107 protein-coding genes and 1 riboswitch (2 of these 108 cut by a window edge) are annotated in these 112,987 nt (G+C 71.1%); of the genes, 55 read left to right on the top strand and 52 right to left on the bottom strand.

All coding sequences use genetic code 11. The features are described 5' to 3' along the window. Positions 1-1,958, bottom strand: the 5' portion of a protein-coding gene (locus AB0G47_RS04370; protein WP_360763838.1) for an FHA domain-containing protein. 595 nt of this gene lie to the left of the window's left edge; the window shows 1,958 of its 2,553 coding nt (coding positions 1-1,958); the start codon lies at positions 1,956-1,958; its stop codon lies beyond the left edge, outside the window. 275 nt (positions 1,959-2,233) lie between these two features. Between AB0G47_RS04370 and AB0G47_RS04365 the strand changes: the two genes are divergently transcribed. Both AB0G47_RS04365 and serB read left to right on the top strand, forming a co-directional pair. Further along, the gene (locus AB0G47_RS04365; RefSeq protein WP_360763837.1) at positions 2,234-3,916 is read left to right on the top strand and encodes a streptophobe family protein; all 1,683 of its coding nucleotides are present in this window, start codon (positions 2,234-2,236) and stop codon (positions 3,914-3,916) included. A 397-nt stretch (positions 3,917-4,313) separates the two neighbouring features. Next, positions 4,314-5,534: a phosphoserine phosphatase SerB gene (gene serB, locus AB0G47_RS04360; RefSeq protein ID WP_360763835.1), complete on the top strand. Its 1,221-nt coding sequence runs from the start codon at positions 4,314-4,316 to the stop codon at positions 5,532-5,534. 78 nt (positions 5,535-5,612) lie between these two features. On the opposite strand, the gene AB0G47_RS04355 is transcribed toward serB, so the two are convergent. The 4 genes from AB0G47_RS04355 to AB0G47_RS04340 all read right to left on the bottom strand — a co-directional run bounded on the left by AB0G47_RS04355 (position 5,613) and on the right by AB0G47_RS04340 (position 8,148). Then, positions 5,613-6,131, bottom strand: a complete 519-nt coding sequence (locus AB0G47_RS04355; protein ID WP_360763834.1) for a histidine phosphatase family protein — start codon at positions 6,129-6,131, stop codon at positions 5,613-5,615. Between the two features lie 88 nt (positions 6,132-6,219). Beyond that, positions 6,220-6,444, bottom strand: a complete 225-nt coding sequence (locus tag AB0G47_RS04350; RefSeq protein ID WP_360763978.1) for a hypothetical protein — start codon at positions 6,442-6,444, stop codon at positions 6,220-6,222. A 168-nt stretch (positions 6,445-6,612) separates the two neighbouring features. Further along, a complete protein-coding gene (locus AB0G47_RS04345) occupies positions 6,613-6,729 on the bottom strand; it encodes an SGM_5486 family transporter-associated protein (protein WP_360763832.1) in 117 nt (38 codons plus the stop codon). A gap of 51 nt (positions 6,730-6,780) precedes the next feature. Next, positions 6,781-8,148, bottom strand: coding sequence for an MFS transporter (locus AB0G47_RS04340; protein ID WP_360763830.1), 1,368 nt, complete (start codon positions 8,146-8,148; stop codon positions 6,781-6,783). A gap of 133 nt (positions 8,149-8,281) precedes the next feature. On the opposite strand from AB0G47_RS04340, the gene AB0G47_RS04335 reads away from it, so the two are divergent. Next, positions 8,282-8,977 carry a FadR/GntR family transcriptional regulator gene (locus AB0G47_RS04335; protein ID WP_266868545.1) on the top strand — a complete coding sequence of 232 codons (696 nt, stop codon included), beginning with the start codon at positions 8,282-8,284 and terminating at the stop codon, positions 8,975-8,977. A gap of 15 nt (positions 8,978-8,992) precedes the next feature. Here the strand turns inward: AB0G47_RS04335 and AB0G47_RS04330 are convergent, their stop codons facing one another. The 3 genes from AB0G47_RS04330 to fabG form a co-directional block, all read right to left on the bottom strand. After that, positions 8,993-9,328, bottom strand: a complete 336-nt coding sequence (locus AB0G47_RS04330; RefSeq protein ID WP_360763828.1) for a hypothetical protein — start codon at positions 9,326-9,328, stop codon at positions 8,993-8,995. 144 nt (positions 9,329-9,472) lie between these two features. After that, positions 9,473-10,240, bottom strand: a complete 768-nt coding sequence (gene fabI / locus AB0G47_RS04325) for an enoyl-ACP reductase FabI (RefSeq protein ID WP_266868541.1) — start codon at positions 10,238-10,240, stop codon at positions 9,473-9,475. 5 nt (positions 10,241-10,245) lie between these two features. Further along, entirely contained in the window at positions 10,246-10,965 is a 720-nt protein-coding gene (fabG, locus tag AB0G47_RS04320; RefSeq protein ID WP_360763827.1) for a 3-oxoacyl-[acyl-carrier-protein] reductase, read from the bottom strand. A 187-nt stretch (positions 10,966-11,152) separates the two neighbouring features. Between fabG and AB0G47_RS04315 the strand changes: the two genes are divergently transcribed. From AB0G47_RS04315 to tyrS, 3 genes are all read left to right on the top strand, one after another. Further along, complete coding sequence (locus tag AB0G47_RS04315; RefSeq protein ID WP_360763825.1) at positions 11,153-12,676, top strand: TldD/PmbA family protein; 1,524 nt, start codon at positions 11,153-11,155, stop codon at positions 12,674-12,676. Further along, positions 12,673-14,073, top strand: a complete 1,401-nt coding sequence (locus AB0G47_RS04310) for a TldD/PmbA family protein (RefSeq protein ID WP_360763823.1) — start codon at positions 12,673-12,675, stop codon at positions 14,071-14,073. The genes AB0G47_RS04315 and AB0G47_RS04310 overlap by 4 nt, the downstream gene beginning before the upstream one ends. Positions 14,074-14,138: 65 nt before the next feature. After that, complete coding sequence (tyrS, locus tag AB0G47_RS04305) at positions 14,139-15,407, top strand: tyrosine--tRNA ligase (RefSeq protein WP_360763821.1); 1,269 nt, start codon at positions 14,139-14,141, stop codon at positions 15,405-15,407. A 95-nt stretch (positions 15,408-15,502) separates the two neighbouring features. Here the strand turns inward: tyrS and AB0G47_RS04300 are convergent, their stop codons facing one another. Continuing rightward, on the bottom strand, positions 15,503-15,778 hold the full coding sequence (locus tag AB0G47_RS04300; protein WP_360763819.1) for a GlsB/YeaQ/YmgE family stress response membrane protein: 276 nt from the start codon (positions 15,776-15,778) through the stop codon (positions 15,503-15,505). 215 nt (positions 15,779-15,993) lie between these two features. Between AB0G47_RS04300 and AB0G47_RS04295 the strand changes: the two genes are divergently transcribed. After that, positions 15,994-16,383 (top strand): DUF3099 domain-containing protein, encoded by a 390-nt coding sequence (locus AB0G47_RS04295; protein WP_360763818.1) that lies wholly within the window; start codon positions 15,994-15,996, stop codon positions 16,381-16,383. Between the two features lie 189 nt (positions 16,384-16,572). Further along, positions 16,573-16,788, top strand: a complete 216-nt coding sequence (locus AB0G47_RS04290; RefSeq protein ID WP_360763816.1) for a hypothetical protein — start codon at positions 16,573-16,575, stop codon at positions 16,786-16,788. 16 nt (positions 16,789-16,804) lie between these two features. Here AB0G47_RS04290 and moaA read toward each other — a convergent pair whose 3' ends face one another. The 3 genes from moaA to AB0G47_RS04275 form a co-directional block, all read right to left on the bottom strand. Further along, positions 16,805-17,803, bottom strand: coding sequence for a GTP 3',8-cyclase MoaA (gene moaA, locus AB0G47_RS04285; protein WP_360763814.1), 999 nt, complete (start codon positions 17,801-17,803; stop codon positions 16,805-16,807). A gap of 181 nt (positions 17,804-17,984) precedes the next feature. Next, the gene (locus AB0G47_RS04280; protein ID WP_360763812.1) at positions 17,985-19,616 is read right to left on the bottom strand and encodes a cation acetate symporter; all 1,632 of its coding nucleotides are present in this window, start codon (positions 19,614-19,616) and stop codon (positions 17,985-17,987) included. Then, entirely contained in the window at positions 19,613-19,981 is a 369-nt protein-coding gene (locus tag AB0G47_RS04275) for a DUF485 domain-containing protein (RefSeq protein WP_360763810.1), read from the bottom strand. The genes AB0G47_RS04280 and AB0G47_RS04275 overlap by 4 nt, the downstream gene beginning before the upstream one ends. A gap of 339 nt (positions 19,982-20,320) precedes the next feature. On the opposite strand from AB0G47_RS04275, the gene AB0G47_RS04270 reads away from it, so the two are divergent. The 4 genes from AB0G47_RS04270 to AB0G47_RS04255 all read left to right on the top strand — a co-directional run bounded on the left by AB0G47_RS04270 (position 20,321) and on the right by AB0G47_RS04255 (position 26,319). Further along, positions 20,321-21,862: a S8 family serine peptidase gene (locus AB0G47_RS04270; protein WP_360763809.1), complete on the top strand. Its 1,542-nt coding sequence runs from the start codon at positions 20,321-20,323 to the stop codon at positions 21,860-21,862. Positions 21,863-21,876: 14 nt separating this feature from the next. Beyond that, positions 21,877-23,463: a S8 family serine peptidase gene (locus tag AB0G47_RS04265; RefSeq protein WP_360763807.1), complete on the top strand. Its 1,587-nt coding sequence runs from the start codon at positions 21,877-21,879 to the stop codon at positions 23,461-23,463. Between the two features lie 279 nt (positions 23,464-23,742). Then, the gene (locus AB0G47_RS04260; protein WP_360763806.1) at positions 23,743-25,176 is read left to right on the top strand and encodes a CoA transferase; all 1,434 of its coding nucleotides are present in this window, start codon (positions 23,743-23,745) and stop codon (positions 25,174-25,176) included. A gap of 147 nt (positions 25,177-25,323) precedes the next feature. Beyond that, a complete protein-coding gene (locus AB0G47_RS04255) occupies positions 25,324-26,319 on the top strand; it encodes a CopD family protein (RefSeq protein ID WP_360763976.1) in 996 nt (331 codons plus the stop codon). A gap of 29 nt (positions 26,320-26,348) precedes the next feature. Here AB0G47_RS04255 and AB0G47_RS04250 read toward each other — a convergent pair whose 3' ends face one another. The 7 genes from AB0G47_RS04250 to AB0G47_RS04220 all read right to left on the bottom strand — a co-directional run bounded on the left by AB0G47_RS04250 (position 26,349) and on the right by AB0G47_RS04220 (position 33,163). Continuing rightward, a complete protein-coding gene (locus AB0G47_RS04250; RefSeq protein ID WP_360763974.1) occupies positions 26,349-27,047 on the bottom strand; it encodes a lysoplasmalogenase in 699 nt (232 codons plus the stop codon). A gap of 113 nt (positions 27,048-27,160) precedes the next feature. Then, positions 27,161-28,051: a sterol desaturase family protein gene (locus tag AB0G47_RS04245; protein WP_360763804.1), complete on the bottom strand. Its 891-nt coding sequence runs from the start codon at positions 28,049-28,051 to the stop codon at positions 27,161-27,163. A gap of 107 nt (positions 28,052-28,158) precedes the next feature. Further along, entirely contained in the window at positions 28,159-28,875 is a 717-nt protein-coding gene (locus AB0G47_RS04240) for a VIT family protein (RefSeq protein WP_360763802.1), read from the bottom strand. A gap of 47 nt (positions 28,876-28,922) precedes the next feature. Then, positions 28,923-30,176 (bottom strand): amidohydrolase family protein, encoded by a 1,254-nt coding sequence (locus AB0G47_RS04235; RefSeq protein WP_360763801.1) that lies wholly within the window; start codon positions 30,174-30,176, stop codon positions 28,923-28,925. After that, a complete protein-coding gene (locus AB0G47_RS04230) occupies positions 30,173-31,465 on the bottom strand; it encodes an amidohydrolase family protein (protein WP_360763799.1) in 1,293 nt (430 codons plus the stop codon). Before AB0G47_RS04230 ends, AB0G47_RS04235 begins: the two co-directional genes overlap by 4 nt. A 14-nt stretch (positions 31,466-31,479) precedes the next feature. Then, the gene (locus AB0G47_RS04225; RefSeq protein WP_360763797.1) at positions 31,480-32,364 is read right to left on the bottom strand and encodes an SDR family NAD(P)-dependent oxidoreductase; all 885 of its coding nucleotides are present in this window, start codon (positions 32,362-32,364) and stop codon (positions 31,480-31,482) included. Between the two features lies 1 nt (position 32,365). After that, the gene (locus AB0G47_RS04220; RefSeq protein WP_360763795.1) at positions 32,366-33,163 is read right to left on the bottom strand and encodes an acetoacetate decarboxylase family protein; all 798 of its coding nucleotides are present in this window, start codon (positions 33,161-33,163) and stop codon (positions 32,366-32,368) included. 96 nt (positions 33,164-33,259) lie between these two features. Here AB0G47_RS04220 and AB0G47_RS04215 point away from each other — a divergent pair, with 96 nt between their 5' ends. From AB0G47_RS04215 to AB0G47_RS04195, 5 genes are all read left to right on the top strand, one after another. Then, the gene (locus AB0G47_RS04215; protein WP_360763794.1) at positions 33,260-33,910 is read left to right on the top strand and encodes a TetR family transcriptional regulator; all 651 of its coding nucleotides are present in this window, start codon (positions 33,260-33,262) and stop codon (positions 33,908-33,910) included. A gap of 31 nt (positions 33,911-33,941) precedes the next feature. Further along, a complete protein-coding gene (locus tag AB0G47_RS04210; protein ID WP_360763792.1) occupies positions 33,942-34,976 on the top strand; it encodes a DEDDh family exonuclease in 1,035 nt (344 codons plus the stop codon). A gap of 90 nt (positions 34,977-35,066) precedes the next feature. After that, positions 35,067-35,300, top strand: a complete 234-nt coding sequence (locus AB0G47_RS04205; RefSeq protein ID WP_135331724.1) for a hypothetical protein — start codon at positions 35,067-35,069, stop codon at positions 35,298-35,300. A 97-nt stretch (positions 35,301-35,397) separates the two neighbouring features. Beyond that, positions 35,398-36,186 (top strand): SURF1 family protein, encoded by a 789-nt coding sequence (locus tag AB0G47_RS04200; protein WP_360763972.1) that lies wholly within the window; start codon positions 35,398-35,400, stop codon positions 36,184-36,186. A 42-nt stretch (positions 36,187-36,228) separates the two neighbouring features. Further along, positions 36,229-36,984: an SDR family oxidoreductase gene (locus AB0G47_RS04195; protein WP_360763790.1), complete on the top strand. Its 756-nt coding sequence runs from the start codon at positions 36,229-36,231 to the stop codon at positions 36,982-36,984. Between the two features lie 175 nt (positions 36,985-37,159). Here the strand turns inward: AB0G47_RS04195 and amaP are convergent, their stop codons facing one another. The 5 genes from amaP to AB0G47_RS04170 are packed head-to-tail and all read right to left on the bottom strand — an operon-like array spanning position 37,160 to position 39,485. Continuing rightward, positions 37,160-37,738: an alkaline shock response membrane anchor protein AmaP gene (gene amaP / locus AB0G47_RS04190; RefSeq protein WP_360763788.1), complete on the bottom strand. Its 579-nt coding sequence runs from the start codon at positions 37,736-37,738 to the stop codon at positions 37,160-37,162. Positions 37,739-37,743: 5 nt separating this feature from the next. Beyond that, positions 37,744-38,427, bottom strand: coding sequence for a DUF6286 domain-containing protein (locus AB0G47_RS04185; protein WP_360763786.1), 684 nt, complete (start codon positions 38,425-38,427; stop codon positions 37,744-37,746). Next, on the bottom strand, positions 38,424-38,768 hold the full coding sequence (locus tag AB0G47_RS04180) for an Asp23/Gls24 family envelope stress response protein (protein ID WP_266868496.1): 345 nt from the start codon (positions 38,766-38,768) through the stop codon (positions 38,424-38,426). Before AB0G47_RS04180 ends, AB0G47_RS04185 begins: the two co-directional genes overlap by 4 nt. 3 nt (positions 38,769-38,771) lie before the next feature. After that, positions 38,772-38,960: a hypothetical protein gene (locus tag AB0G47_RS04175; RefSeq protein WP_135335341.1), complete on the bottom strand. Its 189-nt coding sequence runs from the start codon at positions 38,958-38,960 to the stop codon at positions 38,772-38,774. A gap of 27 nt (positions 38,961-38,987) precedes the next feature. Continuing rightward, positions 38,988-39,485, bottom strand: a complete 498-nt coding sequence (locus tag AB0G47_RS04170; protein ID WP_360763784.1) for an Asp23/Gls24 family envelope stress response protein — start codon at positions 39,483-39,485, stop codon at positions 38,988-38,990. Positions 39,486-39,574: 89 nt separating this feature from the next. Between AB0G47_RS04170 and AB0G47_RS04165 the strand changes: the two genes are divergently transcribed. After that, positions 39,575-40,312: a nucleopolyhedrovirus P10 family protein gene (locus AB0G47_RS04165; RefSeq protein WP_360763783.1), complete on the top strand. Its 738-nt coding sequence runs from the start codon at positions 39,575-39,577 to the stop codon at positions 40,310-40,312. An 81-nt stretch (positions 40,313-40,393) separates the two neighbouring features. Here AB0G47_RS04165 and AB0G47_RS04160 read toward each other — a convergent pair whose 3' ends face one another. From AB0G47_RS04160 to AB0G47_RS04145, 4 genes are all read right to left on the bottom strand, one after another. After that, positions 40,394-41,206, bottom strand: coding sequence for an enoyl-CoA hydratase/isomerase family protein (locus AB0G47_RS04160; protein WP_360763781.1), 813 nt, complete (start codon positions 41,204-41,206; stop codon positions 40,394-40,396). A gap of 168 nt (positions 41,207-41,374) precedes the next feature. Continuing rightward, positions 41,375-41,596, bottom strand: a complete 222-nt coding sequence (locus AB0G47_RS04155; RefSeq protein WP_055550175.1) for a helix-turn-helix domain-containing protein — start codon at positions 41,594-41,596, stop codon at positions 41,375-41,377. A gap of 381 nt (positions 41,597-41,977) precedes the next feature. Then, positions 41,978-43,576 carry a ribosomal protection-like ABC-F family protein gene (gene abc-f / locus AB0G47_RS04150; RefSeq protein ID WP_266868485.1) on the bottom strand — a complete coding sequence of 533 codons (1,599 nt, stop codon included), beginning with the start codon at positions 43,574-43,576 and terminating at the stop codon, positions 41,978-41,980. A 95-nt stretch (positions 43,577-43,671) separates the two neighbouring features. Beyond that, positions 43,672-44,835 (bottom strand): hypothetical protein, encoded by a 1,164-nt coding sequence (locus AB0G47_RS04145; protein ID WP_360763780.1) that lies wholly within the window; start codon positions 44,833-44,835, stop codon positions 43,672-43,674. A 288-nt stretch (positions 44,836-45,123) separates the two neighbouring features. On the opposite strand from AB0G47_RS04145, the gene AB0G47_RS04140 reads away from it, so the two are divergent. Further along, positions 45,124-46,014, top strand: coding sequence for a neutral zinc metallopeptidase (locus AB0G47_RS04140; protein WP_360763778.1), 891 nt, complete (start codon positions 45,124-45,126; stop codon positions 46,012-46,014). A 13-nt stretch (positions 46,015-46,027) separates the two neighbouring features. On the opposite strand, the gene AB0G47_RS04135 is transcribed toward AB0G47_RS04140, so the two are convergent. The 3 genes from AB0G47_RS04135 to AB0G47_RS04125 all read right to left on the bottom strand — a co-directional run bounded on the left by AB0G47_RS04135 (position 46,028) and on the right by AB0G47_RS04125 (position 49,750). Then, a complete protein-coding gene (locus AB0G47_RS04135) occupies positions 46,028-47,467 on the bottom strand; it encodes a hypothetical protein (protein ID WP_360763776.1) in 1,440 nt (479 codons plus the stop codon). An 88-nt stretch (positions 47,468-47,555) separates the two neighbouring features. Beyond that, complete coding sequence (locus AB0G47_RS04130) at positions 47,556-48,692, bottom strand: hypothetical protein (protein ID WP_360763774.1); 1,137 nt, start codon at positions 48,690-48,692, stop codon at positions 47,556-47,558. Between the two features lie 395 nt (positions 48,693-49,087). Beyond that, positions 49,088-49,750, bottom strand: a complete 663-nt coding sequence (locus AB0G47_RS04125) for a class II aldolase/adducin family protein (protein ID WP_360763773.1) — start codon at positions 49,748-49,750, stop codon at positions 49,088-49,090. Positions 49,751-49,927: 177 nt separating this feature from the next. On the opposite strand from AB0G47_RS04125, the gene AB0G47_RS04120 reads away from it, so the two are divergent. The 16 genes from AB0G47_RS04120 to cobC all read left to right on the top strand — a co-directional run bounded on the left by AB0G47_RS04120 (position 49,928) and on the right by cobC (position 70,522). Next, on the top strand, positions 49,928-50,668 hold the full coding sequence (locus AB0G47_RS04120) for a lysozyme (protein WP_360763771.1): 741 nt from the start codon (positions 49,928-49,930) through the stop codon (positions 50,666-50,668). Between the two features lie 192 nt (positions 50,669-50,860). Then, positions 50,861-52,129, top strand: a complete 1,269-nt coding sequence (locus AB0G47_RS04115) for an inorganic phosphate transporter (protein ID WP_360763769.1) — start codon at positions 50,861-50,863, stop codon at positions 52,127-52,129. Positions 52,130-52,141: 12 nt separating this feature from the next. Beyond that, positions 52,142-52,378: a hypothetical protein gene (locus AB0G47_RS04110; protein WP_360763767.1), complete on the top strand. Its 237-nt coding sequence runs from the start codon at positions 52,142-52,144 to the stop codon at positions 52,376-52,378. Between the two features lie 118 nt (positions 52,379-52,496). After that, positions 52,497-52,648, top strand: a riboswitch (cobalamin riboswitch). Positions 52,649-52,770: 122 nt separating this feature from the next. Continuing rightward, positions 52,771-53,826: a cobalamin biosynthesis protein gene (locus tag AB0G47_RS04105; protein ID WP_360763766.1), complete on the top strand. Its 1,056-nt coding sequence runs from the start codon at positions 52,771-52,773 to the stop codon at positions 53,824-53,826. After that, positions 53,823-55,331: a cobyric acid synthase gene (locus tag AB0G47_RS04100; RefSeq protein ID WP_360763764.1), complete on the top strand. Its 1,509-nt coding sequence runs from the start codon at positions 53,823-53,825 to the stop codon at positions 55,329-55,331. Before AB0G47_RS04105 ends, AB0G47_RS04100 begins: the two co-directional genes overlap by 4 nt. Continuing rightward, positions 55,328-59,008, top strand: coding sequence for a cobaltochelatase subunit CobN (gene cobN, locus AB0G47_RS04095; protein ID WP_360763762.1), 3,681 nt, complete (start codon positions 55,328-55,330; stop codon positions 59,006-59,008). Before AB0G47_RS04100 ends, cobN begins: the two co-directional genes overlap by 4 nt. A 46-nt stretch (positions 59,009-59,054) precedes the next feature. Further along, positions 59,055-61,079: a putative cobaltochelatase gene (locus AB0G47_RS04090; protein WP_360763760.1), complete on the top strand. Its 2,025-nt coding sequence runs from the start codon at positions 59,055-59,057 to the stop codon at positions 61,077-61,079. Then, a complete protein-coding gene (gene cobO / locus AB0G47_RS04085) occupies positions 61,079-61,687 on the top strand; it encodes a cob(I)yrinic acid a,c-diamide adenosyltransferase (protein WP_360763759.1) in 609 nt (202 codons plus the stop codon). Before AB0G47_RS04090 ends, cobO begins: the two co-directional genes overlap by 1 nt. Next, positions 61,681-63,132 (top strand): cobyrinate a,c-diamide synthase, encoded by a 1,452-nt coding sequence (locus tag AB0G47_RS04080; protein WP_360763757.1) that lies wholly within the window; start codon positions 61,681-61,683, stop codon positions 63,130-63,132. Before cobO ends, AB0G47_RS04080 begins: the two co-directional genes overlap by 7 nt. Then, the gene (gene cobI / locus AB0G47_RS04075; protein ID WP_266868456.1) at positions 63,129-63,860 is read left to right on the top strand and encodes a precorrin-2 C(20)-methyltransferase; all 732 of its coding nucleotides are present in this window, start codon (positions 63,129-63,131) and stop codon (positions 63,858-63,860) included. The genes AB0G47_RS04080 and cobI overlap by 4 nt, the downstream gene beginning before the upstream one ends. Before the next feature lie 107 nt (positions 63,861-63,967). Then, entirely contained in the window at positions 63,968-64,792 is an 825-nt protein-coding gene (gene cobM, locus AB0G47_RS04070; RefSeq protein WP_360763755.1) for a precorrin-4 C(11)-methyltransferase, read from the top strand. Beyond that, a complete protein-coding gene (gene cbiE, locus AB0G47_RS04065) occupies positions 64,789-66,060 on the top strand; it encodes a precorrin-6y C5,15-methyltransferase (decarboxylating) subunit CbiE (protein ID WP_360763753.1) in 1,272 nt (423 codons plus the stop codon). Before cobM ends, cbiE begins: the two co-directional genes overlap by 4 nt. Beyond that, positions 66,057-67,865: a precorrin-3B C(17)-methyltransferase gene (cobJ, locus tag AB0G47_RS04060; protein ID WP_360763751.1), complete on the top strand. Its 1,809-nt coding sequence runs from the start codon at positions 66,057-66,059 to the stop codon at positions 67,863-67,865. Before cbiE ends, cobJ begins: the two co-directional genes overlap by 4 nt. Continuing rightward, entirely contained in the window at positions 67,862-68,515 is a 654-nt protein-coding gene (locus tag AB0G47_RS04055) for a precorrin-8X methylmutase (RefSeq protein ID WP_360763749.1), read from the top strand. The genes cobJ and AB0G47_RS04055 overlap by 4 nt, the downstream gene beginning before the upstream one ends. Continuing rightward, complete coding sequence (locus AB0G47_RS04050; protein ID WP_360763748.1) at positions 68,512-69,456, top strand: sirohydrochlorin chelatase; 945 nt, start codon at positions 68,512-68,514, stop codon at positions 69,454-69,456. The genes AB0G47_RS04055 and AB0G47_RS04050 overlap by 4 nt, the downstream gene beginning before the upstream one ends. Further along, the gene (gene cobC, locus AB0G47_RS04045; protein WP_360763746.1) at positions 69,440-70,522 is read left to right on the top strand and encodes an Rv2231c family pyridoxal phosphate-dependent protein CobC; all 1,083 of its coding nucleotides are present in this window, start codon (positions 69,440-69,442) and stop codon (positions 70,520-70,522) included. The genes AB0G47_RS04050 and cobC overlap by 17 nt, the downstream gene beginning before the upstream one ends. 208 nt (positions 70,523-70,730) lie before the next feature. On the opposite strand, the gene AB0G47_RS04040 is transcribed toward cobC, so the two are convergent. The 3 genes from AB0G47_RS04040 to AB0G47_RS04030 all read right to left on the bottom strand — a co-directional run bounded on the left by AB0G47_RS04040 (position 70,731) and on the right by AB0G47_RS04030 (position 74,366). Then, positions 70,731-71,519 carry a 2-phosphosulfolactate phosphatase gene (locus AB0G47_RS04040; RefSeq protein WP_360763744.1) on the bottom strand — a complete coding sequence of 263 codons (789 nt, stop codon included), beginning with the start codon at positions 71,517-71,519 and terminating at the stop codon, positions 70,731-70,733. 44 nt (positions 71,520-71,563) lie between these two features. Then, positions 71,564-72,967: a hypothetical protein gene (locus tag AB0G47_RS04035; RefSeq protein WP_360763742.1), complete on the bottom strand. Its 1,404-nt coding sequence runs from the start codon at positions 72,965-72,967 to the stop codon at positions 71,564-71,566. 304 nt (positions 72,968-73,271) lie between these two features. After that, complete coding sequence (locus AB0G47_RS04030) at positions 73,272-74,366, bottom strand: amidohydrolase family protein (RefSeq protein WP_360763741.1); 1,095 nt, start codon at positions 74,364-74,366, stop codon at positions 73,272-73,274. Positions 74,367-74,454: 88 nt separating this feature from the next. On the opposite strand from AB0G47_RS04030, the gene AB0G47_RS04025 reads away from it, so the two are divergent. From AB0G47_RS04025 to thpD, 5 genes are all read left to right on the top strand, one after another. Further along, on the top strand, positions 74,455-75,558 hold the full coding sequence (locus AB0G47_RS04025) for an aminotransferase class V-fold PLP-dependent enzyme (protein ID WP_360763740.1): 1,104 nt from the start codon (positions 74,455-74,457) through the stop codon (positions 75,556-75,558). Between the two features lie 406 nt (positions 75,559-75,964). Beyond that, a complete protein-coding gene (gene ectA / locus AB0G47_RS04020; RefSeq protein ID WP_360763739.1) occupies positions 75,965-76,540 on the top strand; it encodes a diaminobutyrate acetyltransferase in 576 nt (191 codons plus the stop codon). A gap of 82 nt (positions 76,541-76,622) precedes the next feature. Continuing rightward, a complete protein-coding gene (gene ectB, locus AB0G47_RS04015; RefSeq protein ID WP_360763737.1) occupies positions 76,623-77,894 on the top strand; it encodes a diaminobutyrate--2-oxoglutarate transaminase in 1,272 nt (423 codons plus the stop codon). A 77-nt stretch (positions 77,895-77,971) separates the two neighbouring features. Continuing rightward, the gene (locus AB0G47_RS04010; RefSeq protein ID WP_360763735.1) at positions 77,972-78,382 is read left to right on the top strand and encodes an ectoine synthase; all 411 of its coding nucleotides are present in this window, start codon (positions 77,972-77,974) and stop codon (positions 78,380-78,382) included. Between the two features lie 95 nt (positions 78,383-78,477). Next, positions 78,478-79,377, top strand: coding sequence for an ectoine hydroxylase (gene thpD, locus AB0G47_RS04005; RefSeq protein WP_360763733.1), 900 nt, complete (start codon positions 78,478-78,480; stop codon positions 79,375-79,377). Positions 79,378-79,451: 74 nt separating this feature from the next. On the opposite strand, the gene AB0G47_RS04000 is transcribed toward thpD, so the two are convergent. After that, positions 79,452-80,519: an alkene reductase gene (locus tag AB0G47_RS04000; protein WP_360763731.1), complete on the bottom strand. Its 1,068-nt coding sequence runs from the start codon at positions 80,517-80,519 to the stop codon at positions 79,452-79,454. Positions 80,520-80,658: 139 nt separating this feature from the next. Here AB0G47_RS04000 and AB0G47_RS03995 point away from each other — a divergent pair, with 139 nt between their 5' ends. Then, a complete protein-coding gene (locus AB0G47_RS03995) occupies positions 80,659-81,192 on the top strand; it encodes a MarR family winged helix-turn-helix transcriptional regulator (protein WP_360763729.1) in 534 nt (177 codons plus the stop codon). A 182-nt stretch (positions 81,193-81,374) separates the two neighbouring features. Here AB0G47_RS03995 and AB0G47_RS03990 read toward each other — a convergent pair whose 3' ends face one another. The 6 genes from AB0G47_RS03990 to AB0G47_RS03965 form a co-directional block, all read right to left on the bottom strand. Further along, the gene (locus tag AB0G47_RS03990; protein WP_360763727.1) at positions 81,375-82,400 is read right to left on the bottom strand and encodes a maleylpyruvate isomerase family mycothiol-dependent enzyme; all 1,026 of its coding nucleotides are present in this window, start codon (positions 82,398-82,400) and stop codon (positions 81,375-81,377) included. Next, entirely contained in the window at positions 82,400-83,002 is a 603-nt protein-coding gene (locus AB0G47_RS03985) for a sigma-70 family RNA polymerase sigma factor (RefSeq protein ID WP_360763725.1), read from the bottom strand. The genes AB0G47_RS03990 and AB0G47_RS03985 overlap by 1 nt, the downstream gene beginning before the upstream one ends. A 76-nt stretch (positions 83,003-83,078) precedes the next feature. Then, positions 83,079-84,125: an aminotransferase class V-fold PLP-dependent enzyme gene (locus AB0G47_RS03980; RefSeq protein ID WP_360763724.1), complete on the bottom strand. Its 1,047-nt coding sequence runs from the start codon at positions 84,123-84,125 to the stop codon at positions 83,079-83,081. Positions 84,126-84,209: 84 nt separating this feature from the next. Further along, a complete protein-coding gene (locus AB0G47_RS03975) occupies positions 84,210-84,929 on the bottom strand; it encodes a DsbA family oxidoreductase (protein WP_360763722.1) in 720 nt (239 codons plus the stop codon). A gap of 78 nt (positions 84,930-85,007) precedes the next feature. After that, on the bottom strand, positions 85,008-85,511 hold the full coding sequence (locus tag AB0G47_RS03970; RefSeq protein ID WP_360763720.1) for a GNAT family N-acetyltransferase: 504 nt from the start codon (positions 85,509-85,511) through the stop codon (positions 85,008-85,010). A gap of 44 nt (positions 85,512-85,555) precedes the next feature. Then, a complete protein-coding gene (locus AB0G47_RS03965) occupies positions 85,556-86,530 on the bottom strand; it encodes a helix-turn-helix domain-containing protein (RefSeq protein WP_360763970.1) in 975 nt (324 codons plus the stop codon). 146 nt (positions 86,531-86,676) lie between these two features. On the opposite strand from AB0G47_RS03965, the gene AB0G47_RS03960 reads away from it, so the two are divergent. Continuing rightward, a complete protein-coding gene (locus AB0G47_RS03960; protein ID WP_360763718.1) occupies positions 86,677-88,074 on the top strand; it encodes an MFS transporter in 1,398 nt (465 codons plus the stop codon). A gap of 192 nt (positions 88,075-88,266) precedes the next feature. Here AB0G47_RS03960 and AB0G47_RS03955 read toward each other — a convergent pair whose 3' ends face one another. Continuing rightward, a complete protein-coding gene (locus AB0G47_RS03955; protein WP_360763717.1) occupies positions 88,267-88,875 on the bottom strand; it encodes a DUF1349 domain-containing protein in 609 nt (202 codons plus the stop codon). A 5-nt stretch (positions 88,876-88,880) separates the two neighbouring features. Continuing rightward, the gene (locus AB0G47_RS03950; RefSeq protein ID WP_360763715.1) at positions 88,881-90,410 is read right to left on the bottom strand and encodes an aldehyde dehydrogenase (NADP(+)); all 1,530 of its coding nucleotides are present in this window, start codon (positions 90,408-90,410) and stop codon (positions 88,881-88,883) included. A 158-nt stretch (positions 90,411-90,568) separates the two neighbouring features. Between AB0G47_RS03950 and AB0G47_RS03945 the strand changes: the two genes are divergently transcribed. The 6 genes from AB0G47_RS03945 (at position 90,569) to AB0G47_RS03920 (ending at position 96,624) form a co-directional block, all read left to right on the top strand. Next, positions 90,569-91,339 carry an IclR family transcriptional regulator gene (locus tag AB0G47_RS03945; protein WP_160504308.1) on the top strand — a complete coding sequence of 257 codons (771 nt, stop codon included), beginning with the start codon at positions 90,569-90,571 and terminating at the stop codon, positions 91,337-91,339. 39 nt (positions 91,340-91,378) lie between these two features. Then, complete coding sequence (locus tag AB0G47_RS03940; protein WP_360763969.1) at positions 91,379-91,849, top strand: GNAT family N-acetyltransferase; 471 nt, start codon at positions 91,379-91,381, stop codon at positions 91,847-91,849. 234 nt (positions 91,850-92,083) lie between these two features. Beyond that, complete coding sequence (locus AB0G47_RS03935; protein WP_360763713.1) at positions 92,084-93,085, top strand: hypothetical protein; 1,002 nt, start codon at positions 92,084-92,086, stop codon at positions 93,083-93,085. Next, positions 93,082-94,428, top strand: coding sequence for a histidine kinase (locus AB0G47_RS03930; RefSeq protein ID WP_360763711.1), 1,347 nt, complete (start codon positions 93,082-93,084; stop codon positions 94,426-94,428). Before AB0G47_RS03935 ends, AB0G47_RS03930 begins: the two co-directional genes overlap by 4 nt. Further along, positions 94,425-95,093, top strand: a complete 669-nt coding sequence (locus AB0G47_RS03925) for a response regulator transcription factor (protein ID WP_360763709.1) — start codon at positions 94,425-94,427, stop codon at positions 95,091-95,093. The genes AB0G47_RS03930 and AB0G47_RS03925 overlap by 4 nt, the downstream gene beginning before the upstream one ends. 82 nt (positions 95,094-95,175) lie before the next feature. Continuing rightward, the gene (locus AB0G47_RS03920) at positions 95,176-96,624 is read left to right on the top strand and encodes a penicillin-binding transpeptidase domain-containing protein (protein WP_360763707.1); all 1,449 of its coding nucleotides are present in this window, start codon (positions 95,176-95,178) and stop codon (positions 96,622-96,624) included. A gap of 140 nt (positions 96,625-96,764) precedes the next feature. Here the strand turns inward: AB0G47_RS03920 and AB0G47_RS03915 are convergent, their stop codons facing one another. The 9 genes from AB0G47_RS03915 to AB0G47_RS03875 form a co-directional block, all read right to left on the bottom strand. Continuing rightward, complete coding sequence (locus AB0G47_RS03915) at positions 96,765-97,490, bottom strand: hypothetical protein (RefSeq protein WP_360763706.1); 726 nt, start codon at positions 97,488-97,490, stop codon at positions 96,765-96,767. After that, entirely contained in the window at positions 97,487-97,849 is a 363-nt protein-coding gene (locus AB0G47_RS03910) for a PadR family transcriptional regulator (RefSeq protein ID WP_360763704.1), read from the bottom strand. The genes AB0G47_RS03915 and AB0G47_RS03910 overlap by 4 nt, the downstream gene beginning before the upstream one ends. A gap of 2 nt (positions 97,850-97,851) precedes the next feature. After that, positions 97,852-98,604 carry a CPBP family intramembrane glutamic endopeptidase gene (locus AB0G47_RS03905; protein ID WP_360763703.1) on the bottom strand — a complete coding sequence of 251 codons (753 nt, stop codon included), beginning with the start codon at positions 98,602-98,604 and terminating at the stop codon, positions 97,852-97,854. A gap of 140 nt (positions 98,605-98,744) precedes the next feature. Further along, positions 98,745-99,548 (bottom strand): HAD family acid phosphatase, encoded by an 804-nt coding sequence (locus tag AB0G47_RS03900; RefSeq protein WP_360763701.1) that lies wholly within the window; start codon positions 99,546-99,548, stop codon positions 98,745-98,747. A gap of 183 nt (positions 99,549-99,731) precedes the next feature. After that, the gene (locus AB0G47_RS03895) at positions 99,732-100,319 is read right to left on the bottom strand and encodes a TIGR03086 family metal-binding protein (protein WP_360763699.1); all 588 of its coding nucleotides are present in this window, start codon (positions 100,317-100,319) and stop codon (positions 99,732-99,734) included. A gap of 95 nt (positions 100,320-100,414) precedes the next feature. Further along, the gene (locus AB0G47_RS03890; RefSeq protein WP_360763697.1) at positions 100,415-101,803 is read right to left on the bottom strand and encodes a S28 family serine protease; all 1,389 of its coding nucleotides are present in this window, start codon (positions 101,801-101,803) and stop codon (positions 100,415-100,417) included. A gap of 119 nt (positions 101,804-101,922) precedes the next feature. Then, a complete protein-coding gene (locus AB0G47_RS03885) occupies positions 101,923-103,266 on the bottom strand; it encodes a S28 family serine protease (RefSeq protein ID WP_360763695.1) in 1,344 nt (447 codons plus the stop codon). Between the two features lie 78 nt (positions 103,267-103,344). Continuing rightward, positions 103,345-104,511: a hypothetical protein gene (locus tag AB0G47_RS03880; protein ID WP_360763693.1), complete on the bottom strand. Its 1,167-nt coding sequence runs from the start codon at positions 104,509-104,511 to the stop codon at positions 103,345-103,347. Continuing rightward, positions 104,508-105,464, bottom strand: coding sequence for a 5-dehydro-4-deoxyglucarate dehydratase (locus AB0G47_RS03875; protein WP_360763692.1), 957 nt, complete (start codon positions 105,462-105,464; stop codon positions 104,508-104,510). Before AB0G47_RS03875 ends, AB0G47_RS03880 begins: the two co-directional genes overlap by 4 nt. Before the next feature lie 263 nt (positions 105,465-105,727). On the opposite strand from AB0G47_RS03875, the gene AB0G47_RS03870 reads away from it, so the two are divergent. The 7 genes from AB0G47_RS03870 to AB0G47_RS03840 all read left to right on the top strand — a co-directional run. Beyond that, complete coding sequence (locus AB0G47_RS03870) at positions 105,728-106,537, top strand: NAD(P)-dependent oxidoreductase (protein WP_360763690.1); 810 nt, start codon at positions 105,728-105,730, stop codon at positions 106,535-106,537. A gap of 362 nt (positions 106,538-106,899) precedes the next feature. Then, a complete protein-coding gene (locus AB0G47_RS03865) occupies positions 106,900-107,670 on the top strand; it encodes a DeoR/GlpR family DNA-binding transcription regulator (RefSeq protein WP_360763688.1) in 771 nt (256 codons plus the stop codon). A 139-nt stretch (positions 107,671-107,809) separates the two neighbouring features. Next, positions 107,810-109,177, top strand: coding sequence for a sugar ABC transporter substrate-binding protein (locus AB0G47_RS03860; RefSeq protein WP_360763686.1), 1,368 nt, complete (start codon positions 107,810-107,812; stop codon positions 109,175-109,177). Continuing rightward, positions 109,174-110,124: a sugar ABC transporter permease gene (locus AB0G47_RS03855; protein WP_360763684.1), complete on the top strand. Its 951-nt coding sequence runs from the start codon at positions 109,174-109,176 to the stop codon at positions 110,122-110,124. Before AB0G47_RS03860 ends, AB0G47_RS03855 begins: the two co-directional genes overlap by 4 nt. A gap of 8 nt (positions 110,125-110,132) precedes the next feature. Next, the gene (locus tag AB0G47_RS03850) at positions 110,133-110,996 is read left to right on the top strand and encodes a carbohydrate ABC transporter permease (protein ID WP_360763967.1); all 864 of its coding nucleotides are present in this window, start codon (positions 110,133-110,135) and stop codon (positions 110,994-110,996) included. Continuing rightward, complete coding sequence (locus AB0G47_RS03845; protein ID WP_360763682.1) at positions 110,993-111,982, top strand: zinc-dependent alcohol dehydrogenase family protein; 990 nt, start codon at positions 110,993-110,995, stop codon at positions 111,980-111,982. Before AB0G47_RS03850 ends, AB0G47_RS03845 begins: the two co-directional genes overlap by 4 nt. A 172-nt stretch (positions 111,983-112,154) precedes the next feature. Further along, positions 112,155-112,987, top strand: partial view of a TerD family protein gene (locus AB0G47_RS03840; protein WP_360763965.1) — the 5' portion only. It continues 391 nt past the right edge of the window; only the first 833 of its 1,224 coding nucleotides appear in the window; the start codon lies at positions 112,155-112,157; the stop codon falls past the right edge of the window.

Genomic DNA, 112,987 nt, shown 5'->3' with positions numbered 1-112,987 from the left:
AGCTCACGTACGGAGTTGGCCGCGCCCGAGAAGCACATGCCGACCGCGAGGATCAGCATGATCGTTCCCGCGTCGCCGTTGAACTTCGACGGCGGCTTGGGCGGGCCGAGCCCGAAGTCGGCCGGAATGACGACACTGACGATGCCGAGGACCGCGGGCAGGATCACCATCAGGCCAAGGAAGCCCTTGTCGGAGGCGATCACCGAGGAGTAGCGGCGGATCAGCGTCCACAGCTGCGAACCCCAGCCCTGCGGCTTGGGCGGCCGGACGGCCTGCGGCGGCGGCATCTGTACGGACTGTGCGGCGACGGCGTCGATGTCCGCGGCGTACATCTGGTAGTGCTGCGAGCCCTTCCAGCGGCCCGCCCAGTCGTAGTCGCGGTAGTTCTCGAACGCCGAGAAGACGTCGGCCCAGGTGGTGTAGCCGAAGAAGTTGAGCGCTTCCTCCGGCGGACCGAAGTAGGCGACCGAACCGCCCGGCGCCATCACCAGGAGCTTGTCGCAGATCGCCAGCTCGGCGACCGAGTGCGTGACGACGAGGACCGTACGGCCGTCGTCGGCGAGGCCGCGCAGGAGCTGCATGACGTCGCGGTCCATGCCCGGGTCGAGGCCGGAGGTCGGCTCGTCCAGGAAGATCAGCGACGGCTTGGTGAGCAGCTCGAGGGCCACCGAGACGCGCTTGCGCTGGCCACCGGAGAGGGAGGTGACCTTCTTCTCCTTGTGGATGTCCAGCTTCAGCTCGCGCAGGACCTCGTCGATACGGGCCTCGCGCTCGGCCTCCGCGGTGTCACCGGGGAAACGGAGCTTGGCCGCGTACTTGAGGGCCTTCTTGACGGTCAGCTCCTTGTGCAGGATGTCGTCCTGCGGGACCAGACCGATGCGCTGGCGCAGCTCGGCGAACTGCTTGTAGAGGTTCCGGTTGTCGTAGAGGACGTCGCCCTGGTTGGCGGGCCGGTAGCCGGTGAGCGCCTTGAGCAGGGTGGACTTGCCGGAGCCCGAGGGGCCGATGACCGCGATGAGCGACTTCTCCGGGACGCCGAAGGAGACGTCCTTGAGGATCTGCTTGCCGCCGTCGACCGTCACCGTCAGGTGGCGGGCGGAGAAGGAGACCTCACCGGTGTCGACGAACTCCTCGAGGCGGTCGCCGACGAGGCGGAAGGTCGAGTGACCGACGCTGACGATGTCGTTCGGGCCGATGAGGGCCGAACCCGACTTCGCGACCGGCTGGCCGTTGACGTACGTGCCGTTGTGCGAGCCGAGATCGTGGATCTCGAAGCGGCCGTCCGGAGTGGCCGTGAACTCGGCGTGGTGCCGCGAGACCTGCAGGTCGGAGACGACCAGCTCGTTCTCCAGGGCACGACCGATGCGCATCTTGCGGCCGAGGGAGAGCTGGTGGAACGTCGTCGGGCTGCGGTCGCCGTAGACCGGCGGGGCCCCCGCGACGCCGCCGGAACCGGGGGGCTGCTGCGCGTAGCCACCCTGCTGCGGGGGCACGTGCGGCTGGTGCTGCTGTTGCTGCCAGCCCTGCTGCTGGGGTGCCTGCTGGTGCGGAGCCTGCTGCTGGGCGGCCCAGCCGGGTGCGTCCTGCTGGGGCGCCTGCTGCGGCGCGGCCTGCTGCTGGGCGTGCTGCTGCGGTGCGGAGACGGCGGCAGCGGCGGCGCCCGACGCGCTGCCGGACACGTTGAGCCGCGGACCGTCGGTCGCGTTGCCGAGATGCACGGCCGAGCCCGGACCGATTTCCATCTGGTGGATCCGCTGGCCCTGCACAAAGGTGCCGTTGGTGCTGCCGTGGTCCTCAATGACCCAACTGCGGCCGCTCCAGCTGATCGTGGCATGACGCCAGGACACTCTGGCGTCGTCAAGCGAGAGATCTCCCTGCGGATCACGTCCGAGGGTGTACGACCTGGACGGATCGAGCGTCCAGGTCCTTCCATTCAATTCCAGTACGAGTTCCGGCACTCCAGCCCCACTGAGTTGTCCCCCGAGCTAGCCCCCATCGATGGGGAGTCTAGGGATGTCGAACATCGGGAGGAACTATTTCAGGCGGAGGCCTCTGACCGAAAGTCGGGCCTTGTGAAGACTGCGTACGGGCCTCTGTGGTTGCCCCGTTGACGGGGCAGAAATCCGCCCGGAGAGTAGTAACAGCCCATCAGTGCATACGGATCATGCGCATTGCGCACATCTCGCACGAACGGGGCATCACCGTGTGAGGCTGCGCAAGTCAGGGGGGCCTGATGGAGACCGGCGCCAAAGCAGTCGACGGCCGGGGTGTGCGGTGGGGCGACGTACTGCTCTCCGCGATCGCCTCGGTCAGCTGGGCCCTGATCGGCATGGCCGGCACGGCGGCCTTGGGGCTCCATCTGCTCGGCGCGGACGCCGTCGCGTCGCTCGGGCCGATGACGGCGGCCGTGGTGGCCCTTGGCGCGGGCGGTTCGGTCACGCCGTCCGGCGATGTGTCGGCGTTCGGCCTCGAAGGTGCGGAGGCGACCACCGCGATCGACGTCGCGCCACTGGGCGTCGGGCTCGCGGGCGCGCTTCTCCTCGCGTACTTCTTCCTGCGTTCCTTACGTACGGCGGGAGTCACCATCACGCCCGCCGAACTGGCCGCGCGCGTGGGCTCGGTGGTCGCCCTGTTCCTCGCGATGCTCGCCGGGCTCGCCTGGGCCGGTCACGACATCATCACGATCGACGGCGAGCAGCTGGGCATCGACAAGGGAATCGACAAAGGGATCGATCAACTCCCCGACGACATCACCGACAAACTGCCCGACGGTCTCGGCGACATCGGCGGTCTGCTGCCCGACCGGCTCGGCGATCTCGCCCAGGCGAAGGCGGCCGTCGGCTTCACCGTGGATACGGGGCCGACGCTGCTCGGGGGCGCGGTGTGGGTGATCGGAGTGCTCCTGATCGCGCTGCTGGCCTCGCGGCGCACGCCGCTGCCGCGCGGGTGGGACGTCGTGCACCGGGTGGTGCGGCCTGCCGTGTCCGCGCTTGTCACGGTGGTACTCGTGGCGGTGCTCGCCGGCCTTGCGGCGGCTCTGTACGCGATGGTCGGCGACGCCCATCCGAAGCGGATCGCGGGTGCCGCGCTGCTCGGGGCGCCGAACGGGGTGTGGCTCGGGGTGCCCATCGGGCTCTTCGTGCCGTGGGACGGCGAGGCCACGGGTGAGCTGGCGAAGCTGCTTCCCGACCCGCTGGACGATCTCCTGACGGGGTCGGGGGCCTCGGGGAACGAGGCGGTGACGCTGGGGCGGCTCGCCGAGCTTGACGGGCGAGTGTGGCTGCTCGGGGTTGCGGCGGCGCTGATGATGCTGTTCGCGGGGGTGCTTGCCGCCGTGCGTTCGCCCTTCGTACGTGGCGAGGTGGGCGCTCTGCGGTTCGCCGCAGGATGTGCGGTGCGGCTGGGGGTCGTGACGGCGGTGGCGCTCCCGCTGATGGTGTGGCTGACCGGGGTGTCCGCCGATGCCTCGCTCTCCGTGCTCGGCTTCGACGCGTTCGGGGCGGGGATCGAGCTGCATGGGCAGCTGGGGGTCGCGTTGCTGCTTGGCGTGGCGTGGGGCGCAGGGGCGGGGGCGGTGGGGGCGCTGCTTGCCGTGGCCACGGGGGCTGCGGGTGGGCGGGTTTCGCCGCTGGCCGAAGGGGCTGCTGCCGGGGCGACGTCCGAGGTGTTGGCTGGGGCTGGGGCTGGAGCTTCGGGTCCGTACAGCCCTGGCGCGCCGCACCGGCCGCCGAATCCGGACACCAATCCGTACCTGCGGCCGCCGCGGGATGTGTACAGCGCGCCGACAGTGGTGGGGCCGATAACGCCGCCCCCACCATCCCCGAAGCCGAAGCCACGGTCCCGCCCTTCGGGCAACGGAGACTGGCCGCCGCCTCCGCCTCCTCCGCCGCCGCCGCCGGGTCCGCGGAGGGGGTGACGGCCCCCGGCAGCTTCGGCGTTGTGCCCACCCGTTCCGCCGTGCGGAACGCCTGCCCACAACGGGGACGGGCGAAATCCCCACCCACGACGGGGGCGGGCGGAATGCCCACGCACGACGAGGACGGGCGAAATCCTCACGCACGACGGGGACGGGCGAAATCCCCGCCCACAACGGGGACGGGCGGAACGCCCGCGCACGACGGGGACGGGCGGAACACTCGCCCACCTGGGGCGATGACCCGTCCACCCCGCGCCGCAGGGTAATCGGGTGGGTGGGCGGGAAAGATCCGTCGCGAAGCGGCGGGACAGGAATCCCCGCCCACCCGCAGCCGGAACGTCCGTCACTCGGACCACCCCCGCGGTCGGGCGCGGCCTGCGGATACGGTGGGAACACCATGAGCGCTTCGCAGCCCCAAGAGACCTCCCCCGCCGACACCCCGACGCTCCTCGTCAAGATCTTCGGCAAGGACCGCCCAGGCATCACCGCCGGCCTCTTCGACACCCTCGCCGCCTACTCCGTCGACGTCGTCGACATCGAGCAGGTCGTCACCCGCGGCCGCATAGTGCTGTGCGCGCTCGTGACCGCGCCGCCGCCCCGCCTGGAAGGCGACCTGCGGTCCACCGTGCACAGCTGGGCCGACTCCCTGAAGATGCAGGCCGAGATCATCTCGGGCATCGGCGACAACCGCCCGCGCGGCCTCGGCCGTTCCCACGTGACGGTGCTCGGGCACCCCCTCACGGCGGAGTCGACCGCCGAGATCGCCGCCAGCATCACCGCGACCGGCGGCAACATCGACCGCATCTTCCGGCTCGCCAAGTACCCGGTCACCGCAGTGGAGTTCGCCGTGTCCGGCACGGAGACCGAACCGCTGCGCACCGCCCTCGCCCTGGCGGCGGCGAAGCTCGGCGTGGACGTCGCCGTCGTGGCCGCGGGCCTGCACCGCCGCGCCCAGCGGCTCATCGTGATGGACGTCGACTCGACCCTCATCCAGGACGAGGTCATCGAGCTCTTCGCGGCGCACGCGGGCTGCGAGGACAAGGTCGCCGAGGTGACGGCCGCCGCGATGGCCGGAGAGCTGGACTTCGAGCAGTCGCTGCACGCCCGCGTGGAGCTGCTCGCCGGGCTCGACGCCTCGGTCGTCGACAAGGTCCGCACCGAGGTCCGCCTCACCCCCGGCGCCCGTACCCTCATCCGTACGCTGAAGCGCCTCGGCTACCAAGTGGGCGTCGTATCGGGCGGGTTCACCCAAGTCACGGATGATCTGAAGGAACGTCTCGGCCTCGACTTCGCGCAGGCCAACACCCTGGAGATCGTCGACGGCAAGCTCACCGGCAAGGTGACCGGGGAGATCGTGGACCGCGCGGGCAAGGCCCGGCTCCTGCGCCGCTTCGCCACCGAGGCCGGGGTCCCGCTGGAGCAGACCGTCGCGATCGGCGACGGCGCCAACGATCTCGACATGCTGAACGCGGCCGGTCTCGGCGTCGCCTTCAACGCCAAGCCCGTCGTCCGCGAGGCCGCGCACACCGCGGTGAACGTCCCCTTCCTCGACACCGTGCTCTATCTCCTCGGCGTCACCCGCGAAGAGGTGGAGGCGGCGGACACGCACGCCGACTGACGGCGCCCGCACCTCACGTAGGACGAAGGGCCCCGTACCGCTGCGGTACCGGGCCCTTCTTCGTACGGAGAGTGAGGGTCACTCGGAAGGCGCCCAGTAGTCGACGAGCGTGCCGACCCCCGGCTCCAGGGCCTTCCACGAGCCGGTGTACGTCAGGACGGCGAAGGCCGACGTCGGGAAGCCGCGGCGGTTCATCCGCACCTGTGCGTCGCCCTCGGCATCCCCGGCGAGGATGTCGGCGAGGCCCTGGACGCCGGGGTTGTGGCCGATCAGGACGACGTTCTGCACGTCGTCCGGGGTTTCGTTCAGCACGGCGATCAGCTCGCCCGGAGAGGCCTCGTACAGCCGGTCCTCGTAGACCGTCTTGGGCCTGTGGGGCAGCTCGTGGACGGCGAGCTTCCATGTCTCGCGGGTCCTGACCGCGGTCGAGCAGAGGGCCAGATCGAACGGGATGCCGCTGTCGGCGAGCTTGCGCCCGGCGACGGGGGCATCCTTGCGGCCTCGCTCCGCGAGCGGCCGGTCGTGGTCGGACACCTGCGGCCAATCGGCCTTCGCATGCCGGAAAAGGACAATCCTGCGGGGTTCTGCGACGCTCATGCATCCCAGCTTCGCATGAAACGCGCGGCCGGGCGCAGGGAGTTGACGCGCTCCCCCGGCACGGGTGACGGGGCCTGCCGGGGGCGGGTCACGACGTCGCGCCGAAGAACGTCTCCCGGACGCGCTCGAGCAGATGGGTGACCACCGGGTCGCCGCTCGCCGCGTGCGCGTCGGCCGGGTTCAGTATCAGCAGGAGCAGTGCCGCGAAGGCGATGGCCGGGAGGGCGATGGCCCACCAGGGAAGCTGGATCTCCACGCTCGCTGAGTCCTTGGGGGCTCCCAGTTCGCGCCGGGTGTGCGAGCGGGCCGACATGCCGCCTCCGTGGTCTTCGAGTGCTCCGTGCCGCGTCTTCGCGGCCACATCTCGAAACTACGGACTCGGCAACCCTCAGCACATCCGGTGATCCACCCACTTGACCCTGACACTGACCCCCTAGGGGATGGTGGGGCTAGCCCCACCATCCGCCCCGCCGGGGGCAGTTCACGGCGAGGCGACGGAGGCGACGATCCCGATGATCACGGTGATGGCCAGCATCGCGCCGAGCACGATGAGCAGTTTCTTCTGGCTGTTCTGGGGGTTCGGGTCAAGCACTGGCATACGACGAGTCTCGCACCCTTTGTCCGGCGGGGCCGCACCGCCCCCTCCTGATCAGGCCGCCGCGGCGACCTCGTCCTCGACCGTGCGGTTGCGGCCCGCCAGGATGCCCACCACGATCTGGGGCACCATCAGGGCGGCCATGAGCACGATCGGCAGCTCCCAGCCGCCGCTGTGCTGGTAGAGGACGCCCACCAGGAGCGGGCCCGGGATGGAGATCAGATAGCCCGTGCTCTGGGCGAAGGCGGAGAGCTTGGCGACGCCCACGCTGCTCTTGGCCCGCATCCCGACCATGGTCAGGGCCAGCGGGAAGGAGCAGTTGGACACGCCGAGCAGCAGCGCCCAGACCCATGCGCCGCCCGCCGGTGCGAGGTAGAGACCCGCGTACCCGGCGAGACCGCACGCGCCGAGGACCATCACCACGGGGCCCTGGTTGGGCAGCCGGGTTGCGACCCGGGGGATGACGAAGGCCAGCGGCACGCCCATCGCCATGGTGACGGCGAGCAGCACGCCCGCCTCCCCGGCCGGAACGCCCGCGTCACGGAAGATCTGCGGCATCCAGCCCATCGTGATGTACGCGGCGGTGGCCTGGAGTCCGAAGAAGCAGGCGAGCGCCCAAGCCGTACGGCTCCGGGTGATGCGCAGACCGGCGTCCTCGCGCTGCACGGCGGCCGAGACGTGCTCGGCGGAGGCAGCGGCCGAAGCGGAAGCGAAGGCCGAGGCGCCGGCGCCCGCCCCCCTGTCGCGCACGAGCAGCACCCACGGCACGACGGCGACGGCCGCGAGCACCGCCCACACGGCGAGCCCGGTCCGCCAACTGCCGCCCAGCGCATCGGTCATGGGCACCGTGACGGCGGCCGCCATCGACGTACCGAGTGCGAGCGCCATCGAGTACAGGCCGGTCATCGAGCCGACCTTCTCGGGGAACCAGCGCTTGACGATCACCGGCATCAGGACGTTGCTGACCGCGATGCCCATGAGGGCGAGCGCGGTCGCGGCGAGGAAGCCGGCCGTGCCGCCCAGGAAGGGGCGGATCGCGAGGCCGGACGCGATCGCGACCATGCCCGCGCACACCACCGCACCGGGGCCGAAGCGGCGGGCCAGGCGCGGGGCCATCACGCCGAAGATCGCGAAGCAGAGCGGCGGGACGGAGGTGAGCAGGCCGGCGAGCGTGCCGCTCATGCCGAGCCCGTCGCGCACCTCTTCCAGGAGGGAGCCGAGGCTGGTGATGGCCGGGCGGAGGTTGAGCGCCGCGAGGACGATGCCGACGACGACGAGACGCGTCGCCCACGCGCGCGTGGCGGGCTGTTTCGCCGTCGCGCCGCCCGCCGCCCCGTCCATCGCGTCCTTCGCGTCGGTGCGTATCGGTGCCTGCGTCCGCGTCTGCGCAGACGTCATCGTCCTGGTTTCCTCACTGGCCATGGAGCCATCATAGAATCATGGGATGATTGGCTGTCCAATCCGATTCCGTCACAGCACCCGTAATCTCTGGCTCACACACCGCCCGTAACCTCGGCCCCCGGGCCACTCGCCATCCCGCGTACGAAGGAACGTCATGCCGCTGACCACCCCTCGCCGCTCAGCGCTCTCCGAGCAGGTCATCGCCGAGCTGCGCAATCAGATCTCCTCCGGAGAGTGGCCGGTGGGCTCCCGCATCCCCACCGAGCCCGAACTGGTCGAGCAGCTTGGCGTGGCCCGCAACACCGTCCGGGAGGCCGTCCGCGCCCTCGCGCACAACGGCCTCCTCGACATCCGGCAGGGCTCGGGCACCTACGTGGTCGCGACGAGCGAGCTCGCCGGCGTCATGCAGCGCAGGTTCGCCGACGCGGAGCCCCGGCACATCGCGGAGCTGCGCAGCACCCTGGAGTCGAGCGCGGCGAGGCTGGCCGCGCAGCGGCGCACGGAGCGCGACCTCAAGCAGCTCGACGCCCTCCTTGAGCGCCGCGAGCAGGCCTGGGCATCCGGCGACGCGGAGGCGTTCGTGACGGCCGACGCGACCTTCCACCTGGCCGTCGTGGCCGCGTCCCACAACGACGTGATGATGGCGATGTACGCGGACCTGGGCGAAGTCCTGCGGGACTGGCTGCGCGAGGACGTCGGCAAGGAGCTGACCCCCGAGAGCCACATGGACCACGCCCGGCTCGTCGAGGCGATCCGCGAGCACGACGAGGAGGCCGCAGCGAAGGAGGCCGCCGGCTATCCGTTCATGTGCCGCCCGGAGCGGTTGAACACCCCCCGCGACCCCGCCTGACCCTGCCCCCGGCCCTCACCTCTGGTGGCTGACCCAGACCGACCGGATCTCCTTCCAGCACCGGCCGGTGAGCCGCACTGTCATGGCGGGCCCCGCCTCGACCAGGACGCCGTCGCTGTCGATGTCCCACCACCGGTCGCACTCCACGTGCAGCCGGATCCGGTCGGTCTCGGGGTACGGGTTGTGGCAGTACGCGACGGCGTCCGAACCGTCGACGCTGGTGCGGCACTCCGCGCCGAACGGCCGGGGCTCGACCGCCTGCACGCGCGCGTGGGGGTGCTTCGCCTCTCCGACGGCATGCGACGCGGCGCCGTACGGCAGGGCGATCAGCAGGGTGAGAGCGGCGAGCACCGCAAGAGGTGACGGGCGCACACTTCAGGGTGCGCCGCTGTGCCCGGCCGCCGCCCGGCCGGTGGGCCGAACGGGTGACGCCCCGCTCCCCGCACAAAGCGGGAAACGGGGCGTCGAGAACGTACGAAAGACCTGATCAGAAGGTCAGGCACCCATCATGTGCACGCCGCCGTCGACGTGGATGATCTCGCCCGTGGTCTTCGGGAAGAAGTCCGAGAGCAGCGCGACGATGCCGCGGCCCGCGGGCTCCGGGTCGGCCATGTCCCACGCCAGCGGGGAACGGGTGTTCCACACCTCGGCCAGCTCGCCGAAGCCCGGAATGGACTTCGCGGCCATCGAGCCGATCGGGCCCGCCGAGATGAGGTTGCAGCGGATGTTGTCCTTGCCGAGGTCACGCCCGAGGTAGCGCGAGGTGGCCTCGAGGGCGGCCTTGGCCGGGCCCATCCAGTCGTACTGCGGCCAGGCGAACTGCGCGTCGAAGGTGAGGCCGACGATCGAGGCGCCGTCGTTCATCAGCGGGCGGCAGGCCATGGCCAGCGACTTCAGGGAGAACGCCGAGACGTGCATGGCCGTCGAGACGGACTCGAAGGGCGTGTTCAGGAAGTTGCCGCCGAGCGCGTCCTGCGGTGCGAAGCCGATGGAGTGGACGACTCCGTCCAGGCTGCCGAGCTCCTCGCGGACGACGCCCTCCAGGCGGTCCAGGTGCTCCTGGTTGGTCACGTCGAGCTCGATGACCTTGGCCGGCTTGGGCAGCTTCTTGGCGATGCGCTCGGTGAGCGTGGGGCGCGGGAAGGCGGTGAGGATGACCTCGGCGCCCTGCTCCTGCGCGACCTTGGCCGCGTGGAACGCGATGGAGGACTCCATCAGCACGCCCGTGATCAGGATCTTCTTGCCGTCGAGAATTCCGCTCATGGTGATCAGTGACCCATGCCCAATCCGCCGTCAACGGGGATGACGGCTCCAGTGATGTACGAGGCGTCGTCCGAGGCGAGGAACTTCACCGCGGCGGCTACTTCCTCGGGCTGCGCGTAACGGTTGAGCGGTACCTGCGCCATGATGCTCGCGCGCTGCTCGTCCGTCAGCGCCTTGGTCATGTCGGTGTCGACAAACCCGGGCGCAACGACGTTGAAAGTGAGATTGCGCGACCCGAGCTCACGGGCGAGCGAGCGCGCGAAGCCGACCAGACCGGCCTTCGAGGCGGCGTAGTTCGCCTGCCCGGGGCCGCCCATCAGGCCGACGACCGAGGAGATCAGGACGACACGGCCCTTCTTGGCGCGCAGCATGCCGCGGTTGGCGCGCTTCACGACACGGAAGGTGCCGGTGAGGTTGGTGTCGAGTACGGACGTGAAGTCCTCCTCGGACATGCGCATGAGGAGCTGGTCCTTGGTGATCCCGGCGTTGGCGACCAGGACCTCCACCGGACCGTGCTTCTCCTCGATCTCCTTGTAGGCCTGCTCCACCTGCTCCGCGTCGGTGATGTCGCACTTGACGGCGAGGACACCGAGCTCCGCGAGTGCCTGGGGCGGCTCACCCGAGCGGCAGGTGATCGCGACCTTGTCACCGGCGTCGGCGAAGGCGCGGGCGATGGCGAGGCCGATGCCCCGGTTTCCTCCGGTGACGAGAACCGAGCGGCTCAACGGATCACCCTTTCGATAGCTGTCTGGTACCTCGAAAACCTATCGGTACGGTGCTCATTACGGAGAATCGGCGACCGACAGTGGCGTAGGGGACTCGCTGTCGGGTCCCTACAGAAAACTGTGGCCCACGGGCCCACACGCGCGACATGATCGGACCTGACCGGTGCCGACAGCAGGGAGACATTCCGTGCCTCATTCCATCGATGCAGCCTTCACGGCGCTGCCGCTGCGGGCCCTCGCGGACGCCGCGCTGGCCCGCGCGCGGGCGCTGGGGGCCGACCACGCGGACTTCCGCCTGGAGCGGGTGCGCAGCGCGTCCTGGCGGCTGCGGGACGCCAAGCCGTCCGGCTCATCGGACACCACGGACCTCGGCTACGCGGTCCGTGTGGTGCACGGCGGGACCTGGGGGTTCGCATCGGGCGTCGATCTGACGATGGACGCGGCTGCGAAGGTCGCGTCCCAGGCCGTGGCGATGGCGAAGCTGTCGGCCCAGGTGATCAAGGCGGCCGGCTCCGACGAGCGCGTCGAGCTCGCGGGTGAGCCCGTGCACGCGGACAAGACCTGGATCTCCTCGTACGAGATCGACCCCTTCTCCGTGCCGGACGAGGAGAAGAGCGGGCTGCTGGCCGAGTGGAGCTCCCGGCTGCTCGCCGCCGACGGGGTCTCGCACGTCGACGCCTCGCTGCTCACGGTGCACGAGAACAAGTTCTACGCGGACACGGCGGGGACGGTGACCACGCAGCAGCGGGTGCGCCTGCACCCGCAGCTCACCGCGGTCGCGGTCGACGAGACGAGCGGCGAGTTCGACTCGATGCGGACGATCGCGCCGCCGGTCGGCCGCGGCTGGGAGTACCTGACCGGGACCGGCTGGGACTGGGACGCGGAGCTGGCGCGCATCCCGGAACATCTCGCCGAGAAGATGCGGGCGCCGAGCGTGCAGGCGGGCTCGTACGACCTGATCGTCGACCCGTCGAACCTCTGGCTGACGATCCACGAGTCCATTGGCCACGCCACCGAGCTCGACCGCGCGCTCGGCTACGAGGCGGCGTACGCGGGCACCTCCTTCGCTACCTTCGACCAGCTCGGCAAGCTCGCCTACGGCTCGTCGCTGATGAACGTGACGGGCGACAGGACCGCCGAGCACGGCCTGGCCACCATCGGGTACGACGACGAGGGCGTGGCCGCCCAGTCCTGGGACCTGGTGAAGGACGGCACGCTGGTCGGCTACCAGCTGGACCGCCGCATCGCGAAGCTCACCGGCTTCGAGCGCTCCAACGGCTGCGCCTACGCGGACTCCCCCGGGCATGTGCCGGTGCAGCGGATGGCGAACGTGTCGCTGCAGCCGGATCCGGGCGGGCTCTCGACCGAGGACCTGATCGCGGGCGTCGACCGGGGCATTTACGTCGTTGGTGACCGTTCATGGTCAATTGACATGCAAAGGTATAACTTCCAGTTCACCGGGCAACGCTTCTATCGCATCGAAAACGGCCGTATCACCGGCCAGTTGCGCAATGTCGCGTACCAGGCGACGACCACCGACTTCTGGGGTTCGATGGCGGCGGTCGGCGGTCCGCAGACCTATGTACTCGGGGGCGCGTTCAACTGCGGCAAGGCCCAGCCGGGACAGGTCGCCGCGGTCTCGCACGGCTGCCCGTCCGCCCTGTTCCGGGGCGTGAACATCCTCAACACCACCCAGGAGGCGGGGCGATGAGCTCGTCGAGTCGCAGCACCAAGCCGCACGAGATCGTCGAGCGCGCCCTCGAACTGTCCACCGCCGACGGCTGCGTCGTGATCGCCGACGAGGGGTCGACGGCGAATCTGCGCTGGGCGGGCAACGCCCTGACCACCAACGGCGTCACCCGCGGCCGCACCCTCACCGTCATCGCAACCGTCGACGGCAAGGAAGGCACCGCGTCGGGAGTCGTCTCGCGCTCGGCCGTGACCGCGGACGATCTGGAGCCGCTGGTGCGCGCAGCCGAGCATGCCGCGCGCGGGGCCGGGCCCGCCGAGGACGCGCAGCCGCTGGTCACCGGTGGCGAGGAGTCCGCGGACTTCAGGGACGCCCCCGCCGAGACCTCGTCCGCGGTCTTCGCCGACTTCGCCCCCGCGCTCGGCGAGGCCTTCGCACGGGCCCGCGCGGGCGGGCGCGAGCTGTACGGCTTCGCGAACCACGAGCTCGTATCGAGTTATCTCGGTACGTCGACGGGGCTGAGGCTGCGGCACGACCAGCCCAACGGGACCCTTGAGCTCAACGCCAAGAGCCCGGACCGGACGAAGTCGGCGTGGGCCGGGCGGGCCACCCGGGACTTCAAGGACGTCGATCCTGCGGCGCTCGACGCGGAGCTCGCGCAGCGCCTGGGGTGGGCCCAGCGGCACATCGATCTGCCGGCTGGCCGGTACGAGACGCTGCTTCCGCCGACCGCCGTCGCCGACCTGCTGATCTACCAGCTGTGGTCGGCATCGGCCCGGGACGCGGCCGAGGGCCGCACGGTGTTCTCCAAGCCGGGCGGCGGCACCCGCGTCGGCGACCGTCTTGCCGAGCTGCCGCTGACCCTGCGCAGCGACCCGAACGAGCCGGGCCTGGAGTCCGCCCCGTTCGTGCTCGCGCACGCGTCCGGCGGCGACTCGTCGGTCTTCGACAACGGGCTTCCGCTGGCCTCCACCGACTGGGTGCGCGCGGGCGAGCTGACGCATCTGACGAGCACCCGGCACAGCGCGGCCCTGACCGGGCTTCCGGTCGCCCCGGCCATCGACAACCTCGTCCTCGACGGCGGCTCCGACCGCTCCCTTCAGGAGATGGTCGCGGGCACCGAGCGGGGCCTGCTGCTCACCTGCCTCTGGTACATCCGCGAGGTCGACCCGGCGACGCTGCTCCTCACCGGGCTCACCCGGGACGGCGTCTATCTCGTCGAGAACGGCGAGGTCGTGGGCGAGGTGAACAACTTCCGGTTCAACGAGTCTCCTGTGGACCTGTTGTCGCGGGCCGCCGAGGCCGGGCGCACGGAAAAGACGCTGCCCAGGGAGTGGGGCGACTGGTTCACTAGGGCTGCGATGCCCGCCCTGCGCATCCCCGACTTCAACATGAGCTCGGTCAGCCAGGGCGTGTGACGCCCATAGACTGACGCGTAAGAGTGACGCGTACCCATTCGAACCTTTCAAGGAGACACAGGACCGTGACGGACATCGTCGACGAGCTGAAGTGGCGGGGCCTTTTCTCCCTGTCCACTGACGAAGATGCACTGCGCAAGTCGCTCGCGGACGGTCCCGTCACGTTCTATTGCGGCTTCGACCCGACCGCGGCGAGCCTGCACGTGGGCCACCTCGTGCAGGTCCTCACCCTGCGCCGGCTCCAGCAGGCGGGGCACCGTCCGCTCGCCCTGGTCGGCGGCGCGACGGGGCAGATCGGTGACCCCCGGCCGACCGCCGAGCGCACCCTGAACGACCCCGAGACGGTCGCGAACTGGGTGGGCAGGCTGCGCACCCAGATCGAGCCGTTCCTGTCCTTCGACGGCGAGAACGCCGCGACGATGGTCAACAACCTGGACTGGACGGCGGGCCTCTCCGCCATCGAGTTCCTGCGCGACATCGGCAAGCACTTCCGGGTGAACAAGATGCTCACCAAGGAATCGGTCGCCCGTCGCCTGGAGTCCCAGGAGGGCATCTCCTACACGGAGTTCAGCTACCAGCTCCTGCAGGGCATGGACTTCCTGGAGCTCTACCGGCGGTACGGCTGCACGCTGCAGACCGGCGGCAGCGACCAGTGGGGCAACCTCACGGCGGGCATCGACCTGATCCACCGCCTGGAGCCGGACGCCACGGTGCACGCCATGGGCACGCCGCTGATGGTCAAGGCGGACGGCACCAAGTTCGGCAAGACCGAGGGCGGCGCCGTCTGGCTCGACCCGGAGATGACGACGCCGTACGCGTTCTACCAGTTCTGGCTGAACGTGGACGACCGGGACATCTCGACGTACATGCGGATCCTGTCCTTCAAGCCCCGCGAGGAGCTCGAGGAGATCGAGAAGCAGACCGAGGAGCGTCCGCAGGCGCGCGCCGCGCAGCGCGCGCTCGCCGAGGAGCTGACGGCGCTGGTGCACGGCGCGGACCAGTGCGCCGCGGTCATCGCCGCGTCCAAGGCGCTCTTCGGCCAGGGCGACCTGGGCGAGCTGGACGAGGCGACGCTGGGCGCCGCGCTCTCGGAGCTGCCGCGCGTCGAGGTCGCCGAGCTCGGCCCGGTGGTGGACCTCTTCGCGGAGGTCGGCCTGGTGGCCAGCAAGTCCGCGGCCCGGCGCACGGTCAAGGAGGGCGGTGCCTACGTGAACAACGTGAAGGTCGCCGCCGAGGACGCCGTGCCGTCCCGCGACGAGCTCCTGCACGGTCGCTGGCTGGTGCTTCGCCGGGGCAAGAAGAACCTGGCAGCGGTCGAGGTCACGGCCGGCTGACCCGCTGAACCGTACGTATGCCGAAGGGGCCGGTCCGCGTGGACCGGCCCCTTCGGCATGCGGCGAGGGAGGGAACCGACGGCGCGGCAGGGCGCCTACGCCGCCTGTTTGTTGCCCTTGACCATCTTGTACGCCATGTCACCGAGGCCCACGACGACCAGCGCGGCCCCCAGCTGCAGGGCGTGCCGCCCCCAGTCGATGCCTCTGGTCTCGTCGATACCGAAGCCCGCGGCGAGCGAGTTGCCGATGATCGCGCCGATGATGCCGAAGATCGTGGTCAGCCAGAGCGGGCTGTGCTGTTTGCCGGGGAGGATCGCCTTGGCGATCAGCCCCAGCACGAACCCCACGATGATGGCCCACAACCAGCCCATAGCTGCCTCCTCATACGGCTCAACATGAGCGTTACGGTCAGTGTCGACCTGTCCGCCATACGGCGCATGTCGGGCACCCCCATACGTGGCATGACGGAGGAAGTACGCCGAGATGGGACGGGCCCCGGTCTCGTAGGCTGCGCAGCCCCGGCGTAACGTGGAGCGGGTCCGGGCCGGGGAGAGTCCGGCGTCTTGTGAGCAGGCGGTGGAATGTGATGCGGAAGCAGAGCAGTGCCCAGGTCTTCCGGATCACCGGAGCCCGGCAGGGCCTCGAGGAGGACGTCCGCGGCAGGCAGCGGCGCTACATGATCTCGATGTCGATCCGTACTCTTTCGGTCATTGCCGCCGCCGTCCTGTGGAACGTCGAGCGGCATGTCGCTCTCGTTGCTCTGGTGCTCGGGATACTCCTCCCGTACGTCTCCGTCGTGATCGCCAACGCCGGCCGGGAGAGCGCGCCCTCGCTGCCGTCGACCTTCGTACCGGCGCCGTCACGGCCGATGATCGCTCCGCCGGCCGCAAGGACCGAGTCCGCGGAACCCTTCCCGGAAGCCGGCGCGGGCCCCAAGTCCGGTGAGCCCGACGCGCCTTCCGGCCACCAGAACTGACCGTCGACGTTGCGCCAAGCTCAAGAAAAGCTCAGATCAATCATGTAGTTCCGGTGCCAGGCACCGGGTCCCCCGTGACATACTTCGTACGCGCTCCGCATCCCCCGTCGGAGCGACAGACCGACGCCGGGCAGCTCCCCCCGTGGCTGCTCGGCGTCGCCTTGTTTTGAACGCACTTGGACGTTACCTGTGAGCGACGAAACACCGATCTGTTCCGCCAAGGGCTGCCGCGCCGACGCGGTCTGGGTGCTCGCCTGGAACAACCCGAAGATCCACACGCCGGAGCGTCGCAAGACCTGGCTCGCGTGTGACGAGCACCGCGAGCACCTCTCTCAATTCCTGGGCGTACGCGGCATGTTGAAGGACGTCGTCGCGCTGGCCGAGTGGGAAGCGCGGGAGGGCTAGCGGCGGCTGCGGCCGCCTAGCCGCCGATCGCCGACATCGGGCGGTCGGGCTGCAGGAACGTCGGGTCGTCGAGGCCCGAACCCGCCTTCTTGCCCCACATGGCGAGCTTCCATATGCGGGCGATGTTCTCGTCCGAGCCGTCCTCGTCGTCGGAGCGCAGGGCCGCCCGCAGGTCCGTCTCCTCGGTGGCGAACAGGCAGGTGCGGACCTGGCCGTCGGCCGTGAGCCGCGTGCGGTCGCAGGCCGAGCAGAAGGGGCGGGTGACGGAGGCGATGACGCCGACGCGATGGGGGCCGCCGTCCACGATCCAGCGCTCGGCGGGGGCCGAGCCGCGCTCGCCGGAGCCCTCTTCGGTGAGCTCGAAGCGCGTACGCAGCGACTGCAGGATGTCACCCGCGGTGATCATGCCGTCGCGCTTCCAGCCGTGCTGGGCGTCGAGCGGCATCTGCTCGATGAAGCGCAGTTCGTACTCGTTCTCGACGGCCCAGGCGAGCAGGTCCGGGGCCTCGTCGTCGTTCAGACCCGGCATCAGGACCGTGTTGACCTTGACCGGGGTGAGGCCCGCGTCGCGCGCGGCCTGGAGGCCTTCGAGGACGTCCTTGTGCCGGTCGCGGCGGGTGAGGGTCTTGAAGACGTCGGGGCGCAGGGTGTCAAGGGAGACGTTCACCCGGTCGAGGCCCGCGGCCTTGAGGGCGGCGGCGGTGCGCTTGAGGCCGATGCCGTTCGTCGTCAGGGACATCTTGGTGCGCGGCTCCAGCTGGGCGCAGCGCTCGACGATGCCGACCAGGCCGGGGCGCAGCAGGGGCTCGCCACCGGTGAAGCGGATCTCCTTGATGCCGAGCTGCGTCACGGCGATGCGGATGAGGCGGACGATCTCGTCGTCGCTGAGGAGCTCGGACTTGGACAGCCACTGCAGGCCCTCTTCGGGCATGCAGTACGTGCATCGCAGATTGCACTTGTCGGTCAGCGAAACCCGCAGATCGGTGGCCACTCGGCCGTAGGTGTCGATGAGCACGTGGGCCCCCTCCCTGATCCTGTTCAGCCAGTCCGGTTCAGATAGTCACGAGCCTACGTGACGGGACCGACATCGAAGCGGGCCCGATCCCACGAGGAGCGGCGCGGCCGCGTCGTAGGGATCTACCAAGCGATCTACGACGCGGCCGCTGACGTGCGTGTTCAGGCGGAATGAGCCGGAATCAGTGGGCTCCGGTGCCGGTCAGGGACCGTACCTCAAGCTCCGCGTACTTGCCCTTGTCGGGCTCCTCCTTCGACAGCTTCGTGCCGAGCCAGCCGAGCAGGAAGCCGACCGGGATCGAGATGAGGCCCGGGTTCTCCAGCGGGAACCAGTGGAAGTCGACGCCCTTGAACATCGAGGTCTTCGGGTTGCCGGAGACGACCGGCGAGAAGAGGACCAGGAAGACCGCCGTGAAGAGACCGCCGTAGATCGACCAGAGCGCGCCCTGGGTGGTGAACTTCTTCCAGAAGAGGCTGTAGAGGATCGTCGGCAGGTTGGCGGAGGCGGCGACCGCGAAGGCGAGCGCGACCAGACCGGCCACGTTCAGGTCGCGGGCGAGCGCGCCGAGCGCAATGGAGACGATGCCGATGAAGACCGTCGCCCAGCGGGCCGCCTTCATCTCCTCCTTCTCCGACGCCTTGCCCTTCTTGATGACGTTGGCGTAGATGTCGTGCGCGAACGACGAGGACGAGGCCAGGGTCAGGCCCGCGACCACCGCGAGGATGGTGGCGAAGGCGACCGCCGAGATCGTGGCGAGCAGGATCGCGCCCCACGACGAATCGACGCCGCCCAGATGGAGCGCGAGCAGCGGTGCCGCCGTATTGCCCGCCGGGTTGGACTCGATGATCTCGGCCGGCTTGATGAGCGCGGCGGCGCCGAAGCCGAGCGCGATCGTCATCAGGTAGAAGGAGCCGATGATGCCGATCGCCCAGTTCACGGACTTACGCGCGGCCTTGGACGTCGGCACCGTGTAGAAGCGGATCAGGATGTGCGGCAGGCCTGCGGTGCCCAGGACCAGGGCGATGCCGAGCGAGATGAAGTCCAGCTTCGATGTGGACGTCGCGCCGTACTTCAGGCCCGGTTCGAGGAACTTGGTGCCCTGGCCGCTGTTGGATGCGGCGGTGCCGAGCAGGTCGGAGACGTTGAAGTTGAACTTGAGCAGCACCAGGAAGGTCAGCAGCAGCGTGCCCGCGATGAGCAGGACGGCCTTGACCATCTGCACCCAGGTGGTGCCCTTCATGCCGCCGATGGTGACGTACACGATCATCAGTACGCCGACGAGGGCGACGATCCCGACCTTGCCCGCGTCGGACGTGATGCCGAGCAGCAGCGAGACGAGCACGCCCGCGCCCGCCATCTGCGCAAGCAGGTAGAAGATCGACACGATGATCGTGGAGGTGCCCGCGGCCGTGCGCACCGGGCGCTGGCGCATCCGGTAGGCGAGCACGTCGCCCATCGTGTAGCGCCCCGAGTTGCGCAGCGGTTCGGCGACCAGGAGGAGAGCCACCAGCCAGGCGACCAGGAAGCCGATGGAGTAGAGGAAGCCGTCGTACCCGAAGAGGGCGATCGCACCCGCGATGCCGAGGAAGGACGCGGCCGACATGTAGTCGCCGGAGACCGCGAGGCCGTTCTGGAAGCCGGTGAACTGGCGGCCGCCCGCGTAGAAGTCGGCGGCGCTCTTGGTCTGGCGGCCCGCCCAGACGGTGATGAACAGGGTGGCGACGACAAAGACCGCGAACAGGGAGATGATCAGCGGCCGGTGCTCGCTCGCCTCACCCGCGGCCAGGACTGTGGTGCTCAGCGCGGGGCTCATGCGCCGCCCTCCATACGGGACTTGATCGCCTCGGCCTTGGGGTCGAGCTTGGTGGCCGCGTGGTGGGAGTACCACCAGGCGATGAGGAACGTGGTCAGGAACTGCGCGAGGCCGAGCACCAGGGCGACGTTGATGTTGCCGAACAGCTTGGTGCCCATGAAGTCGCCCGCGTAGTTCGACAGCAGCACGTAGGCCAGGTACCAGACGATGAACGCGATGGTCAGCGGGAACGCGAACGAGCGGTGCGCGCGGCGGAGTTCACCGAACTCCTGGCTCTCCTGCTCCTGGATGAACTCCTCCGTGGAAGGGGCGTGGGGAGTGGGGTCTGCGCCGCCCTTCGAAGGCGGCGGTGCATCGGTGGCCACGGAGTCTCCTCGTGGTGCGGCTGCGGTGGGGACATTCAGCTGATCCATGGGCCCTCTCTGATCCTGCGTTCTGATCCCGCGTGACGCGGATCACGTGAGCCACGGATGGCGATGCTAAGGCCATGGGACGTGATCCGACAGGGGGGTTGATGTTGCTTCCGTTTCCTTTTCAACGTCATCACGACGGCGTCGTCCCGGCCACACTCCCCGATTTCTTCAAGAACCCGTTGCTGGCCTGGGAGTTCTGGGGATAGCTTCACTCTGCAATACCCGTCATGTACCTGCCCGACCACCTTTTGTGCTCGGGCAGTTCACGTATCCGGATGATGTGGAGATCCCATGGCTCATCTGCGCTCCAGACGCCGCGTCGCGCTCACCGTGCCGCTCGGTATCGCACTCGCGGCATCAGTCGGCTTCGCCCCCGGCGTCGCGACCGCAGTACCCTCCGACGCCCCCGCGACCGCAGGCGCATCGGCGAACGCCGAGGCCCCGAAGCTCGCGTACGTCGTCAACACCCGCCCGGACCACGGGACGATCGAGTACGTCAAGAAGGCGATCTCCAAGGCGGACGGCTCCGTCGTCGTCGCCTACGAGAAGATCGGCGTCATCGTCGCGCACTCGGCCAACCCCGAGTTCGGCAAGCAGATGCGCAAGGTCAAGGGGGTCCAGTCGGCGGGCGCGACCCGCACCTCGCCCCTGACGGCGGCGGGCACCACGGAGGAGGGCGCCCCGACCTTCGTGTCGAAGGCCGAGGCCAAGTCGCTCCAGAAGCAGGCCGGTCCGGACGCCGAGCCGATGGAAGCCGACCAGTGGGACCTGCGCGCGATAGGCGCCGACAAGGCAGCGAAGATCAACCCCGGCAGCGGCAAGGTCACCGTCGGCGTCATCGACACCGGAGTCGACGACACCCACCCGGACCTCGCGCCCAGCTTCTCGGCCTCGCAGTCGGCGAGCTGTGTCGGCGGCAAGGCGGACACCTCCCCCGGCGCCTGGCGTCCGGAGAAGAAGGAGCACTACCACGGCACGCACGTGGCCGGCGAGATCGCCGCCCCGCGCAACGGCGTGGGCGTCGCGGGTGTCGCGCCCGGCGTGAAGGTCGCGGGCATCAAGGTGGCCGACCCGGTCAGCGAGCTGTTCTTCCCGGAGAGCGTGGTCTGCGCCTTCGTGTTCGCCGCCGACAAGGGCATCGAGATCACGAACAACAGCTACTACGTGGACCCGTGGCTCTACAACTGCATGGACGACCCCGACCAGCGGGCCATCGTCGACGCGGTCAACCGGGCCCAGCTGTACGCACAGCGCAAGGGCACCCTGAACCTGGCGTCCGCGGGCAACTCCAACCATGACCTCGCCTCCGACGAGATCCTGGACGACTCCAGCCCGGACGACTCGACGCCGGTGCCGCGCACCATCGACCCCTCCGAGTGCTTCGACGTCCCGACGCAGCTGCCGGGCGTGGTCACCGTCAGCGCGACGGGCGTGAAGGACCTCAAGTCGTACTACTCCACGTACGGCAAGGGCGTCATCGACATCGCGGCCCCCGGCGGCGACAAGTACCAGATCCCGGGCGACACCCCGTCGAAGAACGGCCGCATCCTCTCCACGATGCCGGGCGGCGAGTACGGCTGGCTGCAGGGCACGTCGATGGCATCGCCGCACGCCTCCGGCGTCGCCGCGCTCCTGAAGTCGACACACCCCAAGGCGAGCCCCGCCGAACTCCAGCGCCTTCTTAAGAAGCAGGCCGACAACCCGGGCTGCCCGACGGAGCCGTACGACCCGGACGGTGACGGCGATGTCGACGCGATCTGCGAGGGCGGCACGAACAAGAACGGCTTCTACGGCAGCGGGATCGTCGACGCGCTCGACGCCGTGAAGAAGTGAGGGGCTCGCGCACCATGACCGCATCCTTCCCGCGCTCCCGCCGCGTGCTCGCCCTGCCGCTCGGCATGGCGGTGGCCTCGGCCGTCGCCTTCCTGCCGGGGACGGCATCGGCTCAGTCCGATGCCGCGTCCCGGCCGGGCGGCCCGGTGTCGTCCGTCGTGGACGCCATCGGCGCGACCCTCACGGACGGCACGTCGATGAGCTACGTCGTCAACGTCCGCTCGGCTCCCGGCAGTTCACCGTCCGCCAAGACATCGGCGTACGTGAAGAAGGCGATCGCCAAGGCGGGCGGCACCGTCGTCATCGCGTACGACAGGATCGGCGTGATCGTCGTCCACTCGTCGAACGCGGGCTTCGCCAAGGAGATCCGCGAGGTTCGCGCAGTGGCGTCCGCGGGGGCGACCCGCACGGCGCCGCTGTCGGCCCAGTCCGACGACGCACTCGAGGCCGACCGGCCGCTGACCGCCGCCGAGGCCGAGAAGGCCGCCGGGCAGGCGGACGCGGGCCAGGACGAGCTGGAGCCGCTCCAGTGGGACCTGCCCGCCATCAAGGCGGACAAGGCCCACAAGGAGTCGCTCGGCAGCTCCGCTGTCACCGTCGGCGTCCTGGACTCCGGCGTGGACGACACGCACCCGGACATCGCGCCGAACTTCGACGCGAAGGCCTCCGCGAGCTGCCTGGGCGGTGTGCCCGTGCAGAAGGACAACGCGTGGCGTCCGGTGGCCAAGGAGAGCGACCACGGCATGCACGTGGCGGGCACCATCGCCGCCGCGAAGAACGGCACCGGGGTCACCGGTGTCGCTCCGGGCGTGAAGGTGGCGAGCCTGAAGGTGGCCGAGCCGGCGACCGGCATGTACTACACGGAGGCCGTGGTCTGCGGCTTCATGTGGGCTGCCGATCACGGCGTCGACGTCACCAACTCCAGCTACTACACCGACCCGTGGCTGTTCAACTGCAAGACGGACGACGACCAGAAGGCCCTGGTCGACGCCGTCGGGCGGGCCACCCGGTACGCGGAGCGCAAGGGCGCGGTGAATGTCGCGGCGGCCGGAAACGCCAAGACGGACCTCGCGCAGGACGAGATCGTCGACGACTCGAGCCCGGACGACACGACTCCTACGGAGAGGACGATCAAGACCGCGGACTGCCTCGACCTCCCGTCGCAGCTTCCGGGTGTCGTGACCGTCTCGTCCACGGGCGCGAAGGACATCAAGTCCTCGTTCTCGAACTACGGCAAGGGCGTCATCGACATCGCCGCGCCCGGCGGCGACTCGACGAAGTTCCAGACGCCGGACGCGCCGGCCACCGACGGCCGCATCCTGTCGACGCTGCCCGGCGGCAAGTTCGGCTACAAGGCGGGTACGTCGATGGCGTCACCGCACGCCGCGGGCGTCGCCGCGCTCATCAAGTCGGCCCACCCGCACGCCTCTTCGGCGAAGGTGAAGGCGCTGCTCTACGGCGAGGCCGACGCCATGAAGTGCACCGATCCGTACGACATCGACGGTGACGGCAAGGTCGACGCGGTCTGCGCGGGCGGCAAGAACAAGAACGGCTTCTACGGCGTGGGCATGATCGACGCGCTGGACGCCGTGCGGAAGTAACCCTTCCGCGAGGCGAGTCGGGCCGGGCGGTCGCTGACTGCCCGGCCCTTCGCCTGTGCTCGGTGTCGTCGCCACCCTCGCCTACCTGCCGCTTTGGTGCGCGCTCGTGGTGGTGGTCATGGCCGGGGTCATAGTCGTCGCTTTCCTGACAGCTGGCGCGCAGGGATGGGAACTGCGGCCGTCGGAGCCGGAGAAGTCGATCAGGCTGTGGTGGTCGGCGGCTTCGGATCCTGGGACGGCCACGGGCACACCGTAGACACCGCCGGGCATAGTGCTTGCATGACGCACACACCGATGACCGGTACGCGCGCGGCCTGGGCGGCGCTCGGCGGCGATCCCGCGCTCCTCTCCCGTGTCGAACCCGTCGTACGCGCGGGGGTGTTGCCCGCGCGGCTGCCCGTCCGTGAGCTGGCCCGCGCCTGTGTGGGCGGCTGCGCGCTCGCCGCGGCGGAACTGGCGGCGGCGCGCACCGGGCGGGCCGTGCCCCGGGTCCGGGTCGACGACGGGGCGGTGGCCGCCGCGTTCACCAGCGAGCGGCAGCTGCTCGTGGACGGCCGCGAGCCCGTCACTTTCGCTCCCCTGTCCGGCTTCTGGCGCACCGGGGACGGCGGCTGGGTGCGGACGCACGCCAACTATCCGCACCACCGGGCGGCGCTGCTGGCCGCGCTCGGGCTCTCCGCGGACTCCACTGACTCCGTGGGCGCGGTGGCCGCCCGGCTCGCCGAGCGGCCCGCCGTGGACGTGGAGGACGCCGTGTACGCCGCCGGAGGGCTCGCCGTGGCGCTGCGTACGTCCGAGGAGTGGGCGAAGCACCCGCAGGGCGCCGCGGTGGCCGAGCGGCCGCTGCTGAGCCGCGAGCGGATCGGCGAGGCGCCCGCGCGGTCCCTTCCGGCACTCACCGGCGACCCCTTGTTGCCGGCTTCCGGGCTCCGCGTGCTCGACCTCACCCGGGTCATCGCGGGCCCCGTCGCGACCCGCACGCTGGCGCTGCTCGGCGCGGACGTGCTGCGGATCGACTCGCCCCGGCTGCCCGAACTCCCGGACCAGCACGCGGACACCGGCTTCGGGAAGCGGTCCGCGACGCTGGACCTGGCGCGGCGCGCGGATCTGCGGACGTTCGACGAGCTGCTCGCGGGGGCCGACGTGGTCGTCACCGGGTACCGCCCCGGCGCCCTCGACCGGTTCGGGCTCGCCCCTCTGGCGCTGGCCGAGCGCAGGCCCGGGATCGTGGTGGCGCGGCTTTCGGCGTGGGGGGACCACGGGCCGTGGGCCGGGCGGCGCGGCTTCGACAGTCTGGTGCAGGTCGCGTCGGGGATCGCGTCCGCCGAGGGGTCACCCGAACGGCCGGGCGCACTGCCCGCGCAGGCCCTGGACCACGGCACGGGCCATCTGGTGGCCGCCGCCGTCCTGCGTTCGCTCACCGAGGCAATGGCGGGCGGGGGCACGTGGGGCGTGAGCCTGACGCTCGCGCAGACGGCGCACTGGCTGACGGGGGCGTCCCTCGGGGGCACTCCCGGGGGCGCTCCCGGGGGCACTCCTGGGGGCGAGGACAGCACCGGCCCCACATACGATCCCTCCCCCTGGCTGGCCGAGACGGACAGTCCCCTGGGGCGGCTGCGGTATGCGCTGCCGCCGGTGTCCCTCGCCGGCGGACCGGACAACTGGTCGCGACCGCCCGGCCGTTGGGGCACCGATACGCCCGAGTGGCGGTGAACGGACCCCGTCGGGCGGAATGGGATTTCGCCAGTTGTTTGCCAGGACTTGCCCGTTAAGGGGGCACCTGGTGAAGATCTTGTGGTGAGTCCCATACAACCGTCCGCCGAACCCGGGGGCGATGCAGCGGCCGAAGCGGCCGCCTCCGTGCCCCGTGCGTCCCACCGTGCGCCGCGCGGCCGCCCCTCGCCCGCGCGTGCCGTGGCCGTGCTCGTCCTGGTGGCCGTCGCCGCCCTGATCCCGCTGCTCGGCCCGTCGGCCGCGCTGGACGGCACCGGGGAGGCCGAGGCGCCGGGCACGGCGGGGATCACGTTCCTGCGGACGGTCATGTTCGCCGCGCTCTGCGTGCAATTGGGCGAGGTGTACGCGATCCGCCTTGCCCGCCGGGTACCGGGGGCGCCGCTGGAGCGCGAGCCACGGAGCTGGGCGGCGTACGCGGCGGGCGCGGGCATCGTCGCGACGCTGGGGCTCGCCTCCGTGGTGGCCACCGGCAATCTGGTGCCGCATCAGCTCTCCGACATGGATATCGGCGGTCTCTATCAGACGCGGGACGGCAGGCTGGCGCTCCTGGAGGTCAACGCCTTCATCGTGTCCCTGCTGTGTTCGAGGTCGCGCCGCCCGTCGACCGCCGCCCTGCCGCTGGCCGCGGTGATCGTCGCGGAGGCGCTGCGCGCGCATCCTCCGGCGGAGGACACCCCGCTGATCGGGTCCGGCCTGACGCTGGTCCATCTGACCTGCGGGGTGCTGTGGGCGGGCGGTCTGCTGCACGTGCTGCGCACGCTGCGGCTGTGGCGGACGTCCGCTCCCCGGGAGGGCGGAGCGCTTCTTGGTCTCTACGCGCGCGTGGCGGCCTTCCTGCTCGCCGCGATCACCGTGACGGGGGTGTGCAGCACGCTGCGCCGGATGCCGCCGGGCACCGTGCTCGACCAGCTGACGGACACGGCCTACGGACGCACGCTGCTCGCCAAGCTGCTCCTGGTGGTGACCGTCGCCGTCCTCGCGCTGCTCGCGCGCGTCCGGCTGCGCGGGGCCACCGACCCCGTTGCCGCCTGCGCCCCCGCGCGCGGGGAGGTCGTCGCGCTCGGCCTCGTCGTGGTGGTGTCGGCGCTGCTGACCGCGCTGCCGCTGCCGATTCGCTGGTGAGCCGCGCGGGGCTGCTCAGTTGGTCACCATCACCTTGAGCGCGGTCCGTTCGTCGGGTTCGGCGCCGTCCGCACGTTCAGCGCCGCCAGCACGCCTCTGGCCAGCAGGAACTGTGCGGCGATATAGGTGAGCATGATCCAGAAGTCGGGCCTTGGCGCCTGCGGCCACTCGGCGACGCCGGTCGCGATGAGGGTGTCCGAGAGGAGGAAGAGGGCGCCGCCGGCCGCCGCGGTGAGGCCCAGTGTGGTCGCCCCGAAGGCCATCGCGGTGAGCAGGAGGCTGTAGCCGGCCACCGGGCCGCGCATGTCCGCGGGGAGGTCGGGCCAGAGCAGTGCGACGGTCGTGATGAGGGCTGCCGCGTACGCCGCGACGAGGCCTGCCCCGCGTGCGCGTGCCGGGCCGTATCCCTTGCCGTACCTCTTGAAGAGGATGAGGTAGCAGACGTGGCCGGCTGCGAAGGAGCCCATGCCCGCGAGGAACGCGGGGTCCGCGTCCGCCAGGAGCAGGGTGTCTCCGCCCCAGCCGAAGAGGAGGGCGCCGATCAGTAGGCGGGGGCCTTTCACCGTGGCTACGTACGCCGCCAGGAGCGGCATCAGGAGGGGCTTGAAGAGGGTGTGGGCCGTGTCCGAGTCCGCCAGTAGTGCTGCCAGGTCGCCTGTTGCCGCCAGGGCGAATGCGGCCAGGAGCAGCTTGGCCTTGGTGGACGCCGCTTCATCGGTGCCCGGCAGCTGGGGTTGTGCCCACCCGTTCCGCCGTGCGGAACGCCTGCCCACAACGGGAGCGGCCCGGCTGCCCACAACGGGGGCGGGCGGGTCAGCGGCGTCGGCGCGGCTCGCGTCCGTCACGCTGCTCCCTCCGTCACGGGCTCGGACGCCGTCGTGGGTGCCGGCTGCGGCTCCGGTTGCCAGCCCGGGCCCCGGAACAGCCTGCCGCCCCGTTCGCGCCATGTCGTTGCCGTCTTCAGGTCCTTTGCTATCGCCGCGTACTCGTGCGTGGCCACCCGCAGCGGGTTGTACGTGGTGATGTTCTTCGTCAGGCCGTAGACCGGGCGCTCCGTCTCCGCGACCCAGGAGCCGAACATGCGGTCCCAGATGATGAGGATGCCGCCGAAGTTGCGGTCCAGGTAGCCGCCCTGTGACGCGTGGTGGACGCGGTGGTGCGAGGGGGTGTTGAAGACGTACTCGAAGGGCCGGGGCAGCTTGTCGATGCGTTCGGTGTGGATCCAGAACTGGTAGACGAGGTTCGCCGAGGAACAGAAGGCGAGCGCCGCCGGGTGTACGCCGAGTGCGATCAGGGGCACGTAGAAGGGCCAGACCGTCAGGCTCGTCCAGGGCTGGCGCAGCGCCGTGGTGAGGTTGAACTTGCGGCTGGAGTGGTGCACCACGTGGCAGGCCCACAGGATGCGGATGACGTGGTGTCCGCGGTGCGACCAGTAGTAGAAGAAGTCCTGCGCGAGCAGCATCAGCGGGATCGTCCACCACAGCACGGGGATGTGCAGCGGCGTCAGCGCGTAGATCGCCGTGTAGATGGCGACGATGGGGATCTTCCACAGGAAGTCGAAGGCGAGGCTGCCGAGCCCCATCGTGATGGAGGTGGCGGCGTCCTTCGTCTCGTACCCGGCGGCGGCCCCGTCGGCGGCAGGATGGATCCGGTGGCTCACGATCTCCACGACGGTGAGCAGCACGAAGGCGGGTATGGACCACAGCACGACATCGGGCAGGTTCGGCGGCATGCGTGCACCGTAAAGGCCCCTGACGGGCCGCCGCTAGACGTAGTTACCGACAAGTATTACCAGTGGTAAGCCGACGGATGTTGGCGAGCCTCGCCAAAAGCGGACGCTCAGACACCGACCGCCCCGAGCAGCGCGCCCGCCCCGTGGGTGACCGCCATGGCCAGCGCTCCACCTGCCACGTTCCGCAGCACGGCGGGACGCACGGCCGCGGAGCCCAGGCGCGCGCTGCTCCAGCCCGTGAGGGCGAGCGCGCCGAGGACCGAGACGACGGTGACGGCGAGGCGCCAGTCGGCGGGCGGCAGGACGATCGCCAGGAGCGGGAGGAGCGCGCCCACGGTGAAGGCGACGAAGCTGGCCCAGGCGGCGTGCCACGGGTTGGTGAGTTCGTCGGGGTCGATACCGAGCTCCACGCGCGCGTGGGCCCGCAGCGCGTCTCGCTCGGTGAGCTGCTCGGCCGCTTCCCTGGCCACCTCGCGGCTGAGCCCGCGCTCTTCCAGGAGGCCGGTCAGCTCGACCAGTTCGGCCTCGGGCTGCTCCCGCAGCTCGCGCTTCTCCATGGCAAGAGCGGCCTTCTCGGAGTCGCGCTGGGTGGACACGGAGACGTACTCGCCCGCGGCCATCGACATCGACCCGGCGAGCAGCCCGGCCAGGCCCGCCGTGAGCAGGGTGGCGCGGTCGCCGGTGGCGCCCGCGACGCCGACGACCAGACCGGCCGTGGAGACGATGCCGTCGTTGGCCCCGAGCACGGCGGCCCGCAGCCAGTTGAGCCGGGAGGCGAGCGCGCCGCCGTGTGCCTCGTCGTGTTCCGGTGCCTGATCGCTCACCCGGGGAGGGTCTCACCCCGGGTGAGCGGGGGCGGCGGGGCACGCCGTCACCAGACGCGTACCGACCCTCCCGGGGCGAACACCGGGCTCGTCGCGCCGGCGGGGGTCTCCTTGAGGGGTTCGTCCAGTTCCTGGACGGTCGGTCCGACCTTTGCCGCGATCGCGTCCAGGAGCTCCAGGTCGAAGCCGTAGACGCGGGCCGCGTTGCCGCCGACCATGGCCGCGATCTCCTCCTTGGGGAGACCCGCGTACGCGATGCGCAGGCCTTCGCGCGAGAAGGGGTGCGTGCCTTCGTCGTGCGGGTAGTCGCTGCCCCACATGATCTTGTCGAGGCCGATCCGGTCCCGCATCTGCGCCTCGTGCGGGCGCATGAAGCTCGCGCCCACGAAGCAGTTCTCGCGCCACACCTCGGAAGGCCCCTTGCCCATCGAATCGGCAAGGCCCGCACCGAACTTCGACTCCGCCGTCTCGGCCGTGTCCGCCTTCGAGGCCGCCGCGACCAGGCGCCCGTGGTAGTAGTCCAGCATGTCGAGCACGCCCGGTATCCAGCCCGAGCCCTGCTCGGTGAGGACGAGCCTGAGCTCGGGGTGACGGCGGAACGCTCCGCCGAAGACGAGGTGCCACAGCGCCCGGTGCGAGAACCACGTCGTCTCCACCATGAAGACGGCGCGCGCGGCCGGTTCCTCGCCCAACGGCGGCGATGCCGAGCCCGCATGATGGTTGACCGGCACGCCGCGCTCGGCGCAGGCCGCCCAGATCGGGTCGTACGTCGCGGAGTAGAGCTCGGCGAGACCCGACCCCGGCGGCGTGCCGGGCAGCAGCAGGCCGCCCTTGAGCCCGGCGTCGGCCGCCCAGTTGATCTCCTTGACGGCCTCGTCTACGTCGTTGAGGAGGATCTGGAAGACGCCCGCCCTGCGCCCCGAAGCCGCGGCGCAGAAGTCGGCGAGCCAGCGGTTGTGGGCCCGCAGGCCCGCCCAGCGCTGCTCGAACTCCTCGCGCGTGGGCGCCGGGGCCATCAGGGACGCGCTCGGGAAGAACGGCGGGATGGTGTTCGGGAAGACGACCTCGGCGACGATGCCGTCCTGTTCAAGATCGGCGACGCGGCGCTCCGAGTTCCAGTTGCGGTCGGCGGTGTCGGCGAGGAGGTCCTCGTACGGATTGACGTAGGTGGCCGCCCACGCGTCGAACGCGTCGTGGTGGCGCGACTCCAAGTAGGGCTTGTAGTCGAGGAGATCGGCGCCCGCGTGGCAGTCGGCCGAGATGACGGTGTAGCGCTCTTCGCTCCCGCGCTGTGCGCTCATGTGTCCGCCCCCAGTACCGGGAAGTCGTTCTCCGTCAGCCAGTGACGGCCCACGTCGCGCGAGCGCGCCCAGGAGGCCTCCACCGCCTGCTGAGCCGCGCCCTCGGTGTCCTGGCCGAGCTCGGCGGGCGTCGGACCGATGCGGGCGGCCAGCGGCGCCAGCTTCTCCGTGTCGAAGCCGAAGACCTCCGCCGCCGCGAGGCCCAGCATCCGGCGGGTCTCCCCCACCGGGATGTCGTGGAAGGTCTTCTTCAGCCACGCGCGCGTGTCGGGCCAGGTCCCTTCGGGGTGCGGGAAGTCGCTGCCCCAGAGGATGTTGTCGACGCCGATCTCGTAGCGCTGGGCGAGTTCACGGCGCTTGGTGTTGGTGGCGCAGATGAAGATCTGCCGGTCCAGGTACTCGTGCGGGGCCCGCTTGAGCTCCGCGAACGGGGAGAGCTTCTTGCCGCCGTGCGCGCCCAGGTAGAGGCGGTCCATGAACCACAGGAGGTTCGGCAGCCACCAGCAGCCCGACTCCGCGACACCGAACTTCAGCCCCGGGTGGCGCTCGAAGACGCCCGACCAGAGCATGAACCACAGCGGCCGCGCGGGCCACCAGGTCACTTCGGAGACGTAGATCCCGAGGTGGTCGCCGTACTCGTGGCGGGGCGCCGCCCCGGAGTGGGTCACCACGGGCATCGCGCACTCGGCCGCCGCCGCCCATACGGGGTCGTAACGCCGGTCGTGGTAGGGCGCCTTGTCGACCCACATGGAGGGGATCATCAGCGCGCCGAGCCCGGACTCCTTGGCCCGGTGCACCTCGGCGACGACCCGGTCGACCTCTCCGGTGATGGGCAACAGGGCGACACCGCAGTGCCGTTCGGGATGCTCGGACACGAAGTCGGCGAGCCAGCGGTTGTGCGCCTGCGCGCCCGCCATGCCGAGCTCGGGGTCCTGGTCGCCGGAGAGGCCGAGGCCCACCCCGAAGGGCGCCGCCGTCTGGCTGTCGACGGCGTCCGCGTCGGGGAAGACGACCTCGGCGGCCACCCCGTCGCCGTCCAGCTCCTTGAGGCGCTGCGCGGTGTCCCAGCCGCCGCGCAGACCCTCTTCGTTGTCCTGGAACCACTTGGCGGCGAACGCGTCGTTGCGGATGCCGAGCCGGGTCGCCTCCGCGCGGCGGGCGTCGCGCTCCCCCAAGAACTGGTCGAAGTCCCGGTGGAATCGGCTGTCCAGATAGGGCCGGTACTCCTCGGTGGGGAGCCCGGCGTGGCAGTCGGAGCTGATGATCAAGTACGGGTCCTGGGCACTCATCGGTGGCACTCCCTTCAGTCCAGGATGAAGTTCTCGAGGTACGCCGGGTCGGCGCGGTCCAGCATCGACCGCGACCTGGCCTTGATCTGCCGGTCGCTGTGCTCGCTCTCCGGAAGCAGCCAGAAGCGGCCGGCCGCGATGCCCTGCGCCACGAAGTCCGCGACCTGCTCGACGGGCGTGAACTCCACTTCCTGGCCCGCCTCCTTCATCGCCGCCTCCCACTGGTCGAGGCTGCGGTAAGGGGTCCTGCGGGGGCGGGACTTGGCGTACCGGTCGGGGCGGTTGCGGTGCGACTCCCAGAGGCCGGTGCGCAGCATGTGCGGCCCCGGGAAGAGCACGGAGGCGCCCACGCGCGCGTGCTCCGCCTTCAGATGGGCGTACAGCGACTCGGTCATCGTCACCACGGCCGCCTTGGTGACCGCGTACACGGATGCGGTGGGCAGCGGCGCGATGCCGCCGTCGCCGGATGAGGTGTTGACGACATGGCCGGGCTCGCCGCCCGCGATCATGCGGGGCACGAAGGCCTGGATGCCGTGGAAGACGCCCCACACGTTGACCTCGAAGGCCCACTTCCAGTCGTTCGGCTCGTGCTCCCACATGCGGCCCTCGGCGCCCGAGCCGACACCCGCGTTGTTGCACAGCACATGGACGGCGCCGAAGGTCTCGTACGCCGCGTCGGCGAGGGCGAAGACCTGCTCGCGCGAGCCGACGTCGACCACGCGCGCGTGCACGCTCGCCCCGTCCTCGCGCAGCCCGGCCGCCGCCTTCTCCAAGGCACCCTCCTCGACGTCGGCGAGGACCACCTTCAGGCCTTGTGCCGCGAACCGCCGCGCCATGGCGAGGCCGATGCCGCTCGCCGCGCCCGTGACGACGGCGACCTGCCCTTCGCGCAACTCCATCTCAGACGCTCCCATCGGGCGGGCCGTCGAGGATCTGCTGCGGGTCGTCGTAACGCTGGTGGATGTAGGGCAGCAGGGCCTGCGCGCTGACCCGCTCGACGACGCGGCCCTTCTGGTCGGTGGTCTTCTCGCCGATGGTGATCTCGACGACCGCGCGCACGGGGAGGTCCGCGATCGGGTCGTACATCGACTCGCGCAGCACGATGTCGCCGGTGATGCCCTCCAGCTTGCGGACCTTCTCGTTGCGCACGCAGTGCACGAGCACCGGGTCCGCGTCGAAGCCCGAACCGTCAACGCCGGGAAGGAACTTGAAGTAGAAGTCGGTCTTCTGGGCCGGCTCCGGGAGCGGCAGCGGGCCGCTGACCGCGCCGCGCACCTCGACGAAGGCGATGCCGTGCCGGGCGAGCCGGGCGCCGACGACCAGGCCGTCGCGCTCCACCTCCACCTCGCCGAGCTTCTTCGGCTCCCCGAAGACCTCGCGCCCGCCGATCAGGGCCCGCTCGTGGGTCATCGGCATGACGAGCGGATACCAGCCCTCCACTCCCCCGTGCTCGGCGGCCACCGCCACCGAGCCCGCGCCCAGCGGATAGCCCGGCAGGTCGACCTTGCTGATGTTGGCCCGCACCAGGGGCCGGTGCGTGGGCTTGAGCGGTGGCGGAAGGACCGCCGCCACCGCGTCCGGGTCGCTCTCCCAGACGGCCACCACACCGGTCGACCAGATGTCGGGGAGCTTCGAGCTCGCGGTGCGCGCCGCGGCGATCTCCGCCTCGGTGCGCGCTCCGTACCGTACGCGTGCCATGTCGTACCACCCTTCGTCAGCGCGGGACTCGGGCCCGCGACGGGGACTTGCGGGAGGTCTTGCGGGAGGTTCTGTAACACAGTTACAACAGGAGCCGTGAAGAGTGAAGAGCCGCGTCACGAAGGAACGCGCACGCATCTCAACCGGGAGCAGGTGCTCGCCACGGCGGCCGCGCTCGTGAAACAGCACGGCCCGCAGGGCCTGACGATGCGCAAGCTCGCCGCCGAGCTCGGCACCGCCGTCACCTCGATCTACTGGCACGTGGGCAACCGCGAGTCGCTCCTGGACGCGCTGGTCGAGCGCACCGTCGCCGACCTGCGCGAGATCCGGCCCTCCGGAAAGACCCCGGACCGGCGCATCGTCTCCGTGGCGCGCGCCCTGCGCCGCGAGCTGCGCGACCATCCGCACCTCGTCGCGATGGTCCACGAACGGGGCCTCACCGAGCGGATGTTCCTGCCCGCACAGCGGGTCCTGGTGCACGAGGTGCACGCGGCGGGACTGCGCGGCGCACGCGCGGCCGCCGCCGTGCGCGCCGTCCAGGTCCATGTCGTCGGCCACGTCCTGGTCGAGCGCAACCGCGAACGGGCGCCGGTGCAGCGGCCCGGCGAGGAGGAGCTGTGGACGGTGGAGACCGCCGAGGACGATCCCGAACTCGCCCGCGCGCTCGCCGCAGCCGTCGACCCGGAGGCCTTGTTCACGGCATCCGTGCGCGCGCTGGTGGCCGGACTGCTCGGACCGGGGACCTGACTGTCAGTCGTGGCCCGTATCCTCAGGGACCATGCTCGAAGACCAGACGACCGCAGCGTCCGCAGCCCCCTGGCCGGCCGCGTATCCCTCCGGATACGCGGTCGTCGACGTGGAGACCACAGGGCTGGCCCGCGACGACCGCATAGTGTCGGCTGCCGTCTACCGGGTGGACGCCCAGGGCGAGGTGGAGGACCACTGGTACACGCTGGTCAACCCGCAGCGCGATCCGGGCCCCGTCTGGATCCACGGACTCACCAGCACGATGCTCGCCGACGCACCGCTCTTCAAGGACATCGCCGACGAGTTCGCCGCGCGCCTGGCGGACCGCGTCCTGGTCGCGCACAACGCCGTCTTCGACTGGTCGATGATCGCCAGGGAGTACGCACGCGCGGAGCGCACCGCCCCGGTGCGCCAGCGCCTGTGCACGATCGCCCTCTCCAAGGAGCTGCGACTCCCGCTGCCCAACCACAAGCTGGAGTCGCTCGCCGCGCACTTCGGGGTCGAGCAGCGCAACGCGCACAACGCGCTCGACGACGCGCGCGTGCTCGCCGAGGCCTTCCGGCCGAGCCTGCGGGCCGCGGCGAGCGAAGGGGTGCGGCTGCCGCTCCTCGAGTGCCGTCCGCTCACCGAATGGTCCGACGGCGCGGCGCGCATCGTCCGCCAGCCGACAGGACCGGGCTCCGCATCCTCGCCATCCTCGTCATCCTCTTCGTACTCCTCGTATTCCTCGTACGGCCAAGGGAGTTGGCGCCCCTCACGCAAGCGGCCCGCCTGCCCCTACCCCAACCCGGGGCGGTACGAACCGGGCAAACCGCTCCAGCAGGGCATGCGTGTCGCGTTCTCCGGGGACACCTCGACCGAGCGCGAGCTGCTGGAGGACCGCGCGGTGGAGGCCGGACTGCACATCGCGACGAGCGTGTCGCGGCTGACCAGCGTGCTCGTCACGAACGACCCGGATTCGGGCACGTCCAAGACCACCAAGGCGCGGGCGTTCGGCACCCCGGTCATCGACGAGGCGGCCTTCGGCCAGCTCCTCCAGGACGTCGCTCCGGCGGCGGAGGGCTGAGCCGACGGGCGGGTGTCAGACGGGTGATTGTCGCGCCGCGCCCCGCCTGCCCGCTCGCATGCGGGCGCCGCGCGTCCCACCCTGTGGCGCATGGCACGTTGCGAGGTCTGCGGAAACGACTACGGCATGTCCTTCGAAGTTCATGCCCAAGGGGCAGTACACGTCTTCGACTGCTTCTCCTGCGCCATTCACCGCATGGCGCCCATCTGTGAGCACTGCCGGTGCCGGATCATCGGCCAGGGCGTGGAGGCCGACGGGCAGTGGTACTGCGGTGCGCACTGCTCGCGGGCGGAGGGGCAGGTGGGCATCGTCGACAGGGTGTGACCCGGCCCCCTCCGCTGCGGCCCCCACAGCCCTCCGCGGCTCCGTTCCGGAGTACCCCACTCCCGTGCACCCCACGACCGAGTTGTACCGTCGTGGGGTGTACCGCTTCCTGTTGACCCGGCAGTGGGTGATCCTCACCCTCGTCGCCCTCGTCCTCATCCCCACGATGATCGAGCTGGGCTTCTGGCAGCTGCACCGCCACGAGCACCGCGTCGCACAGAACGCGCAGATCTCCAAGGCACTGGACGCGAAGCCCGTCCCGGCCGAGCGGCTCACGTCCCCCGGCCACGCCGTCTCGCACGACGAGCGCTACCGGCGGGTGAGCGCGAAGGGCACGTACGACACCGAGCACGAGGTCGTCGTGCGGCGCCGCACGAACTCCGACGAGGAGATCGGCTTCCACGTCCTGACGCCGTTCGTCCTCGACGACGGCAAGGTGCTCCTCGTCAACCGGGGCTGGATCCCGGCGAACGGGCCGCAGACCGTCTTCCCGAAGGTTCCCCCGGCACCCAAGGGCGAGCTGACCGTCACCGGCCGGCTCATGGCCGACGAGACGTCCGCGAAGAGCGGCATCAAGGACCTCCAGGGTCTTCCGGACCGTCAGATCATGCTGATCAGCAGCGGGCAGCAGGCACACACCCTCGGCAAGCAGGTCCTCGGCGGCTACATCGAACTGACCTCGCCGGAGCCCGCGTCCGGCACCCCCCAGCCGATCGGCGAGCCCGAGCACGGCGACATCGGCCCGCACATGGCGTACGCGGTCCAGTGGTGGCTGTTCTGCGCGGGCGTCCCCATCGGCTGGGTGATCCTGGTCCGCCGCGAAGTGCGGGACCGCGCGGCGGCGGCCGCGGAGTCCACGCCGGAGGCGACGCCCGCGGCGGTGTGACGGGCCTCGCGTTCCCCGGCCGTGACGCGGCAGGATAGGGCCATGGATCTTGGACTGAAGGACCGTGTCTACGTCATCACCGGCGCCACCCGGGGCCTGGGCAACGCCGCCGCGCGTGAGCTGATCGCGGACGGCGCGAAGGTACTCATCACCGGGCGGGACGAGAAGACCGTCGCCGAAGCCGCGGACGCGCTGGGCCCCGACGCGGCCGGCATCGCGGCGGACAACGGCGACCCTGCCGTCGCCGGGCGGCTGATCGATGCCGCGCGGGAGCGGTTCGGGCGGTTCGACGGAGTGCTGATCAGCGTCGGGGGTCCTGCGCCGGGGTTCGCCGCCGACAACACGGACGAGCAGTGGGAGTCGGCGTTCGAGTCCGTCTTCCTCGGGGCGGTGCGGCTTGCGCGGGCGGCCGCGGCCGAGCTCGGTGAGGGGGGTGTCATCGGCTTCGTCCTCTCCGCGTCCGTGCACGAGCCGATTCCGGGTCTGACGATCTCCAATGGGCTCCGGCCGGGGCTTGCCGGCTTCGCCAAGTCGCTCGCCGACGAGCTCGGGCCGCGGGGCATTCGCGTCGTCGGACTCCTGCCGGCCCGTATCGACACGGATCGGGTGCGGGAGCTGGACGGGCTCTCGGCGGATCCCGAGGCGACGCGGGCGGCGAGCGAGTCCCGCATCCCGCTGCGCCGCTATGGCACCCCCCAGGAGTTCGGCCGTGCGGCCGCGTTCTTCCTCTCCCCTGCCGCGTCCTATCTGACGGGGGTCATGCTGCCGGTGGATGGTGGGGCGCGGCGGGGGTTCTAGGCGGTTCCTTTTCCCCAACCCCACCCCTTCCCGAAACTTTCCGGCTGCGCCGGCCGCGAGGTGGCCGTGGATCACCGCCTCCGGCGAGTTCGTCCTCAAACGCCGGACGGGCTGAAAGACCTGCTGCCGGGCAATCGGGTGGGCGGGCGGGAAAGCTTTCGCCGCGAAGCGGCGGTCAGCTCACCCGCTCCGCCCGGTGCTTGACCGCCCTCAGCTGCACGACCGCCGGCAGCTTCGCCAAGCCCGCGGAGTCGCGCGCATGCGCCAGCGCCTCCGCCGAGAGGCGGTGGAGCGCCTCGCCCGGCGTGGCGTGCGGCTCCAGGAGGAGGGACACCCGCGCCTCGGGGGCGTTGCGGCGGCCCGTCAGGGAGACCGCGGCCCGCTGCACACCCTCCAGCGACTCGGCCTCGCCCGCGAGTACGTTCTCCAGGGCCCGCCCCCGCAGCAGCGCCCCCTCCCCGTCCCCGGTCTCCACAAGCACCTCCGCCAGCCTCCGCCGCCGCAACTGCGCGGCGAGCCACCACAGGGCGAGCAGCACGCACACCGCGAGCACGCCGATGACCGTGGGCCAGAACCAGCCGTCGTCCCGCCACCGCTCCCGGTCCGCGTCGCTGAGCAGGACATCGCGCTTCCCGTCGTGCACCCACCACGAGGGCGGGCTCGCGCCGAGGCCGATGGCCAGCACCGAACCGCCGAGCACCAGCAGGACGAGGCCCAGCAGACCGAGCACCACACGGTTGACCGTCTTCAGCATCGAGTTCAGCCCTTCCTGCCCGGCCGTGCGACGCGCACCGAGAGCGCGGGACCGCGGCCGAGGCCCAGGTCCTTGATGCCGTCGGCCAGCGTGGCGTCCAAGTCGCCGCGTACGTCGTCAAGTTCGCGGAAGTGCGAGACCGCATGGACGTCCACCTTGGAGCGCGTCATGCGGACCCGCACCGACTGCACCCCGGAAACGTCCATGGCCCGGTCCCGCAGCACCATCGCCGCGGCCCCGCGGTCGAGACCGGCCCGTACGTCGGCGTCATCGCGCCGCATGGCGAGCACGGCCCGCAGCCCCGGCGTCGCGGCGAGCACGATCAGCCACACCCCGGCGGCCGCCGCGACCCCCGCGCCGGCAAGCACCGACGTACTGTCCAGCGGCCGCTCGGCCAGCTCATGGGCGAGTTCGCGCCGCCACGTCATCGCCGAGTGCCCGGCGCGCACGGCCGCGATGTCGTACAGCAGAAGCCCCGCACCGCCGAGGACCAGCAGCGCGAGGACGGCGGCGGGAACGCGCCGGGGGGACCAGAAGCGGGGCGCCTTGGTGTCGTCGGGCAGCGTGGGAGGCGGATCGTAGGAGGCCGCGGACGCCGACTGGTCGAGATCGCTGTCGGCCCGCTCGATGACCGGCACCGGCTGTGTGCGACCACCGCCCTCGCCCTCCGGCCCCTCGGTCTCACTCATCGCGTCCTCCCCCGCGCCGCGGCGCGCACCTGTGCCGAGTGCAGCCGCTCGACCTGGACCGCGACCTCGGGCACTTCCATCCCCGCCAACGCCTTTACCCGCTCGGCGACTCGGCGACGCACCGCACCGCACTGCGCGCCGATGTCCGAGGGGTAGTCCAGTTCCACGCTGATGCGCACGCGCGCCACATCATGGCGCACGGTGACCGTCGCGTGCGGCGGCGAGCCGTCGGCGGGGACCGTGCCCAGCGCCTCGCGCGCCGCCCGCGCTGCGATCTTCGCGACGACCCGGTCGGCGATCCGGGTCGCGCCGCGCCACCCTGGAGCGACCTGTGCCGCCACGGCTCACCGCCGCCGGTCGTCGCCACGGGTACGGAAGAAGTCGCCCGGGTCGAGGTCGCCCTCGAGGAACCGGCCGGCGACAAAACCTATGGCGCCCAGGGCCGCCACCAGAAGGAACGCCCCGAACCCGCCGAAGTACCCGGCGAAGCCGAGCGCCATTCCGGCCACCATGCCGATCACGGCCATGCTCATCGCGCGCTCCTCAACAAGCCGACTGGGTCACTGAAGGCGGCCTTGCGGCTCATCGTCTTCCTCGTCCGGCAGCTTCACATCGCTCACCGCGATGTTGACCTCGACGACCTCAAGGCCGGTCATGCGCTCGACCGCGCCGATGACGTTCTCCCGTACGGCGTGGGCGACATCGGCGATCGAGACCCCGTACTCGACGACGATCTCCAGGTCGAGCGCCGTCTGCACCTCGCCGACCTCGGCCTTCACGCCGCGCGACACGGACTTGGAGCCGCCTGGCACCCGGTCGCGTACGGCGCCGAAGGTCCGGGCGAGGCCGCCGCCCATCGCGTGCACGCCGACGACGTCGCGGGCCGCGAGCCCGGCGATCTTCTCGACCACGCCGTCCGCGATGGTGGTGCGTCCCCTGGTCGCGGGATCTCCGCCGCCGCGCCTGGTCGCGCCTGCCTTCCCCGCCGCCTCGCCCGAGGGTTCCTTCTCCAGGTTCTCCTGGGGCCGCTGCCGCTGCCGCTGTCCGGTGTCGGTCATCGCCGTCCCTTTCGAAAGGGGATGTGCTCCTTCGCCCACACTAAGTGCGGTTGCGCCGTCGCGCGCCAGGGATGCGGCAGGCTGGGGCAATGACCGGTGACGGGTGGACTGAGGCAGTGCGGCGGCAACTCGGCCTGGGGCGGGTGCTGCCGCTCGGCGGACCGGGCGACGGCGTCTGGGTGACGGAGTCGGCGGCGGGCGCGGTGCTGCGCCGTGCGGCACAGAGGGTGAGCGGTGTGCGGCTCGGCGGCCTGCGGGTGGGACTGGCCGATCCTTCGGACGCATACGTCGCTTCGGTGCCCGCGCCGCCGAGCGCGCTGCCGCCGGGTCCGCTGCGGATCACGGCGGAGTTCGCGGCCGCCGCGACCGAGCCTCTGCCGGCGGCGGCAGCCCGGCTGCGCGAGGCGCTGTTCACGGCGGCCGCTGACCGGCTCGGCCTGGTGGTCGAGGAGGTGGACCTCGACGTGACGGCCCTGCTGGACGAGGGCGAGGCCCCCGCAGCCGACTCCCCCGACCAGGAGCAGCCACCGGCCGAGTCCAAGCCGCCGTCCGGCAGCGGAGACGAGGCTCAAGTGGCCGCGGCGGCCCTGGACGTGCCCGGCGTGCGCAGGCTGACCGGCGCGCTCGGCGGACTCGGCCGCGCGGTACACATCGAGGAGTCACCCGCGGCGCAAGCGGCCCTGCCGCGCCGCCACGCGCGCGTAGAACTGGCAACGGCCCACGAGCACCGCGCCCTGGACGTGGCACTGGCGGTCCGGACAGCGGTCGGTGACGCACTCCCGGACCACCCTTCGGTGGCGGTGCTGATCACAGCCGTCGAGGACTGACCCGCCCCGAAGGGGCGCGGGGAACTGCGCGCCCAGCCACAAACACACCCGCAGACGGAATCCGCCCCGCCCAGCGGAGCGTCAGTCGCCGAGCCCCGCAAGGTCCCGCAACCGCCGCCCCTGCGCGGCCCGCTCGGCGGTGCGCTGCTCCTCGTACGTACGACCGGAGACGCCCTGCAGCAGCGTCTTGGTCTCGATGACCGCGTCGCGCGGCGCGGCGAGCAGCGCGGCCGCCAGGTCGCTCACGGACGCGTCGAGCTGGTCCGCGGGCACGACAAGGTTGGCGAGGCCGACGCGCTCGGCCTCGGCCGCCTGGACGAACCGCCCGGTGGCGCAGATCTCCAGCGCGCGGGCATAGCCGACAAGACCCACGAGGGGGTGCGTGCCGGTGAGGTCGGGCACCAGGCCAAGGCTGGTCTCGCGCATGGCGAACTGCACGTCGTCCGCGACGATCCGCAGGTCACAGGCGAGCGCGAGCTGGAAGCCCGCACCGATGGCATGCCCCTGGACGGCGGCGATGGACACGATGTCGCTGCGCCGCCACCAGGTGAACGCCTCCTGGTACTCGGCGATGGTGGCGTCGAGGACGCCGTCGTCGCCGCGCGCGAGGTCGATGAAGGACGGCTCACCGTCGAAGCCCTCGGGCGTGAACGCCTGGCGGTCGAGGCCCGCAGAGAAGGACTTGCCCTCACCTCGGAGCACCACGACGCGGACGCTGCCCGGCAACATCCGGCCTGCCTCGGCCAACGCCCTCCACAGCGCGGGAGATTGGGCGTTGCGCTTGGCCGGGTTGGCCAGCGTCACCGTGGCTACGGCCTCGTCGACAGTCAGGCATACGCCGTCCTTGTCGAGTACCGGTGCGGGTCCGCCGAGTTCACTGCCGGGCGAAACCATGGGGGCCTCCGATGGTGGTGTGCGGTCGGTGCGGGCACACGCGTGCGCCCGTAAGTGACTGCACAGTAACCACCCGGCCGATCAGGGGTCACCCCCAGGTCCCTTAAGGCACCTGGGGGACGATCGGCCCGGTGGCCACCGTCGAAGCCGGTGAACAGCCCGCCGCCGTCAGCCGGCCGCGGCCTTCTTGCCTCGCGTCGCCCCGCCGCGTCCCCGCAGCGTGACGCCGGATTCGCTGAGCATGCGGTGCACAAAGCCGTACGAACGGCCGGTCTCCTCGGCCAACGCCCGGATGCTCGCACCGCCGTCGTACTTCTTCTTCAGGTCTGCCGCGAGCTTGTCGCGCGCGGCGCCGGTTACCCGGCTGCCCTTCTTCAGAGTCTCGGCCACCCGTGCCTCCTCATGGGAAGTGCGCTCTGGACTTCTCATGATCACCCCTCCCGGGCTTCCTGGCCACCCATTCGGCAAGGTCCGTACGACAAGGTTTGCCGCTCAAGAACGGGCCACCATGAGCGGAATTAATGATTCCGCGCATCAAATTCCGTACAGCCGAATGGGTTGTCGAGCGAAGTGCCAGGTCAGCGCGGTGGCGGGCGAGAACCGCGGTCAGCGCCCGCCACACAAGGGAAATCCGTGTATCCCACACCTCGGTACGAGGCGGCCTCACACAGATGAAGGATCACGGCTCGGCCGAATGATCCATACGTAGTGGATCAGTTATTCGATCAACCAAAGTGGACCCCTCAGGCGAGGCCCGTGGGTCAGGAGAGATCAGGCGAGTGCGACCAGATCCGCGTAGTCCTGGCCCCACAGGTCCTCGACGCCGTCGGGCAGCAGGATGATCCGCTCCGGCTGGAGGGCGTCCACCGCGCCCTCGTCGTGGGTGACGAGGACGACCGCGCCCTTGTACGTGCGCAGGGCGCCGAGGATCTCCTCGCGGCTTGCCGGGTCGAGGTTGTTGGTGGGCTCGTCGAGGAGCAGGACGTTGGCGGAGGAGACGACCAGGGTCGCGAGCGCGAGCCGGGTCTTCTCGCCGCCGGAGAGGACACCGGCCGGCTTGTCGACGTCGTCCCCGGAGAAGAGGAACGAGCCGAGCGTCTTGCGCACCTGGACGAGGTCGAGGTCCGGGGCGGCCGAGCGCATGTTCTCCAGGACCGTGCGCTCCGGGTCGAGGGTCTCGTGCTCCTGGGCGTAGTAGCCGAGCTTGAGGCCGTGGCCCTCTATGACCTGTCCGGTGTCGGGCTTCTCGGCGCCGCCGAGAAGCCGGAGCAGGGTGGTCTTGCCCGCGCCGTTCAGACCCAGGATGACGACGCGGGATCCCTTGTCGATGGCGAGGTCGACATCGGTGAAGATCTCCAGCGAGCCGTACGACTTCGAAAGGCCCTCCGCCATCAGCGGCGTCTTGCCGCACGGCGAGGGGTCCGGGAAGCGCAGCTTGGCGACCTTGTCGCTCTGGCGCACCTCCTCCAGGCCCGCGAGGAGCTTGTCGGCACGCTTGGCCATGTTCTGCGCGGCGACGGTCTTGGTGGCCTTGGCCCGCATCTTGTCTGCCTGCGAGTGGAGCTGGGAGGCCTTCTTCTCGGCGTTCTGACGCTCGCGCTTGCGGCGCTTCTCGTCGGACTCGCGCTGCTGCTGGTAGAGCTTCCAGCCCATGTTGTAGACGTCGATCTGGGTGCGGTTGGCGTCCAGATAGAAGACCTTGTTGACGACCGTCTCGACGAGGTCGACGTCGTGGGAGATCACGATGAAGCCGCCGCGGTACGTCTTCAGGTAGTCCCGCAGCCAGACGATGGAGTCGGCGTCGAGGTGGTTCGTGGGCTCGTCGAGGAGGAGCGTGTCGGCGTCCGAGAAGAGGATCCGGGCCAGCTCGATACGGCGGCGCTGACCACCGGAGAGCGTGTGCAGGGGCTGGCCGAGCACCCGGTCGGGGAGGTTGAGCGCGGCGGCGATGGTGGCGGCCTCGGCCTCGGCGGCGTACCCGCCCTTGGTGAGGAACTCCGTCTCCTGGCGTTCGTACTGCCGCATCGCCTTGTCGCGGGTGGCGCCCGAGCCGCTGGCGATGCGCTGTTCGTTCTCGCGCATCTTGCGGATGAGTACGTCGAGTCCGCGGGCGGAGAGGATGCGGTCGCGGGCCAGCACGTCGAGGTCGCCGGTGCGGGGGTCCTGCGGGAGGTAGCCGACCTCTCCGGAGCGGCTGATGGTGCCGCCGGCCGGGATGCCCTCGCCGGCCAGGCACTTGGTGAGCGTGGTCTTGCCCGCGCCGTTGCGGCCCACCAGACCGATGCGGTCGCCCTTGGCGATGCGGAAGGTGGCGTTCTCGATGAGGATGCGGGCGCCGGCGCGCAGCTCGATGCCGGAAGCGGTGATCACGGACAGACTCCAGGGCAGGGGGAAGGACGGCGGAAGGGTTGATGGAGGGCGATCACGCCGTCTAATGCACGAGGAGAATGGCCATGACGGCAATTCTACCGGGGCCGCGCAAACACTTTTTCTGCCCGGTTCGGTACGCCGTCGGGGGCGGCCCCCGGCAGCTCGTTGCCCAGCGGGGTGCGGCGCGGCACGATCCGGCCGAGGTCGTCCACCGCGATCAGCTGTGAGGTCCACGAGGTGGCGGCGTCACCGCAGGGCTGGGCCACCAGGAGGGCCGCGCGGTGGCGTACGGAGCGGGCGGGCTCGAAGGCGCAGCCGCCGCGGGCGGGCAGCACCCAGCGCAGGTCGCCGTCGGCGGTGCGGTAGGCGGCGATGCGGTGCGGGGTGACGACCGCGATCATGCGGCCGTGCGGGTCGAGCGGCTGCAGGACTCCGGCGGCGCCGCGGGCGGCGGGGGTGCGCAGCCAGGAGGCGCTGCCGGGGATGGCGCGGTGCCAGCGGACGGCGCTGCCGTCGGCGCGTGCGGTGTCGGTGACCAGGCCGTCGCTCCAGAGCGCTACGGCGTGGCCGGGGGCGGGGAGCAGCGCGAGCGGGCGGTGTCCGGCGCGGCCGTAGGTCCAGCGGGCGCGGCCGGTCGCCGGGTCGTACGCCTCGACGGTCAGCCCCTTCGTGCGGAGCTCGGGGGCGGCGCTGCCGGCGGCCACGCGCGCGTGGACGGTGATGTGGTCTCCGTAGGGGGCCGGGCGCGAGTGGTGGGCGGCGGTGATCAGCGGGAGGGCGAGGAGAGCAAGGGCCACCGGGAGCGCGAGCCGGGAGCCGCGGCGGGCGGACGACGCCTGCGGTTCGGTCGACTGCGGTTCGGCCGCCTGCGGTGCAGTCGCCCGCGGTGAAGTCGCTTGCGGTCCGGTCGACCGCGATCCCATCGCCTGCAGTCCGGCCGCCTGCAGTCCGGTCGCCCGCGGTCCGGCCGCCTGCAGTTCGGTCGCCCGTGATCCCGTCGGCCGCGGTCCGGCCGCCAGCAGTCCGGTCGCCTGCAGTCCGGTCGCCTGCAGTCCGGTCGCCTGCAGTCCGGCCGCCCGCGGTTCGGTCGCCCGTGATCCCGTCGGCCGCGGTCCGGCCGCCAGCGGTCCGGCCGCCAGCGATCCCGTCGCCCGCGGTCCGGCCGCCCGTGATCCCGTCGGCCGCGGTCCGGCCGCCTGCCGTTCGGTCGGCTCGATCGGCGCGACGGTCATGACGCGCCCCTTGCGTACCCACGTCACGACCCGCCCCTTTGGTACCCACCTCACGACGCGCCCCTTTGGTACCCATGCCCTGCCGATGCTCACGGCCCATTCCCGGCCGATGGCCACGGAACAGGCGCAGAGCGTAGCGGCGGCGGCATCGATCGCCCCCGCCGTCCGGCGCGCCACTCGGCGGGCGTCCCCCGTTCGGCCCCCCGTCCGGCGCCGCGTGGAGAGCGGCATATCAGGATGAAGATTGAAGGTGCCGAATGGTTGGCGCGGGACTGCGGACGGCGCCCCGGATGCGAGGCAGAGGGTGGTGCGCCCGTGCAGTTCGACGACGACGCCGATCTGGACACGTCCGAGGTGCAGGACGTGCGGGGCAGCCGGATTCCCGGCGGCAAGGCGACGGTCGGCGGCGGCATCGCGGGCCTGATCGCGCTGGTCCTCGGGCTGCTCTTCGGGGTCGGCCCCGACCAGCTCGGCCTCTCGTCGGGCGACGAGGAGCCCGCCGCATCGTCCTCGTCCGTGGCGCAGGTGCAGCAGAACTGCCGTACGGGACAGGACGCGAACACCAAGGAGGACTGCCGGATCGTGGCGGTGGTCAACAGCCTGCAGGACTACTGGCGTCCGGAGTTCCAGCTCAGGGGCGGGACCTACTCCCCCGCGCAGACCGTCCTGTTCGGCGGCCGGGTAGGCACCGCGTGCGGCGCCGCGTCATCGGCGGTCGGCCCCTTCTACTGCCCCGGCGACCGGAAGGTCTATCTGGACCTGGGGTTCTTCGACGAGCTGCGGACCGAGTTCGGCTCCAGCGGCGGCCCCTTCGCGCAGGCGTACGTCGTGGCGCACGAGTACGGGCACCACGTACAGAACCTCATGGGGACGCTGCAGCGCTCCCAGGACGGGCGCACCGGGCAGAACAGCAACGCGGTGAAGGTCGAGCTGCAGGCCGACTGCTATGCCGGGGTGTGGGCACGGCACGCGACCCGCACCCCCGACGACCGGACGGGCAGACCGCTGATCACCAGTCTCACCGGGGCGGACATCCGCGAGGGCCTGGACGCCGCGGCCGCGGTCGGCGACGACCGCATCCAGGAGAGGTTCCAGGGCCGGGTCACCCCCGAGACCTGGACGCACGGCTCGGCCGAGCAGCGGCAGCGGTGGTTCTACGAGGGCTACCGCACCGGCGACATGGGACGGTGCAACACCTTCCGGTGAGCCGGATGGGCCGCTACACCCCTCCGGTGTGCACCTGGAAGGCAGCCCGGCGGACGGCCTTCGCGAGCGCCGGGTCGGGGTGCGCGGCGGCGAGCGCGACCAGGACCTGGACGGTGCGGGGGTGGCCGATCCGGCGCACCTCGTCCAGGAGCGCGGGCACCGTGGGCTGGACCGCGGACTCCAGGTGGCGGATGAGCAGATGGGTCTCGCCGTGGTCGGCGACGGCCGCGGCGGTGTCGACCCACAGCCACGTCGACTCGTCACGGGTCAGGACCAGGTGGACGTCCTCGGGGTCGGCGCCCTCCTGCTCGGCCAGCCAGATCAGGGCGTACGGCCGCAGCGAGGTCTCGTCCACGACGGCCCGCACCTCGGCCTCGGCCGGGGCGCCGACCACCCGCAGGGCCTCGAAGGCGAGGCCGCGCAGCAGGGCGTCCTCGCCACGTGCGGCCTCCAGGAGCTCGGTGACGGCGCTGCCGACGGGGCGCGCGGCGAGCCAGGCGCGGTACTCGGAGCGGGCCGCTTTGGGGCGAAGGCGTGCGCAGCCGCGCAGCATGTCGGCGGCCGCCTGCTCGATGTTCCCCGCCGGGCTCTGCGCGGCCACGCAGATCTGCTCCAGCTTGACCCAGACCGCCCAGCTGCCGAGCGGCGTGAGCGTGGCCTGCCCGTCGGCGTACGTCAGCGCGCCGACGGCGGCGAGACCGCGCAGGGCCCAGTCGAGGAGGGTGGGCAGGGAAGGGGCGTCATCGGGGTCCACCGGCTCGGGCTGCGGGCCGTAGGGGATCTCGCAGCGTTCCGTACGCAGTTCCGTGACGCGCTGGTCCAGGAGGTCAAGGAGCTGCGGCAGGGGGACGGGCCCCGCCGAGAGCTGCAGCAGCGTGAGGAGCTGCGGCATGGCCTCGACGGTCTCGGCGACGGCGGCGGGCGGCAGTTCGCGCGATGCCGCGTGTGCCAGGGACCAGGCGTCGAACAGGGCGACCCAGCCGCGCAGCACGGCGGCGTCGTCGCGGTCCCAGGCGCGCAGGCGCCAGCCGGGGCGCGCGCTGTCGCCGTGCACCTCGACGAGGCCGGCGAGCCGTGCGGTGTCCCAGTCCGCCCTGACCTGATCCGCGGTCAGGGCGAGCTCCGCGGCGGCCCGTTCGGCGGTGGCGGTGGAGAGGGTTCCTTTGCCGTCGCGCTCGCCCGCGCCACTTCCCGGGCGCAGCGACGCGTCGGCCCAGCGGGCCACCCGCACGGCGTCGGCGAGACCGGCGCGGGCCATGCGGGCCAGCTCGGCGGGGGCCGGGGTGCCCTCGGGCGGCCGGGGCGCGGGACGGCGCGAACGGGCCTCGGTCACTGCGCCGGGGGCAGTCAGGGGGCGCGCTGCGCCGCGATCCGCCGATGCTCGCCTCTCGGCCATCGGGGACTGAGCACGGACGAGTCGGAGCCTTGAGTCGCGCGGGATACGGGACGTCACGGGAGCAGTCTTCCTGTTGACGGTCCGAAAACCCAAACGGAATGACTTCGTGAGGCTCCGGAGCGCTACGTCCGGGGTGTGCGGGGTGCTACATCAGGGGCGTGAGGAAGCGCCGCAGCACCTCTTCGTAGCCCGCCGGGTCCGCGTTCCACATGGCGCCGTGGGGCGCATCCGGAACCGTGTGGAGAGTGACGAGTTCCGGGCGCTGGGCGGCCAGTTGGCGGGACAGGTACCAAGGAGCGATGACGTCGTCGGGGCCGTGGAAGAGCAGGGTCGGCACCTTGAGTACGTCGGGGTCGGCGGCCTCCAGGATGCGGTCGCCGCGCAGGCCGGTCCGCCCCTGGGCGGCGCGCACCGCGAGCGGCAGCAGAAAGCCCGGCGTGCGCCGGGCCGCGGCGAGCGCACGCAGGGTGACCTCCCAGTCGAGCACCGGGGAGTCGAGCACGAGGCCGCTGATGCGGTCGCGCAGGGCCGAGTACGCGGCGGCGTGCAGGGCCATGGCCGCGCCGGTGGACCAGCCGTGCACGATCACGTTCTCTGCGCCGTAGCGCACGGCGTAGCGGATGGCTGCGTCGAGATCGCGCCACTCGGTCTCGCCGAGGTGGCCGAGGCCGTCCGGGGAGCGGGGTGCGCCGAGGTCGCCGCGGTAGGCGAGGTCGAGGACCGGGAACTGCAGGCGGTGCAGGAAGTCCATGACGACCATGGGGTGCTCGCGGGTGGTGCCGAGGCCGTGCACGGTGATCACCCAGGTGTCGCGGGCGCCGGGCACGAACCAGGCGGGCAGGCCGCCGAGTTCTCCGGGGATGTCGACGTCCGCGTGGTCGATGTCGAGCGCGGCGTGCGGGTCGCCGATGTACACCTGCGGGGTGAGCCGGACCCGTGCGCCGGGGTCCAGGGTGCCGTGGGTGACGGCTTCCAGGCGGCGTACGACGGTGTCGGCCTCGTGCGGTGCGGAGTCGACGACCGGGCCGATCACGGCGTGGCTGCCGTCGCCGCCGAGGCCGTATCTGCCGGGGCGCAGGCTCGCGAGGGCGCGGGTCAGGGTGATCTGGCCGGCCGCCGTGGCGTGGACCGTGAGGCGGGGCTCGGTCGGCAGGGGGCGGCCTGCCGGGGCCTTGAGGGCGGCGTTGCTGGCGAAGCGGCCCGCCGCGATGGCGGCTGCGCCGGCCAGGAGGGCGGTCGCTGCGGCGGTGACGGCCGTTGCCGTCGCTTTGGCTGGGCGCACCTGTCCAGTGTCGGCGGGGTGGCTTGGTAGGGCCAGTGGGCGGGGGCCGCGGGGTGACTCCGCGGGGCTTGGCGCCTGGGGGCTCTCCCTGGTACCTCCGGGGCTCCGCCCCGGACCCCGGTGTTCGTCTGCGGACCGTGGGCCGTTTGTGCCCACCCGTTCCGCCGTGCGGAACGCCTGCCCACAAACGGGGCGGCCCGGGTGGGGAATCCGCCGGGGCGCCTGCCCGCATACGGGGCGGGCGGGGTGGGTGGGGAAGTCGCCGGAATGCCTGCCCACAAACGGGGCGGGCGCCTGGGTGGGGAAGCCGCCGGAACGCCAGGCCACAAACGGGGCGGCCCGGGTGGGTGGGCAAACCGCCGGCACACCAGGCCACAAACGGGCGGGCTGCCTGGCTAGGCGTGACCCTGCCCGTACCCCCGCAGCCGTTCCTCCGCTTCCCGTAGTTGGCTCCCCGACAACAGTGTCGGCGCGTGGCCGGGGATGGCGCTTGCCGTCAGCCAGAGGCGGCACATCCATTCCAGCTGGGCCGTGCGGTCGTATGCCTGGTCCAGGGTGTCTCCGTATGTGATGGTTCCGTGGTTCTGGAGGAGACAAGCTGTGCGCTCGCGCAGAGCGTGCAGCATGTTCTCGGCCAACTCGTCCGAGCCGTACGGCGCATACCGGGCGACGCGCGCGGGGCCGCCCATCGAGGCCGCCATGTAGTGGATCGGCGGCAGCTCCGGCAGCAGCGTGGAGACGGCCGTGGCGTGCACCGCGTGGGTGTGGACCACGGCTCCGGCGGAGGTGTTGCGGTAGATCGCGAGGTGCATCGGCAGTTCGCTGGTCGGGGCGAGGTCGCCGAAGAGCCGGGTGCCGTCGAGGTCGACGCCGACCGCGTCCCGCGGTGTGAGCCGGTCGTAGGGGACTCCGCTCGGGGTGACCAGGACCGTGCCGCCGACGCGTACGGAGACATTGCCCGACGTGCCGACCACCAGGCCGTCCGAGACGGTCCTGCGAGCCGCCGCGACGAGATCGCCCCAGGCCCGTTCCATCGCGTGCTGCCGCTGCTCGGTCATGCCGTGATCCTGCCAGCCGGGGTCGCGGCACCGCAGGGCGGAGCCGGCGGGTCCGTATCGGCGTGTATGGGCATTCATCCCCTTCTGACGATGATTGGCTGGCGATCGACCGGCATGAGGTGATCTTCCAGTAACCTCTGGGGGATTTGTCATGCACGTCGCCATCCGGGGGGAAATATGGCTCGTGATCACAAACCGTCCCGTCGTCGCGCCCGCGTCATCGCCGCCTCAGTGGCAACGCTGGCCCTGAGCGGGACCGCCCTCGCCGAGATTCCGGTTTCGGCGGCGGGCAAGCCGAGGGGCCACGACGTCTCGTCGCACCAGAAGAACGTCAACTGGCAGAAGGCCAAGAGCAAGGGCGCACGCTTCGTGTACGTGAAGGCCACCGAGTCCCACACGTACCGCAATCCCCGCTTCCAGCAGCAGTACAACGGCTCCCGCAATGCGGGCATCGTCCGCGGGGCGTACCACTTCGCCGTACCGAACAAGTCATCCGGCAAGAAGCAGGCCGCGTACTTCATGAGCCATGGCGGGCGCTGGCGGGCGGACGGCTGGACGCTGCCGCCCGCGCTCGACATCGAGCACAATCCGTACGGCAAACGCAAGTGCTACGGCCTCAGCAAGACCGGCATGGCCAACTGGATCAAGTCGTTCAGCAACGAGGTGCAGCGCCAGACGGGACGCCGTCCCGTGATCTACACGACCACCAAGTGGTGGAACAACTGCACGGGCGGCAGCCGCGCCTTCGGGGCGAATCACGCACTGTGGCTCGCACGCTGGTCGTCGACGTCGGGGACACTGCCCAAGGGGTGGTCGTACTTGACCATCTGGCAGTACGACAACGGCGGCAAGCTCCCGGGTGATCAGAATCTCTTCAACGGCTCGATGAACCAGCTGAAGAGGTTCGCCCGAGGGTAGCCAAAAAGCCCTTGGAAGCCCGGATTCCGGGCCTCGTGCCGCCACTCCGGACGATCTCCGTCACCATTCCGACGGAAGCGGAGTGGCGGTGCCCCGCATCGAGTCACCGCACGGCCCGGCCCAGTTCACTTTCCGTTCACCCAGGTTGCCTACGTTCCACTTGCCACTGACGTCCAACAGAAGCCTGGGTAAATGGAACACATCACGCTTCTCCTCGGGATCGTGATCGTTACCGCTCTCGTGTTCGACTTCACGAACGGTTTCCACGACACAGCCAACGCGATGGCTACCACCATCTCGACCGGCGCTCTCAAGCCCAAGACGGCGGTGGCCATGTCCGCCGTGCTGAACCTCGTCGGAGCATTCCTCTCCGTCGAAGTCGCCAAGACGATCTCTGGCGGCATCGTCAACGAGGACGGACTGAAGACAGAGGTCATATTCGCCGCCCTGGTGGGCGCGATCCTCTGGAATCTGATGACCTGGCTGGTGGGTCTGCCCTCCAGTTCCTCCCACGCACTCTTCGGCGGCCTCATCGGCGCCGCCGTCATGTCGATGGGCTGGTCGTCGATCGACGGCGGCACCGTCGTCACCAAGATCCTGATCCCGGCCCTCGCCGCGCCGCTCGTGGCGGGTCTCGCCGCGATGGCGGCCACGCGCCTGACGTACCGGATCGGCCGCAACACCGACACCAAGGCCACCGCCAAGGGCTACCGCGCGGGCCAGATCGCCTCCGCCGGCCTCGTCTCGCTGGCGCACGGCACGAACGACGCGCAGAAGACCATGGGCATCATCACGCTCGCCCTGGTCACCGGCGGCGTCCTCAACCCCGGCGCGAACCCCCCGATGTGGGTCGTCGTCTCGGCCGGTGTGGCCATCGCGCTCGGCACCTACCTGGGCGGCTGGCGCATCATCCGCACCATGGGCAAGGGCCTCACCGACCTCCAGCCGCAGCAGGGCTTCGCCGCCCAGACCAGCGCCGCGACGGTCATCCTCGCCTCGTCGAACATCGGCTTCTCGCTCTCCACCACGCAGTCCTGCTCCGGCGCCGTGATGGGCGCGGGCCTGGGCCGTAAGGGCGGTGTGGTCCGCTGGTCCACGGCGACCCGGATGTTCGTCGCCTGGGGTCTGACGCTCCCGGCCGCCGGCCTGGTCGGCGCGGGCGCCGAGTTCCTCACCAAGCAGGGCCCCTGGGGCATCGCGGCGACCGCGGCGCTCCTGGTCGGCGGCTCGGCCGTCATCTGGGTGCTCTCGCGGCGCAACGCCGTCGACCACACGAACGTCGCGGACGACGAGATCGGCGGCTCCGACGCGGAGCCCGCGGGCGTCGTGACCACCGCGATCGCCGCCGTCACGCCGCCGCCCACCGGCGCCGCCGCGACGGCCGCCGACGACGACCACGTCAAGGCCACCATCCCGGCCCCGACCGGCCCTGTGGCGGATCCCGCCCGCGCCACGGTGTAAGGACAGATCAGCATGGACATCGACTGGGCAGCTCTCGGCTCCGTCTTCGGAGTCAGCCTCGCGGTGACGGTGGCCCTGGTGGGCCTGTTCACCCTCGGCATCGTCGGCCTCTCCAAGCACGAGGCGGCCACCTCCGGCGCCACTTCCGCCGCGGGCGGCAACGCGGTGGCGGCGCGCGCGGGCGCGTACCTGTGCTTCGCGCTGTGCACGGCCGCGGTGGCATACGGGATCTATCTGATCGTCGCCTGACGGCCTGAGTCCGTCGCCCGACGACGGAGTTCAAGGTGGGGTGCGGGACGCTTCGGCGCCTTGCGCCCCACCTTCGTATGTGGGCCTTGGCACACTCTCCCGTCGCAGGTCAAAGGCGAGTTGACGGGCGTTCGCGGGCGTGGTGGACTGCCGGAGCCATTACGGCGGCAGAAGAGGAAGCCGGTGCGAATCCGGCGCGGTCCCGCCACTGTCACCGGGGAGACGACTCCCCGTGAGCCAGGAACTCTCGCCCGCCGATCACGTCGAACCAGGGCGCGGACACCCTGAGTGAGGACATATCGCCATGCGCGGCCGCCCGTTGCCGGTTCCTGTGCCCCCGCCCGTCCAGGCCGGGCCCGTCGCTCCCCTTCCCGTAACGGTCGGCTGAACCCATGTGTGCCGATCGCGACTTCGCGTACGGCGCCGCCGCCGGGCTCCTCGGTGACCTGCTTCTCGGTGATCCTCGCCGCGGGCATCCGGTCGCCGCGTTCGGGCGTGCGGCGGGTGCCGTCGAGCGTGTCCTGTGGCGGGATCACCGCGGGTGGGGTGCGCTGCATGCCGTGGTGTGCGCCGGCGGGGCGGCGGGTGCCGCCGCCCTTGCCTCTTCTTTTGTACGTCGTCACTCGCGCGCCGGATCGGTCGCGCTGACCGCCGCGGCGACCTGGGCCGTGGTCGGCGGGACCTCGCTCGGGCGTGAGGCGCGGGCCATCGGCGGGGTGCTCGCCGCGGGGGACATCGAGGTGGCCCGGGAGCGGCTGCCGCATCTGTGCGGGCGGGATCCGCAGGCGCTGGATGCCGATGGCATCGCGCGGGCCGTCGTCGAGTCCGTCGCCGAGAACACGTCCGACGCCGTCGTGGGGGCGCTGGTGTGGGGGGCGTTGGCGGGCGTTCCGGGGCTTGTCGGGTTTCGGGCCGTGAACACGTTGGACGCGATGGTGGGGCACAAGTCCGCGAGGTACCTCCGGTACGGGTGGGCGTCTGCTCGGCTCGATGACGTCCTGGGGTGGCCGGGGGCTCGGCTTACCGCCCTGCTTGCGGCTGCTGCGGGGGATTCGCCCTCCGGGGCGCTGCGGGCCTGGCGTGACGATGCCGCCAAGCATCCGAGTCCCAATGCGGGGCCTGTGGAGGCGGCCTTTGCGGGGGCGTTGGGGGTGCGGCTCGGGGGGACGCTCTCGTACGGGGGGCGGGTTGAGCATCGGCCCGTTCTGAACGGGGGTGGGCGGGACGTTGCCGTGGCTGACATCGAGCGGGCTGTGCGGCTGTCTCGGCGGGTTGGTCTGCTGGCGCTGGGGGTTGCCATTGCCGCCCGTCGGAAGCGGGGACCGGCGGCTGGGGCTGTGCCCACCCTTCCCCAAGCTCTCGGCTTCGCTCGAGCAGGGGAGACCCCACTCGCCCTGCGGAACGCCTGCCCACAGCAAGGGCAGCACGAGCTGGGAGGACGCTCATGAGTGGTGGGCTGCTTGTTGCCGGGACCACCTCCGATGCCGGGAAGAGTGTTGTCACCGCCGGGATTTGTCGGTGGCTTGCCCGCAAGGGCGTGTCCGTCGCGCCGTTCAAGGCGCAGAACATGTCGCTCAACTCCTTCGTCACGCGCGAAGGCGCCGAGATCGGGCGGGCGCAGGCCATGCAGGCGCAGGCCGCCCGGGTCGAGCCGAGCGCGTTGATGAATCCCGTGCTGCTCAAGCCGGGCAGCGACCGCAGCAGTCAGGTGGTGCTCATGGGGAAGCCCGTGGGCGAGATGAGTGCGCGTGGCTATCACGGCGGGCGCCAGGAGGCGTTGCTTTCCACCGTCGTGGGATGTCTTGAGGAACTTCGGGGCAGCTATGACGCCGTGATCTGCGAAGGCGCGGGCAGTCCCGCCGAGATCAATCTGCGGCGTACGGACATCGTGAACATGGGGATCGCGCGGGCCGCCCGCTTCCCCGTCGTCGTCGTCGGCGACATCGACCGCGGTGGCGTCTTCGCCTCCTTCTTCGGCACGACCGCGCTGCTCGGCGCCGAGGACCAGAAACTGGTCGCCGGGTACCTCGTCAACAAGTTCCGGGGTGATGTGTCGCTGCTCGAACCCGGGCTCGACATGCTGCAAGGACTCACCGGGCGGCGCACGTTCGGCGTGCTGCCGTTCCAGCACGGCCTCGGCATCGACGAGGAGGACGGCCTTCGGGTGTCCCTGCGGGGTGCCGTGCGGGAGTCCGTCGTCGCTCCCCCGGTCGGCGATGACGTGCTGCGGGTCGCCGTCTGTGCCGTACCGCTGATGTCCAACTTCACGGACGTGGACGCGCTCGCCGCCGAACCCGGTGTCGTCGTGCGGTTCGTGGACCGGGCCGAGGAGCTCGTCGACGCCGATCTCGTGGTCGTGCCGGGTACACGCGGGACCGTGCGTGCCCTGGAGTGGCTGCGTGAGCGCGGGCTCGCCGACGCCATCGCGCGGCGTGCAGCCGAGGGGCGGCCCGTGCTCGGGATCTGCGGCGGCTTCCAGGTGCTCGGCGAGCACATCGAGGACGACGTGGAGTCGCGCGCGGGGGCCGTGGACGGGCTCGGGCTGCTGCCCGTGCGGGTCCGGTTCGCCCGCGAGAAGACCCTCGCCCGGCCGGTCAGCGAGGCCCTGGGCGAACCCGTCGAGGGATACGAGATCCATCACGGCGTCGCCGAAGTCCTGGGCGGAGAGCCCTTCTTGGACGGCTGCCGCGTCGGCGAGGTGTGGGGCACGCACTGGCACGGCTCCCTTGAGAGCGACGCGTTCCGGCGGCGCTTCCTCACCGAGGTGGCCCGCGCCGCGGGGCGCCGTTTCGTGCCCGCGCCCGACACCAGCTTCGGCGCGCTGCGCGAGGAGCAGCTCGACCTGCTCGGAGACCTGATCGAAGAACACGCGGACACGGACGCGCTGCTCAGCCTGATCGAGACCGGCGCACCGTCCGGTCTCCCCTTCATCGCACCGGGGGCACCCTCATGACCGTCCTGCTTCTGTCCACCGCCGACACGGACCTGCTTGCCGCCCGTGCCTCGGGCGCCGGGTACCGCATCGGCAACCCGACCCGGGTCGACGTACAGAACGAGCTGCCCGCCCTGATCGAGGGCGCCGACATCGCCGTCGTACGCCTCCTCGGCGGCAAGCGGGCGTGGGAGGACGGGCTCGCGGCGCTGAAGGCCGCCGGGATCCCGACGGTGCTGCTCGGCGGCGAGGCCGTTCCCGACGCGGAGCTGATGGCCGAGTCGACCGTGCACGCGGGGTCCGTGGCGGAGGCCCTGCGGTATCTCGTCGAGGGCGGCACGGGTAATCTGCGCGAGCTGGTGCGCTTCCTCAAGGAGGACGTCCTCGCGGCGGGTCGCGGCCGGGCGTCGGCCGCCGACACGCATGAGCGGCAGAGTGCCGAGCCGCAGAAGATGCCCGAGTACGGGGTGCATGGCACGCGGGAGTACGTCGAGGGCCGGCCCACCGTCGGTGTGCTCTTCTACCGGGCGCACCAGCTCTCCGGGAACACCGGCTTCGTGGACACGCTGTGCGACGCGATCGAGGCGCGGGGCGCCAACGCCCTTGCCGTGTACTGCGGTTCGCTGCGCGGCGCGGACGCGGGCCTGTACGAGATCCTCGGGCGGGCCGACGCGCTTGTCGCCACCGTCCTCGCGGCGGGCGGCACGCACGCCTCCGGGGCGAGCGCGGGCGGCGACGAGGAGGCCTGGGACATCGGCGCGCTCGCCGACCTCAACATCCCTGTGCTGCAAGGACTTTGCCTCACCTCGTCGCGGGCGACCTGGGACGCGTCGGACGCCGCGCTCTCCCCCATGGACGCCGCGATGCAGGTGGCGATCCCGGAGTTCGACGGGCGTGTCATCACCGTGCCGTTCTCCTTCAAGGAGCAGGGCCCCGACGACGTACCGGTGTACGTCGCCGACCCCGAGCGCGCCGCCCGGGTCGCCGGAATCGCCCTGCGGCACGCCCAGTTGAAGCACAAGCCGAACGCCGAGAAGAAGCTCGCGCTCGTCTTCACGGCGTACCCGACGAAGCACTCGCGTGTCGGCAACGCCGTCGGGCTCGACACGCCCGCGTCGGCGGTGCGCGTGCTCGACTCGCTGCGCGATGCCGGGTACGTCGTCGAGGGCCACCCGGACAACGGCGACGAGCTGATCCACCGGCTCATCAACGCCGGTGGCCACGACGTCGAGTGGCTCACCGAGGAGCAGCTGGCCGCCGCGCCCGCGCGTGTGCCGCTCGCCGACTATCAGGCGTGGTTCGACAAGCTGGCCCCCGAGCTGCGCGACGGCATGCTGGAGGCGTGGGGCGAGCCCCCCGGCAGCCTGTACGTGGACGGCGACGACATCGTGCTCGCCTCCCTGCAGTTCGGGAACGTCGTCGTGATGATCCAGCCGCCGCGCGGCTTCGGCGAGAACCCGATCGCGATCTACCACGACCCCGACATGCCGCCCTCGCACCACTACATGGCGGCCTACCGCTGGCTGGAGCTGTCCTTCGGCGCCGACGCGGTCGTCCACATGGGCAAGCACGGCACAATGGAGTGGCTGCCGGGCAAGGGCCTTGGCCTGAGCGGGAGTTGCGCCCCGGACGCGGTGCTCGGCGAGCTGCCGCTGATCTACCCCTTCATCGTGAACGACCCGGGCGAGGGCACCCAGGCCAAGCGGCGCGGGCACGCCACGGTGGTCGACCACCTGGTGCCGCCGATGGCGCGCGCGGACACGTACGGCGATCTGGCGAAGCTGGAGCAGCTGCTCGACGAGTACGCGCTCGTCAGCGACCTGGACCCGACCAAGGCGCCCGCCGTGCGCGCGCAGATCTGGACGCTCGTGAAGGCCGCCGAGCTCCACCACGACCTGCACGTCGACGAGCAGCCCGACGACGGCGAGTTCGACGAGTTCGTCATGCACATCGACGGCTATCTGTGCGAGATCAAGGACGTACAGATCCGCGACGGTCTGCACATCCTCGGCGGCGGCCCCGAGGGCGAGGCGCGCGTCAATCTGGTGCTCGCCGTGCTGCGCGCCTCGCAGGTGTGGGGCGGTCAGGCGAACGCGCTGCCCGGTCTGCGGGCCTGTCTCGCCGAGCACTTCGGGCTCAGCGAGAAGGAGCTGCTCGCCGAGCCGGGCGCGGCCGTGAAGGTGGCGGACGGTCTGACGTCGCTGGTCGACGGGCCCGCGCGGACCGGCGCCGACGCGCTCGATCTCCTGGAGCAGCTGTGCCGGCGGCTCGCCGAGGGCATGGAGGAGCGCGGCTGGGAGCTCGCGGCCGTGCGGGAGCTCGTCCGGGACGTGGTGGGGGTCGAACTCCCGCCTGCCGTAGCCGTGTTGGGCTTCGCCTGCGAGGAGGTCGTGCCCCGCCTCGCGCGGACGACCGACGAGATCGGGCACATCCTGCGGGCGCTCGACGGCGGTTACGTTCCCGCCGGTCCTTCCGGCTCGCCGACGCGCGGGCTCGTGAATGTGCTGCCGACCGGACGCAACTTCTACTCGGTCGACCCCAAGGCCATCCCCTCGCGGCTCTCCTGGGAGGTCGGCCAGTCCCTCGCGGACTCGCTGATCGCGCGGTACCTGGCGGACACGGGTGAGTACCCGAAGTCCGTGGGTCTGACCGTGTGGGGCACGTCGGCGATGCGTACGCAGGGCGACGACATCGCGGAGATCCTGGCGCTGCTCGGCTGCCGCCCCGTGTGGGACGACGCGTCCCGGCGCGTGACCGGCTTCGAGATCGTGCCGGTGGCGGAGCTCGGGCGGCCGCGCATCGACGTGACGGTGCGCATCTCCGGGTTCTTCCGCGACGCGTTCCCGCACGTCGTCGGCCTGATCGACGACGCGGTACGGGCCGTGGCCGAGCTGGACGAGGCCCCGGAATCCAATTACGTACGCGCCCACGCGGACGAGGACACCGCCGAGCACGGCGACCGGCGGCGTGCCACGTCCCGGATCTTCGGGTCCAAGCCCGGCGCCTATGGGGCGGGTCTCCTTCCGCTGATCGACGCGCGCAACTGGCGCAGCGACGCCGACCTCGCCGAGGTGTACGCGGTGTGGGGCGGCTATGCGTACGGGCGCGGTCTCGACGGCAAGGCCGCGCGCGGGGACATGGAGACGGCGTTCCGGCGGATCGCGGTCGCGGCGAAGAACGTCGACACCCGCGAGCACGACCTGGTCGACGCCGACGACTACTTCCAGTACCACGGCGGCATGGTCGCCATGGTGCGGCACCTGACCGGCGAATCCCCCGAGGCGTACGTCGGGGACTCCGCCACTCCCGACCAGGTGAAGACGCGCACTCTGGGCGAGGAGACCCACCGGGTCTTCCGGGCCCGCGTCGTCAACCCCCGGTGGATGGCGGCGATGCGCAGGCACGGCTACAAGGGCGCGTTCGAGATGGCCGCCACCGTGGACTATCTCTTCGGGTACGACGCGACAGCGGGCGTGGTCGACGACTGGATGTACGAGAAGCTCTCCGCCGAGTACGTCTTCGATCCCGAGAACCGTGAGTTCATGCAGAAGTCCAACCCCTGGGCCCTGCGCGGGATTTCGGAGCGGTTGCTCGAAGCGGCCGAGCGGGGGCTGTGGGCCGAGCCCGACGCACAGACGCTTGAGCGGCTGCGGGCCACCTACCTCGAACTCGAGGGTGATCTCGAGGGGGACGGATGAGTTCCCTGGTCCTCTGCCCCGCCCTGAATCACCTCATGGAGGCCTTGTGAGCACCCCCTATCCGTTCACCGCGCTCGTCGGACAGGACGACCTGCGGCTCGCACTGCTGCTCAACGCCGTGTCGCCCGCCGTCGGCGGCGTACTCGTACGCGGCGAGAAGGGCACCGCCAAGTCCACGGCAGTGCGCGCCCTTTCGGCGCTGCTTCCGCAGGTGCCGGTGGTCGCAGGGTGCCGGTTCTCCTGTGATCCGGCCGCCGCCGATCCCGCCTGCCCCGACGGCCCGCACGACGTCGGCGGAGACTCCGTCCGGGACGCCCGGATGGTCGAACTGCCCGTCGGCGCCTCGGAGGACCGGCTTGTCGGTGCCCTGGACATCGAGCGAGCGCTCGCCGAGGGGGTCAAGGCCTTCGAGCCGGGGCTGCTCGCCGACGCGCACCGCGGCATCCTCTACGTCGACGAAGTCAACCTGCTGCACGACCACTTGGTCGACCTGCTGCTCGACGCCGCCGCCATGGGCGCCTCCTATGTGGAGCGCGAGGGAGTGTCCGTGCGGCACGCCGCGCGCTTCCTGCTCGTCGGCACGATGAACCCCGAAGAGGGCGAACTGCGGCCGCAGTTGCTCGACCGGTTCGGGCTCACCGTCGAGGTGGCCGCGTCGCGGGAGACCGACCAGCGCGTGGAGGTCGTGCGCCGGCGGCTCGCGTACGACGACGACGCGGAGGGCTTCGCCGCGCGCTGGGGCGACGAGGAGGCCGCGCTGCGGACCCGGATCGTCGCGGCGCGCGCCCTGCTTCCCCAAGTACGGCTCGGCGACGGGGCGTTGCGGCAGATCGCGGCGACCTGCGCGGCATTCGAGGTCGACGGGATGCGGGCCGACATCGTGATGGCGCGTACGGCGACGGCACTTGCCGCCTGGGCCGGGCGTGAGGACGTGCTCGCCGAGGACGTACGGCAGGCGGCGCTGCTCGCGCTTCCGCACCGGCGGCGGCGCAACCCCTTCGACGCGCCGGGGCTCGACGAGGACAAGCTGGACGACACCCTGGAGCAGTCCGGGGGCGATGACGGCGACGACGATCCGGATCCCGACGGGCCCGGCGGGGGCGGCCGGCCCCCGCAGAGCGGTCCGGACTCGCCCGGCACTCCCGGGGACCAGAGCGAGGCGGGCCAGGAGGACGAGGCGTCCGCCGCGCAGGCTCCCGCCGCCGGTGGCGGTGAGCAGCAGGCCGTGCGGGCCGCCGAGCCGTTCCGTACGAAGATGCTGAGCGTGCCGGGGCTGGGTGAAGGTGCCGCCGGGCGGCGCTCTCGGGCGCGCACCGAGCACGGCAGGACCACCGGGGCCCGGCGGCCCCAAGGGGCCCTCACCAAGCTGCACTTGGCGGCCACCGTGCAGGCGGCGGCCCCGCATCAGCGGGCGCGCGGCCGGTCGGGCCGGGGTCTCGTGGTGCGCCGGGACGACCTGCGGCAGGCCACACGGGAGGGGCGCGAGGGCAACCTCGTCCTGTTCGTCGTGGACGCCTCCGGGTCCATGGCCGCACGGCAGCGGATGAGCGCGGTCAAGGGCGCCGTCCTCTCGCTGCTGCTCGACGCCTACCAGCGGCGCGACAAGGTCGGGCTCGTCACCTTCCGGGGCACGGGCGCCGACGTGGCGCTGCCCCCGACCTCGTCCGTCGACGCGGCCGCCGCGCGCCTGGAGTCGCTGCCCACGGGTGGGCGTACGCCGGTCGCTGCCGGGCTGCTCAAGGCGCACGAGGTGCTGCGGGTGGAGCGGCTGCGGGATCCGGCGCGGCGGGCCCTCGTGGTGGTCGTGACGGACGGGCGCGCCACGGGCGGGCCCGAGCCGGTGGCCCAGGCGGGGCGTGCGGCGCGGCTGTTCGGGGCGGCCGGGATAGCCTCCGTGGTCGTCGACTGCGAGTCGGGGCCCGTGCGGCTCGGGCTCGCCGGGCAGCTTGCCGGTGAGCTCGGCGGTACCGCGGTGACGCTGGACGAGCTGCGGGCGGAGTCCATCGCCGGGCTCGTCAAGGACGTACAGGGATCGGGATCTCGTATGACTCGCATGAGGAGCGTCGCGTAATGCCGCAGGGACAGCCGAGCGTCGTGCCGGACGACGGACTCACCACGCGTCAGCGGCGCAACCGCCCGCTCGTCGTCGTGCACACCGGCATCGGCAAGGGGAAGTCCACCGCCGCCTTCGGGCTCGCGCTGCGGGCCTGGAATCAGGGCTGGCCGATCGGGGTCTTCCAGTTCGTGAAGTCGGCGAAGTGGAAGGTGGGCGAGGAGAACGCCCTCAAGGTCCTCGGGGCCAGCGGTGAGGGCGGGTCCGTCACCTGGAACAAGATGGGCGAGGGCTGGTCGTGGATCCAGCGCGCGCCCGCCGACGGCGAGATGAGCAACGAGGACAAGGCCCGCGAGGGCTGGGAGCAGGTCAAGCGTGACCTCGCCGCCGAGACGTACCGCCTTTACGTCCTCGACGAGTTCGCCTATCCCATGCACTGGGGGTGGGTCGACACGGACGAGGTCGTGGAGACGCTGCGGAATCGGCCCGGGAATCAGCATGTCGTGATCACGGGGCGAAACGCGCCTGCTGAGCTGGTCGAATTCGCTGACCTCGTCACCGACATGTCCAAGGTCAAGCATCCGATGGACGCCGGTCAGAAGGGCCAGAGGGGCATCGAGTGGTAGCTCGGCTCGTCGTCGCCGCGCCTTCATCCGGGAGCGGGAAGACGACTGTCGCCACGGGGTTGATGGCCGCCTTCTCGGCGGCCGGGCTCGCCGTGTCCCCGCACAAGGTGGGGCCCGACTACATCGATCCCGGGTATCACGCGCTGGCCACGGGGCGGCCGGGGCGCAACCTGGACGCGTATCTGTGCGGGCCGGAGCTCGTTTCGCCGCTGTTCGCGCATGGGGCGCGGGGGTGCGATCTTGCCGTGGTCGAGGGTGTCATGGGGCTCTATGACGGGGCCTCGGGGCAGGGTGAGCTCGCTTCTACGGCGCAGGTGGCGAAGTTGTTGCGGGCGCCGGTGGTTCTTGTGGTCGACGCTTCGTCGCAGTCGCGGTCCGTTGCCGCGCTTGTGCACGGGTTCGCCTCGTGGGATCCGGAGGTGCGGATCGGGGGCGTCATCCTGAACAAGGTGGGGTCCGCGCGGCATGAGGCGTTGCTGCGGGAGGCGTTGGACGAGTCCGGGGTTCCTGTGCTGGGGGCGCTGGGTCGGGCGCAGCAGGTCCAGGCGCCCTCGCGGCACCTGGGGCTTGTGCCGGTCGCCGAGCGGCGGGCTGAGGCTGTGGAGTCTGTTGCGGCGTTGGCCTCGCGAGTGCGGGAGGGGTGTGACCTGGAGGCGATTCTGGGGCTTGCCCGGAGTGCGCCTGCGTTGTCCGGTGACACGTGGGACCCGGTTGCGGTGGGGGCCTGCGGCGCTTCCTTCCCCAATCCCGCCCCTTCCCGAAACTGGGGCTCCGCCCCAGACCCCGGTCCTCAAACGCCGGACGGGCTGGAAGTTTCGCCGGACGGGCTGAAAAGCGAAAGCCGCAGGCCCGTCGTCGCCATCGCCGGTGGGGCTGCCTTCTCGTTTTCTTATGCCGAGCATGCCGAGCTGCTCGCCGCCGCCGGAGCCGACGTCGTCACGTTTGATCCTCTCCATGACGAGCAACTGCCGGACGGCACCGCCGGGTTGCTCATCGGTGGCGGTTTTCCCGAGGTGTACGCTCCCGAGCTTTCCGCCAATGAGCCGTTGCGGAAAGCCGTTGCCGAGCTTGCTCTCGGTGGGGCGCCCGTTGCCGCCGAGTGTGCCGGGCTGCTCTATCTGACGCGGGAGTTGGACGGGAAGCCCATGTGCGGCGTGCTCGACGCCCGTGCGCGGATGTCGGAGCGGCTGACGCTCGGGTACCGGGAGGCCGTCGCCGTGTCCGACAGCGCACTCGCGGCCGTCGGGACCCGGATGCGCGGGCACGAGTTTCACCGCACCGTCGTCGAGCCGGGCGCCGGGGCGGCTCCCGCCTGGGGTCTGCACGCCCCTGAACGGCGCGTCGAAGGCTTCGTACAACAGGGTGTGCACGCGAGTTATCTGCACACGCATTGGGCCGCCGAACCCGGTATCGCCCGTCGGTTCGTAGAGAGGTGCACGGCATGAGCAACACGCTGGTCGGAGTCGGTGTCGGGCCCGGTGACCCGGAGTTGGTGACCGTCAAGGGTGTCAACGCGCTGCGCGCCGCCGCTGTCGTCGTCGTACCGGTGATGGACACCGGTGAGCGCGGGCGGGCAGAAGCGACCGTGCTGCACTACGTCCCCGAGGACAAGGTCGTACGTGTCGTGTTCGCGCTCAACGAGCGCACCGACCGGCAGCGCCGCGAGGCCGCCTGGGACGCCGCGGGCGAGCGGGTCGCCGAGCTGCTGCGGGAGCACGGCTCGGTGGCGTTCGCGACGATCGGCGACCCCAATGTGTACTCGACGTTCACCTATCTCGCGCAGACCATCGCGGAGCTCGTGCCGGGGGCCGGCATCGAGACCGTGCCCGGCATCACCGCCATGCAGGATCTCGCCGCCCGCAGCGGTGCCGTGCTCACCGAAGGCACCGAGCCGCTGACGCTGGTGCCGGTGACCGCGGGTGCCGCCGTGCTCAAGGACGCGCTCGCCGGGCCCGGCACGGTCGTCGCGTACAAGTTCGGGCGGCAGGCCCAGGAGGTGGCGGCCGCGCTGCGCGAGACGGGGCGCACGGAGGATGCCGTGTGGGGGTCCGCGCTCGGCCTTCCCGAGGAGTCCATCCGGTCGGCGGCCGAGCTCGACGAGACGCCGCTGCCCTATCTGTCCACGCTGATCGCTCCCGCGCGGCGCGAGGGCGGCCGGGGCGGGAAACTGTGACCTCGGTTGATTGACCCCCTGCCCCGCACATCCATGCGCGGGGCGACACCCACGGATTTCTGTTCCACCACTGACTGTTGCTGTTTCGTACGAGAGGAACCCCACCCATGGCCGACGCCGAAGCCACCACCGGCAAGGTGACCTTTGTCGGGGCAGGGCCCGGCGCCGCCGACCTGCTGACGTTCCGTGCCGCACGGGCCATCGCGGAGGCCGATGTCGTCATCTGGGCGGCCAGCCTGGTGCAGGCGGAGGTCCTGGAGCACGCGCGCGAGGGCGCCGAGATCCTCGACTCGGCGACGATGTCCCTCGAGGACGTCGTCGCCGTGTACGAGCGCGCCGCCGCCGAGGGCCTGAAGGTCGCCCGCATCCACTCCGGCGACCCGGCCCTGTGGGGCGGCACGCAGGAGCAGGTCGACCGGTGCGCCGGGATCGGTGTGGCGACGGAGATCGTGCCGGGTGTCTCGTCCTTCTCGGCGGTCGCGGCGATCGCGCAGCGCGAGCTGACGATCCCCGAGGTGGCGCAGTCCGTGATCCTCACCCGGCTCGGCGGCGGCAAGACACCGATGCCGCCCGGCGAGGAGGTGCGGGAGTTCGCGCGGCACGGCACGACGATGGCGCTGTTCCTCTCGGCGGCGCGCAGCGGCCAGTTGGTGCGTGAGCTCCTGGAGGGCGGCTACCCGGCGACCACGCCCGTCGTCATCGCGTACCAGGCGACGTGGCCCGAGGAGCTCGTCCTCAACTGCACCATCGAGACCCTTGAGGAGACGGTCAAGGAACACCGTCTGTGGAAGCACACGCTGTTCCTGGTCGGACCGGCCCTCGCCGCACACGGCACCCGCTCGCACCTCTACCACCCGGGCCACTTCCACGGCTACCGCAAGGCCGACCCCGAGGCGCGGGCCGCGTTGCGCGCGGAGAGGGCGAAATCGTGATCACCGTCGTCGGTACGGGGACGGGGGCGCCGCTCGACGCCGCCGCCCTGGACGCGGTGCGCGCCGCGGGGCTCGTCGTGGGCGCCCGGCGGCACATCGAGTCCGCGGGGCTGCCGCCGGGGACGGCCCGGGTGGTGATGGGGCCGCTCGCCCCCGCGCTCGACGCCATCGAGGAGCGGCTGGCGAAGGCCGACGGGGCGGCGGAGGGCGGCGGCGTCGTGGTGCTCGCCTCCGGCGACCCCGGGTTCTTCGGGATCGTGCGGGCGCTCGCGGAACGGTTCGGGTCCGACCGGCTGGACGTCCGGCCCGGTGTCTCGTCCGTCGCGACCGCGTTCGCGCGGGTCGGCCTTCCGTGGGACGACGCCGTGGTGGTCAGCGCGCACGGGCGCGATCCGCGCACCGCGGCGAACGCCTGCCTCGCGCACCCCAAGGTGGCCATCCTGACCGGCCCCGGCAGCGGCCCCGCCGAACTCGGCGCCGAGCTGGTCCGGCGCGCCGACGCCCGCACCCTCGTCGTCGCGAGCGCCCTCGGCGACCCGGAGCACGAGCGCGTGGAACGGGTCACGCCGGGCGAGGCCGCGGCCCGTGACTGGGGGCCTGCGGTGAGCGTCGTGCTCTGCCTGGACGAGGAACGGGCCCTCGCGCCGCTGCGCACTGTCGCGGGACCCCGGCCCGGACCCGCCCAATGGGCCCTGGACGAGGGCGAGTTCACCCACCGCGACTCGATGATCACCAAGTTCGAGGTGCGGGCGCTCGCCCTCGCCCGGCTCGGACCGCGCCTGGGCGACCTGGTGTGGGACATCGGCGCGGGCTCCGGCTCGGTCGCCGTGGAGTGCGCGCGGTTCGGCGCGGCCGTCGTGGCCGTGGAGAAGACCGCCGACGGCGTCGAGCGCATCCGCGCCAACGCCGCGGCGCACGGCGTCGACGTACGCGCCGTGCACGGAGCCGCGCCCACCGTCCTGTCCGATCTCGCCGACCCGGACGCGGTGTTCATCGGCGGTGGCGGGCGTGAGCTGCCCGCGATAGTGACGGCGTGCGCGCGGCGGGCCCGGCGGTCCGTCGTCGTCGCCATGGCGGCGCTCGACCGGGTGCCCGCCGTGCGGGCGGCGCTGAGCGGTGCCGGGTTCGACTGCGACGGCGTACTGCTGCAGTCGTCGCGACTCGCGCCGCTGCCGGGTGAGGTGTCGCGGCTCGCCGCGACCAATCCGGTCTTTCTGGTGTGGGGCACCCGCCCCTCATCTCCCTTGTCTGAAGGAGTAGTTCAGTGATCGGCCTGATCTCCGCCACGGCGGCGGGCGGCGCGGCACGCGACCGTCTCGCCGCTGCGTGGCCCTCGCGGACGCGGGTGTACGAGGGGCCCGTGCGGGGCGCCGTGGAGCGGGCCTTCGCGGAGTGCGAGCAGGTGGTGTGCTTTCTCGCCGCGGGCGCCGTGGTTCGGCTCTGCGCGCCGCTGCTCCAGGGGAAGGATGTCGACCCTGGGGTGGTGTGCGTCGATGAGGGTGGGCGGTTTGCTGTTGCCCTGCTGGGCGGGCACGAGGGGGGAGCGAACTCTCTGGCCCACGAGGTGGGGGATGTTCTGGGGGCCTTGCCTGTCGTGACTACGGCCACCGACGCGGTGGATGTGCCGGGGCTTGACATGCTGGGGCTGCCGGTTGAGGGGGATGTCGCGGGGGTGACCCGCGCCGTGCTCGACGGGGAAGCTGTTGCTCTCTGTGACGAGTTGGGTTACCCGCTGCCTGCGTTGCCGCCTAACGTGTCGCCGCTTGATCGGGACCCCGAAGCGGGGGCTGTGCCCACCCGTTCCGCCGTGCGGAACGCCTGCCCACAGACGGAGCCGACCATTCGGGTGAGTGATCGGCTGCTCGAACTCGCCGAAGGCGAGGTCGTGTTGCGGCCGGCCACCCTCGTCGTCGGTGTCGGTGCCAGCAAGGGTGCGCCCGTCGAGGAAGTCCTCGGGCTCGTCCAGGACACCCTGCGGGACGCGGGGCTCTCCGCCGCTTCCGTCGCCTCGCTGGCGACCGTCGATGCGAAGGCCGATGAACCCGGCATCGTCGAGGCCGCCGCGCGGCTCGGGGTGCCGGTCGTGACCTACGCGGCCGACGAGTTGGCCGGGGTCGACGTGCCGAACCCGTCCGACGCGCCGCTCGCCGCCGTCGGTACGCCCTCCGTCGCGGAGGCCGCCGCGCTGCGCGGCGGCGGTGAACTCCTCGTTCCCAAGCGGAAGTCGGCGCCCGAGGGCCGTGCGCCGATGGCCACCTGCGCCGTCGTGCGGCGGAAGCCGCGCGGACGGCTCGCGGTCGTCGGGCTCGGTCCCGGCGCACGGGACCTGCTGACGCCGCGCGCCCGCGAAGAGCTGCGCAGGGCCTCGGTCCTGGTCGGTCTCGACCAGTACGTCGACCAGATCCGGGACCTCCTTCGCCCCGGCACGGTCATCATCGAGTCGGGGCTCGGCGCCGAGGAAGAGCGGGCGCGTACCGCTGTCGCGGAGGCGCAGAAGGGGCAGGCGGTCGCGCTGATCGGTTCGGGCGACGCGGGCGTGTACGCCATGGCATCGCCCGCCCTTGCCGAGGCGAGCGACGACATCGACGTCATCGGCGTACCCGGTGTGACGGCGGCGCTCGCGGCTGCGGCGATCCTGGGCGCGCCGCTCGGCCACGACCACGTGTCCATCAGCCTCTCCGACCTGCACACTCCGTGGGAGGTCATCGAGCGCCGGGTGCGCGCGGCGGCCGAGGCGGACATCATCGTCACCTTCTACAACCCGCGCAGCCGGGGCCGCGACTGGCAGCTGCCGAAGGCCCTGTCGATCCTCGCCGAGCACCGGGAGCCGACGACGCCGGTCGGTGTCGTACGCAATGCCTCGCGCCCGGACGAGACCGCGCGCCTGAGCACGATCGGCGAACTCGACCCGGGAGTCGTCGACATGATGACGGTCGTGACGGTCGGCAACACGGCGACCCGTGAGATCGCGGGCCGCATGGTGACTCCGCGCGGCTACCGCTGGCAGCACGCGGACCATGCGGCTGACGTGTCGGCGAATCCTTCGGCGGACCCTTCGGAGGTGTCCAAGTGACCCGTGTCGTCCACCCCATCGAGCAGGAGTCGTTCCGGCGGCTCCGGGCCCGCCTGGACACCTCGCACTTCGCGCCGCTGACCCGGGCGGTCGTGGAGCGCGTCATCCACTCCGCTGCCGACCTTGAGTACGCGACGGACCTCGTCACCGACGAGGACGCCCTCGTGGCGGCCCACGCGGCGCTGCACGCGGGTGCGCCCGTGGTCACCGACGTGGAGATGGTCGCGGCGGGCATCACGAAGCGCGAGACCGTATGCCGGCTCAAGGACGCCAAGTCGTCGTCCGGGCTGACCCGTTCGGCCCACGCGATCCGTCTCGCGTACGAGGAAGTGGGCCCCGGGGCGCTCTGGGTGATCGGCTGCGCGCCGACCGCCCTGGAGGAGCTGCTCGTGCTCGACGCGGCGCCCGCCCTGGTGATCGGCCTGCCCGTCGGTTTCGTCGGCGCCGCCGAGTCCAAGGCGGCGCTGCGCGAGAGCGGGCTTCCCGCCGTCAGCAATGTCTCGGAGAAGGGCGGTTCGGCGGTCGCGGCGGCCGCGCTGAACGCGCTCCTGTACCACCCCGCGCCGTCGCCGAAGTCGACTTCACCTACTACGTCGCAGTCGAAGTCGACGTCGTACGAAACACCCGCAACAACCGAGGAGTCCCAGTGACCACCCCGCCCGCACTGCTCATCGCCGGCCACGGCACCCGCGACGAGGCCGGGGCCGCAGCGTTCCGGGACTTCGTGCAGGAACTCGCCCGCCGCAACCCCGAACTCCCGGTCGCCGGCGGCTTCATCGAGCTGTCGCCGCCGCCGCTGGGCGACGCGGTCACCGACCTGGTGGAGCGGGGCGTCAAACGTTTCGCCGCCGTCCCGCTGATGCTGGTGTCGGCCGGGCACGCCAAGGGTGACATCCCCGCGGCGCTCACCCGCGAGAAGGAGCGCCACCCCGGCATCTCCTACACCTACGGCCGCCCGCTCGGCCCGCACCCCTCGCTCCTGAAGGTCCTGGAGCGCCGCCTGGACGAGGCGCTCGGCGGCGCGGCGCGCACGCCCGAGGACCGCGCGGACGTGACGGTGCTGCTCGTCGGCCGTGGTTCGACCGACCCGGACGCCAACGCCGAGGTGCACAAGGCGGCGCGGCTGCTGTGGGAGGGGCGCGGTTACGCGGGCGTGGAGACGGCGTTCGTCTCGCTCGCGGCGCCGGACGTGCCGTCGGGCCTCGACCGCTGCGTACGGCTTGGCGCGAAGCGGATCGTGGTCCTGCCCTACTTCCTCTTCACCGGCATCCTGCCGGACCGGGTCCGCCAGCAGACGGACGGCTGGGCGGCGGCGCACCCCGAGGTCGAGGTGGTCTCGGCGGACGTGATCGGCCCCGAGGAGGAGCTGCTCGACCTCGTCATGGAGCGCTACCGGGAGGCGGTCAAGGGCGACCTCCGGATGAACTGCGACTCCTGCGTCTACCGCATCGCGCTGCCCGGCTTCGAGGACAAGGTGGGCCTGCCGCAGCAGCCGCACTTCCACCCGGACGACGACGGGGACCACGGGCACGGGCACGGCCATGGGCACGGACACGGTCACCACCACGGGTCCCATGCGCACTCCCACTGAGCCTGAGACCGACACCGAGTACGACGGCGAACTGGACCTGCGGCACCACGGGGATGCCGAGGTCCGGGGCGCCGCCGGCCTCACCGACCTCGCGGTCAACGTCCGGGCGAACACCCCGCCCGACTGGCTGAAGCGGCACATCGCCGCCTCGCTCGACGGCCTGGCCGCGTATCCGGACGGGCGGTCGGCGCGGGCCGCGGTGGCGGCGCGGCACGGTGTGTCACCGGACCGCGTGCTGCTCACATCGGGCGCGGCGGAGGCGTTCGTACTCATCGCGCGGGCCCTGAAGGTCCGTCAGCCGGTGGTCGTGCACCCGCAGTTCACCGAACCCGAGGCGGCTCTGCGGGATGCGGGGCATGTGGTGGGCCGGGTGCTGCTGCGGGAGTCGGAAGGGTTCAGGCTTGACCCGGCGGCGGTGCCGGAGTCGGCCGACCTGGTGGTGATCGGCAACCCGACCAACCCGACGTCGGTGCTGCACCCGGCCGCCTCCATCACGGAACTCGCCCGCCCCGGGCGGGTGTTGGTGGTGGACGAGGCCTTCATGGACGCGGTGCCGGGCGAACGGGAAGCGCTGGCCGGCCGTACGGACGTGCCCGGACTCGTCGTCCTGCGCAGCCTCACCAAGACCTGGGGCCTGGCGGGGCTGCGGATCGGTTACGTCCTCTCCGACCCGGAGACGATCGCGACACTGGCGGGGGCGCAGCCGCTGTGGCCGGTGTCCTCGCCGGCGCTGGCGGCGGCGGAGGCGTGCGTGACGTCCGCCGCCTTGGCCGAGGCGGCGGACGCGGCTTCCCGGATCGCCGCCGACCGGGCCCATCTCCTCGCGGGGCTCGCGGAGTTCGCCTCCGGCGGGGTGCGGGCCGTCCCGGCGGCGGAGGGACCGTTCGTCCTCATCCGGGTGCCGGGGGCCGCCGCGGTGCGCTCCGCGCTGCGGGAGCGTGGCTTCGCCGTGCGACGCGGCGACACGTTCCCTGGCCTGGGCGCGGAGTGGCTACGGGTCGCGGTCCGTGACCGGGGGACGACGGATCGGTTCTTGGCGGCGTTGGGGTCGGTGCTGGGGGGCTGACCCCTTCCCGAGGCCGGGCAAGACCGCCGCTTCGCGGCGGATCTTTCCCGCCCTCCCCCAAGCTCTTGATGAGCAGGGGGGTCCCCCCTGCTCATCAAGAGCTTGGGGGAGTTTGAGGACGAACTCGCCGGAGGCGGTGATCCACGGCCACCTCGCGGCCGGCGCAGCCGGAAGATTTCGGGAAGGGGCGCCCGCGCGCGGAGCGCCCTCATGGACACAGCGGGGAAGAGAAGGCGCCGTCCACCAGCACCGGCACCACCCTCGACGCATCCCGTTCCACCGCCACCGCCACATCCCCGGCGAAGCCGCCCGCCGCCAGCTCCCGCCCCGACGCACACTCCGCCACCGCCACCGCGACGTCCCCGCACGACGCGTACCCGCCCGCCGCCGCCTTCGCCTCCGGCGACAGCCGCCCTCCGCCCAGAGCGGAGATCACCGCCCCCGCCCCCAGCGCGTCCTCCAGCGCGGGCCGCAGGCTCCCGTCCTCCCACCGCTCACCGGAGGCGACCACCGCGAGCGGCCGGTCAGTGGTACCGAAGCCCTCCCGGGCCAGCCAACCGCCCACCGCCGCCGCGTTCCTGAGGCATCCGGCGACCACCACCCCGCCCGCCTCGGACGCCGCCGCCGCGATCGCGGACCCATTGGGCGAGGGCAGCACCAGGCGGGACGCGAAGGGTGCCCGACGCAGCGCGGCGGGGGAGAGCGACCACGGCGTATCGGGCGTCACCGCGCGCCGGCCCACCGCCAGCACGGCGCCCCGGTCCGCCGCGTACGCCACCGCGCTCTCGTCCCGCCACGCGTACGGGAAGACCTGTGTCCCGGCGTCCACCGCGACCGACACCGCGGTCGTGAACGACAGCACGTCCACTACGACCAGGCACGCCACATCCCCGCCCGCCATCAGTCGCCGCGCCCCTTCGGGTCCCCACTCGAACCGCACCCCGTACCCGGCCTGGGTCCACCAGTCGGGGGTGATCAGGGCGGCATTGCGGGGCATACGACTCCTCCGGCTGCGAGTTGACTTGCGGAGTCCGCGCTCGGCTATCGTCCGGAGTGCCCGCTCGCGAGCCGCCACTCGCGGTTGAGGGTACCCAGCGGGATGCGGTGCTCGATGACCGGCGTACCGAACAGGGAGAGCCGGAAGTGGAGTTGGCCGCTCAAGTCGAAGCCGCCGTACAGCGCCCAGGCGCCGGTCACCGAGGTCTTGCCGTCGCTGGACGCGGTCGCCTTGGCGTCGGCCTCGCCGCGTAGATACGGGGCGAAGTCGGCGGTGACACCCACGGCCCCGTACAGGCCGACGGAGGCCTCCGCGCCGAGAGCGCCCTTGACGCGCCCGGCGGCGGTGACGCTCGCGTTCACCGGGGTGCTGTGCACGGCCGACGTGCTGACCGGGGCCCAGCCCTTGCCCGAGGCGTAACTGCCGCCGACCCGGAAGTCGCCCTTGACGTCCTGCTGGACGTCGAGCGTGACGCGGCCGTCGGCCTCCACCTGGATGTAGCACGTCAGGTCGAGGTTGACGACGACGGGCACCGGGCCGACCTGGATGACGGGGGTGCTGTGCAGTTTGGCGAACGGGATCCGCCTGGGCTCCCCGGTGCTCGCGGCGGCGCGGCCCTTGAGCGCCCACTGCGAGGACCAGTCACCGCTCATGCCGAGGAAGGCGGAGCTCGGAGCGAAGCCGCCGTCCTTGTTGCCCTCGTAGGAGAACTCCACCTCGGGGGCGAGCTGGACGAAGCCGGAGACGGAGGCACCGGCCGAGGCGGGGGCGTCCTTGGCGGTATCCACCGAGGCGTTCACGTCGAGCCGCAGATTGCCGAGGGGGAGCTTTGCGCCCTTGGGCCCGAAACGCACGCCCTTGCTCTTTGCCCAGGAGAAGCTGACGCCCTTGGTCAGAGGCTCGACCGTGACCGACGACGGGTCGACCGGGACCTTGCCATCGGCCTTGTCGTCCTTCAGGACGGAGGCCAGCGTCGTGGAGGCTGTCTTCACCTCGGTGCCGCGGTCGGTCTTCCCCACGACCTCGGTGACCTTGGCGAGCAGGCCGTTGGGAGCGCCGTGCGCCGGCCCGCTGGCGATGATGTCGCCGACGGCGACGGGCCTGTCAGGCGCGGGAGAGTGGCCCGGCGTGGCTGTGTGCCGTTGCGGGGCCGTGGATATGACGGCCTGTCGGCTCGTCTTGTCGTACGAGGCCACCTTCAGCGAGGACTTCTCGGGACGGCCGTTGCCGGTGTGGGCGCGGGCCACGGCGGTCGGCGCGGGCGACGCCTGCGGCGCGGCGGCACCCACGTCGAGCCGCCGGGTGCCGTCGGCCGTCGGCGTGGTGGTGCTGCTGCTGCCGCTTTCGGGCTCGGCTGCGTTCGTGTCCGGCGTCGAGGAGCAGCCGGTGGCGGCGAGTGCGAGGGCGGTCAGGCCGGGGAGCAGGAGGCGTCTGGAGAGCGTGCGCACGTAGGTGTGACCTTTGGATTGGGGGGGGTGGGGGCGTTACCGACAGGTAACGCGAAAGTGGATCATGCCACGTGCGTACGGCGACAGTCACCTTGAGAGTGCCCCAACTCCCCTGCGGTGCACGCTAGTTAAAGATTCACTTACGAGGGTGATGCGGCATCAGATGGCTCCGCCGCCTGTAGCGCTTCAGCGCAGGCCGAATTTCACGTGAGGCCACAGGGAAAGTTCGGCGCGTACTGCATCCCCGACGAGAAGACGGACGCGCCCCTCGGCGTCATCTCCGTCGGCCTGCACCGGGAGGATGTCAACCCACCACCCTCCCGTTCAGCACAATCCTCCGCGGAGCGGCCAGCACGCGTACGTCCTCGCGAGGGTCCGCCTCGTAGACCACGAGGTCCGCGGGGGCGCCCTCCACAAGCCCGGGGCGCCCCAGCCAGGACCTCGCCCCCCACGTCGTCGCCGACAGCGCGTCCACCGCCGGGATGCCGGCCAGCGTCAGCTCCGCCACCTCCGACGCCACCAGCCCGTGCGCGAGGGAGCCTCCGGCGTCCGTGCCCGCGTAGACGGGGACGCCGGCGTCGTACGCCGCCCGCACCGTGTCGTAGCGGCGCTCGTACAGGCGGCGCATGTGCTGCGACCAGCGGGGGAACTTGGACTCGCCGCCGTCCGCGAGCTGCGGGAACGTCGCGATGTTCACCAGCGTGGGGACGATCGCCACGCCCTTCTCAGCGAACAGCGGGATCGTGTCCTCGGTCAGGCCTGTGGCGTGCTCGATGCAGTCGATGCCTGCCTCCACCAGGTCCCGCAGGGAATCCTCGGCGAAGCAGTGGGCCGTCACCCGCGCCCCCAGGCGGTGGGCCTCGGCGATCGCCGCCTCCACCTCGGGGCGGGGCCAGCAGGCGGTGAGATCGCCGGCCTCGCGGTCGATCCAGTCGCCGACCAGTTTGACCCAGCCGTCGCCGCGGCGGGCCTCCTGGGCGACGTACGCGACAAGGTCGGACGGCTCGATCTCGTGGGCGTAGTTGCGGATGTAGCGGCGCGTGCGCGCGATGTGCCGGCCCGCACGGATGATCTTCGGGAGGTCCTCGCGGTCGTCGATCCAGCGGGTGTCGGACGGGGAGCCCGCGTCGCGGATGAGGAGAGCGCCGATCTCGCGGTCCGTCAGCGCCTGCTTCTCCGCCACCTCCGGTTCCACCGGGCCGTGCGCGTCAAGGCCCACGTGGCAGTGCGCGTCGACCAGGCCGGGGAGCGCCCAGCCCTCGATCGTCGTGACGTCCGCCGCCGCGTGCGCCGGGCGGTCGTACGTCACCCGCCCCCCGACGACCCACAGCTCGTCCCGGACCTCGTCCGGGCCGACGAGCACCCGCCCCTTCACGTGCAGCACCGTGTGATCGCTCATGTACAGCAGCTTAGGAGCCTGTCGGTACGCTCGGTCCGGCAGCCCGAACGAACTCGTGAGCGAAGTGAGCAGCGAAGTGAGCAGCACCGTGACGACGCACCCATTCCTTGACCTGGCCCCCTTGAGCGCCCGGCACTTCGCCTCCATCGAGGAGCGCGTCGCCGGTCTTCTCGCCACCTCGCAGGACGTCGTGATCATGCAGGGCGAGGCGCTGCTGCCGCTGGAGGGCTGCATCCGGGGTGCGGCTCAGCCGGGTACGACCGCGCTGAACATCATCACCGGGCCGTACGGCCAGACCTTCGGGAACTGGCTGCGGGACTGCGGGGCGACGGTCGTCGACCTCGCCGTTCCCTTCCACACCGCCGTGACCGCGGAGCAGGTGCGCGCCTCCCTCGCCGAGCATCCCGAGATCGACTTCGTCTCGCTCGTGCACGCGGAGGCCGCGACGGGCAACACCAATCCCGTCGCCGCGATCGGCGAGGTCGTGCGCGAGCACGGTGCCCTGTTCATGCTGGACGCCGTCGCCTCCGTGGCCGCCGAGCCGCTGCTTCCGGACGCGTGGGGCGTGGACCTGTGCGTGATCGGCGCGCAGAAGGCGATGGGCGGCCCCGCGGGCGTGTCGGCGGTCTCCGTGAGCGAGCGCGCCTGGACGCGACTCGCGGCCAATCCTCGGGCGCCGCGCCGCTCGTATCTCTCCCTCCTGGACCGGAAGGAGCGCTGGATCGACGGCGGCAGGAAGGCGCTGCTTCACGCACCCGCCCAGTTGGAGATGCTCGCCCTCGAAGCCTGCGTGGAGCGGATCGAGGCGGAGGGGCTCGACGCCCTGATGACGCGGCATGCCACCGCTGCCGCCGCCACGCGCGCCGGTGCGCTGGCGCTGGGTGGGGGCCTGGAGCCTTACGTGTACGAGGCCCAGGACGCGGCCCCGGTCGCCACCACCCTGCGTGCACCCTCCGGCATCGACGCCTCAGAGCTCGTCACGAAGGCCCTGGCAGCGGACCCGGTGCTTCCGCTGGTCGCGGGCGGCGGCGCGCTGGCCAAGGAGATGATCCGGGTCAATCACTACGGCCCGGACGCAACCCGTGGCATCGTGCACGCATCACTGGCGGCGCTGGGTGCGGCGATGAGCGAGGCCGGCCTCGCGGTCGACCTGGAAGCGGCTCGCCGCGCGGTGACGGAGGCCTGGCGCTAGGCTCACAGCTGGAGCGGCCGGCAGTGGGGCCGGCAGGGTGTCCGGACCGTAAATACTCTACGTAAATTCACGGACGCATTCTCACCCGCGCCTCACCCGCTTCTCATGGCTTCTTTAACCGCTTTATCAGCGCAGCTTCCCGTATTCTTCTGCCCGCTTTCCCGGGACCTAAACACCAAGATTTCGACAGCGCCAACCGACGTAATTCGGGCACGTCTCGACCGAGTTACGCGTCTGTGACGTACTCCACATCGGGTCCGGTATAGACCTTTCGTCCCGCTCAAAATGGGCGATACCGCCGAAGCCTCCTGCGGGCGCGCACCCCCGCGTGATAACACATGAAGCGCTCTCGCGTAACCCCTCCTCGCGATGCAATCTTAGAAATTGCTCGGTAAATTCAATAAGCATGACCGCTGCACAAGCCGATCTACCGACCGACCTGCAAGCGAATTCCCTGGAAATGCCCGAGGGGTTGCGGCTCGACACCCCTGCCGTCGCCGACGGCGCCGCGATCTGGCGGATCGCCCGCGACTCGAAGGTGCTCGACCTCAACTCCTCGTACAGCTATCTGCTGTGGTGTCGTGACTTCGCGGCGACCTCCGTCGTGGCCAGAGACGCCGACGGGCAGCCCGCGGGATTCATCACCGGCTACATCCGGCCCGAGCGGCCGCGCACCCTGGTGGTCTGGCAGGTGGCCGTCGACCACGCGCACCGTGGTCGGGGGCTCGCCGGTGCGCTGCTCGACGGGCTGACCGCGAAGGTCGCCGCCGACCGCGAGCTGGTCTCGGTCGAGACGACCATCACCCCGGACAACACCGCGTCCGAGCGGCTCTTCACCTCGTACGCACAGCGGCACGGCGCCTCGGTCGAGCGCACGGTGCTCTTCGACGCAGGGCTCTTCCCCGACGGCGGCCACGAGCCGGAGGTCCTGTTCCTCATCGAGCCGATACCGCCGACCGCGCCCGCCGCGCCACGCGGCTGACGACGGCGTCACCCGCGTCCCCCCTCGCTTTCAGTCAACTCCCCCCACCTCCCACGCCTTTCCATCTCCCAGGAGATCTGCTGTGACCATCACCCAGCCCGACCTGAGCGTCTTCGAGACCCTGGAGTCGGAGGTGCGCAGCTACTGCCGCGGTTGGCCCACCATCTTCGACCGTGCGCAGGGCAGCCGCATGTTCGACGAGGACGGCCACTCGTACCTCGACTTCTTCGCCGGGGCCGGCTCGCTCAACTACGGGCACAACAACCCCGTCCTCAAACGCGCCCTCATCGACTACCTGGAGCGCGACGGCGTCACCCACGGTCTCGACATGTCGACGACCGCCAAGCGCGCGTTCCTCGAGTCGTTCCAGAACATCATCCTGCGCCCGCGTGACCTGCCCTACAAGGTCATGTTCCCGGGCCCGACGGGCACCAACGCCGTCGAGTCCGCGCTGAAGCTGGCCCGCAAGGTGAAGGGACGTGAGTCGATCGTCTCGTTCACCAACGCCTTCCACGGGATGTCGCTCGGCTCGCTCGCCGTGACCGGCAACGCGTTCAAGCGCGCCGGCGCCGGCATCCCGCTGGTGCACGGAACGCCGATGCCGTTCGACAACTACCTCGACGGCCAGACCCCCGACTTCATCTGGTTCGAGCGGCTCCTGGAGGACCAGGGCTCCGGCCTCAACCAGCCCGCCGCCGTGATCGTCGAGACGGTCCAGGGCGAGGGCGGCATCAACGTCGCCCGCGCCGAGTGGCTGCGCAAGCTCGCCGAGGTCTGCGAGCGCTGGGACATGCTCCTGATCGTCGACGACATCCAGATGGGCTGCGGCCGCACCGGCGCGTTCTTCTCCTTCGAGGAGGCGGGCATCGTGCCGGACATCGTGACGGTGTCCAAGTCCATCAGCGGCTACGGCATGCCGATGGCGCTGACCCTGTTCAAGCCCGAGCTCGACGTCTGGGAGCCGGGCGAGCACAACGGCACCTTCCGCGGCAACAACCCCGCGTTCGTCACGGCCGCCGCCACCCTGGAGACGTACTGGACCGACGGCCCGGCCATGGAGAAGCAGACCCGCGCCAAGGGTGAGCAGATCGAGGAGGCGTTCGCCGCCATCGTCGAGGAGAACCCCGGCGCGATCAAGGAGTACCGCGGCCGCGGCCTGGTCTGGGGCATGGAGTTCCTCGACAAGGAGCGCGCGGGCACCATCGCCAAGCGGGCCTTCGAACTCGGTCTGCTCATCGAGACGTCGGGCCCCGAGGGCGAGGTCGTCAAGCTCCTTCCGGCGCTGACGATCACCGCCGACGAGCTGGACGAGGGCCTTCGCACGCTCGCCCGCGCGGTGCGCGAGACCGCCTGAGCGGTGCGCCGGGCCGCCCCGTCGCGGCCCGGCCGCCCGCGTCTTCACCCCCGTAAGAGAAAAGGAACCAACTCACCGTGATCGTCCGTTCGTTCAAGGACATTGAAGGCACCGACCGGCACGTCAAGGCCAAGTCGGGCACGTGGGAGAGCAAGCGCATCGTCCTCGCCAAGGAGCGGGTCGGCTTCTCCCTCCACGAGACCATCCTGTACGCGGGTACGGAGACGTCGATGTGGTACGCCAACCACATCGAGGCCGTCGTGTGCACGAAGGGCGAGGCCGAGCTGACCGACGACACGACCGGCGAGAAGTACACGATCACGCCGGGGACCATGTACCTGCTGGACGGGCACGAGAAGCACACGATGCGGATCAAGGAAGACTTCCACTGCCTGTGTGTCTTCAACCCGCCCGTCACGGGTCGTGAGGACCACGACGAGAACGGCGTGTACCCGCTGCTCACCGAGCCGGAGCCGGACCCGGTCTGAGCAGCCCCAAGAACTCCCCCGCCGCCCTCCTTCCTCTGGGCGGCGGGGGTGTACATCCCGGAAAGGGCCGTACGAGAGGAGAGGCAGGCAACACCATGACCACCGCACCCGAACGCACCGCCGATCTGTACCCGACCCGAGGCGCCGAAGAGGTCCTCATAGAGCGCAAGGACCCCGTCGTGTGGTCCGAGCCGGGTGCACCTGGGCCCATCGCGGCCGACGATCTGGCGGGGTTCGAACGGGACGGTTTCCTGGCGATCGACCAGCTCATCACCCCCGAAGAGGTGAGCGTCTACCACGCGGAGCTGGAACGGTTGATCGGTGATCCCGCGATGCGGGAGAACGAGCGCTCCATCGTGGAGCCCCGTTCCCAGGAGATCCGGTCCATCTTCGAGGTGCACAAGATCAGCGAGCTGTTCGCGAAGCTCGCCGCCGATCCGCGGGTGGTGGGACGGGCCCGGCAGATCCTGGGTTCCGACGTCTACGTCCACCAGTCCCGGATCAATGTGAAGCCGGGCTTCGGAGCCTCCGGTTTCTACTGGCACTCGGACTTCGAGACCTGGCACGCGGAGGACGGGCTCGCGAACATGCGGACCGTCTCGGTCTCGATCGCGCTCACCAAGAATCACGACACCAACGGCGGCCTCATGATCATGCCGGGGTCGCACAAGACGTTCCTCGGCTGTGCGGGCGCCACGCCGAAGGACAACTACAAGCGGTCCCTGCAGATGCAGGACGCGGGCATTCCGTCGAACGGGACGCTGACCAGCCTCGCATCGGACTACGGCATCCGGCTCTTCACCGGTGAGGCGGGCTCCGCGACCTGGTTCGACTGCAATGCCATGCACGGTTCGGGGGACAACATCACGCCGTTCCCGCGCAGCAACGTCTTCATCGTGTTCAACAGTGTGGAGAACACGGCGGTGGAGCCGTTCGCCGCGCCGATCCGGCGGCCCGAGTACATCGGGGCCCGGGACTTCACGCCGGTGAAGTAACCCGCCATACAAATGAGTTGAAGCGGCCCGGCACCAGCAGGTGGTGCCGGGCCGCTTTCGTTTTTCGCCTTCGCTTACAGCGCCGGGTAGTCCGTGTAGCCCTTCTCCGTGCCGCCGTAGAACGTGGCCGTGTCAGGGGTGTTGTACGGGCCTTCGGCCTTGAGGCGGGCCGGCAGGTCGGGGTTGGCGAGGAACAGCGCGCCGAAGGAGACGAGGTCCGCGGTGCCGTCCTCGACGAGGGCCAGCGCGTCGGGTCCCGTGGGGCCCTCGGTGGAGGGGTTGAGGACGAAGGTGCCGCCGAAGCCGCCGCGCAGGGCGGTCACCAGGTCGCGGATCGGGCCCACCTCCATGACGTGCAGATACGCCAGGTTCAGCGCGTCGAGCTCCTTCACGAGGGCGGTGTACGTCGCCTCGAGCTCGTCCTGCGGCTCGGAGATGTCGTTGAAGGGGTTGCCCGGCGAGAGGCGGATGCCGGTGCGCGCCGCGCCGATCTCCGCGGCGACCGCCTTGGCCGTCTCGACCGCGAAACGGATGCGGTTCTCCGGGGTTCCGCCCCACTCGTCGGTGCGCTGGTTGGAGCCCGGCGCCAGGAACTGGTGGATCAAGTAGCCGTTGGCGCCGTGCAGTTCGACCCCGTCGAAGCCCGCGTCGATCGCGTTGCGGGCCGCGGCCGCGAAGTCGGCGATGGTGGCGCGGACCTCGTCGCCGGTCAGCTCGCGCGGCGTGACGAAGTCCTTGGGGCCGTCGGCCGTGTAGACCTGGCCCTGGGCGGGGATCGCCGAGGGGGCCACGTTCACCAGGCCGTCGGGGAGCAGTACGGGGTGGCCGATGCGGCCGGTGTGCATGATCTGGGCGAAGATCTTGCCGCCCTTGGCGTGTACGGCTTCCGTGACCTTGCGCCAGGAGGCGATCTGCTCGGCGGAGTGCAGGCCCGGGGTGTCGGGGTAGCCCTGGCCGATCACGGACGGCTGGATGCCCTCGGTGATGATCAGGCCCGCCGATGCGCGCTGGGCGTAGTACTCGGCGGTGAGCTCCGTCGCGGTGGCGCCGTCGCCCGCGCGGCTGCGGGTCATCGGGGCCATGGCGATGCGGTTGCCGAGCGGGGTGCCGGACAGGTCGATGGAGTCGAACGCGGTGGTCATCAGGTGCCCCCAGGCATCGGGATACGTTTATGTTGGTCGGCCAAGTAATCCAACCGAGAGCCACCATAACGTATTCCTTGGCCGACCAATTTAATATGTGAGGGAGACTGTTCCGACCATCGAGCGACCTGGAGTTGCGATGACCGCCGAGGTCGAGCCCCCCTGTACCGACGCCGAGCGCCTGCCCACCGCCGCGCGCCGCGGGCCCGTGAGCCACACCGTGAGCCGGGTGGCCCGGCTGCACCGGATCGCCGCGGGCAAGGTGCTGAAGGGGGTCGGGCTCTACCCCGGCCAGGAGTTCGTGATGATGTACCTGTGGGACGCGGGGCCCGTGCGGCAGTCGGAGCTCATCAGGGCCATGGACCTGGATCCCTCGACCATCACCAAGATGCTGCAGCGCCTCGAACAGGCGGGGCACGTCCGGCGGCGGCCGGACCCCGACGACCGGCGTGCGGTCCTGGTCGAGGCCACGGACGCGAGCTGCGGACTGCTGCGGGAGGTGGAGCTCGCCTGGGGCGACCTGGAGGAGCACACCCTCGCGGGCCTCGACGCGAAGGACCGAACAGAACTGGCACGCCTCCTGGGCCGGGTGGAGGCGAACCTCTGCACAGAGACAGCAGACTGCCCGGAGGAGGCCCGCAGGGCTGCGGCGGCGGTGACGGGCGGGGCTTAGCCGCTACCCCCGGCGGGACATCGCGGCTACCGCCCCCGCCCGCCCTCGCTGTGGGCAGGCCCCCACCCGTCCGCCCTCGCTGTGGGCAGGCGTTCCGCAGGGCGGAACGGGTGGGCACAGCGCCAACTGCCGGGTCCCGATGCACCAGGGCGTCAGGCCACAGCCTCAGCCAGGGGGCAGGCTCACAGCCAGGACAGGGCGGAGGCCCGGTTCAAGAGGCGGTCGGCGGCCGCCTCGTCCCCCGCCACCCCGCGAGGAACCTGCGCAGGATCGCTACGGCCCCCGAGGAGCAGGCAGAAGTCCACCGGGTCCAGAACCAGCTCCGCGGCCACCGGCTCGTCCTGACTGCCCAGGACCCACTCCACCGCACGCCCCTCCCCCGACACCGTCAGCGCCACCGGCTCCGCACTCGCCCCGACGGCCCGGTCGAGCATCCGCACGGCAAGCCGCACCAGCTGCCAGAGATGATCGGCGAGCGGCGGCGGAACGGGTTTGTCCAGGGCCCTGCCGATGTCGTCCGTGTGCACCCACGTCTCGAAGGCCCGCACCCGGAAGTGATCCGCCAGCGGAAGGCGGACGCCCATCAGCGTGGTGGCCCTCCCGGCCAGCTCCGGATCGTGCGCCGCCGGGGACGCGAGCAGCGCGGCGGACTGCGCCCGCCAGTCGGCGACCGTCTCGGCCGGCGCCCGCCGCCGCTCGCGCGAGAGGGCGTCGGCCGTGCGCGCGGCCCAGATGGCACGCCAGGGAGTCCCGTCCACGGACACGGGCGGCGAGGCGGACGCGCCCGTCCCCAGGCCGAGACGCACGGCGAGCGCCCCGTCGGCGGCGATCAGATGGGCGACGGTGTCGTGCACGTCCCAGTCGTGCACCACGGGGGTACCCCAGGGTCCGTGCTCGTCCAGCTCCGCCAGGAGCGCCTGGAGTCCGGCCACGGCCGCGGCGTACGGCGCGGCGTGTGCCGCGGTCCGCGGCGCCGCCGTACGGGCGCCGAGCGCGCCGGCGAGGGCGCGCCGGGCGGGTGGTGCGGGCCCGGCCGGGAGCGGCGGCCCGTCCAGGTCGCGCACGGCCGCCCGCAGCCGCGCGGCCTCCGCCGCGCACAGCTCGCAGTCGGCCAGATGCGGGGCGACAAGCCGCTCGTCGCCCGGCATGAGCGCGCCGAAGGACCAGGCGCCGAGGAGTTCACGTATGGCTTCGTGATCCGTGGTCATCACGCGCCTCTTTCGCCTGGAGCTTCGGCAAGTGCCGGGTCGGGTGGGTCGGCCAGGGCTTCGGCCAGATTGCGCAGGGCCGTGCGTAATCGGGTCTTCGCAGTGCCCTCGGGGATGCCGAGCTCCACCGCCGCCTGGCGGTAGGTGCGGCCCGCGAAGTAGGCGAGGTGCACCACCTGCCGCTGCGGGAGCGGAAGCCGGGCCAGCGCGGAGTGCAGCAGCAGGGAGCGTTCTCGTGCCATGACCACGTCTTCCGGGGGCGGGTCCTGCGTCGGGATCGTGTGCAGGGTCGCGTCGTCGGCGTGCGCCGCCTTGCGGTGGCGCTCCTCGCCGCGCACCCAGTCCACCGCACGCCGGTGGGCCAGCATCGACAGCCAGGTGCGCAGACTGCCGCGCCGCGCGTCGAACGCGTAGGGCCGCGACCACAGGTGGGCGAAGACCTCCTGGGCCACGTCCTCCGCCGCGGCGGGGCTGCGCGTGACACGGCCCGCGATCCGGTGGACGAGGCCGCCGTACGCGTCGTACGCCTCGGCCAGCGCCGTCTCGTCGCCGTACACAAGCCGTTGGTGCAGATCGGTGTCCTTGAAGGGCTGTTCCGCCACTGCCACTGTCCACCACCGCCTCGTGCGGCCACCCCGTCCTGCCTTCCTAGCGTGCCGCCGCCCCGCGCGCCAGTGTTCAGCCGGACAGCACGTCCAGGAGCCGGTCCACGTCCGCCTCCGTGTTGTACAGGTGGAACGAGGCTCGCAGCAGCCCCGCCCGCGCGGACGTGATGATCCCGGCGCGGCTCAACTCGGGCTCCCTGTCGGCGAGTCCGGGCACCGACACGATGGGCGACGTGCCCGGCACCGGTTCGTGGCCCAGCGTGACGAGTCCGGCGCGGTATCGGTCCGCGAGCGCCGTGTCGTGGGCGTACACCGCGTCGATGCCGATCTCCTCCAGGTACGCCAGGGACTCGGCCGCCGCGTGGTAGGCGAGGAAGGCGGGCGGCTCGTCGAAACGGCGTGCGTCCGGGGCCAGTTCCGTGAGCGGGCCGTACGTCGAGTTCCAGGTGTCGGCCGATGCGAGCCAGCCGCCGTGCAGCGGGACGAGGGTCTCCTGCACCTCCTCGCGCACCGTCAGGAACGACGTGCCGCGCGGGCACAGCAGCCACTTGAAGGCTCCGGTGACGGTGTAGTCGTACAGACCCGCGTCGAAGGGCAGCCAGCCCGCCGCCTGTGTGGCGTCGTTGAAGGTGCGCACGCCGTGGGCGGCGGCCGCCGCGCGCACCGCCGCGTCGTCGGCGATGCGGCCGTCGGCCGACTGCACGGCCGACCACACGACGAGGTCGGTCGTGGGGCTGATCGCATCGGCGAGGTCCTCCAGAGGTACGAAGCGCACCTTGAGGTCGCCGCGCACCACGAAGGGGTTGATGATCGAGCTGAAGTCGCCCTCGGGGAACAGGACTTCGGCCCCCGGCCGCAGCGAGGCGGCGACAAGACCCGTGTGCACGGCGACCGAGCCGCCGCACGCCACGCGCCCGTGGTCCACCGCGACGAGCCGCGCGAAGGACCGGCGTGCGGCGTCCACGACCTCGAAGCTGCCCGATCCGCCGCGCCTGCCCTCACCGTTCTCGGCCGCGAGGGAGTGGATGGCCGCCACCGCGCGACCGGGCAGCAGCCCGCAGCTCGCGGTGTTCAGATACGTCGACGTGGGCGCGAAGTCGGCACCGTTGATGATCCCCATGGGACCAACTCTCGGGCCTGTCCGCGCCCACGTCCATTGATGATGTGTACGGGGGACCTGTCAGCCCTGCTTACCCGTCAGCTCTCAGACACCGGCGCCGGGCTGCGGAACCGCGCAGCCGTCCGGGCCGCAGGCGTCGCCGTCCGCGAGGGTGGTCAGCGGCGAGCGGCTGCCCCACGCCTGCTCGAGGGCCTGCGCGAAGACGTCGGCGGGCTGGGCCCCCGACACGCCGTACTTGCGGTCGAGGACGAAGAACGGCACGCCGTTCGCGCCCAGTTCCGCGGCCTCGCGCTCGTCGGCGCGCACGTCGTCGGCGTACCGGTCGGAGTCGGCGAGGACCGCGCGGGCGTCCGCCGCGTCCAGACCCGCCGCGACGGCGATCTCCACGAGCCGCTCGTCGTCGTCGAAGACGGACCGCTCGTCGGCGAAGTTGGCCCGGTACAGGAGCCCGATCAGCTCGTCCTGCCTGCCCTGCTCCTTGGCGAAGTGCAGCAGGCGGTGCATGTCGAAGGTGTTGCCGTGGTCGCGGCCCTCGGTGAGGTAGTCAAGGCCCTCGGAAGCGGCGTTCACGCCGAGGTTCCGCTCGGCCTCCTGGGCCTGCTGCTCGCTCATGCCGTACTTCTTGGCGAGCATCGGGATCACCGGGCCGCTGTCGCCCTTGACGCGCGTGGGGTCGAGCTCGAAGGAGCGGTGCACCACCTCGACGTCGTCACGGTGCGGGAAGGCGGCGAGCGCCTTCTCGAAGCGGGCCTTGCCCACGTAGCACCAGGGGCAGGCGATATCGCTCCAGATCTCGACGCGCATGTGTGCAGCTCTTTCCAGGTCGTACGGGTAGTGCGGAGGGTCCCTCCGGTCAGTTGAACAACGTACGACCGTCGTGTCTCATTCCCCGGCTTCCCCGGCTTCCCCGGCCGCGTCCGACACGGCAAGGCGCATCCGCAGATGGGTGCCGGCGCCGTCCGCGCGCTCGGCGGGCCGCCAGCCGTGGCGGGCGTAGAAGGCCTGGGCCCTGCGGTTCTCGCGGTGGACGTCAAGGCCCGCCTCACGGATGCCGTCGGCCCGCCACTGCTCCACGCACGCGGCGTGCAGCGCGGCGCCGACACCCGCGCGCCAGTGGGCGGGCTCGACATGGAACTGGAAGAGCTGCACCGTGTCCGCCGCGTCGCCGTCGGGCGTACGGAAGGACGCGAGGCCCACGACGCTCCCGTCCCGGACCGCGCAGAGCACATGCCCGTCGCGGCGCTCGATGGCGCCCCGCCACACCGCCGTCCCGTCGACGCCCGCGTCCGGCGGCCCTTCGGCGTAGTACGTGGCGCGGGCCCGGGCGTGCAGGGCCGCGAGCACGGGGGCGTCGGCGGGCAGTGCGGTGCGGATGACGGTCGGCATCACTGCCTGCTTCGGGGTGGGCGGTGTGGGAAGTGCGGAGTGGATCACGCTGCGATAGACGTGCGCCACGCTTTCTGAGTTCCGGGGCGCGTGGCGGGGCTCGTGGAGGGGCGCGTCCCGAGGCGGCTGAACTGGGCGCGGTAGGCGCTCGGCGTGAGCCCCGTGCGGCGCACCAGATGACCGCGCAGCGAGTCGGCCGTGCCCAGGCCGCACGCCTGGGCCACCCGGTCCATCGGGAACGACGTGGTCTCCAGGAGCTCCTTCGCCCGCTCGATGCGCTGGTGAAGGAGCCACTGCAACGGGCTGACCCCGCTCTCTGCGTGGAAGCGCCGGGTGAGGGTGCGCACGCTGACGCCCGCGTGCCGGGCCAGGTCGGTGAGGGTGAGCGGCTCGTCGAGGCGCCGCATGGCCCAGCCGCGGGTGTCGGCACAGGCGTTGCCGCGCTCGGGCGGCAGCGGGGTCTGGGTGAACTGGGTCTGGCCGCCCGGCCGTACGGGGGCGACGAGTGCGGCCCTGGCGACCTCGTTGGCCACCGCCGCCCCGTAGTCGGTGCGGATGATGTGCAGGCACAGGTCGATCCCGGCGGCGTACCCGGAGGACGTCATCACCTGGCCGTCCTCCACGTAGAGGACGTCTCCCTTGAGGTCGAGCGCCGGGTAGCGGTTGCGCAGCTCCTCGGCCAGCTGCCAGTACGTGGTGGCGCTGCGCCCGTCGAGCAGGCCGGCCTCGGCGAGCACGAAGGCGCCGCTGCAGATGGAGGCGATGCGGGCGCCCCGCTCTGCGGCCTCGCGGACGGCGGCGACGGTCAGCGGGTCGGGTTCGTAGCGGTGGCCGGTGCCCGCGACGAGGAGCGTGTCGGCGTCGCGTACGGCGTCGAGCCCGTGCTCCACGTGGAGGCTGAGGCCGCCGGTGGTGGCGATGGCGCCGGGCCGCGGGGTGCAGACGACCACTTCATAGCCGGGGCCGCCCGGCAGCTCGACCTTGCCGAGGAGCATCTCCGGGATCGCGAGATTGAACATCGACACAGGTGAGGGGGCGATGACGACGACGCGATGGGCGCGGTGGGCACGGTGGTCACCCTGGGAGCGGGGCATGGCCAGAACCTCCGGATGTATGGCATTCAGGCCACTACTGTAGCCGCGCCGCGGTCCGCAGACTCAGGGGCATGGCAACGAACTCCCTCACCGAAACCCCCGGTCACACGGGCGACTTGACGCGACCGCACCCCCGGTCCGCACCCCCCGGCACGGGCCGGACGTCACCCGTCCTCACCCTGGTCGCCGCCATGCTGGGCTTCGCCCTGATCACGCTCGACGCCTCCGTGGTGAACGTGGCGCTGCCCGCGATCGGCGACGAACTCGGCGGCGGCATGTCCGGGCTCCAGTGGGTCGTGGACGCGTACACCCTCGCCTTCGCCGCGCTGATGCTGTCCACCGGCGCGCTCTCCGACCGGATCGGCGCGACCCGGGCGTACGCGATCGGCATCGCGGTCTTCACGGCGGCTTCCGTGGTGTGCGGCCTCGCACCGTCGCTGCCCGCGCTGATCGGCGCGCGGGCAGCGCAGGGGATGGCGGCCGCGGTGGTCCTTCCGGCCTCGCTCTCCCTGGTCCGTCAGGCGTACGCGGACGCGGCGGGGCGGGCGCGTGCGGTGGCGATGTGGGCGGCGGGCGGTTCCGTCGCGGTGGCGCTCGGTCCGGTCGCGGGCGGCGCGCTGACCACGGCGTGGGACTGGAGCGGCATCTTCTTCATCAACGTCCCCCTGGGCGCGGTGGCCCTGGTGCTCCTGCTGCGTGCGCCGCGCTCGCAGCGGCGTCCCGCACCGCTTGACCTGCCGGGGCAGGCGCTGGCGGTGGTGACCCTGACGGCGCTGACCTTCGCGGTGATCGAGGGCGGTACGACGGGTCTGCTCGCCCTGGTCATCGCGGTGGCGGGAGGTGCACTCTTCCTGCGGACGGAGGCGCGGCAGCCGCATCCGGTGGTGCCGCTCGGGCTCTTCCGCAACCGGACGGTGGCGATCACTGTCGCGGCGGGGGCGGCGTGCAGCGTCGCCTTCTACGGTCTCGTCTTTGTCTTCAGCCTCTTCTTCCAGCAGGTGCAGGGGCGTTCGGCGCTGTGGGCCGGGCTGATGTTCCTGCCGATGACCGGGCTCATCGCGGTGACGAATGTGGTGGCGGGGAAGCTGGCTGCGCGGGTGGGGCCGCGGGTCCCGATGCTGGCGGGACAGTCCCTGGCCGTCCTCGGCCTGCTGGTCCTCCTCTTCGCCGACGCGTCGACGCCGGCGCTCGGCCTGGCGTTCCTCATGGTCCCGCTGGCGCTTGGCTGCGCGCTGACGATTCCGCCGCTGACGTCCGCGATGATGGAGGCGGTGCCTTCCGAGCGGGCGGGGCTGGCTGCGGGGGTCCTCAACTCGGCGCGGCAGGTGGCGGGGGGCCTCGGGATCGCGGCCTTCGGGGGGTTGGTCGCCGGGGACTTCGTCTCCGGGATGAGGGTGAGTCTGCTGATTTCGGCGGGGCTGCTGGCGGCTACGGGGCTGGCGACGTTGGGGATGAGGCGAGAGCGTTGACCTTTCCCCGATCCCACCCCTACCCGAATCCCTTCCGGCTTCGCCGGCCGCGAGGTGGCCGTCGATCACCGCCTTCGGCGAGTTCGTCCTCAAACGCCGGACGGGCTGAAAGAGCTGCAGGGTAATCGGGTGGGTGGGCGGGAAAAATCCGCCGCGAAGCGGCGGTCTTGGTCCCACCCACCCCCGGGGTGACTAAGAACCGTCCCTCAGGCCCACCGGCCAGTTCGGGCGGAATTCGACGGACTCGTACGTCACCACGCAGCCCTCCCCGACAGGCGACTGCGCCATGAAGCCCACCAGCGCCGCCCCCGCCGCCTTCTCATCGCCCAGCGAGAAGATCCGGACGAACGTCCACCGCTTCCCGTCCAGTGAGGCGTGGAACGCGAACGCGGAGCCCGTGCGGCTGACCCGGAGCCACACGCTGCTGCCGTCCACCACGAACGCGTTGGCGTCGTCGGAGCGGCCACGGGTGACGACCGTGCACACCGTCGCCTCGTCCGGCGAGCGCTCCAGGCAGAGCTTGGCCCACTCCCGGTCGCCGACATGCACGTACAGCACACCCGCGTCGAACGCCGCCGCGAACCCCACCGTGACCTTGGCGATCAGCTGGAAGTCGCCCTCGGGGGCGCCGAGCAGGCGGGGCGCGTCCGACGCGGGGTCGAGCGCCTCGCCCGTCGGCGGCACGAAGCGGTCCTGCCGGGCGCCCGCCCAGCCGGTGAGGACCCCGTCCTCGTACGACCAATGGCCGTCAGGGCCGTACGTGCGCAGGGAGAAGGGCAGTTGCGGGATATCGACGTCCATGGGCGTCAGTGTTCCAGGCCGCCGTTGAAGCGACGCGGCAGCCCCAGTGGGTTGTCGTCCCGCAGCTCGGGCGGCAGCAGCGCCTCCGGGGTGTTCTGGTACGCGACGGGGCGCAGCCAGCGCTCGATGGCCGTACCGCCGACGGACGTCGAGGTGGACGTCGTCGCCGGGTACGGTCCGCCGTGGTGCTGCGCGGGCGCCACGGCGACCCCGGTCGGCCAGCCGTCGACCAGCACGCGCCCGGCCAGCGGCGTCAGTTCGGCGAGCAGCGCCGCCCCGCGCCCCTCGCCGGCCGCCTCCCGCGCGGAGAGCTGCACGGTCGCCGTGAGGTTCCCCGGCAGGCGGGACAGGACCGCGGTGATCTCCGCGTCGTCCTCGTAGCGGGCGACGACGGTCACCGGCCCGAAGCACTCCTCCAGGAGCAGATCGTGCTCCCCCTCGGAGGCCAGCCGCGCCGCGGGAACCGTCAGGAACCCCGCGCTGACCGTGTGCTCGCTGCCCGCGCCCGGCGTCACCGGAGCGTCCACGTCCGGAAGGCCGCCGCGCTCCCGCACGCCCGCCACGAAGTTGTCCCGCATCCGGTGGTCGAGGAGCACCCCGGCCTCGGTGTCGCTGACCGCATCCGTCAGGGACTTGATGAACCGGTCGCCGCCCGCGCCCGACGGGGCGAAGACCAGGCCCGGCTTGACGCAGAACTGGCCGACGCCCAGCGTCATCGAGCCCGCGAGCCCCGCCCCGATCTCCTCGGCGCGCTCGGCGGCCGCCGCCTCGGTCACCACGACCGGGTTGAGGGAGCCGAGTTCGCCGTGGAAGGGGATCGGCACGGGACGTGCCGCCGCCGCATCGAAGAGGGCGCGGCCGCCACGGATCGAGCCGGTGAACCCGGCGCCCGATACGAGCGGATGCCGGACCAGTTCCACGCCCGCATCGAAGCCGTGCACGAGGCCGATGACGCCGTCCGGGATGCCGTGCCGGTTCGCGGCCGCCCGAAGAAGCGCCGCGACCAGCTCGGACGTGGCCGGGTGGTCCGGATGCGCCTTGACGACCACGGGGCAGCCCGCGGCGAGCGCGCTCGCGGTGTCGCCGCCGGGCACCGAGAAGGCGAACGGGAAGTTGGACGCGGAGTAGACGGCCACCACGCCCAGCGGGATCTTGTAGCGGCGCAGGTCCGGGATGGGCGGGGTCGCGCCGCTGTCGGGGTGGTCGATGACGACGCCCAGGAAGGCACCCTCGTCGACGACGTCCGCGAAGGCCCGCAACTGGAAGCAGGTGCGGGCGAGTTCGCCGGTCAGCCGGACGGGACCGAGGGCGGTCTCCGCGTCCGCGGCCTCCACGAGCTGGTCCTTGGCCCCGTCGAGCAGCTCGGCCGCGGTGCGCAGGAACGCCGCGCGTACGGTGCGGTCGGCGAGCGCGTCCTTGGCGGCAATGGCGGCACGTACCGCCTGGTCCACCTCCTGGGCTGTGGCTTCCACCGCAACCTGCTCGCGCTGCTTCCCGGTTCGGGGGTCGACACTCCAGACTGGTGCTGCTGCCACCGCGGGCTCCTCAAGATGTGTTGCCACAGATGCACTCAGATGTACTGCCACTTGTACTGCCACTCACCTGCACTGTTCGATATGCTGAACAGCGTCTCCCATGATGAATAGCGGAGACTTCGGAGACTATTTCTCGTCGAACTAAGGGGTCAAGGGCGATGTCGGCTGGCGAGACTGGCGGGGCGCAGGTCAAGTCCGCGGTGCGGACGGTGGAGTTGCTCGAATACTTCGCGGGCCGCCCCGGAATGCACTCCCTGGCCGCCGTCCAGGAAGCCGTCGGGTACCCGAAGTCCAGCCTCTACATGCTCCTTCGTACGTTGGTGGAGCTCGGCTGGGTGGAGACGGACGCCACGGGCACGCGGTACGGCATCGGGGTGCGGGCCCTGCTCGTCGGCACCTCGTACATCGACGGCGACGAAGTGGTGGCGGCGGCGCGTCCCACCCTGGACCGCCTCTCGGACGACACCACGGAGACGATCCACCTGGCGCGCCTCGACGGCACGAACGTGGTCTACCTGGCCACGCGCCAGTCGCAGCACTACCTCCGCCCCTTCACCCGGGTCGGCCGCCGGCTCCCCGCCCACTCCACGTCCCTGGGCAAGGCGTTGCTCGCCACGCACACCGACGAGCAGGTCCGCAAGATGCTCCCGGAGACGCTGCCCGCGCTGACCGAGCACACGATCACCGACCGCGAGAAGCTGATCGAGGAGCTGCGGACGGTGCGCGAGCAGGGCTTCGCGGTGGACCGCGAGGAGAACACGCTGGGCCTTCGCTGCTTCGGCGTCGCGATTCCGTACCGCACGCCCGCGCGGGACGCGATCAGCTGCTCCGTGCCGGTGGCGCGGCTTACGCCCGCGCACGAACAGATGGTGAAGGACGCGTTGTTCGACGCTCGGGACCGGCTGACACTGGCGACTCGTAGGCTCTGAACCATGGTGAACACGACGAGCACGGCGAACACGGCGAACATGGATGTCAGTCTGCGCCCGGTGCATGACAGCGATCTGCCGGTCTTCTACCGGCAGATGAACGATCCCGAGGCGAACCGCGTCGCCGCGTTCACCTCGCCGAAGACGGCGGACCGGGACCTCTTCGAGGCCCACTGGAACAGGCTGCGGACGTCGCCCGACGTCGTCGTGCGGACGGTTCTCGCGGACGGGGACGTCGTGGGGAGCGTGGCGGTGTACGGGGAGCCGGGCGAGCGGGAGGTCACGTACTGGATCGACCGCGCGTACTGGGGGCGTGGCCTGGCGACTGCCGCGTTGCTGGGGCTCCTGGCGGAGGTCCCGGAGCGCCCGCTCCACGCCCGGGCGGCGGCGGACAACGCCGGGTCCCTGCGGGTCCTCGAGAAGTGCGGCTTCCGAGTGACGGCCGCCGAGCGGGGCTTCGCGCATGCGCGGGGCGAGGAGATCGACGAGGCGGTGCTGGTGCTGGGGTGAGGGCATTTCCTTTTGCGCCGGCCGCGAGGTGACCGCAGATCACCGGCTCCGCCGAGTTCGTCCTCAAACGCCGGACGGGCTAAAAGGGTGGGCGGGCAACTGCCGGGTAATCGGGTGGGCGGGAGGGAAAGATCCGCCGCGAAGCGGCGGTCTAGAACCCCCTCCCCCGCACGGCGGACCCGGATCATCGCCGCGCAGGACGCCCCCAGCAGCCCCCACCGGGAGCGTAGAGGCATGACGCTCACGCTCGTCCCCGCCACAGCCCGCACGGCAGTGCCCCGCACCCTGCGAGCCATCGCCATCCTCGCCTGCCTCCCCTACCTCAGCCTCAAGATCGCCTGGATCGCCGGCAGCCACATCGGCATCCCCGAAGGCAGCAGCCTCCTCCAGCACCGCACGGCCATGATCTTCGCCAACAGCCTCACGGTGCTGATGGACGCCTGCGTCATCGTCCTCGCCCTGCTCCTGACCCGCCCCTGGGGCCTGCGGACCCCGGCCTGGCTGCTCGCCCTCCCGATGTGGGCGGCCACCGGACTGCTGACGCCGATCATGGCCGGCTTCCCGCTCCAGCTCCTGGTCAAGGCCCTCGGCGGCAGCAGCAACCAGGGATCGAGCAGCGGCAGTGACGCCTTCCTCGACGACTGGGTCTTCGGCGTCGTCTACACCGGTTTCATCCTGCAAGGCCTCGCCCTCGGCGCCCTCTTCGTCCGCTACGCCCGCGACCGCTGGGGCCACCTGTGGCGCGGCCGCATCGGGGATCTCCCCCGGACCCGGGCCCGGACCCGGACCGCAGCCAAGAATGACCGCCGCACAGGAATAACTGCCGCTCTCCTCGCCCTCGCCCCAGCGACCCTGCACCTCCTCTGGGCCACCGGTTCCACCCTCGGACTCAACGAGGCGCGCATCGAGCAACGTACGACCGACTACTACGTCCTCGAAGCCCTGGACATCGGCTACCTCGCCGCCGCCGTGGCCGGCGGACTCCTCATCGCCTTCCGGCGAGCGCCCGCACTGCCCGTGAAGGTGCCGCTCGCACTCGGCTGGCTCGGCTCCGGCGCCGTCGCCTGCTGGGGCGGCTGGCTGCTGTTCGCCCTGCTCGTCGGCGTCGACGACATCGCCGAGCGGCCGACGGCGCCGATGCTCCTGACCTACGCTGTGCAGATGATCGTCGGGATACTTGTGGTCACCCTCGGGGTGCGCTTCTTCAAGGACCCCGCCTCCAAGGACCCCGCGTGAAAACCTTTGCTGCAGCCCTCTTCGGGCGTCGGGCGCGCCGCCGCTGGATCCATCTGATCCTCGGCGGCGCGCTCGCCATGCCGTACGTCTTCGTGGGCTCCGTCATCGTCGGCCCGCTGCTCGGCGAGGACACCGTCTTAGGCTCGCTCACGGCCCAACTCGCCGCGTTCGCCGTGGGGTTGCCGCTCGCCGCGATCACCGCGCTCTTCCCGCTCACCCGGCCCATGTCGGCGGCCGGCGTACGCGCGCTGTGCGACGTACCGGGCGAGAGCCTCGCCGACGGGCCCGCGCGGTCCCGCACGGCGCGCGGCCGCACCGTCGCGTGGTTCACGCTGCACCTCGGGTTCGGCGGGATCATCAGCGGGATGTCCCTCGCGCTGCCGCCGTTCGCGGGGGTGCTGATCGCGCTGCCGTTCGCCGCGGCGCTGCGGGGCAGCCGGGTCGGGATGCCCGAAGTGTTCGGCGAGGGCTGGCTGCTTGCCCTCTCGCCGGTCATCGGATTCGCCTCCCTCGTCGCACTCGCGGGGTGCGCGGCGGGCGCCGGGACCCTGCTCGCGCGCTGGGCGCCGGAACTCCTGGGGCCCACGCCCGCCGACCGGCTCGCGGCAGCCGAGCAGCGCGCGGCGGATCTCGCCGTGCGCAACCGGCTCGCGCGGGAGCTGCACGACTCGGTGGGGCACGCCCTGAGCGCCGTCACGCTCCAGGCGAGCGCGGCCCGCCGGGTCCTCGACAAGGACCCGGAGTTCGTCCGCGAGGCGCTGACCGCGATCGAGGAGACGACCCGGCGCACGGTGGGTGAACTCGACGCGGTCCTGGGGGTGTTGCGGGACGGCGACCAGACGGCACCGACCGCCCCGGCCCCCACCCTCGCCGCCGATCTGGACGGGCTGCTCAAGCGGACCCGCGTCGGCGGCCTGCGCGTGCGGTCGGTCGTGGACCTCGGCCCGCAGGGCACGGACGCCCTGCCCCCGATGGTCTCCCGCGAGGCGTACCGCATCGTCCAGGAGGGCCTGAGCAACGCGCTGCGGCACGCGGGCCCCGACGCCGCGGTGACCCTGCGGATCGCCCTGGAAGGCACCGACCTGGAGATCCTCGCGCAGAACCCGCTGCCCGCCGCGGGCGCCACCTCCCGCCCCGGCGGTGGCCACGGCCTGCGCGGCATCACCGACCGGGCCCGGCTCCTGGGCGGCACGGCCGAAGCAGGACCGGTCGACGGCACCTGGCGTCTGCGCGTACGACTCCCCTTGAAGGGCCCGCACTCCCCCGACCCGAAGAAACCGATGAAGCCGCAGAAGCAGCAGCAGAAGCACCAGGAACCGCAGAAACCGAAGGAATCCGCATGACCGAGACCGCCGCAGGCCCCATCCGTATCGTCCTCGCCGACGACGAACGCATGGTGCGCACGGCCCTGCGCGTGATCCTCTCCGCAGAGGACGGCCTGGAGGTCGTCGGCGAGGCGGCGAGCGGCGCCGAGGCGGTGTCTGTCGTGCGCGAGCTGAAGCCCGACGTGGTGCTCATGGACGTACGCATGCCGGAGATCGACGGCATCCGCGCCACCGAGCAGATCCTGCAGACGCTCGCCGATCCGCCGCGCATCGTGGTCGTGACGACCTTCGAGAACGACGCCTATGTGTACGAGGCGCTGCGCGCCGGGGCCTCCGGGTTCCTGCTCAAGCGGGCCGACGCGGACTCGCTCGTCCAGGCGGTGCGGCTTGTCGCGCGCAGCGACTCGCTGCTCTTCCCCGCGGCCGTGCGCGCCCTGGCCGCCGAGCACGCGAGCGCCAAGCCCGCGGCCCCGGCCTGGGTGGCCAGGCTCACCGGGCGGGAGAGCGAGGTGCTGCGGCTGATGGCCGCGGGGCTCACCAACGCGGAGATCGCCGGACGGATGGGGGTGGGCCCGGCGACGGTGAAGACCCATGTGGCCTCGGTCCTCGCCAAGACGGGGGCGCGGGACCGCACACAGGCGGTGATCGCGGCGTACGAGGCGGGCTTCATGAAGGACGCCTGACGCCCTGCCCCGACTATGAGGAATCTCTAAGAAACCCGGCAGAACGGAACGAAAGCATCCGTGCCGCTCGTCCTTTCACGGGATGAACAAGACGATCAGGCATGCCTCGGTCTTCACGCTGCTGCTCGTGCTCGCCCTCCTGGTGCGGGCGACGTGGGTGCAGTTCTACGACTCGAAGGCTCTCGCGGACGACAAGCTGAACCGGCGCAACGCGATCGAGCAGTACGCGAACCCGCTGGGCGACATCATCGTGGGCGGTGACGCCATCACCGGCTCCGAGCGGACGAAGGGCGGCGACCTCGCGTACAAGCGCACGTACAAGGACGGCGATCTCTATTCGGCCGTCACGGGCTACAGCTCTCAGGTGTACGGGGCGACGCAGATCGAGGGCATCTACAAGGACATCCTCGACGGCACCGACAACCGGCTGAAGAACCCGCTGGACACGGTCACCAACAAGCGCGCCGACCCGGGTGACGTGGTCACGACGATCGACCCGGCGGTGCAGAAGGCCGCGTACAAGGCGCTGGGCGACAAGAAGGGCGCGGCCGTCGCGATCGACCCGAAGACCGGCAAGATCCTCGGCATGGTCTCGACGCCGTCGTACGACCCCTCGGAGATCAGCGGTTCCACGGACTCCAAGGAGTGGAAGGCGCTGACCGGCGACGAGGACAAGCCGATGGTCAACCGCGCGCTGCGGCAGCCGCTGCCGCCCGGTTCCACGTTCAAGCTGGTCGTCGCGGCGGCGGCTCTCGAGGACGGCCGCTACGCCTCCGCCGACACCAAGACCGACAGCCCGAACCCGTACACGCTGCCCGGCACGACCACGGTCCTGAAGAACGAGAACGCGAGCGCGCCCTGCGAGAACGCGACGATCCGTACGGCGCTGCAGTACTCCTGCAACAACGTCTTCGCGAAGATGGCCGTCGACCTGGGCCAGGACAAGGTCAAGTCGATGGCCGAGAAGATGGGCTTCAACGCCGACAAGCTGGACGTGCCGGTGCGCGCGTCCAAGAGCGTCTACCCCTCCGACATGGACAAGGCGCAGACGGCCCTGACCGGCATCGGCCAGTTCGACGTGACGGCGACGCCGCTGCAGATCTCGATGGTCTCGGCCGCGATCGCCAACGGCGGCGAGCTGGTGTCGCCGCACATGGTGTCCCAGATCACCGACTCGAACGGCGATGTCCTGGAGTCGTACGACGACCCGGACTCCGAGCGGGTGATGAGCGAGGACACGGCGGGCGAGCTGCAGTCCGCGATGGAGACGGTCGTCGAGGAGGGCACGGGCACGAACGCGCGGATCAGCGGCGCGGACGTGGGCGGCAAGACGGGCACGGCCCAGCACGGCGAGAACAACAGCAAGACGCCGTACGCCTGGTTCACGTCGTATGCGAAGGGCGGCGACGGCAAGGAGGTGGCGGTGGCGGTGATCATCGAGTCCTCGGACGCGGCAAGGTCAGAGGTCAGCGGCAACGGCTTGGCGGCGCCGATCGCGAGGGCGATGATGTCAGCGGCTCTGAACTCTTAACAGTCGTCCCCGGCTGTGGGCAGGCGTTCCGCAGGGCGAGTGGGGTCTCCCCTGCTCGAGCGAAGCCGAGAGCTTGGGGAAGGGTGGGCACAGCCCGAAGCCGCGGGGTGCCGATGAAAGCGACCGGCACCCCGCGGAGGTCAACGCCGCGACTTCCACACCTGCCAGCCCCAAAGGCAGGCAAGCGGAACCAACGCCCCCACCAACAACCCCCCGGCGAAGCCGAACCCACTGCTGGCGTCGCCGTCATCGACGGCAACAGCAACACCCGCCAGGACGACAGCCACAGCCGCAACACCCACCAGCACATAGAACCGCCGGCTGAAGAACCGCCCCCGCAGCGGAACCCCCGGCGGCGCCGAAATCTCCGCCCCAGGACCAACGCTCGCGGCCCGAGGCCGCTTGAACCACGCGTACACGATCCAGTTCCCGCACGCCTCCCACCCCTCGGGAGCAAGCCGCTCGTCAAGCCCTTCACGCCCCCGCGTGACCAGCTCCCGCCGGTACTCCCACCGCTGCGGCCGCTCAAGATCCCGATGGCAGACGAACCGCCCGAGCGCGTCGACCCGCTCGACCTCCCACCCCTCACCGCCGAAGCGGTTCAGCAGCTCCTCGTCGACGTACGTGTCGGCGGTCCACCGCCACGTCTCGACGTGCGCGTCAGGGACCTCGGGCCGCCCCTCTCCCCCGGCAGGCGCCAGATCCCGGGCGAACTCCTCCACGGGCCCGAACTCGGCCTCCGGCTCCGCCCCGCCCGACTCCTCCAGGTGCGCCCGCAGATCCGCGACGGTCGTCTCGACGCGCTCGGCGGAGACACCCTGCTCCCGCAGCCGACCGGCCAGGTCATCGAAGTAGCTGAGGCTCATCGCACACCCGCCTTCCCCAGGACCTCACGTACGGACGCGTCGAAGGCGAGCCACAGTCCGCCCTGCTCGCCGAGGGTCTCGCGCCCCGCGTCCGTGAGGGAGTAGTAGCGCCGCCCCGGCCCCTTCTCCGTGGCCCGGAACTCGGCGGCGACCAGGCCCGCCTCCTCAAGGCGGTTGAGCACGGGATAGAGCGTGCCGCCCTTGATCTGGCCGAACCCGGCGGTGCCGAGCAGCTTGGCGATCTCGTAGCCGTAGCTCTCGCCGTCGGTGAGGCTGGCAAGGACGAGCAGATCGAGTACGCCCTTGAACCAGCTGGCCCGACGGTCGGTCTTGGCGCCCGAGGACGCGGGTGGGGTCACGCTCAGCTTCCCTTCGAGGCCGGCTCGTAAGCGGGCACGGAACCGATCGGCTCCGGTTCGGGGAGGGTCAAGTCCCGTACGGAGAGGGCGATGTGGACGGCGACGGGCAGCAGCAAGCTGCCGCTCGCCACATAGAGTCCGGCGAACAGCGCCCCGACGAAGCCGAAGGCGAGGAGACCGCTGCGGCCCTGGTAGAAGCCGGCGAGGGCGTACACGAGCACCGAAAGGGCCGCCGCCACATAGAGGTTGAGGCCGAGCACGCCGACGCCGAAGGCGATCAGGAGCCCGCGGTAGACGAGTTCGGCGCAGAGGCCGTCGGTGACGGCGACGGCGATCGCGAGCCGGCGCTCCTGTGGCGTGCGCGGCAGCATCGCCTGGATGGAGGCGAGCCCCGGCACGTTCCTGCCGCCCGCGGCGAGGGCGCGCATCTTGCGCCCGGACGTCACGGAGACCACCACCATCACGACGATGACGACGGCCGTGGACACCGGCGAATCGGGCGCCGCGATGCCGAGGTCGGCGGCGGCCATGCCCGGCGAGAGCAGCAGCACCGCCACGGCGAGGGCGGCAAGGACCCACCAGAAGGCGAGCACAAAGGTGAAGTAGCGGACGAGAGCGCGTGGTTCGGTGTCGCGGCGGCGCGCGAGCGAGCCGTAGACGCGGCGGCCGAGCCAGGGCTCGCCGAGCAGCAGATAGGCGCCGAGCACGGCGGTGACGGCGGTGGACGCGGCCGAGAAGTCCGGCGAGACGGTCATAAGGATCCCCCTTCCCGAAGGGACCGCGCGGCGCATGCCGCACGGCCCCATGAGCATGTGAGCTACCTAGACCGTAAAGCGACCTAGTCAGGAATGCAACCTATCTCGCGATGCCGAGCCTCCCCCGGCATCTCCGGTGCCTACTCGACGAAGTACGTCGGGTTCGGCAGCTTGTACGTCTTGTCCGCGTACCCGCCCGCGAGGTCGGAGAGCTGGTCGCCGAAGCTGCCGACGATGTCGTAGCCCTTCGACTCGATGTGCTTGCGGGTGCCCTCCTTGAACTGCACGGTGGTGCACTCCCACTTGGCGGGCGTGGCGCAGTCGCTCAGGTAGGCGGGCGGGTTGGTCTTGTCCTTGGTGAACACGTGCTGCTTGTCCAGCTGCGTCTCGTACCCGGCCCTGGCGAGGTTGGTGACGGCGCCCTCGCGCTGCGACTCGCTCAGGCCGGTCAGGAAGAAGACCTCGACGCCCTTGCCCTTGGCGTACGCGACGAGTTCGGGCATGCCGAAGACCGCCGGGCGCTTGGCCGCCTTGACGTAGGCGTCCCAAGTGGCACTGTTGTAGGTGAAGTTGGTGGTCTTCTCGTAGTCGAAGCTGAGCAGCGAGGTGTCGTCCACGTCGAGGACGATCGCGGGCTTCTTGCCGTGGCCCGCACCCTTCGCGCCGTGCGCCGCGGCCTTCCTGATGTCCTTCTTCGCCCTCGCCTGGATGCGCGCCAGGTCCTTGGCGTAGGGGCTGTCGGGCGAGGAGCGCCAGACGCCGTCGGCGTCCTGGTACGCGCCGTAGTAGTCGTCGATCTCGCCGACGAGCAGGCCGATGTTCTGCGGCTCGGCGGTGTGCCGCGCCGAGGCGTTGTCGGCGGTGGCGGCGCCGGTGCCGTACAGCGCGGCGCCGGCGACGGCACATGCGGTGGCGATACCCGCCACCCGTAGGGACTTGCGCATAGAGCGGTCTCTCCGGATCAGTGTCTGCGTATGTCTACGTAGGGGCAACAAGGTGAGCAGGTCAAAGCCTGTCTACGCGCCTTGTCTACGCGCATCACTCTGGCCCCCGCGAGACCCCGGGGAGACCCTTTACTCGATCGATACCTGATCCGACCTGATCCGACCTGATCCGCGGGAAGCCTCCTACGCTCCGGGAGTCCAGCCCGGGTCCCTGCCGCTGAGACCGATCACCCGGTCGAGGAGCGGTGCGTCGTCGGGCACCGGCACCACGGGCCCGAACAGGCTGTTGCCCGAAGTCGCGTCCTCCTCCGGCGTGAGCAGCTCCTTGGCCACCCCGAGGCTCGCCTCGTCGGGCGCGTACTCCTGGCCCGTCGCGCGCGCCAAGTCCCAGCCGTGCACGACGAGTTCGTCCATGGCCACAGCGCCCGCGACGGCTCCCGGCAGATCGATACCGCCGGCCCGGGTCATGCCCTCCCACGCGGCAGGGTCGCGCCACGTCTCCACCAGCTCGTCAAGCAGCTTCGGCAGCTCACCGCGCCAGCCGGGGCCGATGTCCGGCGAAGAGCCGGCCGGGTCCTGGTCGAGCGCCGGCCCCAGGTCCTTGCGGCCGGCGTCGCGGAACGCGCCCGTCAGCCCGATCAGATGACCCAGCAGATGGCGCACCTCGTACTCAGGACAGGGCGTGGGTCCCGAGAGCTGCTCGTCGGTGACGCCCTCCGCGACGGCCGCGACAAGCCGGGCCTGCGGAGCGAAGTCGATCATCTCTGTCATGGGTCCTCCCGAAGCTCGGCGACCCTGCCCCCGGGCCGCTCTCCTGACCCTGTAGACCGGCCCGGCGCCCAAAACTCATCGCCACGCGTCGCGGGCTACTTCACGTCGGCCCAGCGCTTGACGTGGGCGACGGCCTCCGCAAGCTCGGCGGGGGGCAGCTTCTCGATCGCGTTGTTGTGGTGGGCGCCGGGCGCCACGTAGCGGTACGAGTCGTGCTTGCTGGGCGTGAACTTCTCGGCGCTCCACGGGTCGTTCTCCGCGTAGATGAAGAGCATCCGCTCGCCCTTGGTCTTCACCCAGCGGTCGACGTCGACGACGGTCCTGCCGTCGTAGGTGCCGCCACGCATGGCGGCGGGGAGCAACGAGTCGGGATGCCGCAGACCCGGGTAACGGCGGAGACCGTCGAGATGGTCCAACTTCAGGTCGGCCCAGCCGAGTTGCGTGGCTGCCTGCCGGTCGTGGGGGCCACCGCTGTGGGTGCCGAGGACCTCGTCCTGGAACATTCCCATGCCGTTCTTCCTCGACCAGGAGTACAGCTCGTCGTCCGTGGCCTTCTTCGCATCGGGCACGGTCGGGCACTTGTCGATCCCACCGCTCTGCCAGAAGCCCCACACCTGCTCGAGCACGCCCCGCTCGTAGGCGCGGTCCGCGGTGCCGAGTATCTCCTCGAAAGTGGCGCCTTCCCGCCGCGCCTCCGCCTCGAACTTGGGGAGCAGCGCCGCACGGCGTACGAGCATCTCGCGCTGCACGGCGTTCAGGGCGTCCCGGCACTCGCGCGTCCCGACCGTCTTGAAGAAGCGCTCATAGGCCCTGTCGTCCTTGTTGTCGACGTCGTTCGGCGCGACGACCGCGACGACTCCGTCCAGGTCGTCGGGGTAGTAGCGCTCGTGGTACGTCGCCGTCATGCCGCCCTTGCTGGCGCCGACGCCGATCCACTTGCCCTTCTCGATGCCGCGCAGGGCCTGGGTGAGGCGGTGCTCGTCGGCGGCCTCCTGCTGGACGGTGAGCTTGGACCAGTCGTCGCCCGCGGGCCCCGAGGGACGGGACCCCTCGAAGTACCGGTGCTCCAGGCTCACTTGGTTGGCGTCGAGGATGTCGGTGAGAGGGGTGACGTCGCTGGAGAGGTCGTAGCCCGGGGTGAAGAGGACCGTCGGCTTGTCCGTCGCCTTGTGCCAGAGCGTGAGGCGCTGGGTGAACGTGCCCGCGCCCGGGTCGTGGTGGTCGACGGGCTGGACGTACGTGAGCGAGTAGCGGGGGTGGCCCCGCACGTCGTCCACGCCCGTGACGGTCATCCCCGGGATGCCCTCCAGGCGTTCACGGAAGTCATCGGCCTGGACCCCCGTCGCGCCGGCGGGGGTCCGCGCCGCCGCGGGCGCGGAGCCGGCAAGCACGGCCGAGCCCGCCAGCACCCCGGCGCATATCAGCGCGGACACCCCTTTGGCGCCCTTGGCCCCCTTGGTTCCCCCGGTCCCCTTGTCGCGCACCGTGTCTCCGATCGTGATCGGTCGTGGTGATCAGCTTGATGATCATCGGTGTACGGATCGTAACCTTGATCACTGCTGTCGCGACAGCATCAACCTCTCCAAATGCCCCTAAACGTGCACTACTTCACATCGGCCCAGCGCTTGATGGTGGCGGTGACCTCGGCCTGCTCGGCGGCGGGCAGCTTGGCGATCGAGGCGCCGTGGTTGGAGCCGGGCACCTCGTAGCGGTAGGAGTCGCGCCGGCTCGGGGTGAACTTCTCCGCGCTCCACGGGTCGTTCTCGCCGTAGATGAACATCATCCGCTGGCCGCGGGTCTTCACCCAGCGGTCGACGTCGGCGATGGTCCTGTTGTTGTACGAGCCGCGCATGCCCTCGGGCAGGACCGAGTTGGGCTGGTAGATGTCCGGGTAGTGGCGGACATCCTTGAGGTGCTTGAACTTCAGGTCGGCCCAGCCGAGTTGGGTGGCGGCCTGCCGGTAGTAGGGTCCTGTTCCGTTCGTGCCGAGGGTCTCGTCCTGGTAGACGCTGAAGCCGTGCTTCTTGGACCAGTCGTACAGCTCGTCGTCGGTGGCCTTCTCGGCGTCGGGCACGGTCGGGCAGTTGTCGATGGTGCCGCTCTGCCAGAAGTTCCACACCTGGTCGAGCACGGCGAACTCGTAGGCGCGGTCGATGGTGCCGAGGGTCTCCTCGAAGGTGTCGCCGTTGGCCTTGGCGTCCGCCTCGAACTTGGGGATGAGGGCGTCACGGCGTACGAGCATCTCGCGCTGCACCGCGTCGAGCGCGGTACGGCACTCGGCCGTCCCCACCGTCTTGAAGAAGTGCTCGTAGCCGCTGTCGTCCTTGTTGTTGGCGTCGTTCGGGGCCACGAACGCGACGACGGCGTCCAGGTCGTCGGGGTAGAAGCGCTCGTGGTACGTCGCCGTCATGCCGCCCTTGCTGGCGCCCGTGCCCAGCCACTTGCCCTTCTCGATGCCGCGCAGCGCCTGCGTGAGGCGGTGCTCGTCGGCCGCCTCCTGCTGCACGGTGAGCTTGGACCAGTCGGAACCGGCCGGACCCGATGGCCGGGACTGCTCGAAGTAGCGGTGCTCGACGCTGACTTGGTTGGCGTCGATCAGCTTGGTGAGGGCGGTGGTGTTGGATGCGAGGGTGTAGCCGCCGGTGTAGAGGACGGTCGGCTTGTCCGTGGACTTGTGCCAGAGGGTGGCGCGCTGGGTGAACGTGCCGGCGTCGGGGTTGTCGTGGTCGACGGGCTGGGCGTAGGTGAGCGTGTAGAGGGGGTAGCCCTCGCGGTCAGCCACGGAGACGACCTTCATGCCCGGGATCTTCTCCAGCTGCTCCCGGATGTCGGGTGCGGCGGCCTGTCTTCCGTCCGTCTGCGCGGCCGCGGGCACTGCCCCGCCGAGCACGGCCGCGCCCGCCATGAATCCGGCGCAGACCAGCGCGGATATCCCCTTGTTGCGCACCTTGTCTCCTCGTATTTCTCGTACTGGAGCGAATGGTTGCGCGGATGGTAACCGTCTTCACTTCACGGGCGACAGGGGCTATTTGAGGCTCGAAAGGGCGTTGCGGACCCGCGCGAGATCCGTGTCGGACGCCAACCCGGCGTGGTAGAGCCGCAGTTCGTCGGCGCCCAGGTCGGCCGCTTGTGCGGCGTCCCCGGCGAGGGTCGCGGGGCTTCCGCCCATGCCGGACACGACGGTGAGGTTCGCGGCGAGCGTGGTGCGGTCGGTGCGGTGCGGTGCGAACGCCGTCAGGGCGTCCGCGCCGCCCGTGCAGGGCACGACCACGCCGTCCGCCACGGAGAGGATGTGCTCGGCGTCGACTCCGGCGTTCGCGCCGCAGTGGTACGTCACCGGGTCGGCGTGCAGCAGCACTTGGAAGCCGTCCGGTGCGGCCGCGCGTACCGCCGCGATCGCCGCTTCCTGGAGGGTGCGTGCGGTCTCGTCGCGCCACGCGCGCGTGGCGGCCGCCGTGTCGGCGCCGATGAGCTTCTCGACGGCCGCCCAGCTGCCGGCGGGCTCCTCGCCGCGCCATACGGGCTCCAGGGCGCGGCGGACCGCGGGGGCCAGCTCATCGGGGTCCAGGCCCTGTCCGGCGTACCCCTGACGGCAGTCCGCGCAGAAGCAGAGCGACATCAGGTACTGCCCTGCCTCGCCGAGCGGCACTCCCGCGGTCTTGTCGTGGGCGTGCAGATGCGCGAGGCCGTACCAGCCGAGGGACTCCAGTTCGGTGCCGAGCGCGCCGGGGCGTACGGCGGCTTCCGCGGCGAGGTCGATCAGGTACGCGCGCGTGGTGGCCTTGGCGATGCAGGGCGCCCAAGGGTAGCGGTCTCCATAGGCGTTGACCACCGAGGTGTGCGGATGGTCGGCGCCCATGCGGGAGTTGTGGGCGAGGACGACCCAGGTGTGCACGTCGAGCCCGGCGGACGCCAGCGCCTCGGCGGCCTCTCCGTAGGCGTCGCCCCGGGCCCAGTTTCCGGGCGCGTACGGGCGCAGTTCGCGCCCCTGCCAGCGGGCGTCCGGCTCGTACAGCACCGCAGCGTGCTCGGCGGTGAGGATGCGGTGACGGGGGTGGCGCGGGGTCAGTGCGCGCGTGGAGTGGTAGGCGGCGGCGAGGGTGACCTGCTGGACGCCGAGGGCGGCGATGCGGGCGGGCGCCTCGGGGTCGCCGACGACGTCCCAGGGGTAGAGGAAGGCGGAGGTCCTCACGCGTCCGCTCCCGTCCGCAGCAACGCCCTGCCCCGCTCGGTCAGTTCGGCCAGGCGCTTGACGTGGTCGTCGGTGGGGTCGTGCAGCGGCGTCCGCACCCCGCCGACGTCGAGTCCGGCCAGGCGTACGCCCGCCTTGACGAGGGAGACGGCATAGCCGCGGCCTTCGCCGCGCAGCTCCACGAAGGGCCGGTAGAAGCCGTCGACGAGCCGGTTCACGGTGGCGTCGCCCTCGGCGTCCCCGGCGTTGAAGGCCTTGTGGAAGGCGAGCGCGATGTCGGGGGCGAAGCAGAAGACGGCCGAGGAGTAGAGCGTCACGCCGATGCCGCGATAGGCGAGTCCGGTCAGCTCGGCGGTGGGCAGTCCATTGAAGTACAGGAAGTCTTCAGGGACTTCACTGCGTACGGCGCTGACGATGCGCTGCATCAGGTCCATGTCGCCGAGGCCGTCCTTGAAGCCGATGATGCCCTCGGTGCGGGCGAGTCCGACGACGGTCTCGGGGGTGAACACGGCGTTGTCGCGCTGGTAGACGATCACGTCGAGGGAGGTGGCGGCGGCCAGTTCGGCGTAGTGCCGCAGCAGGCCCTCCTGTCCGGCGACGACCAGGTAGGGCGGCATCGCGAGCAGCCCGTCGGCGCCGGCACCATCGGCGAGCTTCGCGTACCGCACGGCGAGCGCGGTGCCGTACCCCGCGCCCGCCACCACCGGCACCCGGCCCGCCGACTCCTCGACGGCGGCGGCGACGCACGCCTCGTACTCCTCGGGGGTCAGGGCGTGGAACTCGCCGGTGCCGCAGCAGGCGAAGACGGCCGCCGCGCCCGCCTCGATGCCCGCGCGCACATGCGTGCGGAAGACGTCGAGGTCTACAGAGCCGTCAGGGCCATAGGCGGTGACCGGGAAGAACAGTGGCCCGCTGGGGATGCGGAGTCGAGCGGCGAGGGGTGCTGACGTCACGGGCTCTCCCTTAGCGTGCACGTTTCTGATCCACGTCCATATTTCTGAACGCGTCCACGCTAAGGCGCGCCCTAACCCCTGGTCAAGCGCGCAGGCATGCAACAGAACCGCAATTCAGGAGCGGATTCACCGCCTCCGTACGACACTTGACGCGGCGGTGATCCGATCCCTAGCGTGTCCACACATGTGAATGCCGTACGCGCACGCGAATGCGAAGGCAACTGCGAAGGCGAATGCGACAGCTGATCCGAGGAGACTCCCTCATGCCCGCTCCCCGCACCGTCCTGCTCACCGGCGCAGCCGGCGGCCTCGGCACCCTGATGCGGGGTCTGCTGCCCGCGTACGGATATGAGCTGCGGCTGCTCGACATGCGGCCGATCGAGGGCGAGCCGACGGCGGTCACGGCGGACCTCTCGGACCGGGCGGCGCTGCGCGAGGCGGTGCGGGGCGTCGACGCGATCGTCCATCTGGCGGGCATCTCCCTCGAATCCACCTTCGACAAGATCCTGAAGGCCAACATCGAGGGGACGTACAACCTCTACGAGGCGGCTCGCGAGGAGGGGGTGCGTCGTGTCGTCTTCGCCTCGTCGAACCACGCGGTGGGATTCACGCCGCGGCCCACCGGGGACGACCCGCTGATCCCGGTCGACACACCGCGCCGCCCCGACACCTTCTACGGCCTGTCCAAGTCCTTCGGCGAGGATCTCGCCCAGCTCTACTGGGACAAGCACGGGATCGAGACGGTGTCGGTGCGGATCGGCTCCTGCTTCATGGAGCCGACGAGCGTGCGGATGCTGTCGGTGTGGATGTCGCCCGGGGACGGCGCCCGTCTCTTCCACGCGGCGCTGAGCGCTCCCGCTGTGGGGCATGCGGTGGTGTACGGGTCCTCCGCGAATACCCGGCTGTGGTGGGACCTCTCCTCGGCGCGGGCGCTGGGGTTTGAGCCGCAGGACGACTCGGAGCAGTACGCGGAGAAACTGATCGCCGAGCACGGGGAACTGGGCCCCGAGAGCCCGGACCACGCGTGCCTGGGCGGCCACTTCTGCACGAACCCTCCGGTGTGGCCGTACTGAGCTCAAGACCGCCGCTTCGCGGCGGATCTTTCCCGCCCACCCACCCGATTGCCCGGCAGCAGACATCTCAGCCCGTCCGGCGATTGAGGACGAACTCGCCGAAGGCGGTGATCTACGGCCACCTCGCGGCCGGCGAAGCCGGAAGGGATTCGGGTAAGGGAACCAGCACCCGGGCACCAAACGGGCACCCCCACCCCACCGAACGGGCACCCCTCCCGCCCGGACCGCAGGCCACCGCCCCGGCAAACGGGCAGATGCGGGCACCATCACACCGGCTCCGAGCCTGTTCACACACCGTCTCCCGCTGTAGAACTTCCCCACAGGGCCCGAACGGGCATCCGGCGAGGAAGAGGGCGGCGGTCATGACCGCGGAAGAACGTCAGCGGAAGATCGTCCGAGCGGCGCGGAACTCCGGTTCCGTGGACGTCACCGCACTCGCCGCCGAACTGGGCGTCGCCAAGGAGACCGTGCGCCGCGATCTCCGCGCCCTGGAGGACCACGGCCTGGTCCGCCGCACCCACGGCGGCGCCTACCCCGTGGAGAGCGCCGGTTTCGAGACGACGCTCGCCTTCCGCACCACCATGCACGTCCCGGAGAAGCGAAGGATCGCCACCGCCGCGGCCGACCTCCTGGGCGACGCGGAGACCGTCTTCGTCGACGAGGGCTTCACCCCGCAGCTGATCGCCGAGGCGCTGCCCGAGGCCGCCAAGGGCCGCCCCCTGACCGTGGTCACCGCGTCCCTCGCGACCGCCGGCGCCCTCGCCGAGGCCGAGAACATGACCGTGCTGCTCCTCGGCGGCCGGGTCCGTCCGGGCACACTCGCGACCGTCGACCACTGGACCACCCGGATGCTCGCCGGATTCGTGATCGACCTGGCCTACATCGGGGCCAACGGCATCTCCCGCGAGCACGGTCTGACGACGCCCGACCCGGCCGTCAGCGAAGTGAAGGCCCAGGCGATCCGGGCGTCACGGCGCACCGTGTTCGCGGGCGTGTACACCAAGTTCGGGGCGGCGAGCTTCTGCCGGTTCGCGCACATCGGCGACCTGGAGGCCATCGTCACCAGCACCCAGCTGCCCGCGTCCGAGGCACACCGCTACTCCCTCCAGGGGCCGCAGGTCATCCGGGTCTGACGACATCCGCCGCATCCCCCTCCCCCCCCTCGCCGCACCGGGCTTCCGCACGCCCGGATGCGCCCCAACCGCACCCCAATCGCAACCCCAACCGCATCCCCACCGCACCCCATAAGTCCCCATAAGTCCAGGAGCATTCATGCGAACCCAGAGCCGACGGAGGCCGCGCGCACTCGCCGCTGCCGCCGCAGGGACGCTGCTTGCCCCGCTGCTCTCCGGCTGCTGGGCCGGGGCGGGCGGGACCGGTTCAGGCGGCGACTCCATCAACGTACTGATGGTGAACAACCCGCAGATGGTCGAGCTGCAGAAGCTCACCGCCGCCCACTTCACCAAGGAGACGGGCATCAAGGTGAACTTCACGGTCCTGCCCGAGAACGACGTCCGCGACAAGATCAGCCAGGACTTCGCCAACCAGGCCGGGCAGTACGACGTCGCGACGCTCAGCAATTACGAGATACCGATCTACGCCCGCAACGGCTGGCTGCATGAAGTCGGTTCGTATACGCGCAAGGACAAGGCGTACGACCAGAAGGACATCCTGCCGCCCATGCGCCAGTCGCTCACCGGCGACGACGGGAAGCTCTACGGACAGCCCTTCTACGGAGAGTCGTCCTTCCTGATGTACCGGAAGGACGTGTTCAAGAAGGCAGGGCTGACCATGCCCGAGCACCCCACCTGGCAGCAGGTGGCGAAGCTTGCCGCCGATGTGGACGGTGCCGAGTCCGGCATGAAGGGCATCTGTCTGCGCGGGCTTCCCGGCTGGGGCGAGCTGATGGCGCCCCTGACGACCGTGGTGAACACCTTCGGAGGGACGTGGTTCGACAAGGGGTGGAAGGCCCGCCTCGACTCACCCGAGTTTGAAAAGGCAACTCGCTTCTACGTAGACCTCGTTCGCGAGCACGGCGAGTCCGGAGCCGCCCAGTCCGGCTATGCCGAGTGCCTGAACAACCTCACCCAGGGCAAGACCGCCATGTGGTACGACGCCACGGCCGCCGCCGGCTCCCTGGAGTCCGCCAAGTCCCCCGTCAAGGGCAAGATCGGCTACGTACCGGCGCCCGTGGAGAAGACCAAGAGCTCCGGGTGGCTCTACACCTGGGCCTGGGGCCTGCAGAAGGCGTCCCGCAACCCGGACAAGGCCTGGAAGTTCGTCTCCTGGGCGTCGAGCAAGGAGTACGAGCAGCTGGTCGGCGAGAAGATCGGCTGGTCCGACGTCCCCGCCGGCAAGCGCGCCTCGACGTACGCCAACGCCGAGTACCGCAAGGAAGCCGCCGCCTTCCAGGACGTCACCCGCGCCGCCATCGAGGGCGCAAGGCCCCGCGACCCGGGCGTACAGCCCCGGCCCGCGCCCGGCATCCAGTTCGTCGGCATCCCCGAGTTCACCGACCTCGGCACGAGGGTCTCCCAGGAGATCAGCGCGGCCATCGCCGGGCGGCAGTCCGTCGACTCGGCCCTGAGGAAGTCACAGAAGCTCGCCGAGAAGATCGCCGAGGAGTACGAGGGACGATGACCGCCACCGCGAGCACCACCACCACCGCCGTCGCGCCCGCGCGCGTGAGCGCCGCCAAGCCACCGGGAAGGCTGCGCGCCTGGGCCACCAGGGCCCCGCTCCTGCCCGCCCTGATCTTCATGGTCGTGGTGACCCAGCTGCCGTTCGTGGCCACGCTGGTGATCTCCTTCTTCGACTGGAACGCCCTCTACCCCGACGCCCGCAGCTTCACCGGACTGGCCAACTACTCCGAGGTCCTCACCGATCCGGACCTGCGCAAGTCCGTCCTGACGACCATCGTGCTCACGGCCACCGTGGTGATCGCGAGCCTCGTCATCGGCCTCGCGCTCGCACTCCTCCTCGACCGGAAGTTCCGTGGCCGCGGCCTGGTGCGTACGTTGCTCATCGCACCGTTCCTGCTCGTGCCGGTGGCCGCCGCACTGCTGTGGAAGCACGTGCTCTACAACCCCGAGTACGGGCTCTTCAACGGGCTCCTGCACTGGGTGGGCGGTGACGGCGCCGCACAGCCCGACTGGGTGTCCAACACCCCGCTGATCGCCATCGAGGCCTCCCTGATCTGGCAGTGGACGCCCTTCATGATGCTGATCCTGCTCGCCGGGCTGCAGAGCCGCGACACCGAACTCATCGAGGCCGCCCGCATGGACGGCGCGAGCAACTGGCAGGTGTTCCGGTACCTGACCCTGCCGCACCTGCGCCGCTACCTCGAACTGGGCGCCCTGCTCGGCTCGGTGTACATCGTGCAGAACTTCGACGCCGTCTTCACGATCACCTCGGGCGGCCTGGGCACCGCCAACCTGCCCTACACCGTCTACCAGAGCTTCTACCAGGCCCACGAGAACGGCCTGGCGTCCGCCGCCGGTGTCCTCGTCGTCATCGGTTCCATCATCATCGCGACCTTCGCGCTGCGGGTCGTCTCGTCCCTGTTCCGTGAGGAGGCGTCCCGCTGATGAGCAGCATGAACACCGCCGTGACGCGTGTCCGTACCGCCCGTACCGCCCGTACGAAGGGAGCGTCGGGGCTCGGCCTCGTCGCCTGGCTGGCCGGCATCCTGTTCTTCCTGCCGATCGCCTGGATGACCCTGACCTCCTTCCACTCGGAGGAGGACGCCGCGACCAACCCGCCCTCGGTCGCCGCCTCGCTCACCCTGGACGGCTACCGCGACTTCTTCGGCACGGGCGGCGGCGCGAGCCCCTGGCCCGCGCTGATCAACTCGACCGTGGCCTCGGTGGCCTCGACCCTGTGTGTCCTGCTTCTCGCACTCCCTGCCGCGTACGCGCTCTCCATCAGGCCGGTGAAGAAGTGGACGGACGTCCTGTTCTTCTTCCTCTCGACGAAGATGCTGCCGGTCGTGGCGGGCCTCCTGCCCATCTATCTCTTCGCCAAGAACGCCGAGATGCTCGACAACATCTGGCTGCTCGTCATCCTCTACACGTCGATGAACCTGCCGATCGCGGTCTGGATGATGCAGTCCTTCCTCGCCGAGGTGCCGGTCGCGATCATCGAGGCCGCGCAGATCGACGGGGCACGCCTGCCGACCATCCTCGCGCGCGTGGTGGCGCCCATCGCGCTGCCCGGGATCGCCGCGACGGCCCTGATCTGCTTCATCTTCAGCTGGAACGAACTGCTCTTCGCGCGGGTGCTCACCGGGGTCGTCGCCCAGACCGCGCCCGTCTTCCTGACCGGCTTCATCACCAGCCAGGGCCTGTTCCTGGCGAAGGTGTGCGCCGCGTCGCTCGTGATCTCCCTGCCGGTGCTCGCCGCGGGGTTCGCCGCCCAGGACAAGCTGGTCCAGGGCCTGTCGTTGGGAGCCGTGAAATGAAGGCCGCCGTCATCGAGTCCATCGGCAAGGCCGTGGTCGCAGAGGTCCCGGACCCGACACCCGGGCCGCGCCAGGTCGTCGTGGAGGTCGCCGCGTGCGGTCTGTGCGGGACCGATCTGCACATCCTCCAGGGCGAGTTCGCGCCCACGCTGCCCGTGGTGCCGGGGCACGAGTTCGCCGGCGAGGTGGTGGGGCTCGGCAGCGAGGTCACGGAACTCGCCGTCGGCGACCGGGTCGCCGTCGACCCGTCCCTCTACTGCTACGAGTGCCGCTACTGCCGCACCGGCCACAACAACCTCTGCGAGCGCTGGGCCGCGATCGGCGTCACCACGGCGGGCGGCGCAGCCCAGTACGCGGTCGCGCCCGTCGCCAACTGCGTACGCCTCCCGGAGCACGTCCGCACCCAGGACGCCGCGCTCATCGAGCCGCTGTCCTGCGCGGTGCGCGGCTACGACGTGCTGCGCGCCCAGCTGGGGGCGCATGTGCTGATCTACGGCTCGGGAACCATGGGCCTGATGATGCTGGAGCTCGCCAAGCGGACGGGCGCGGCGAGCGTGGAAGTCGTGGACCTCAACCCGGACCGCCTCGCCACGGCGCGGCAGCTGGGCGTCTCGGGCTCCGCCGCGAACGCGGACGATCTTGAGCGGCCGCAGGGCTGGGACATCGTGGTCGACGCGACGGGGAACGCGGGGGCGATCCAGGACGGGCTCGGGCGCGTCGCCAAGGCGGGTACGTTCCTGCAGTTCGGGGTGGCGGACTACGCGACGCGCGTGAGCATCGACCCGTACCGGATCTACAACCAGGAGATCACCATCACCGGGTCGATGGCGGTGCTTCACAGCTATGAGCGGGCGGCGGAGCTGTTCGCCGGGGGCGTCCTGGACCCGGACGTCTTCATCAGCGACCGGCTGCCGCTGGCGGCGTACCCCGACGCGCTGGAGCGGTTCGCCTCCGGCGTGGGCCGGAAGATCGTGGTGGTGCCGTAGCCCGCGGCGCCCGTACCGGACATCACCGGCTTCGCCGAGTTCGTCCTCAAACGCCGGACGGGCTGGATCCTCCAGCGCGTCCGGCGTGTGCAGAGGCTGGGTGGGGAGAGAAAAGTTCTTCGGGTAAGGGAACGGCAAAGCCGGGATGTTCGTTACCCCGTGCATGACCGCTATGACACCCGGCTCGAACATCCCTCTCACCGCCACGCGCGTAGCGGTGGACGTCGCCGCACCGGTGCGGCTCGACGTGTCGGGCCTGCTGCTCACCGCCGACGGCAAAGTGCGCTCCGACGACGACTTCATCTTCTTCAACCAGCCCGCGGGCCCCGGCGTGACCTATCAGTCGGGCGGCGGCACGACGCCCGACAAGATCACCGTCGACACCACGGCCGTGCCCCCCGGCATCGAGAAGATCGTCGTCACCGCGAGCCCGGACGCCGCGGGCCAGACGTTCCAGGGCATCGAACCCACCGCCACCATCCGCAACGCCGACGACGGCTCCGTACTCGCCACGTTCACTCCCCCGCAGCTCGGCGGCGAGACCGCCCTGGTGGTCATCGAGGTCTACCTGCGCAACGGCGCGTGGAAGGCCCGTGCCGTCGGCCAGGGGTACTCGAACGGCCTCGCGGGCATCGCGACGGACTTCGGCGTTTCGGTGGAGGAGCCCGCGCCCGCCCCGGCCGCCGCTCCGGCCCCCGCCCCGATGGCCCCGCCGGTCGGCGCCCCCGTGCAGGGCCCGCCCCCGCCGGTCGCCGACCCCCGCGTCACCGCCCCGGCGGCGCCCGCCGCGGCACCCGCAGCCCCCGCGCCCGGCGCCGGGAAGATCAACCTGGACAAGGGCCGCGTCAGCCTCCAGAAGAACCAGACGGTGTCCCTGGTCAAGGGCGGCCAGCCGCTGCTTTCGCAGGTCAAGATGGGCCTCGGCTGGGAGCCCGCGTTCCGCGGCAAGGACATCGACCTGGACGCCTCGGTCATCGCCTACGGCCCGCAGCGCAACCACGTGGA

The sequence above is a fragment of the Streptomyces sp. NPDC021622 genome (genome assembly GCF_040640795.1).
GTDB lineage: Bacteria > Actinomycetota > Actinomycetes > Streptomycetales > Streptomycetaceae > Streptomyces.
The sequence above is the reverse complement of the archived record's forward strand: the minus strand, read 5'-3'. Positions and strand labels throughout refer to the sequence as shown.

What these genes read in the sequence shown, in the direction of transcription:
- AB0G47_RS04365 (WP_360763837.1), top strand. Translation starts at nt 2,234, where the DNA reads ATGGAGACCGGCGCCAAAGCAGTCGACGGCCGGGGTGTGCGGTGGGGC.
- serB (WP_360763835.1), top strand. Translation starts at nt 4,314, where the DNA reads ATGAGCGCTTCGCAGCCCCAAGAGACCTCCCCCGCCGACACCCCGACG.
- AB0G47_RS04355 (WP_360763834.1), bottom strand. Translation starts at nt 6,131, where the DNA reads ATGAGCGTCGCAGAACCCCGCAGGATTGTCCTTTTCCGGCATGCGAAG.
- AB0G47_RS04350 (WP_360763978.1), bottom strand. Translation starts at nt 6,444, where the DNA reads ATGTCGGCCCGCTCGCACACCCGGCGCGAACTGGGAGCCCCCAAGGAC.
- AB0G47_RS04345 (WP_360763832.1), bottom strand. Translation starts at nt 6,729, where the DNA reads ATGCCAGTGCTTGACCCGAACCCCCAGAACAGCCAGAAGAAACTGCTC.
- AB0G47_RS04340 (WP_360763830.1), bottom strand. Translation starts at nt 8,148, where the DNA reads ATGGCCAGTGAGGAAACCAGGACGATGACGTCTGCGCAGACGCGGACG.
- AB0G47_RS04335 (WP_266868545.1), top strand. Translation starts at nt 8,282, where the DNA reads ATGCCGCTGACCACCCCTCGCCGCTCAGCGCTCTCCGAGCAGGTCATC.
- fabI (WP_266868541.1), bottom strand. Translation starts at nt 10,240, where the DNA reads ATGAGCGGAATTCTCGACGGCAAGAAGATCCTGATCACGGGCGTGCTG.
- AB0G47_RS04310 (WP_360763823.1), top strand. Translation starts at nt 12,673, where the DNA reads ATGAGCTCGTCGAGTCGCAGCACCAAGCCGCACGAGATCGTCGAGCGC.
- AB0G47_RS04300 (WP_360763819.1), bottom strand. Translation starts at nt 15,778, where the DNA reads ATGGGCTGGTTGTGGGCCATCATCGTGGGGTTCGTGCTGGGGCTGATC.
- AB0G47_RS04295 (WP_360763818.1), top strand. Translation starts at nt 15,994, where the DNA reads ATGCGGAAGCAGAGCAGTGCCCAGGTCTTCCGGATCACCGGAGCCCGG.
- AB0G47_RS04280 (WP_360763812.1), bottom strand. Translation starts at nt 19,616, where the DNA reads ATGAGCCCCGCGCTGAGCACCACAGTCCTGGCCGCGGGTGAGGCGAGC.
- AB0G47_RS04270 (WP_360763809.1), top strand. Translation starts at nt 20,321, where the DNA reads ATGGCTCATCTGCGCTCCAGACGCCGCGTCGCGCTCACCGTGCCGCTC.
- AB0G47_RS04265 (WP_360763807.1), top strand. Translation starts at nt 21,877, where the DNA reads ATGACCGCATCCTTCCCGCGCTCCCGCCGCGTGCTCGCCCTGCCGCTC.
- AB0G47_RS04260 (WP_360763806.1), top strand. Translation starts at nt 23,743, where the DNA reads ATGACGCACACACCGATGACCGGTACGCGCGCGGCCTGGGCGGCGCTC.
- AB0G47_RS04245 (WP_360763804.1), bottom strand. Translation starts at nt 28,051, where the DNA reads ATGCCGCCGAACCTGCCCGATGTCGTGCTGTGGTCCATACCCGCCTTC.
- AB0G47_RS04235 (WP_360763801.1), bottom strand. Translation starts at nt 30,176, where the DNA reads ATGAGCGCACAGCGCGGGAGCGAAGAGCGCTACACCGTCATCTCGGCC.
- AB0G47_RS04230 (WP_360763799.1), bottom strand. Translation starts at nt 31,465, where the DNA reads ATGAGTGCCCAGGACCCGTACTTGATCATCAGCTCCGACTGCCACGCC.
- AB0G47_RS04225 (WP_360763797.1), bottom strand. Translation starts at nt 32,364, where the DNA reads ATGGAGTTGCGCGAAGGGCAGGTCGCCGTCGTCACGGGCGCGGCGAGC.
- AB0G47_RS04220 (WP_360763795.1), bottom strand. Translation starts at nt 33,163, where the DNA reads ATGGCACGCGTACGGTACGGAGCGCGCACCGAGGCGGAGATCGCCGCG.
- AB0G47_RS04210 (WP_360763792.1), top strand. Translation starts at nt 33,942, where the DNA reads ATGCTCGAAGACCAGACGACCGCAGCGTCCGCAGCCCCCTGGCCGGCC.
- AB0G47_RS04205 (WP_135331724.1), top strand. Translation starts at nt 35,067, where the DNA reads ATGGCACGTTGCGAGGTCTGCGGAAACGACTACGGCATGTCCTTCGAA.
- AB0G47_RS04195 (WP_360763790.1), top strand. Translation starts at nt 36,229, where the DNA reads ATGGATCTTGGACTGAAGGACCGTGTCTACGTCATCACCGGCGCCACC.
- amaP (WP_360763788.1), bottom strand. Translation starts at nt 37,738, where the DNA reads ATGCTGAAGACGGTCAACCGTGTGGTGCTCGGTCTGCTGGGCCTCGTC.
- AB0G47_RS04185 (WP_360763786.1), bottom strand. Translation starts at nt 38,427, where the DNA reads ATGAGTGAGACCGAGGGGCCGGAGGGCGAGGGCGGTGGTCGCACACAG.
- AB0G47_RS04175 (WP_135335341.1), bottom strand. Translation starts at nt 38,960, where the DNA reads ATGAGCATGGCCGTGATCGGCATGGTGGCCGGAATGGCGCTCGGCTTC.
- AB0G47_RS04170 (WP_360763784.1), bottom strand. Translation starts at nt 39,485, where the DNA reads ATGACCGACACCGGACAGCGGCAGCGGCAGCGGCCCCAGGAGAACCTG.
- AB0G47_RS04165 (WP_360763783.1), top strand. Translation starts at nt 39,575, where the DNA reads ATGACCGGTGACGGGTGGACTGAGGCAGTGCGGCGGCAACTCGGCCTG.
- AB0G47_RS04160 (WP_360763781.1), bottom strand. Translation starts at nt 41,206, where the DNA reads ATGGTTTCGCCCGGCAGTGAACTCGGCGGACCCGCACCGGTACTCGAC.
- AB0G47_RS04125 (WP_360763773.1), bottom strand. Translation starts at nt 49,750, where the DNA reads ATGACCGAGCAGCGGCAGCACGCGATGGAACGGGCCTGGGGCGATCTC.
- AB0G47_RS04120 (WP_360763771.1), top strand. Translation starts at nt 49,928, where the DNA reads ATGGCTCGTGATCACAAACCGTCCCGTCGTCGCGCCCGCGTCATCGCC.
- AB0G47_RS04115 (WP_360763769.1), top strand. Translation starts at nt 50,861, where the DNA reads ATGGAACACATCACGCTTCTCCTCGGGATCGTGATCGTTACCGCTCTC.
- AB0G47_RS04110 (WP_360763767.1), top strand. Translation starts at nt 52,142, where the DNA reads ATGGACATCGACTGGGCAGCTCTCGGCTCCGTCTTCGGAGTCAGCCTC.
- AB0G47_RS04105 (WP_360763766.1), top strand. Translation starts at nt 52,771, where the DNA reads ATGTGTGCCGATCGCGACTTCGCGTACGGCGCCGCCGCCGGGCTCCTC.
- AB0G47_RS04100 (WP_360763764.1), top strand. Translation starts at nt 53,823, where the DNA reads ATGAGTGGTGGGCTGCTTGTTGCCGGGACCACCTCCGATGCCGGGAAG.
- cobN (WP_360763762.1), top strand. Translation starts at nt 55,328, where the DNA reads ATGACCGTCCTGCTTCTGTCCACCGCCGACACGGACCTGCTTGCCGCC.
- cobO (WP_360763759.1), top strand. Translation starts at nt 61,079, where the DNA reads ATGCCGCAGGGACAGCCGAGCGTCGTGCCGGACGACGGACTCACCACG.
- cobI (WP_266868456.1), top strand. Translation starts at nt 63,129, where the DNA reads ATGAGCAACACGCTGGTCGGAGTCGGTGTCGGGCCCGGTGACCCGGAG.
- cobM (WP_360763755.1), top strand. Translation starts at nt 63,968, where the DNA reads ATGGCCGACGCCGAAGCCACCACCGGCAAGGTGACCTTTGTCGGGGCA.
- cobC (WP_360763746.1), top strand. Translation starts at nt 69,440, where the DNA reads ATGCGCACTCCCACTGAGCCTGAGACCGACACCGAGTACGACGGCGAA.
- AB0G47_RS04040 (WP_360763744.1), bottom strand. Translation starts at nt 71,519, where the DNA reads ATGCCCCGCAATGCCGCCCTGATCACCCCCGACTGGTGGACCCAGGCC.
- AB0G47_RS04030 (WP_360763741.1), bottom strand. Translation starts at nt 74,366, where the DNA reads ATGAGCGATCACACGGTGCTGCACGTGAAGGGGCGGGTGCTCGTCGGC.
- ectA (WP_360763739.1), top strand. Translation starts at nt 75,965, where the DNA reads ATGACCGCTGCACAAGCCGATCTACCGACCGACCTGCAAGCGAATTCC.
- thpD (WP_360763733.1), top strand. Translation starts at nt 78,478, where the DNA reads ATGACCACCGCACCCGAACGCACCGCCGATCTGTACCCGACCCGAGGC.
- AB0G47_RS04000 (WP_360763731.1), bottom strand. Translation starts at nt 80,519, where the DNA reads ATGACCACCGCGTTCGACTCCATCGACCTGTCCGGCACCCCGCTCGGC.
- AB0G47_RS03995 (WP_360763729.1), top strand. Translation starts at nt 80,659, where the DNA reads ATGACCGCCGAGGTCGAGCCCCCCTGTACCGACGCCGAGCGCCTGCCC.
- AB0G47_RS03990 (WP_360763727.1), bottom strand. Translation starts at nt 82,400, where the DNA reads ATGACCACGGATCACGAAGCCATACGTGAACTCCTCGGCGCCTGGTCC.
- AB0G47_RS03980 (WP_360763724.1), bottom strand. Translation starts at nt 84,125, where the DNA reads ATGGGGATCATCAACGGTGCCGACTTCGCGCCCACGTCGACGTATCTG.
- AB0G47_RS03975 (WP_360763722.1), bottom strand. Translation starts at nt 84,929, where the DNA reads ATGCGCGTCGAGATCTGGAGCGATATCGCCTGCCCCTGGTGCTACGTG.
- AB0G47_RS03970 (WP_360763720.1), bottom strand. Translation starts at nt 85,511, where the DNA reads ATGCCGACCGTCATCCGCACCGCACTGCCCGCCGACGCCCCCGTGCTC.
- AB0G47_RS03965 (WP_360763970.1), bottom strand. Translation starts at nt 86,530, where the DNA reads ATGTTCAATCTCGCGATCCCGGAGATGCTCCTCGGCAAGGTCGAGCTG.
- AB0G47_RS03960 (WP_360763718.1), top strand. Translation starts at nt 86,677, where the DNA reads ATGGCAACGAACTCCCTCACCGAAACCCCCGGTCACACGGGCGACTTG.
- AB0G47_RS03955 (WP_360763717.1), bottom strand. Translation starts at nt 88,875, where the DNA reads ATGGACGTCGATATCCCGCAACTGCCCTTCTCCCTGCGCACGTACGGC.
- AB0G47_RS03945 (WP_160504308.1), top strand. Translation starts at nt 90,569, where the DNA reads ATGTCGGCTGGCGAGACTGGCGGGGCGCAGGTCAAGTCCGCGGTGCGG.
- AB0G47_RS03940 (WP_360763969.1), top strand. Translation starts at nt 91,379, where the DNA reads ATGGATGTCAGTCTGCGCCCGGTGCATGACAGCGATCTGCCGGTCTTC.
- AB0G47_RS03935 (WP_360763713.1), top strand. Translation starts at nt 92,084, where the DNA reads ATGACGCTCACGCTCGTCCCCGCCACAGCCCGCACGGCAGTGCCCCGC.
- AB0G47_RS03925 (WP_360763709.1), top strand. Translation starts at nt 94,425, where the DNA reads ATGACCGAGACCGCCGCAGGCCCCATCCGTATCGTCCTCGCCGACGAC.
- AB0G47_RS03920 (WP_360763707.1), top strand. Translation starts at nt 95,176, where the DNA reads ATGAACAAGACGATCAGGCATGCCTCGGTCTTCACGCTGCTGCTCGTG.
- AB0G47_RS03915 (WP_360763706.1), bottom strand. Translation starts at nt 97,490, where the DNA reads ATGAGCCTCAGCTACTTCGATGACCTGGCCGGTCGGCTGCGGGAGCAG.
- AB0G47_RS03905 (WP_360763703.1), bottom strand. Translation starts at nt 98,604, where the DNA reads ATGACCGTCTCGCCGGACTTCTCGGCCGCGTCCACCGCCGTCACCGCC.
- AB0G47_RS03900 (WP_360763701.1), bottom strand. Translation starts at nt 99,548, where the DNA reads ATGCGCAAGTCCCTACGGGTGGCGGGTATCGCCACCGCATGTGCCGTC.
- AB0G47_RS03895 (WP_360763699.1), bottom strand. Translation starts at nt 100,319, where the DNA reads ATGACAGAGATGATCGACTTCGCTCCGCAGGCCCGGCTTGTCGCGGCC.
- AB0G47_RS03870 (WP_360763690.1), top strand. Translation starts at nt 105,728, where the DNA reads ATGCCCGCTCCCCGCACCGTCCTGCTCACCGGCGCAGCCGGCGGCCTC.
- AB0G47_RS03865 (WP_360763688.1), top strand. Translation starts at nt 106,900, where the DNA reads ATGACCGCGGAAGAACGTCAGCGGAAGATCGTCCGAGCGGCGCGGAAC.
- AB0G47_RS03860 (WP_360763686.1), top strand. Translation starts at nt 107,810, where the DNA reads ATGCGAACCCAGAGCCGACGGAGGCCGCGCGCACTCGCCGCTGCCGCC.
- AB0G47_RS03855 (WP_360763684.1), top strand. Translation starts at nt 109,174, where the DNA reads ATGACCGCCACCGCGAGCACCACCACCACCGCCGTCGCGCCCGCGCGC.
- AB0G47_RS03850 (WP_360763967.1), top strand. Translation starts at nt 110,133, where the DNA reads ATGAACACCGCCGTGACGCGTGTCCGTACCGCCCGTACCGCCCGTACG.
- AB0G47_RS03845 (WP_360763682.1), top strand. Translation starts at nt 110,993, where the DNA reads ATGAAGGCCGCCGTCATCGAGTCCATCGGCAAGGCCGTGGTCGCAGAG.